Source organism: Vibrio sp. R10-SF1-ISO8, assembly GCF_059833805.1.
This window is the reverse complement of the sequence record NZ_JCBDHL010000004.1, coordinates 1-84,179: the sequence shown is the minus strand read 5'-3', so window position 1 is coordinate 84,179 and position 84,179 is coordinate 1. Positions and strand designations below refer to the sequence as shown.

Below are 84,179 nucleotides of genomic sequence, written 5' to 3'. Positions count from 1 at the left end.
ACTCATTCGGTAGTAAACCTTTAATAGTCAAACGGCGATACTTAACATGCAGTCGGCTAAGTAGAATCGCAAAAGAGAAAAACAGCAGTGGCAAGATAGCTTGCCAAATAGCATAAATAGCAGTGACGCGGCGGTCGAAGCCACTGGATAGAGCGACAGCTTCAGTCGTGATTGTGCTGATGCGCCCCGCTCCCAATACCAGAGTAGGGAGATATTGAGCGAGGCTTACACTAATGCCTACCGCCCAAGCAAAGGCGATGGCAGGCAGTAGTAATGGCAGTTTAACTTTCAACCAAGCCTGCAACGGAGATTTGCCTAAGCTCAAGGCAACGCGCGTAAGCCCGTCGTCAAAGCTGCGCCATGGCCCATCGAGTGATAAATAAACGAATGGGAAAGCGAAAAATACATGAGCCCAACAGACCCAGAATAAATACGCCTCGCTGTTTAAATACAAAGTGACGATCTGCATACCAAACAACACTGACAATTGCGGTATCAGCATAGGGATAGCGATGACATACCCCGGTACCTGCCAACGATAACGTAGACGATACTCATGAGCGAGCAGCGCTAAAACTAAACTCACTGTCGCACAGACAAGCGCGATGACTAGGCTCTGCTCAAGCGTGCCTAAAATACCTTGCCACTCATACTGCCAAAATCGCAGACTAAACCTAGACGGTAGCAGGTCAGGAAAACGCCAGCGCTGAGCGAAACTCCAAATAATCAACAGTGGGATCATCGCTAGGGTCAAAGCGGCGACTGCAGAGAACAGGCTTTTTCCCGGTAATTTGACGCCTTTTCTGCCTGAATATTGCCAAGCTTTAAAGCCTTTGGTTACTGCCCATTCGACCAAGCGAGCAAAACCAATCAATAGCGTTGCGATGGCGAACAAAACCACAGCACCCGCCGCTGCGCGAGGAAGCAGTGATAAGTCCGGGTCATTGAACCATTGCCAAACCAAGACGGCAAATGTTGGCGGATTGGTTGGTCCTACAATAAGGGCAACATCAACCACAGATAAACTGTAAGCAATCACAGCGAGCATCGGGAAGCGTAGCTTAGCAAACCACTGCGGGAAGAGACATTTCCACCAAGTTTGGGCTGAACTATAGCCCATAGCGTGACTGACCTTTTCAGTCTGTTCAACATTTAACTGCTGGAGAATAGGGATACTCATTAGAAGTAAGAAAGGAACTTCTTTGATCGCCAACATAACAATTAGGCCAAGCGCATAAGGGTCTTTGACCAATAGCGCCAAGTCATCGACCGTTTGCCCGTTAGGGTCATAACCAAACAATTCATGTAAGACACGCGCCCCCATTCCCGTTGGTGCAAATAAGAAAGCGAAACCAATTGCGAAGGCAACATGAGGCATGGCAAGTAGCGGAGATAAGCTCAATTCAATCTTGCGCCAAAATGGACTCTTCCATGCCGATTGCAATATGGCAAAGGTGATCAAACAAGCAAGGTAGCTACTCACAATCGCACTATAAACCGTTAACCCGATTGACTGCCAAACACCAGCCCACCCAAAAACAGCAGAGAAGCCGTCAATGGAAAACTGATCTAAGCCAATCGGGGGGATATACCCAAGCGCAGAGACCAACACACCAAGCAAACCTGGTAGGGTAGGCACTATACAAACGACGATAATGACTAAATAAAGCGCTCTTAACATGTGCAAACTCTAGGTCAACAGCCCCTAATTCCCGTAACGTTTTAGCCACTCTTTTTCTAAAGCGGCTTGCCAGCTAGGATGAGGCTCAGCAATCGATTTAAATTGCTGAGTATTCTTTGCTGAACCAGTCAAGAATTGGCTACTTAGTACAGAAGGATCACCCCATACGTTTAAATCACCTTTACGTGACTGCGCTTCAGGGCTGAGTAGGAAATTAATCGCGACTTGAGCTCCAGCGCTTGCATTGGCATTCCAAGGAATAGCTAAGAAGTGAATGTTAGAAAGAGCACCAGCCTCCATTGCATACGCCTTTGTTGAGTCTGCTAGGTTGCCACTTGCTTGTGCGGAAAATACAGCATTTGGATTGAATGTAATGGCAAGATCGATTTGGCCATCATCAAGCAACTGAACCGTCTCTGCCGTGCCCGCTGGGAACTGCTTGCCGCCACGCCATGCGACTTTATGAAACTCATCTAGGTACGACCAAAGAGGCTCAGTCACAATAGCAAAGTTCTGCTCAGAAACAGGTTGTTGCAGAGAAGCATCATTGTTTGTCAGTTCGATCAGTAGCGCTTTAACAAAGCTTGTACCGTGAAACTCTGGTGGGCGAGGGTAAGTAATACGGTTTGGGTAAGCTTTGGCATAGCTTTGTAGCTCGGCAAATGATTGCGGTGGATTATTCAAAGCTTTTTCATCATGAATAAAGACCAGCTGACCAACCCCCCACGGCGCTTCTAAGCCCTCTGTTGGTTCGGAGAAATCGACGTCGACCGGAAGCGACTTATCGACATACTGCCAGCTAGGCAAATTCTTGACAAACGGCCCAAACAGCAGCTGGTTGTCTTTCATCGATTTGAAGTTTTCGCCATTGATCCAAACCATGTCGACACTACCACCGCTGTTTTTTCCTGCCGCCTTCTCTGCAATTAAGCGCGATGTTGTCTCTGCAATATCGGTGACTTTGACATGTTTTAACGTGACACCGTATTGGGACTGAAGCTCATTGCCAGCCCATTGAATATAGCGGTTAATTTCTTGGCTACCGCCCCAAGCATGAAAGTAGACGGTTTGCCCTTTCGCTTTTTCGACAACCTCTTGCCAAGTATCTGCTGCAACAGCAGAAAGTGAAAAAACAAGTGAAGAAAGAAGAGTGATCAGCCTTGTCATAATGTTCCCTGTTAGTTGAATAATTGTATCGGCCAATGGTAAAGACCGGAGTAATGCAATTATTCATTCATTATGACTGAAAAAAGGCTGTTTTATTAACTATTTGACGTAAATGTTGACGAGATGTTTGAAAAGTATCTGATAGAAACTAAAAAGCAGCTCAATGAGCTGCTTTTTTAATCGATATTCGGACGAAAAGAATTAGTTTTTCCAATCGTTCAGCTTAAATGTCAGCGTGTGGACATCATTTTTCAGAACCATAGTATCTTGGGTTAGCGTCATGTCACTCCAATCAGACAGAGTTTGACCAAATGCCTGCTCTACATCCATTGCATCGCCACCACACATCTTCATCGTCATGCCCATTTTTTCGATGCGGAATTGATTGTCTTTTAGCTCAGCCTGACCAAAGAAGTTGTTACAGCCAGCATTGCCGTTAGCTGTCATTTTCTCACCAATTTCTAGGCGTGGTGGGTTTTGGCGGCTATCTGCAACAATCGCTTCACCATCAATGCTAACCAGTTCCCAGTTATGGTGTTGTAGATCTTGAGCTGTAATTTGTTTCACATCGTCTCCATTGCTTGCGCATGCTGTTACTACAAAAGGTAGTGTAATTGCTGCAAGTAGCGTTTTTGGACTAAGCTTCATAATAGATCAACTCCGATAAATAAGTAGTTAAGTCAGCGTAGTGACTTCGATGAGTGCAGTATAGTTAATTGCTAGGAGGATTTGTCAATATAAGGTCATAGTTTGGTGCGAATCACACATTGGAACTTATTGATAAACATACAATTACAATTCGCGTAGAGTAAAAATTGAGCATCAGATAATGTAGAGAGAGCATTTGGAGCAACTAGAGTTTTTTACCGTCCCGAGCCCTTGCGTTGGCATTTGTACAGTAGATGAAAAAGGCTACTGTAAGGGCTGTATGCGTAAACGAGAAGAACGTTTTAACTGGTTGAATATGACCCCCGCTCAGCAGTTACATGTGATTAAACTTTGTCGTCAACGCTACCTACGCAAGATACGAAAAGGTCAAGCATCTCCACCTGAAGAAATCCCGATTAATACACCGCAACAAAATCTTTTTTAAAATCAAATCTTTACATTAGCTGCCTATTGGGCTACATCTTAATTATCGTGTACTGTATTTTGAGGTGTAGTATGGATATACGAAACTATAGTGCGAACCCATGCGTGGGGTTGTGCGAATCAAACATCAATGGTGTTTGTATAGGCTGTGGCCGAACGCGAGAAGAACGCTATCTTTGGTATCAAATGTCTGAAATCGAACAAAGAGAGATTCTAGACCGATTGTCCAACGAACCTCTCTGTTTAAATCTGAAATCTAGCTAGATTACTTCAATCCCCAACGATCATTCACCCAACCACCGGCATGCTCATCAAAATGATTACCAGAGAATCGGTGGTTTACTTCGGTACTCTTTTCATTTTGAGGTTTCTCATCAAGTAAGTGCTGGATGTAGCTTGCCATAGGATCACCACCTTTTAGCCGCTCTTGCCGAGTCGCTACCTCTTTAATCAATTGAAGACGGTATGAGTTGCTAGCACGTTTCATAGGGTGATCCTCCATGGTTATGACACTAATATGAAAAGTTAGAAGCCGATGTGACAACCGTCAATATGTATTGGTTATTATTTAACCTGTATTTTCAGGCGTGAGCCAATTTTAGAAAAGGTATTATCAGCATTATTCCGCTATGGTGTTGATTAGCAAGGTGAGTGATGGTGTTAGAGTAATGACCGCACTGAAATAAAAAATTCATCAAATATTAAAATGAAAAAGCTCCAAAACTGGAGCTTTTGCTAATGAGCTATTGGCTCAAAATCAGTTGCCAAAATTGAAAATTGGGAAGCAAGGCAAAAAGCCATTCTCTGCACAATTAATGAGGCCGATTTGGACACCTTCAATCTTGGCTGTCTTGTTGAATATACCGACTTGGACGGTCGACTCGCTCGACATATTGACTGCGCCAACATCAACCATAGTGTCTCCTTCGGAGTAGTTCACAAAAGAAACGTTCGCTCCTCTTACATCATTGGTTACGTTAACGGCTCCTAGGTTGACACCTGTGGTTAAACCCTCATTCCAGTTAAATAGGCCAAGAGAAGCGCCGGTCATCTCTTGGTTAACTTTGGAAGCTCCCAAAAACAAGCCGAAGTTAACGCCTGTCGTGGTATTGGTTTCTGACATACCAACAATGGAAAAGTCGACCCCTTTCAACGAATCTACCTTGCCGTGAAGGGCGGCTAATCGAACACCGGATACTTGTGAGTTATCCGGTGCATTAAAGTCGTTAACCGATGAGAACATTACCGGAGAAGACGCGAATGTCACAGGTGACAAAAGCGCACTTGAGATAGCCACTGCTGTAAGTAATTTTTTCATATTAACTCCAAATAGAAGGTTATTTGTATGAGCATACATTGGGGCCACCAGACCCTAAAAACTCATGTTAACTATAGTTGTTATCTGTCAGAAGAGTGTTAGTTGTTGATTACAAAGCGCGATGCGCTCTTTTCGAATGGGTTTTAGTTAAATAGCTTAGAATTATATCGTATGCAACCTTGTGCAATGAAAAGGTCTCTGTCTATATTTAAGATCTAACGTCAGAGGCAATCTAATAATGAAAAACGCACAAATTGTCATAGTAGATGACTCACCAGCCATCTTGTTGGTGATGAAAGGTATGATGTCAGAGCTAGGGTATGAGAATGTGATCACTTGTTCTAACCCGGCTTCAGCACTCGCAAATATCAGACGTGCTCCCGATAAGTATAGTGCCGTGTTTACAGATTTAAACATGCCAGAAATAGATGGCATGACGCTTATCAAAGCGTTGGGAGAGATGGATTATCGGGGTGGGGTATGCATCATCTCTGAAATGGAAAACCGAGTAATAGAGCTGGCTGCCCATATTGCTCGTAAGCACAAGGTTAATTTGGTCGGTAACATAGCTAAGCCTGTTCATCTCAACAAGCTTCAACGAATGCTCAACAAGCTGCAGCAGCTTTCATTGCGTGAAACAAGGCATAATGAACCATTGCCTGCCGAGATGTTGAGTGACTACATCAAACGAGATCTAATAGAACCTTACTACCAGCCGAAGGTAAGTTTAGACAGTAAGAATGTCGAAGGTATTGAGGTTTTGGCTCGCATAGTAAAGCCAGGGCAAACCAATGCGATAGCACCAGGGCAGTTCATTCCTACTGCAATAGAGCATGGAATGTTAAATGAGCTAACGCAACAGCTATTGGCTAAAGTTCTCGCTGATTTTCCCAAGTTGGTGAAAGAGTTTGGTGAAGGGGTGAAAATTAGCCTTAATCTTTCACCTTCACAGTTAACCACTGACGGTTACACGAGTGACTTCATTGAAGCGATTGATGCTCAGCAAGTCGACAAGCAAAATATTACGTTAGAGATTACCGAAGAGTTTGCATTGGAAGATACTGAACAGTTAGAGACGATTAATCGCTTACGAATGAGGGGATTTGGTTTATCTCTTGATGACTTTGGTACTGGGTTTACAAATTTAAACCAATTGCGAACACTACCCTTCACCGAGGTTAAAATCGATCGAACCTTGATTAACGATATTCATCAAGATCAATTCAATCAAGTAGTGGTCGATACCTTGGTTAATATTGCCGGCAAGATAGATGCTTCTCTGATAGCTGAAGGGTTAGAGGTGTATGAAGATCTAGAGTATTTGAGCAAATCCTACAAAGACATGAATGTTCAGGGATATTTGATTTGTAAACCCAAGCCATTGGACAGTTTATTGTATTGGCATCATAGCTGGCTCTATAACGTGCAATAAAAAAGCCTCGACAGTCGAGGCTTTGGTAAATACCGAAGTTGTGATAGGTCTATTTGTTTAAACTCATACAACGTTGATCAGTAATTAGCTCGTCAGCCATTAACTGACCGCGGCTATTTCGCATTTTAATTCGGTAGCTAATACCCACTTCAAGATTATTTTTTGTATCAGGTGTGGTGCAATAGGTTTGAATGCTTTGTCTCAAGACCTGTGCTGTCGGTTTAGCCCCTTTCGCGTCATCATTGTAAACCATCATAATCTCAATCGTGCTTGCTTTCGCGTTAGCACGCATAATGGATAGTGGTCCTGATTCCAGCGGAAGTTCTGCAGAAAGTAGGTTTGCTCTATTTTGTGCTAGCAATTCGAGCTGCTTCTGTTTCTCCGACGAAGTAGATGAACAGCCAGCAACGATCATAACTAGCCCGATGATAGAAAAAGACTTGAGTGAATTAAGCATCGTTAAAATACTTTTTTAAATGGTTTAACGATCACCTTTTCGTAAACACCCGCTTCAATATACGGATCAGCGTCTGCCCAATCTTGAGCTTGCTGTAGCGAATCAAACTCTGCAATGACAGTTGAACCAGTAAAGCCAGCTTCACCAGGGTTATCAGAGTCAATGGCAGGCATAGGTCCTGCTGTGAGTAAACGGCCTTCATCTTGTAGCGCTTGTAAACGCTCTAGGTGAGCTGGTCGGACGCTAAGGCGCTTTTCCAAAGAGTTCTCTACATCTTGTGAGAAGATGACATACCACATGATCTGATATCCTTATATGAATAGAGTAAATTCAGACGTTTACTCTACCCTAAATGGCGCAATTTAAAAGAGTTACCGCGATATAATTTAACGCCAATTAAGACTGCTCAACTGGGCGTGGTTTCCCTTCAGCATCAATGGCGACGTAATTGAATGTCGCGTCGCAGACCATGAAGCGATCTTCTAAGCCGTGCTCTTTAACGGGTTTAACCCATACCTCTAGATCGATGCTCATTGAAGTGCGGCCGATTTTGGTACATTCACCGTAACAGCAAACAACATCACCGACACGTACGGGTTTTTTAAACGTAATACTTGAGACCGAGACGGTAACGATTCTACCCGATGAGATTTCTTTGGCGAGGATTCCGCCTGCAAGGTCAAGTTGTGACATGATCCAACCACCAAAAATATCGCCATTGGCGTTAGTATCTGCTGGCATAGCGAGGGTTCTAAGAAGTAGTTGCCCTTTGGGTGCAGTGTTTTCTGTGCTCATTGTGACATCCAATACAAACGAAACAGCGACCAATGTGGTCGCTGCAAAAATAGGATTGTAACAAATCTATCAACTTATCCGCCAGAGTTTGCGTTCTGTTCCTCTTTTGGCATGTGCTTATAGATGTAGATGCCAGTAAGTAGAGTGAAACCAAATGTGGCCGCCAATAAGCCGAATACCTTGAAATTTACCCATACGTCTAGCGGCAGCTCAAAAGCAACATAAACGTTGAGTCCCGCGCAGATTGAAAAGAAAGTAACCCATGCCCAAGTGACTTTTGCCCACACAGGATCTGGTAGCGTAATCTCTTTTCCGAGCATTGCTTTGATCGCTGACTTGCCAATCGCATGGCTTACTGCCAATCCAATAGCAAAAATCAGGTAAACAATGGTGACTTTCCATTTAATAAAGTTGTCATCGTGAAGAAAAATGGTCATACCGCCAAAAATAGCTACCATCAAAAAGGTGATGACTTGCATTTTTTCGACTTTCTTATAGATCAAGTAAGTCACGATAATTTGAATGGCCGTTGCGACAATCAGAGCGCCTGTCGCAACGTAGATATCCTGCAATTTATATAAAGCGAAGAAAATAATTAATGGAATAAAATCGAGCAGTTGTTTCATTGAAATATTCTGAATCAGTCTAGTTGGCTTCAGTCTAACTAAAACAACGCCAATCACAAAGTTCTTCATCACTAAGGCGTAAAACACTTAGTCATTAGAGTGACGCTCTAACGCTGGAGTTGTCGCTTATAGTCTTCTAAATAACCTTCACTGCGCAAACTATCAACAGCGAACTGCAACTCTTCATCACTCATAGAGAAGCAACTTGATTTGCCAGTCATACCATTCAAGTATTCGTGATATTCCATCTCAGTGAAGTGACCAATACGATCTACGAGCAGACTCTTAATGCCTTGATGAATAAGTCGATAATATGTGTGACGTTGAACTTCCATAACGTTCCCCTTACATCGAGCAAAGCGGGACGGTGCCGCTTTTTTGTTACCATGCGGAAATCAAGCATATTCGATGCCAGTGAAATTGGCGTTGTAGATGTGCCTTTCTAGGTTGTTAAAAATACTTAATAATTTTTGATTTGAGAGTAGATTTGAGCTGCTCTGGCTGTTATCAATTAGCAAACTGCGAGTCAATTTAGGAAAAGGGTTGCCAATCTATTGACTGGCAATGGCTCTGTTGGTGTGGCTAATCAAATCAGTTCAGAGCGACGTCCAAAGGGCTCATTAGTTGGTTTTCTTGCTTCGGGTTTCGCACAAGTAAAGTATCGAGTGAACGGTTGGTGGGTGGAAAAGCCAGCTTGAACTCCGTGTAGCTACCTACTTTTGACTGGCAACTGATTGAACCACCGAAAGAAGCCATAACGCGTTGACAATAGCCTAAGCCCAAGCCACTGCCTCCGCTCTTATTATGACTGAAAAAGTCATCAAATATTTGTCCAATTAGGTTCTCCGGTATTCCCGGACCTGTATCTCGAAAGAGAACACAATTCTCACCGTGGCCTTTTTTCAGTTGAATTGAAATCCTGCTTTTAGGGTAGGAATCGAAATAGTAAGTAGCATTGCGCACTAGATTAAACAGAACAAAGCTAAACAAAGTATCATTAATCTCTACAACGAAATCATGCTCGAAATCTAAATGGATCCTGTCGCGCATAGCTTCATCATCAAAACCGTACTGGTCAATTGAAGACCAAATTACAGCTGAGATGAGAGAGGGAACAACGGGTTCCTGATCAAGTGAAGCTTCGTCTAGTTCTCGCACTATGATATCAATTAATTGATGACTACGAGTGATGGCCTTGGTTCCTTTGTCTACATGAGACTTCAGCAGCTCCGTTGTGTAGGTTTGTTTGATCGCTTGATCAATAAGCTCAAATTCTAGTTGAAGTTGTGCGAAAGGGTTACGCATCTCGTGTGCAATTGAACTGGCTAAAGCTTGTGATTGGCGTACCTCACGTTCGTAATTTATATGTACTTGAACTTTATTTAATACCCGCTCAAGTGCAGAGAGTTCTTCATACGAAAAGTGGAGCCCTTCAGATTTGGAGCTTGAAACCAAAACGTGCGATAGCTTATTTGTACTTGCGTAGAGAGGGATGACTAAAGCAGATTGGGATTGACTCATATTGCTATGAATGAGGCTAAGCGCATTGTCATTGGAGTTGAGTAATTCTTCTTCCACCTCTTCAATTACCAATGAGGTACCATGGCTTTCAAAGTAGCTTCGATACAAGTTTACATCTCGATAGTCGTCTAACAAGCGAAGTTTATCTTGTGGTACCCCCAAATAGTTTGCCAAGCTCTCCATAGCGCGCGTTGGGGAGGATTGAAACTCATCTTCTAGCCTAGATATTTTTTCGACTGGGTGAATTGGATCTCCATACATCATCATACTGAAAACGCGTTGGACAAGCCTATAAAGTTTGTTCCAAGTCATTCCAATGATCAGGGTTAGGAGTAAAACATCGGCTAGTCCAATCAGTGTAGCAGGAACGAAAGCTGAGACAGCAGCTACATATATAAAGGCGGTAGAAGCCACGCTGACGAATATAAAACATAAGTATCTTGGACTGAAAAAGCGAGATGTAAGCAGGGCATATCCCATTAACAGCATTTCACTTAGAGACAATGTTGGGGGAAGCCAAGTTAGTGAGAAATTGTCAAAAAAGAAAGTCATACCAACCTGAATAACAGCGGTAGAACTCATGAATATGGCGATACCCATGATCATGTAGTTGGTCCGTGTTTTTCGTATTCGATTACTACTCTTTTTTAGTGAGAGAAGATTGAAGAAAGTTAATAACACTAAGGTGGTGAAACCGAGAAAGAAGTATTTGGTATAAGGGCCAAATTTCAATTGGAAATCACTTGGCCCCATGATCTCGATGCCCTGAATGGTTCCCCCGGGCATTAGGTTGCTGATAAAACCAAATAAGGTAATGTTAGCGACTAGGATATCTTGCCATAAAGCGACGCTTTTATTGGTATAGTGCTTATGCAGTTTAGAGATAAAACAATAGGCCGAGACAAAAGCGAGCAGTGTCGCTAGATTCGCTAAAATCGCCATGTTAATAGCAACACTATCCCCAAATCTTACCAGTAGATCTGTATGGAAATAGCTGTTACTTAGAGTCCAAAAGAAAACGCCTATTGTATAACAAATATAATAAGCGTATTGCTTTAAACTGAGCGTCCCATAACGTTTCGCCAGAGCTGTACAAAAATAGCCCGCCCAAACAAGGACAAGTAAAGAGGTCGAGAGTAATACGACCGCTTTGGGATACATCATTTGATGTAATAGATAACTGAACATGTTGTTCTGCTTTACCGGTATTTGACGTTGTTAAAACTGACCCGATATTTTTTGTTTGTATGATGGGGCCTAGTGAGAGTACTACTGGGAAGTCTAAGATTTATCGTTTTATGGAGGACTCACAGTAACTCACGGCCAAAGTTGGATCAGAGTTTGTGGAGATCTTGTTTACCTTAAGTAGAATTTTGTGCAATTTATTTCTTATGATCCCCTGAGGGATATCCCACTTTTTCGGAATGAATTGTCTGTTCTATGATGGAAGGCAAAATATTGGTCGTACTTATTGATATATTTGGTGAGGAGCAGAAAAAGTATTTTATTTCATATGGTTATAAGAATAGGGCGGTGAGTGATACCGCCCTAACTTAATGAGATGCGATTTAATGGATACTCATGGGTAAGGCCGATTTCAACATTTGATCAAGCGCTTCCTTAGTTGTTGGTTTTGACAGTCGCCCATCCATCAGTTCACTGATCATAGTGAGTTCACGTTCTCCGGATTCTCCTGACAGAGCAATAATTGGGATTGTCGGGAAGGAGCGCTTAATGATACTCGCCGCTTCAAAACCATTCATGACAGGCATCTGAATATCCATAAATACGAGGTCTATTGGGTTGCTTTGAATAATCTCAATCGCCACCTTTCCGTTGTTGGCCAATACGACTCCGTAACCTAGCTGCTCTAGGTAGAGTTTGACTAATGTGCGTTGAATCTCTTTATCATCGACAACCAAGATCATGTGCGAAGGATTGACCGCAAAGGTAAGTTCGCCATTTGACACAGCAATAGGGGAACTGGAAGTTTCAACCTCTTTTTTAGGCATCGGTTTAGGTTTGTTGATATGAGTAACTGTCGCATTGGTGGCGGGGAACGTGAGTTTAAACTCAGTAAACCTTCCAACCTCTGAATGACAGCTGATAGAGCCTCCAAATGAAGCCATAACACGTTGACAGTAACCTAGACCTAAGCCACTCCCACCGCTTTTGTTGTGGCTAAAGAAGTCATCAAAAATACGAGTCAAAAGCTCAGCAGGAATACCTGGACCAGTATCTCGGAACAATACGTAGTTTTCGTATTGGCCACGTTCGGTTCGAATTTCAATCTGACTACTTGGGTAAGAATCAAAGTAATAAATGGAATTGCGCAACAGGTTGAATATTACGAAATTGAACAATGTATCGTTAATCTTAGCTATAAAATCTTCATCTAAGTTTAAAACAATACGGTTGAGCTCGTTGTCATTGTCAAAACCATATTGGTTTATGGCGCTGTTAATTGCTCCGTGAATAAACGTAGCTTCAGAAGGTTCTTGATCAAGTGATGAACTATTTACTTCACGAAGAATGATATCGATGAGCTGTCTACCTCGTTTGATTGCCTGTTTTCCTTTATCTACATGCTGCAGAAGTGCAGTTGAATCTATCGGTGATAAAAGCTTTTGATTGAGAGACTCAAATTCAAATTGCACTTGCGCAAGCGGATTTCTCATCTCGTGAGCAATCGAATTGGCAAGCGCTTGAGATTGACGTACTTTTTGCTCGTAATTGATATGCACTTGAACTTTTTGCAACACGCGTTCCAAGGCTTTGAGCTCTTCAAAAGAAAAATCCACATCTCCCTGCTTATGGCTAGAAACCAACACATGAGAGAGCTTATTTTTACCCTCGTAAATTGGTAAAACCAACGCGGACTCCATTTGGTTCATGCTGCTATGAATCGTTGAGAGCTCTTTATCGCGGTTTTTCTCAATCGCATCTTCGATCTCATCAATCACCAAAGGCGTTGTGTGGTTCTCAAAGTAAGAACGATACATATTGGCACCTTGATAGTCGTCAAGGAGTTTCAGTTTGTCGCTTGGGACTCCAAGGTAGGTAGCTAAGGATTCAATGGCTTTGCTTGGAGACTTTTGAAACTCATCTTCCAACTGGGCAATTTTCTCGGTCGGCGAAACAGGCGTTCCATACAGGGCGTAAGTTAGACAAGTTCTAACCAAACGCGATGTATAAGGCCAAGTCAGACCGATTGCCATTATCGCGATAATACCGGTCGCAGTACTTGCGTAACTCAATGGTTTAAACAAGGCAACAATAAATGTGTATGTTGCGGCGGTTAGGAGTAATGAACACCCAACCAAGCATAGATAGCGGAAACTATAAAAGCGAGAAGCCAGAATTGCATATCCCATGAATAACATTTCGCTAATCGAAAGTGCTGGCGGCAGCCATGTCAGGGAGAAGTTGTTGAAGAAGTAGGTAAAACCTAACTGGATGACAGCAGTGGAGGCCATAAATATGGTCATTCCAAGTATCATATAGTTGATTCTTGTACGCCGTATACGACTACTGCTGCGCTTGATGGAAAGGAGGTTTATAAAAGTAAGAGCAAATATTAGCGTTAAGCCAATAAAGAAAGGCCTCGTATATTCTCCAAACTCAAGCATGAATTGACTTGGGCCTTCAATAACCACACTTTTGATAGTTAGATCGGGTACGACGTTAACAATAGCACAGAAAGCCATGGTTAAGCCTGCTAGTAAAAGTTGCCAATAGCTTGGGCGACTACTTGTATAGTGTTTTTTCAACTTGGCGGAGAAATAGTAAGCAGAGCTAAATGCCAGAAGCGCAGAGAGGTTAGCAATGACTGCCATCATGGTACCAGCGGAAGGCCCCCATTCGACTAGCCACCCGCTATGGAAATAGGCGTTGCTCAATATCCATATGAATAGTCCAAGCGTGTAGGTTACATAATAGATATATTGTTTTAAGCTACCAACACCGTGCTTTTTGGCAAGAGTAGAACAGAAGTATCCAGCCCACACAAAAACAAGCAAAGCAGTTAGAATCAGGGCGACTGCTTTTGGGTAAAGTAGCTGCTGTGTAATGTAACTAAGCATATTGTAGCTCTTGTCCTTGGTGTCTATGCTGCTTCAATTGTGTAATGGTGCTAACTTTATATTTTCGGTAACTGCACTCAGATAGCGCCTGGCTTAGTGGCTTAATAAACCAAAGGCCTTTATAGGTTGCGAAGCCTGAATCAGATACATGACAATAACTCATTTTGAGATAGGCACCGTTAGTTAGGCTTTGGTAGTATTGGATCATTAGTGGTTGTTCTATGACCACGAACGCGACTTCAAATCGGTGTCTTTCCAATTGAGCCATAAGCCTTTTTTGTGACAAGTAAAGGAAGAAAATCTTCTGATTCTGACTTCCACTGACTGTTAGCCTAACAACTTCGCAACACTTCTCTTGAGCACTTATATTTTGCCAAAGTGCGTTCTCAAAATTTGCAGATGAAGTATCACTGATCTCAATATCTGAACACAAGAGATCTAGATTCACTAACCGCTCTTGCATCTCAACTTGGTTTAGCAACTTCCAGCAAGATGTTTGGAAGAATGGTGAAAAGTAGAGCCAGTTTTCAATATTGCGATGATGGTTTATTTTCGCACTAGAAACAATGATAGGAAAGGACAAATTTGGAGCAAGTTGCGCAAGTATGAAGTGGGTTCCTTGGGATGAAACGTCAATCTCATAGAGCATCTCGAACCATTGCTGTTCCCAAACAAAAGTAGCTAGGTTGATGAGCATTATTGCGTCGGGTAATTCCATTGCGTAATGACTGTGAAGCGTATAATAGAGTTCAGTGTGTTTCTCTATGTCCTCTATAACGCTATCAGCAAAATCTTCTTCAGTTTGGGAGAACTTAGGACGTGATTGTAACTGTAGACTACTGGTTTGATTACGGTATTTCTTTGTAATCTTCCATACGTTGAAAGCGCACCAAGCTTGAGCCCAATCATTAAACAAGGTTAGAGCTTTCCGCTCTAAATCATGCCACTGCGGTGGTTCATTTTTTAAAGGGTAGTTGACATTAGTAAAGTAGTTGGGGGACTGCAGTTTAGTCGCAATGTTTTTATAGTCGAGTGAGCGATCTTGCTCGCAGATTTGCGCTAGTCGCTCATTAAGTATGTGTTTAAAAAAGTGGTTACTGTCAACTCCAAAAAGAGTTTCTATCTGTTCGAATAGCGCACATGCGTGCTGATCCCCCCCTAGTTCCAATAGGGAAGATTGATTATAAATAGCCATAGACGTTGATGTTGTAATATTGTTATTTTGAACAATTAGTATTCATACGGATGCTTAGCTGTGCAATCGAATTAGTATGTTTATGCTAATCGAACCAGTATTAATATTAATATTAGTGATGTAGAGCACGGAATGAGTATGCTCGCTCTCCCAACCTAGGAAACTTCAATACTGTTAACAGAGAGATGAAGTCTCTATTAAAAGGGCATTCTATTTTGTTACTAAGAATGTTTTAGTACCTTTATCAATGCCTTACCTCCATACTTACACCTATTTGAGATAATTATCTGATAATCTTATTAGTAGTAGTCTAATCTTCTGGCTTCGCTTCTCAATAAATGCCAATAATTAGTAGAAATCCTGCCTTTTTAGAGGGCTATCTTGTTGTTTTGACGGTTAAATTGTACTCATTGAAGAAAAAAGTTGGCGAAAATCATGAGCTTGGCATACACTTTCCAAGGTAAAGCCGATATGTTGTTGATTGGCTTGGTGAAATGTTTAGGTGCTGCCTTGAGGCGGCAATGTTTAACACAGCTTTGAGGAAAGTTTTATGGCGCTCACAAAGGCCGATTTGGCTGAGAACCTGTTTGAAAAGCTCGGATACAGTAAACGGGATGCCAAGGAAACGGTTGAGGCGTTTTTCGAAGAGATTCGTAAGGCACTGGAAAGTGGCGAACAGGTAAAACTGTCTGGATTTGGTAATTTTGATCTTCGTGATAAGAATGAACGTCCAGGTCGAAACCCGAAGACAGGTGAAGACATTCCAATCAGTGCACGTCGCGTAGTGACCTTCCGCCCAGGGCAAAAATTGAAAGCCCGCGTTGAAAACATTAAGGTTGACTAGTTCTTAGCTCGCTAAGAGGCACATCCTGTATAGGGACTAGAAGCAATTCTAGTATCCCCATAGAAAAATACCCCAGCTAAGGCTAGGGTATTTTTGTATTTGGGGTCTGGAAACAGTTACTAGTCTCGTTTCCACAAAGCGTGGCAGAACTTATGTTCAGGATCGCGGCTGATTAACAGGCGAGCGAACACATCGTCCAATACATCGTCTTCTTCATTGACTAAACCAACGCGAACTTCCGCATAAGCTTCTTTGTCTACGTCAAAGCCTACGTGCTCTACCCAGTCATCGCCAGTTTCAACTAACTCAGCCGCGCCGCGCTCGTCGAATTGTGCTGTGAACAAAATGACGTCAGCAGGCTCTAGGTTATCAGGTGCCATCTCTAAAAAGATGTCGTAGGCCGTATCAATGGCGTCATCGTATGAGATCAGATCAGCCATAATTACGCGCGGCTCATGTATTTGCGTTCCGCCGTGTTGATCACGATGCGGTCGCCAGTTGCAATGTATTCAGGTACTTGAACTGTAAGGCCCGTAGCAAAACGTGCAGGTTTTGTACGAGCAGAAGCAGAAGCGCCTTTGATTGAAGGGTCTGTTTCTTCAATAACGAGCTCAACAGCAGCAGGAAGCTCTAGGCCAACAGCATTGCCGTTGACTAGGATGACATGCAAACCTTGAATTTCTTCGGTCACGAACAGTAGTTCGTCTTCAATCTCGTCTTTCTTGAATGTGTATTGAGTGTAATCTTCATTGTCCATGAAGATGTACTCATCACCGTCAACGTATGAGAAAGCCGAGGCACGTTTGAACATGTCTACCGTTTCAACAACGTCATCAGATTTGTAGCGTTCATCAACGCGAGCACCTGTGTTTAGGTCTGTACAACGCAGTTTGTATATTTTAGCGCCGCCACGACCACCAGGAGTGGTTACTTCGATGTCTTTGATTAATAGCGTTTTACCGTTAGATTCGATAGCAAAACCTTTTTTAAGCTCACTTGCCTTTGGCATGAACAATTTCCTTCGTGTGTTAGGTATTAACGCGATTATATACCGACTCACTGGCTGAAGGAATATCTTGATTCATCCTGCTTAGTGAGCGAACATTAACGCATTCAGTTCGATTATTTCGTGTTATCAATCAAATGCATCTTTCAATGATCAATCCTAAACAACCCTTTCAGCCGAACTATCAACCTGCGATTGATGATCTGGTTAGCTTTCTTAGAAATGGGCTAGGACAGAACCTGCATAGTGTTTATCTATATGGCAGTGTGGCACGTAAGACTGCAATACCCGGTTCGTCAAATTTAGATGTGATTGTGGTCACTCAATCTTCGTTTAGTGATCTGCGAACAACGCTATTTAACTCGATCAAATGGCGTTTTCAAAAATCTTACCCGCATATCACGGAAATCTCGTTTAAAACCGCCTTGGCTTCTGAAGTCGCAAGCCTGGATAGTATTTTCTCGTGGGGCTTTCAGCTTCGCCACTGCTCGGTGTGTATTTTTGGCGAAGACTTGTCAGAGTGTTTTGGTGATTATGAACCAAGTTGGGAAATCGCAAAGCATTGGAACATGGATGTCGAAGATTGGGTAGCGGTTTATCGCAATCGAATTGCTCGCTGTGACAAGCCAGAAGATCAAGTAAAAGCACAAAAAATTATCGCGAAAAAGCTACTGCGAGCAAGCTACTCACTGATCATGCACAAAGATAAGCAATGGTTTGATGATCCTGTAGAGTGCGGCCAAGCATTTCTTCGTTACCACCCTGACAAGCAGGTAGAGATAGAGCGGCTAGGTATTCTGCTATCGGGAAGAGCTATCCCAAAGCGTTCTGTGGTCGGTATCCTTGATGGGTTTGGTGATTGGATTGCCAAACAGTACAAAAAAACCGAGTTCAAAATAGGTTAAAACAATCCTAGCTGCGGTTCACTTAGAGTCGTAAAGTCTAGTCCAATAAATGGCAAGATCGCTTCTGCAACAGGCTTTAGCTGTTTATCAATGTAGTGTTGATAGTCGATAGCGCTTTTTTGGTACTCTTCAGGCTCAGGACCAGAGATAGTGATGACGTATTCAATCCTACCTTTATTCTGATACTGCAATGGGCGGCCAAGTTGGCCGTTGATTTCATCTGCCATTCTGGCTGCGCGTACCTGAGGTGGAATGTTTTTCTGATATTCATGCAGCTTTCTTCTTAAGCGCTTTTGATAAACAAGTTTGTCATCGAAATCTCCGGCTTTTGTCTGCTCGACAAACCCGCGAATATAATCGCTTGGATTCTCGCCATGAAATACCATTGAATAAAGCGTTTGTTGGAATTCTTGGGCTAATGGTGTCCAGTCTGTTCGAGCGCTCTCTAACCCTTTAAAAATCAGTCGCTCATTATCTCCCTCACCAATAAGCCCGGCATAACGTTTTTTCGACCCTGTTTCCTGTCCACGAATCGTTGGCATTAAGAATTTTTTGTAGTGTGTTTCATACTCTAACTCCAACATTGAGTTGAGGTTGTATTCTTCACGCAGGTGTTTCGTCCACCATTCATTGATGTAGTCGACGAGCTGGTGGCCAATTTCATCGGCTTGTGATTGAGAGAACCGTCCGTTAAGTGAGACAAACGTTGAGTCAGTATCACCGTAGATAACTTGATAGCCTTTCTCTTCGATCAGTACCTTAGTTTGCTTCATGATCTCGTGACCTCGCATAGTGATACTGGAGGCTAATCGAGTATCGAAGAAGCGACACCCTGACGAACCAAGTACACCATAGAAAGAGTTCATGATGATTTTTATCGCTTGAGAAAAGGCTTTTTCATTGTTCTTTTTGGCGACGTCTCGCGCAGCCCATAGGTTTTCGATCATTTCTGGTAAGAAATGACGAGTGCGGTGAAACTGTCCGCCTCTGAAACCTGGAACCGCTTGCTCTTCTTCAAGACCAACTTCTTGCTGTAATCCCTCTATTAACCCCATCGGGTCGATAAGAAAACTACGGATAATGGAAGGGTAAAGGCTCTTAAAATCGAGGACTAAAACAGAATCATAAAGATTTGGAATCGAGTCCATCACATAACCGCCGGGACTTGCCAGCCAGTTCTCAGGATGTAGGTTAGGTGCAACATAGCCAGCACGATGAATCTGAGGTAAGTAGAGATTGGTAAATGCGGCGACAGAGCCTCCAACACGGTCCAGCTCTACCCCAGTCAGTTTTGAGCGCTCGATAGCGAACTCTAGGAGGTGGGTATGGGCAAAAATCTTGTTAACCAACACACAATCTTGCAGGTTGTATTTGGCAAGTGAGGGTTTGTCATGGCGATACATCTGATTAATTTCGTCCATGCGATCATGCACGTTGTGTATTTGCTTACCTTCACCCAGTAACTCTTGTGATACGGCTTCTAAAGACCAGCTGCGGAAGTGGTAGGTCGCAGTCTTAAGGGTATCAATTCCATCCATCACTACTCGGCCAGGAATCGATATAAAGGCTTGTTGAGTAGTGTTTGATGTGCGAAAAAAACTCGATTGCTTACCTCGACCTAGCATTAGCTTGACCTGATTCCTCTCGGCACGTTTGTGCAGTAGCCTGAAATCAAAGTCGATGACGTTCCAACCAACGATAACATCGGGATCGAACTGACTAAACCAATCAACCAGCGCTAGCAGCAACTCTTTCTCATTACTTACCCACTGTATGTCAGTATCAGCTGGCTGTGGAGCGCCAATAATAATCACTCGGCTGTCCATCGGACTATCTAGCCCAATGGAGTAGAGTACGCCTTTTTCGGAACACTCAATATCTAATGACACCACTTTGAGTTCTGGGGTGTAATCACCTTGGCGGCACTTCACCTGCTTGTACCGTAGGTGCGATACATTGCTCTGCACTGCTCCGGTAAACTCTAGGCTGCCTTTTATAAAGCGCTCCATTAGGTAGCGGTCAGCAAGGCGAATGTCGTCTTCTAACACAACAATATCATGTTGCTTGAGATGCTCGCTGAGTACTTGAGCTTGCTTGATAGAGTGACAGTAACATGCGGCTACGGGTCGTAAGGCAAAGTCTTTCAGTGGTAAGGTTTTCCATTCGACTTGCAAGTTTTGGCTCTGCGCTTTGGCACTTTCCAACTGGTCTTGAAACACAAAGAAGACTGGCTTCTCACCTTCAATCAACAGTTGGGTGGGGCCTTGTGGTGTGGATAACCAAAGATCTATCTGAGTAGTGCCTTTAATATCACGGGCTTGCCGAGTAAGTACGAATCCGTTTTGAATAGCCATGTAGAATTTATCAAAGAGATGACGCGGTAAACTTCCGCATACGTAGGGTATCACAAGCCCGTAAAGTTAAATAGCAAGGGTCTTAAATACCACTTTGGGAGAGGTTGAGGTGGTAGAAAAATAACCACAAAAAGAAGCTAAGCGATTGATTATTAGATTAATAACAATTTAACTAGCAGTTATGAAAATAAGTACTTGCTAAACTTTGCGTTTCAGCACATATTCAGAGTAAGCGAAATTAGTATTATGAGTTAAACTAGGCAGCTGTACTGTATTCCACATGCGTGGAAGCAGAGCCAAGTTAAATAGTGTGGAGATACAAGTTTGATAAATGTTTTCCTTGTAGATGATCACGAGCTGGTTCGCACAGGGATACGACGTATTATTGAAGACGTCCGTGGAATGAACGTAGCAGGGGAAGCTGAAAGCGGTGAAGAAGCAGTAAAATGGTGTCGTAGCAACCATGCTGACGTCATTTTAATGGATATGAATATGCCGGGTATTGGTGGTCTAGAAGCAACCAAGAAGATCCTGCGTTTTAATCCTGATGTCAAAATCATCGTTTTAACTGTTCATACGGAAAATCCGTTTCCAACTAAAGTGATGCAGGCAGGTGCCGCAGGTTACCTGACCAAAGGTGCGGGGCCAGATGAAATGGTCAACGCGATTCGTATGGTGAATAGTGGTCAACGCTACATCTCGCCAGAAATTGCTCAACAGATGGCGCTTAGCCAATTTTCTCCGGCTTCGGAAAACCCATTTGCCGATTTGTCTGAGCGCGAGCTGCAAATCATGATGATGATTACCAAAGGGGAGAAGGTGACTGACATTTCAGAGCAGTTAAACCTGAGCCCTAAAACGGTAAACAGCTACCGCTATCGTTTGTTTAATAAACTCGACATTAGCGGTGACGTTGAATTGACTCACCTAGCGATTCGACACGGAATGATCGACACCGAGACATTATAGGGCGCCATTACCATCAATGTTTTTCAGATCCAATACATGGTAATGGTATGACCCAATTTGATTCGGCCTCTTTCCTTAAAACAGTAACCAATCAGCCCGGCGTTTATCGTATGTATAATGCCGAGGCTGTGGTTATCTATGTTGGTAAAGCCAAAGACCTCAAAAAGCGCCTTTCAAGCTATTTCAGAATCAAAGTAGATAGTGAGAAAACGCGTGCTCTCGTCAGTAATATTGCCAAAATTGATGTCACGGTGACTCACACCGAGACGGAAGCTCTGATCCTTGAGCACAACTACATCAAACAGTACCTGCCTAAATACAATGTATTGTTGCGCGATGATAAGTCTTATCCGTACATCTTTGTCAGCGGACATAAGCACCCAAGACTTTCGATGCATCGCGGTGCTAAAAAGCGCAAAGGCGAATATTTTGGCCCTTACCCTGACTCAGGCGCAGTTCGCGAAACGCTTCATCTTATCCAAAAAATATTTCCGGTTCGCCAATGTGAAGACACGGTGTACAGCAACCGAACTCGCCCGTGTCTGATGTATCAAATTGGTCGTTGCGCTGCGCCTTGCGTCAGTAGCGTTATTTCCGATGATGACTATAGCGAACTAGTAGATTTAGTACGTTTGTTTCTTCAAGGCAAAGATCAACAAGTTCTGAGTTCTTTGGTCGAAAAAATGGAGCAGGCGAGCCAATCTTTACGTTTTGAAGAGGCAGCCAAGTTCCGAGATCAAATCCAAGCAATACGCCGCGTGCAAGAGCAGCAATTTGTTTCCGAAGACTCTATGGACGATATGGATGTGCTCGGCTTTGCTCAAGAAAATGGCATTGCCTGTATTCATATCTTGATGATTCGCCAAGGTAAGGTGTTGGGCAGCCGCAGCCATTTTCCTAAAATTCCCAATAGTACGACTCAGCAAGAAGTGTTTTACAGCTTCTTGAGCCAATACTACTTAAGCCATAATGAGGCGAGAACCATTCCAACCCGAATCATACTCAACACGGGCTTAATGGATGATTCTGACTCGCTGGCCGAAGCGCTCTCCGGGATTGCGGGTCGTAAGGTACATTTTCATGTCAACCCGACAGGCACACGTGGTAGATACCTAAAGCTCTCTAACACTAACGCGTTAACGGCCATTACGACCAAGATCAATCACAAAATGACGATTTCTCAGCGTTTTAAAGAGCTGCGAGAGTTACTTGGAATGGAAAGTATAACGCGCATGGAGTGTTTCGATATTTCTCATACCATGGGTGAGAGCACCATTGCTTCCTGTGTTGTGTTTAACCATGAAGGCCCCGTCAAGCAAGAATACCGCCGTTATAATATCTCTGGAATTACTGGCGGTGATGATTATGCGGCGATGGGGCAGGCACTCGAACGTCGCTACTCGAAACAACTCGAAGTAGAAAAGATTCCAGATATCGTATTTATCGATGGTGGTAAAGGGCAACTCAACCGTGCCCATGAGATTATTTCTCAATATTGGGGAGACTGGCCAAAGCGACCACATTTGATCGGCATCGCAAAAGGCGTGACTCGCAAACCAGGACTGGAAACATTGATTACGGTGGAAGGAGATGAGTTTAACCTACCTAGCGACGCCCCAGCGCTCCATCTTATGCAGCATATTCGGGATGAAAGCCACAATCATGCGATTGCTGGTCACCGAGCTAAGCGCGGAAAAACGCGTAGAACCAGTGCCTTAGAAGGTATTGAAGGGGTCGGGCCAAAGCGTCGCCAAGCCTTACTTAAATACATGGGCGGTCTACAAGAACTAAAACGAGCCAGTGTTGAAGAAATCGCCAAAGTGCCGGGTATTAGTGTTTCTTTGGCAGAAAACATTTATCAAGCATTGAAACAATAATAAAAATCCCGCACCATAAGGCGCTGTTTGAAGCACCAAATAGAGCCATACGCAAACAAAAAGAGCCTTAAATAAATATGCGTTTAAATATCCCGAACATATTGTCTTTGTTGCGACTTTTCTTGATACCAGTATTTGTCGTTGTGTTTTACCTCCCTTATAGCTGGTCTCCTTTTGCCGCCGCAATGGTGTTTTGGGTTGCTGGGTTTACAGATTGGCTAGATGGCATGCTGGCTCGAAAACTGGGCCAAACCTCTCGTTTTGGCGCATTTATCGATCCGGTAGCGGATAAAGTACTGGTTGCGACAGCGCTAATTTTAATTACAGAACATTACCACAGCATTTGGATCACGATTCCGGCAGTGACAATGATCGCTCGTGAAATCATCATTTCAGCATTACGCGAGTGGATGGCGGAAATTGGTAAACGAGCGAGTGTGGCGGTTTCTTGGGTGGGCAAGGTTAAAACGCTCAGTCAGATGTTTGCTTTATGGGTTCTTATTTGGCGGTACGATGATTGGATGATTTGGGTTGGTTATGCGGCATTGTACATTGCGACCTTCCTGACTTACTGGTCGATGGCACAGTATCTCATGGCAGCAAAAGATGATTTGCTGAGTGAAGAACACCACTGATTTTTAAAGCGGGCAAGAGCCCGCTTTTTTGTATCTTGCATTTTCGTAAACGCAATTAACTCAGTGGATTTACTCATTTATTTGCTAAAAAACTCGTTAATTTGAGTCGTTTTGCACGTTTAATAGACAAACGATTCGAAAATTCAAAATTAGTGTTGACTCGTTAGTTCGAATGCGTAGAATGCATCCCGTACCCAAGAGGAATCGAGCTAATAACTCTTCATCTTGGAATTACAGAGGCGCGTTGGCAGAGTGGCTATGCAGCGGATTGCAAATCCGTGGACCTCGGTTCGACTCCGGGACGCGCCTCCATTTGCGACACTAGCTCAGTTGGTAGAGCGCAACCTTGCCAAGGTTGAGGTCACGAGTTCGAACCTCGTGTGTCGCTCCAAATTATTTTGATAACGATTCCTAAAGGGTCGATATCACGGATGGTGTCTCCATCACAAATTTAGATTTGTGTGCCCTGGTGGTGGAATTGGTAGACACAAGGGATTTAAAATCCCTCGGCGTTCGCGCTGTGCCGGTTCAAGTCCGGCCCGGGGCACCATCTAATCTAACGCATTATGCGACACTAGCTCAGTTGGTAGAGCGCAACCTTGCCAAGGTTGAGGTCACGAGTTCGAACCTCGTGTGTCGCTCCAAGTTTAAAACCCTAGCAGAAATGCTAGGGTTTTTTGCTATATACACGTTACCCATCTTATCTCTGCTACAACTCTCAAGTCCTGATTGATTTTTGAACATTCATTGTGTGAATTTATTTATAAATCGAATAAAATAAACGTTCGATTATATGAAGTTGCTCCAAGAGTTGTAGGATGAGTTCGAATGGGTAGACCAAACTGGTTAGTTGACAGTACTTTCTGTTTAGGAGAGTCGTGTAGTTCTACTTCGCATTATTCATATGCTTCGTCTGCTAAAGATATCTGCTACCTGTTATTTTCTAATGGGTCGTTGATTAGTGCAAATAGCGAGCACTAACCTTGACTAAGATGATCCCAAAGCTTGTCGCGAGATTTTCTATTAATCAGATGTTGGTTATCTCGCATCTATTGTTGGTCGTTATTTTGGTTGCAGGCTTTAGCTATGCACGTTACCAAAGCGAGTGGCACCGTCACATCGATTATTCTGCGTCGATCGCCAAGCTCACCTTAGCGCCGCATATTCCTTTGATATCAAGCTCCGTAGCCGGAATCAACTACGCCAACCTCACTATGCCAAGCACTAAACAGATGCTGGCATCGATTGATGATCTGGAGTTTTTGGAGATTGCAGGACAGTCTGATTACTCCAATCAAGAGGTTCAAGTACGGTACTTTAAACGTTTTGATTATTTATGGCGCGCAGATGTAAAGCAGGAAGAAATAGCGGAGCATGAGAAAAAGCTCAATGCATTGACAGCTCAGATTGAAGCTAATGGCACTAAAAACTTAACCAAGTACAGAAAGTTAGTGTTCATTGAGAACAGAGTTAAACGCGAACATGCAGCGTTACTCGAAAGCCTCTACGTTTCTAATAATGTATTCATACCTTGGAGCAAGCCGGAAGTCACAACGGATGCCTACTACCTTGATGAGGAGCTATGCACCCTTAATGTGGTCTTACCTTTGACCAATAAAAACGGTGGTGAGATTTGGGCAGTATTTGACGCGAGTGAACTGACTCAGCTACAGCGTTCGTTACTTGAAGAGATTATCGCGGAAGCTATCGTTGCACTCGCCATTTCATTGATTCTGATCGGTTGGGTCTCTCATTGGATTGTCTCACCCCTTAAATCTCTCGCTGAACATATGCGATCAGGAGAGTCAAACAGTGACCTTACTGATTTCGCTGAACTGAATCGAAGTGACGAAATTGGCCAGCTCGCTAGAGCCTATCAAGGGTTACTGATAAAACTCGATAATCAACTTAACATCTTGCGCACCAAATCGGATACCGACCCACTTACAGGGCTCGGTTCACGTCATAAATATTCTCGTACCGCCGTGCCTTTCCTTAAGCGCCATTTAGCCAAAGGGCATTATGTGGGTTTGATAGTTTGCGATGTCGATAACTTTAAAGCATTTAACGATATATACGGCCATACAGAAGGTGACAACGCATTGTCTAGAGTCGGAAGTAAGATCAAGCAATTGGCCCGTGATAGCGATCTAGCATTCCGTTATGGTGGTGAGGAGTTTGTTATTTTTTGCGCTCGACCTGACTTGAGTCAACTTGCGAACTTCACAGAACGTTTGAGGCACGAGATCGCAGGATTGGATTTGATTCATGAAGGCAACCAACCTTTTGGTATTGTTACTGCGTCTGTAGGTGGTGCCGTTGCCCAGCAGCAAGATTTGTATGATAGATTCAACACCCATCAAGAGCTACAGGAAGCGATGTTTAATCTAGCAGACAAAGCCTTGTATGAGTGTAAGCAGAGTGGTCGCAATAAAGTCATTTGGTCGAGTAGCTTTGAGTGCAAAGCAGTGAGCACCTGAATGAGCTCACTATGCTAGTCTTCTTTTACTAAACGATAAATTTTCCCACTATCAGTACTAAATAGAATTTCTCCATTTGGCAATGCTTCGAGGTCGCGAATACGTTCGCCTAGGTCTTCTAGGATTCTTTGCTCATCAACCACTTGGCTATCTTTTAAAGTCAAAACGTTGATATGAGTGAGTTTGAGTGCACCCGCAAGGAGTTTTCCAGATAGATCTGGGTGCTTATCGCCACGATACAGTATTAAAGAACTCGGTGCGATAGAGGGAATGTACACTTTTTTTGGAGAGGTGATCCCCTCTTTTTCTGTTGATTCTCCGACCGCAATGGGTCCCCAGTATTCTTTGCCGTGAGACGTCACAGGCCAACCGTAATTGGCTTTCTTGGTGATTAGGTTAACTTCATCACCACCTCTAGGACCGTGCTCAATGGACCAAAGACTCTTACTTTCGCCATCAAAGAAAAGCCCTTGAGGGTTTCTATGACCGTAGCTCCATATCTCATCTAATTTTCCTTCGTCCGCGACAAACGGGTTGTCTTGAACGGCTTGACCATTCGTTTGCACCCGAAGAATACTTCCAGCGTGGGTAGTGAGATCTTGTCCGTTGTCGCGTTCACCTCGGTCTCCAACGCTAAAGTACAAATACTGCGAGTCAAAGGCGATTCGGCTGCCAAAATGACGCCCGCCATCGGAGCCTGAGCGAGTCACTAGCATATCTTGCCACTTTGATAGGCGACCATTTTGATAAGCAGCTTTGGCTAGTGTCGTTTCTATCGCTTTACCAACGGATTTTGAATAGGTGATATAGATTTGAGTAGGGTCAAAAGGGGAGACAGCTATGTCAAGGAGCCCTCCCTGACCAGATACATGTACGTCCGGAACTTTACCAATGTCTTGGTAGGTGTTGTTTTCAAGGTTTAGCACACCAACGGTGCCATTTTTTTCACTTACGAGCACTTTACTGTCGCCGAGATAGCTAAGTCCCCAAGGCACATTGAGGCCTGCCACGAGGGGTTCCGCGTACCAATTGTTGGCGAAAACACTAGATGTCGAGAATATTCCTAAGCCAAGTAACGTTAAAAATTTTTTCATACAAGATCCATTTGAAATTAGCTTACCAAGCAATAGTAGCACTTGGGTTAATTCATTACTGTCATAAATGTTTTACCTAACTTTTTCTTGATATGATCAATAAATGCGCTATTATGACGATGTGTCAAAAATGACGAATCGTCATTAATGGTATTTATAACGTAATTGGTATTCGTGTTACAATAGTAAGGTTAGGGAGTAAACGACTGAGACGGATTAGATAATCATGTTTGGTTTTGGCTGTAGTAAGAGTGATAAAAAAGAAGGTTCCAGCTGCTCATTTGGTTTGACTAAAAAGCAGCAAGCGATTGCAGATAGAGAGGTAGAACTCACTCTATTAGCGAAATCGCTTGTTCAAGAGCAAGGGTGGAGTAACTTGACGATGGACAAGTTAACTTCAGCGAGTGCGTATTCTAAAGGCACGATTTACAATCATTTTTGCAGTAAAGAAGACGTGATTATGGCGCTGTGCATACATTCACTGAAAAGTGAGGCTGTTTTGTTTGCGCGCGCTGGTGAATTTGAAGGCAACACCCGTGAAAAGGTGATTGCGCTCCACGTTGGTTATCGTATTTACGCTCGTATGGAGCCAGTACTGTCAACGTGTGCGATTATGGCAAAGAGCCCTTGGGTCCTTGAGAAAGCCTCCCCAGAAAGGGTAAAAGAGCTAAATACTCTCGAAGAACAAGTGATTGAACATGCTGATCAACTTGTACTTAATGGAGTAGAGCAGGGAGACTTGAAGTTCTCTCATGGTATTGGCTCTGATGCTATCGTATTTGCCAACTGGTCAATTGCTTTTGGTTCAAATGCATTGACACAGAATGCTTCAAATAGCCATTGTATCAATCGTTTGCAAGATCCATATACCGTACTCAATAACGCCAACATGTTATTGGATGGCTTGGCTTGGAAGCCTCTATCGACAGAGTGGGATTATCGAAAAACTTGGCGCAGAGTAGAGCAAGAGTTGTTCGCCCAAGAGATAGATTATCTAGAGTCTGTAGGTCGATAGGCTAAAAGTATTCCATCATCAAAGCCCGTAAGGGCTTTTAAAATCACCATTTTTGACGAATCGTCACATAAAGCACTAATACTCAGAATCTAATTAACAGGTTCAGGGGTTGTTACTTAAGTACCAGCATTTGCTGGTTTTTAATTAACCGCTTTTGACGAAACGTCACAAATGGAGAGTGTGATGACTGCTCAACTAAATAATTCAAAACAGCCTTCTACTTGGCTGACCATGCCGACTCGCTTTAGCTGGTGGGTTTTACTTATAACGCTGGCGATAGTCACTGTATCAACAATGGGAGGAAAAAATCTCTATTTTAGAGGTGATTACAATATCTTCTTCGATGGGCAAAACGCTCAATTAAGAGCGTTTGATGAGATTCAAACGACATTTGCAAAGTCAGATAATCTTGCCATCGTAATTGCACCTGCTGGCGGCAATGTGTTTGAACCTGACATTCTGACCTTGGTTCAACAGCTTACTCAAGATGCATGGCAAGTCCCTTATTCTAGCCGTGTCGACTCTATCGCAAACTATCAGCACACCGAAGCTTACGAAGATGATCTGATCGTCGAAGATTTGCTGCTGGAAGATTACCCTTTAACGCCAGAGCGGATTGAAAAGGTCAAGCGTATTGCACTCTCAGAGCCGGTGATTAAAGACTCCCTGATTTCACAAAAAGGCGATGTCACAGTAGTTAACGTAACTGTTCAAATGCCTGAAATTGACGAAACGGCGGAAGTGGTTGAAATCGTTACTCACATTGATCAGTTGCTAGCCAATTATCAATCTCAATACCCACAGGTTGAGTTTCATAAAGCCGGTATCATCGCTATGAACCACGCGTTTATGACCTCAGCCCAACAAGACAGTTCAACGCTAGTACCCACTATGCTACTGGTCATTCTCGTGTTTCTTACTCTGATGCTGCGTTCGTTCCTAAGTGTGGTGGCGACGTTAGTCATCATCATAGGTTCTGTTGCTGCGACTATGGGGATCTCTGGCTGGGCTGGAATGTTCCTAAGTACCGCGACTGTAAATATACCTACCTTAGTGATGACGCTAGCGGTTGCTGACTGTGTGCATGTAATCGCAACCATGAGGCAAAATCTTAAGAAAGGCTACAGTAAGTCTTACGCGATAGACCAAAGCGTTGCCATCAACTTTATGCCAATCGTGATTACCTCGGTCACTACGGCAATTGGCTTCTTGATGATGAACATGTCTGACTCACCGGTACTGCGAGATTTCGGCAACTTGGCTGCGCTTGGAGTCATGATTGCCTGTTTCCTATCTGTTTCTATGCTACCGGCAATGCTGAAACTGCTACCTATTAAAGTCAAAGCTGTCGATGAGAAGGCAGCAGCGTCGCAAGACTTTATGGATATGCTCGGTGACAAGGTCGTTCGTTACCGTAAGGCATTGCTGCCAATTTCGGCGTTAGTCATTGCTGTTTCTGCAAGTTTACTACCGCTGAACAAAGTGAACGATGAGTCCGTTAAATACTTCGATTCACGCAGTGATTTCCGCCAAGCGGCAGACTTTATGGAAGAGCGCATTAGCGGGATGACAAGCATCAGTATTGCGGTCAAAACAGGTGAATCACAAGGTATTGCTGATCCTACATTCCTAAAAACAATGGGTGACTTTACCCATTGGCTGCGTTTGCAACCAGAAACTGATCATGTTGCTACCTTGTCAGACGTTTATAAGCGCCTTAACAAGAACATGCATGCTGATGACGACAGCTACTATAAGCTGCCACTGGATAGAGAGTTAGCCGCGCAGTACCTGCTACTTTATGAGATGTCCTTGCCTTACGGCCTAGACCTCAACAACCAGATCAACGTTGACAAGTCGTCTATCAAGCTGGTTGTAACGGTTGATAACTTAGGCAGTGTTGAGCTAGTGGAGTTGGAAGAACGCATCTACAACTGGTTTGCCACCAATGGTCCTCAGTATCAAGTTGTTGCGTCTAGTCCGTCGCTTATGTTCGCCCATATTGGTGAAACGAATATGGCTAGTATGTTGTCGACACTACCCATCACCTTGATCCTGATCTCCGCGTTAATGGTGTTTGCTCTACGTTCAACTCGCTTGGGATTGATCAGTATTGTACCAAACATGGCACCAGCCATTATCGGTTTTGGGTTATGGGCGCTTCTTTCAGGTGAAATTAACCTTGGATTATCGGTTGTCGTGACGCTGACTCTAGGTATCGTCGTCGATGATTCGGTTCACTTCTTATCTAAATATCAACGTGCACGTAAACAAGGGCAATCTGCCGAACAAGCGGTGCGATATGCCTTTCACACGGTCGGCCGAGCCTTATGGATCACCACTGTTGTGTTAGTCGCAGGTTTCTCAGTTCTAGCAATGTCGAGCTTTAGACTTAACTCTGATATGGGGCAGCTTAGCGCCATGGTGATCTTTATTGCTCTTGTGGTCGACTTTGTTTTCTTACCTGCGTTGCTGATGCGTTTTGATACCGCTAGCTACGTTGAAGGAACAGAAAATAAGCCCAAACAAACCCGTTCCACCCCAATTACACAAACTCAAAGCTAAAAGGATTTCACTATGAATACTCAAACAAAATTAATGATCAAGGCGGTTGCCCTTTCAGCCATGGTTGTGTTTTCTAACCAAGCCGTGGCTTCACCAGAGCGAGGGTTAGAAATTGCTACTGAACGTAAAGCTCGTGATGAAGGTTGGGGTGATTCGGTTGCGACAATGAAGATGATTCTAAAGAACGCCCAGGGTGAAAGCAGTACTCGTGAAATGCGCTTAAAGTCGTTTGAAATCGACGGGGATGGCGATAAAGGTCTCACCATCTTCGACCAACCGCGAGATGTGAAGGGTGCAGCCTTTCTTAACCATTCACACAGTATCGAAGCTGATGACCAATGGCTGTATTTGCCTGCGTTAAAGCGTGTTAAACGTATCTCTTCACGCAATAAGTCAGGGCCTTTTATGGGCAGCGAGTTTGCCTACGAGGACTTAAGCTCGTTTGAGTTGGAGAAGTACACCTTCAACTATTTGGGCGATAAAGAGGTTAATGGCACACCAACTTATCTGCTTGAGCAGATCCCAACAGATAAGAACTCTGGTTATACCAAGCAACTTGTCTGGCTAGATAAGGAGCACTATCGCCCGCTGAAAGTTGAGTTCTATGATCGCAAAGGCGCACTGCTAAAAACTTTGCAGTTTGATGAATACAAACAGTACCTAAGCCAGTACTGGCGTGCCCATACCATGGCAATGGTGAACCACCAAACGGGTAAGAGCACCACGCTGACCACGAGTGATCTCGATTTCCAAACTGGATTGAGAGAAAAGGATTTCGAAAAGAATGTTCTTAAGCGCGTGAAGTAAGAGGCGATATGAAGGATCTATTAAGTAAAGCTGGCAGACTTTCTGCCAGCGCCATATTGACATTGATTTCGTTACAATGTCACGGATTTGAATTCGCAGGACAAGCTAACGTAGAACATAGGCAGTTTTTCTCAGACGGTGAGCAGGGGCAGGGAAAAGGTCAGAGTTCTCTGGTTCTACAGCCTGAATTCTACTGGCAATTGGGAGAGAACGCCGATTTTACCTTTACGCCTTTTTACCGTTTTGACAGTTTAGATGATGAAAGAACCCATGGCGATATCCGTGAAGCTCTCTATCTAAACTATTGGGATGACTATGAAATCAGAGTAGGTATTGGCAAGGTGTTTTGGGGAGTGACCGAATCTGCCCATTTAGTCGATGTTGTTAATCAAACTGACGCTATTGAAGCGGTTGATGGCGAAGATAAGCTCGGCCAACCTATGATTCACTTTACCTCGATCAAAGAGTGGGGAGCCATAGACGCCATGGTATTGCCTTACTTTAGAGAGCGCACTTTTTCGGGTAAGGATGGCCGCTTACGTCCTACGTTGCCGGTATCTAAAGACGCCATCTATGAATCCTCACGGGAAGAAAAACATGTCGACTTTGCGTTGAGATATTCGCAGATGTACGGTGATTGGGATGTCGGATTGAGCTATTTCCAAGGTACTAATCGTGATCCCTACTTTCGTTTGGCTGATGGTGAAGTGAAGCCATACTATGCGCAGGCGAAACAGGTTGGTCTCGATGTACAAGGCATTGTGGGCGATTGGCTGTGGAAACTTGAAACTATCTACCGAGACAGTTTCGATCACCATATGGGGCTCGTGTCTGGCTTTGAATACACGATTGTTGGCGTGTTTGATACGGTTTGGGATCTAGGTTTGATTGCCGAGTATCTCTACGATAGCCGCGGCAATAATGCTCAAACCATCGGACAAAACGACATCTTTGCAGGAACGCGTCTGGCACTCAATGACGAAGACAGTACGGAGATTTTGTTGGGAGTCACCCAAGATCTCGATAACAGTGATGTCTACAGCGCGAAGTTGGAAGCTTCAAGTCGACTCACCAATCACTTATCTTGGACTCTTGATGCTTGGCTGTTTGAAAACGAAACACCAAGCGACTTGCTCTATTTTGCGCGAAAAGATGACTTTATCCAGATGTCTTTAGAATATTATTTCTGACATGAATGTAATCAAAGATGTTTCTGGATAATTTAAACTAGGGAGCAAATATGCTCCCTTTTTAGCGATACTCATTGTTCATAAAACCGACATACCGTTAGTGGCTTATTCTGACTTAGTATAAGTCTTTGATAACCATGCAATAAAATAAAACATGCAGTTTTGGAGGCGTAAGTCTGCATGTTTTTATTGTGGTTATTAATGATACATTTGTTACCTGAATGTATTGAATTTTGGAAATAAATCTCATTATCGAGTGATGGGTCACATTTTTCGAAATTCTGGTAGTTGCTGAATGAGGTATCGCTCTTGGTTGGACAATTTAAATTAATCACAGAAACCTATGTCGTTATTGGCTTAGATGGTCGTATCAAAATTGTAGATTCAATGGATGAAATACTGTCGGGTGAAGTGATTATTGACACTCTGGAAAACGAAATCCAACCAGAACAAATCTATGTTTTAAATGAACTTGGGCATCCTCAGCCGGAACCGGATGCAGCAAAGCAAGTTGCTCAACTGCTCGAAGCACTTGAGAATGGTGTGGATCCTAGCGAGTTAGGAGATGAGTTTGCAACGGCTGCTGGTGGCTCAGGTGGCTCAGGTGGTTCAAGCCTTACTGAGTCAGGAACTATTGAAAGAATAGGGGCTGAAGTTCTTGCTAGCACTTACTTTGAAACAGCTGGCTTTAGTTCAGAGCAAAGTACCACGTTGTTCAATCTTCTCCGCAATTCGCAAACCGATATTGCGCAGATTCGAGCGATAATTGCTGGGGATGACTCTGGGTCAGTCCAAGAGGATTCTGTTCTTGAAACTAGTGGTCAGTTGTCCATCAGTGATTCCAACACAGGTGAAGCTTTTTTTCAGCCACAGACAAATGTACAAGATGGCAATTGGGGCAGCTTTTCGGTTGATGTGAATGGCAATTGGAGTTATCAACTCAACAATGATCATCCAGATGTTCAGGCCTTAAATACAGACAGCGAGCCAGTTACCCGTATTTTAACCGTCACATCAGTTGATGGAACAACTCACCAAGTTGAAATCACCATCACGGGCACCAATGACGTCGCGCAAATCAGCGGCGATGATAAAGGCGCAGTGACGGAAGGCGATGGCAACATGATCCTTGAAGATAAGGGCACACTGACGTCTGTCGATGTGGATGGCAACAACGCCAACGACACCTTTAAAACTGAGGTAACGCCCAACAACCACCCAAGTGAAGGGGCGCCACTGGGCAGCCTGACCATCACTGAAGGCGGTGAGTGGACGTACAACGTCGACAACAGCAAAGTGGAATACTTAGGTGAAGGTCAGACTCGCATTGAAACCTTCACTGTGTACTCGCAAGACGGCACACCGCATCAAGTTGAAATCACCATCACGGGCACTAATGATGCGGCGCAAATCAGCGGTGATGATAAAGGTGCAGTGACGGAAGGCGATGGCAATGTGATCCTTGAAGATAAGGGCACACTGACGTCTGTCGATGTGGACGGCAACAACGCGAACGACACCTTTAAAACCGAGGTGACGCCAAATAACCACTCAAGTGAAGGGGCACCACTGGGCAGCCTGAGCATCACCGAAGGCGGTGAGTGGACGTACAACGTTGACAACAGCAAAGTGGAATACTTAGGTGAAGGTCAGACTCGCGTCGAAACCTTTACCGTGTACTCGCAAGACGGCACACCGCATCAAGTTGAAATCACCATCACAGGCACCAATGACGCCGCGCAAATCAGCGGCGATGATAAAGGTGCAGTGACGGAAGGTGACGGCAATGTGATCCTTGAAGATAAAGGCACACTGACGTCTGTCGATGTGGACGGCAACAACGCGAACGACACCTTCAAAACTGAGGTAATACCAAACGACCACCTAAGTGAAGGGGCGCCACTGGGCAGCCTGACCATCACCGAAGGCGGTGAGTGGACGTACAACGTCGACAACAGCAAAGTGGAATACCTAGGTGAAGGTCAGACTCGCGTCGAAACCTTTACTGTGTACTCGCAAGACGGTACACCGCATCAAGTTGAAATCACCATCACAGGCACCAACGACGCCGCGCAAATCAGCGGCGATGATAAAGGTGCAGTGACAGAAGGTGACGGCAATGTGATCCTTGAAGATAAAGGCACACTGACATCTGTCGATGTGGACGGCAACAACGCGAACGACACCTTCAAAACTGAGGTAATACCAAACGACCACCTAAGTGAAGGGGCGCCACTGGGCAGCCTGAGCATCACCGAAGGCGGTGAGTGGACGTACAACGTCGACAACAGCAAAGTGGAATACCTAGGGGAAGGTCAGACTCGCATTGAAACCTTCACTGTGTACTCGCAAGACGGCACTCCTCATCAAGTTGAAATCACCATCACAGGCACCAATGATGCGGCGCAAATCAGCGGTGATGATAAAGGCGCAGTGACAGAAGGTGACGGCAATGTGATCCTTGAAGATAAGGGCACACTGACATCTGTCGATGTGGACGGCAACAACGCGAACGACACCTTTAAAACTGAGGTAATACCTAACAACCACCCAAGTGAAGGGGCGCCACTGGGCAGCCTGAGCATCACCGAAGGCGGTGAGTGGACGTACAACGTCGACAACAGCAAAGTAGAATACTTAGGGGAAGGTCAGACTCGCATTGAAACCTTCACCGTGTACTCGCAAGACGGCACTCCACATCAAGTTGAAATCACCATCACGGGCACTAATGACGCCGCGCAAATCAGCGGTGATGATAAAGGTGCAGTGACAGAAGGTGACGGCAATGTGATCCTTGAAGATAAGGGCACACTGACATCTGTCGATGTGGACGGCAACAACGCCAACGACACCTTTAAAACTGAGGTAATACCTAACAACCACCCAAGTGAAGGGGCGCCACTGGGCAGCCTGAGCATCACCGAAGGCGGTGAGTGGACGTACAACGTCGACAACAGCAAAGTAGAATACTTAGGGGAAGGTCAGACACGCTTTGAAACCTTTACTGTGTACTCGCAAGATGGCACTCCACACCAAGTTGAAATCACCATCACAGGCACCAATGACGCCGCGCAAATCAGCGGTGACGATAAAGGCGCAGTGACAGAAGGTGACGGCAATGTGATCCTTGAAGATAAAGGCACACTGGTATCTGTCGATGTGGATGGCAACAACGCCAACGACACCTTTAAAACTGAGGTGACGCCAAATAACCACTCAAGTGAAGGGGTACCACTGGGCAGCCTGACCATCACCGAAGGCGGTGAGTGGACGTACAACGTCGACAACAGCAAAGTGGAATACCTAGGTGAAGGTCAGACTCGCATTGAAACCTTCACCGTGTACTCGCAAGATGGCACTCCACACCAAGTTGAAATCACCATCACAGGCACCAATGACGCCGCGCAAATCAGCGGCGATGATAAAGGCGCAGTGACAGAAGGTGACGGCAATGTGATCCTTGAAGATAAAGGCACACTGACGTCTGTCGATGTAGACGGCAACAACGCGAACGACACCTTTAAAGTTGAGGTGACGCCCAACAACCACCCAAGTGAAGGGGCGCCACTGGGCAGCCTGACCATCACCGAAGGCGGTGAGTGGACGTACAACGTCGACAACAGCAAAGTAGAATACTTAGGTGAGGGTCAGACACGCATTGAAACCTTCACTGTGTACTCGCAAGATGGCACACCACACCAAGTTGAAATCACCATCACGGGCACCAACGATGCGCCAGAGTTCATCAGTGGTAGCAATGACAGTCATGGACGTGACTCGCAAGGTAATATCGACGCAGATAGCTATCAGTTTAGCGTTGATGAAAATACCCCAACAGGAGTCATTGGCAAGGTTGAAGCGTTCGATATCGACCAAAGCAGTCAGGTGACCTATCACCTAACGAATCACACAGACTTGTTTGAGATAAATACGGCAACGGGTGAAATCAGTGTTAAGAATGGTGTTACGTTCGATCACGAAACAATCGACAGTTACCAACTAGAGGTAGAAGCCCGCGACCAATTTAATGGAAAAGATACGGCTCAAGTTAAAGTGCTTATCAACGACCTTAACGAAGCGCCAATCGCTGAAGATGATAAGGGCATCGAAACGACGACCAAGACACTGGATCAGAACAATTGGGATGACAGTGCCGACATTAGTGTCGATTACTATGTGATTGATACTACTACAGGAAACAGAGTCGCTGACGCGTCTAAATCTGATTATACCGGTGATGGCGATCATAAGTACGGTGTGAGTTCTTCACTCGATAAAGGTTCAGACCGAGTCCAAGATGGACAGATAGGTTACGATGATGTCACTGGCCAAAGCGAAGCAATGCGTTTTTCATTTGCCAATGGACAAGTGTCTAATCACGCCGAAGTTGAGGTGAAGAACCTTTGGACTGACACCAAAAATGGTAGTTGGGAGCCTGGTATTGAACGTGGAGTCTGGAAGGCATACTACAAAGGTGAACTAGTCGCGACTGGTGTCTTTGAAGGTACTCGCGGAGGCAGTCAAGTCGTCAGCATTGACGCAGATGGTCGCTATTTTGACAGTATTGAGATGTCGACGATCAGCTACAAAGACGGTGTTGTTGATCCAAAAGGGTCCGAGTATTTCGTTACTCAAGTTAGCGCAGACCTGACTACTTTTGACGATAGTTACCAAACCAGTGGCTCAGGTACGTTAGAGCTAGATGTTTTGGCAAATGATCATGATCCTGATGGTGATGACTTGACGATTGTCGATTATCCAAAAGAAGACTTCTTAACTCTTAAAGACGGGAAGTTGGTCTTTGACGCTGCGAAATATCTTGAATCTTTACCGGCAAACGAACGTATCATCAAAACTGGTGAAGTGAAGGAACACACCTTTAAGTACACCATCGAAGATGAAGACGGCTTAAAAGATACCGCTGAGGTTACTGTCAGCATTATGGGTGAGCCAATGTCCTTAAATGACGCTCACGCTGAGTTAAATGAATCTGAATTAGGTACAGATACGGGAGCTCATGCAGAAGGAGATTTGGTAGCAGACCTTGGATCCGCGACTGATGCCGAATATCACTTTGAAGTAGACCAGAGTTTGAGTGGCTTCACCAGTGGCGGTAAACCAGTGTCGTTTGAGGTGAGCGCAGACCAAACTACTCTAACCGGATATACAGGCGCTGGCTCAGATCGCGTTAAAGTGCTAGAAGCAAGCATCGACGTTAACACGGGCCACTATTCTGTTGTTCAGCATTCTGCTCTAGATCATGCTGAACAAGGTGCAGATAAGATCGACATTTCGGCAAAGGTCGAGGTGAACGCAGGTGGTCAATCTGAGAGTGCCATTTTGCACCTAGATGTTACCGACTCGGTGCCTAGTTCAAATTCTGCCCACCACGTAATCAATGATGTCGCGCTGCAAAGCAACACTGTAGTAATAGCGCTTGATGCTTCACAGTCGATGAGTAGTCAGGTACTGGATGCTGACGGACACTGGGTGACACGCTGGGAACTGGCAAGAGACTCCATCACAGCAATGTTTGAAAAGTACCAGGATGTCGGCGATGTACAATTTAAAATTGCAGCACACAGTGGTTTTCCGGATGGGCAGATTTCTGGGTGGCTAAGTTCAGTAGGAGACATTCGTCAGTTCTTCTTTGATGTTCAGCCATCGGCTTGGACGCCTTATAGCCAAGCGATTGATCAAGTGCATGAAGTACTTACAGACCCAACGAGTCAGTCATTGCTCAATAGCACCAATACACAGCTTTACTTTATTTCTGATGGTGTCACGACAGACTTCGATGGCTGGACAAATCAGTCAGGCGGTTACGAAACCAAAGCTCGTGAAAGTTTAATGAAATGGAGTAGCGAAGATGATTTTTCTAGCCCAGAGCGATACCAGCAAGTTCGAGATGGTTTGGTAGAACCAACAACTGCTGAAGAAAAAATGATCCTCGCAAATGCTATGGAGAAGAGCATCGAAACGAGTGGGCAGACAATTGACAATATTTGGTCAGTAGGGATCGGTGCTGGGGCTGATTTGAAGTATTTGGAGCCGATAGCGACAGATAAAGGCTCAGCGATTGTAGTGGTCGATGACGCGCAGATAGAAGAACTACTGATCAAAACAGTATCTGGCCAGCTACAGAGTGACTTGATTACTCATCATGGGGGCGAGGCGCAGTGGGTAGACACGATAGTCGTCGAAGGAGATACCTACCATTTCGATAAGCTAACTGGAGAAGTGATCAAGAGTGTAGCGGGCCACATAGAAACAGTGTCTGAGAGTTCTTTAGTGAAAATTGACACGACTCATGGTCACCTTACGATTAACTTTGAAAATGGACGCTATGACTACAAAGCGAACAATGTAGATGGTCATCAACAAGATAAGTTTATCGCTAGAGTCGTAGATGCAGACGGTGATGTTGCTGAGAGCCAAATTACTATCGATGTTCAAGATACATCGCATCCGGATTCGTCGCGCAACATAGTCCAAGGTGATAGCCAAGCGAATACCTTGAATGGAACGGATGGTAACGATGCTCTGGTCGGGTATGATGGAGCTGACACATTAAATGGTGGTGCAGGTGATGATATCCTTATCGGTGGTCTAGATAACGATGTACTTATCGGCGGTTTAGGAAGTGATATCTTAACGGGTGGGGCAGGAAAAGATGTGTTTGCTTTTTCTTCAGAATCACTAAATATCACAGCCGATCAAGACATTATTAAAGACTTCCATTTGAACGAAGATAAGCTTGATTTTACCGATGTTTTGGCACCATTAGGTGATGAAGATAAGGACATGGAAAATCTGCTAAATCATCTAACGGCGAGCTTCGATGCAGACAAAGAGACATTAAATATTGACCTAACGGCAGACGATGGAAAATCAGTATCTATCGCTTTAGAACAGTTCGATATCTCAGGCCTCGATTTATCAGCGTCGGCGAGCTCTCATGAGATTGTTGAGCAGATGTTCCAGCACCAAGCCTTTAAGGTGGACTAAAATTAGAAATTGAGGGAGCTAGTAAAGCTCCCTTTTCTTTTACGTACCGACACTAGAGCGCTTCAAATTTTGAAGTGTTGCTTAATCAGCTTATAGCACTCGTGACGAAACCATCGATGCTCGGGGTCTTTATGATGCTTTTCGTGCCACAGCAGGTAGTAATGATGCTCTGGAAGCTGGAAAGGTAATGGTATTGTTTGCAGCGCATACTGCTGGCACAACGAAGCCGCAATATGGCTCGGAACAGTCATTGTATACTCACTGAACTCGAGTAACTTGGCGGCGCTCTGCAAATCAGGCATCACCGCAGAGATGACTCTTTGGTGTTCGCGTTTCTTAAACACGCCATCCACCTCGCGGGTCTTGTCACCTAATCCACTCACTTGAATATGTTTCGCTGCAAAATACTCATGTAAAGACAGCGTTTTACTTCGTCCCAAGCTCTGCTTTGACCCGATTACAACATAATGGTCACTCGCGATACGTTTGCCATGAATATGATTGGGAACATCAACCGCCATTGTGGCAACGACATCAAGAGAGCTAGTGGCAAGCGCCTCTAGCTGTCCGTTGTCTATTATCGAACCATGAATGAAAGCATTTGGGCAATCTGTCGTGACGAGCTTTGCGATCTCAGGGAGCGCAGCGCCTGAGACAAACGAGTCAAACCCAATGTGAAAGCGCCGCTCAATGCCTTCGAGCTTAAAATCAGAATGTTGATAAAGCGCATCCATCTGTTTCAGTAGGTTAGGCAAGGTCTGTTTTAGCTCTTGCGCTCTATTGGTTAGCACAAACTCCTTTCCGTCTCGAACTAAAATGGGATCGCCAAAAGCATCTCGTATTTGACCGAGTGTTCGACTCATTGCTGGTTGAGTCACATTCAGCTTTTTAGCCGCTTCCGTAAGGCTCTGCGTTTGGAGCAGTGCATTTAAAGCGGGCAGGAGTTTGTAGTTATTCATCAATTACAGCTCTTTTAGCATCCAGACATCGCAACTATTGTGCTCAGTGCCTTCCAGTGGCTGGGATAGGTGCTCAAACCCAAACGTTTCATACATTCGAACCGCAGCATTCATATTGGATAAGGTGTCGAGATAGCAAGATTCGAACCCTTGTTCACGAGCAAAATCGAGACAAGCAGACACTAGCTTTCTACCCAAACCGAGCCCTCTGCTATCCGGCAGAAGGAACAGCTTCTTTAGCTCGCAGACTTTGTCACTACTTGAAAATGGAGCGAGCCCGCATCCGCCGACTATTTTTCCGTCTAGTTTAGCGACAAGATAGAGTGACTTATTCTCAAGGGTATAGTGCTGGCTCATGTTGCTCACTTCTGCATCTGAAGGGCCATAACCCTCACCAACAGCGCCAAATTCTGCGCCAACCTCCTGAATAATTTCGCATATTGCTTGGTCATGCTCAGGAAGAATAGGAGTGATTGTTAGATTCATGTTTACCTCAATTTCTTTCTTAACTCTGTTGAAAGCCAATTTATCGCCATTGATGAATAAGTAAAAATTATTTTAGATTATGTTAATGATAACAAAAAGTGATGTCATTGCGGCAAGTATCAAAGTGGTTAGCCAATTTAGATGCTTGATAAGTGTCCAACAGGCGATTCTAAGGATATTTCAGTTTGGCTTTGAACGTTGCTTTCGTTACTATGTACAGCTACTTGAAAATACCGAAATTCCCTTCCGGGAAACCTTATGGAAACTACCAAAAGGTAGATGAGGAAACGATGCAACATCTAGAAGAGATCATTGCTAACGCGAATGCAGCAATTGAAGCTGCAGATTCGTTAGTCGCACTTGATGAAGTGCGTGTTCAGTATCTAGGCAAAAAAGGTGAGCTAACAGCTCAACTTCAAAGCCTAGGTAAACTACCACCAGAAGAGCGCCGTGAAGCTGGTCAAGAGATCAACAAAGCGAAAGGCGTTGTTCAACAAGCGATCGCAGCTCGTAAAGATGCACTACAACGTGCAGAGCTTGAAGCGAAGCTTGCAGCAGAAACAATCGACGTGACTCTACCGGGTCGTCGTATCGAGAACGGTGGTCTACACCCTGTGACTCGTACTGTTGAGCGTATTGAACAGTTCTTTGGTGAGCTAGGCTTTAACACTGAGTCTGGTCCTGAGATTGAAGATGCATTCCATAACTTTGATGCACTAAACATCGCAGAAGATCACCCAGCGCGTACTGACCACGACACGTTCTTCTTTAACCCTGATCTAATGCTACGTACTCACACGTCTGGCGTTCAGATCCGTACGATGGAAAATGGTAAACCACCATTCCGCTTCATCGCACCGGGCCGTGTTTACCGTAACGACTACGACCAAACGCACACGCCAATGTTCCACCAAGTGGAAGGCATGCTAGTAGACGAGAACGTAAACTTCGCACAGCTTAAAGGTATTCTGCACGACTTCCTATGCAACTTCTTTGAAGAAGAAGTTGAAGTTCGTTTCCGTCCTTCTTACTTCCCATTCACTGAGCCTTCAGCAGAAGTAGACGTAAAAGGTAAGAACGGCAAATGGCTTGAAGTTCTAGGTTGTGGCATCGTTCACCCTAACGTACTTCGCAGCGTTGGCATCGACCCTGAGAAATACTCTGGCTTCGCATTTGGTATGGGCGTTGAGCGTCTAACTATGCTTCGTTACGGCGTAAACGATCTTCGTGCGTTCTTCGAGAACGACCTTCGTTTCCTAAAACAGTTCAAGTAATCCAGGGGATACATCACTATGAAATTTAGCGAATCTTGGCTTCGTGAGTGGGTAAACCCTGCGGTATCGACTGACGAACTTACACACCAAATCACAATGGCGGGTCTAGAAGTAGACGACGTACTACCTGTTGCTGGTTCTTTCACTGGCGTTAAAGTAGGTAAAGTGGTTGAGTGTGGTCAACACCCAGACGCTGACAAACTACGTGTAACTAAAGTAGATGTTGGCGCTGAAGAACTTCTAGACATCGTTTGTGGCGCATCTAACTGTCGTCTAGGTATCAAAGTTGCTGTAGCGACTGTTGGTGCTGTTCTACCAGGCGATTTCAAAATCAAAAAAGCAAAACTACGTGGTCAACCATCACACGGCATGCTGTGTTCATTCTCTGAACTAGGTATCGACGTTGAATCTGATGGCATCATGGAACTAGCAGAAGACGCAGCAATCGGTACTGATTTCCGCGAATTCCTAGGTCTTGACGACGTAACAGTAGACGTAGACCTAACGGCTAACCGCGCTGACTGTTTCAGCATCCGTGGTATGGCGCGTGAAGTTGGCGTTCTAAACCGTGCTGACGTAACTGAGCCTGCAGTAAACGCAGTAGCACCAGCTATCGACGACACAGTTTCTATCGAAGTGAAAGCGACTGCAGCATGTCCACGTTACCTTGGCCGTGTGGTTAAGAACGTAAACGTTCAAGCTGAAACACCACTTTGGATGCAAGAGAAACTGCGCCGCTGTGGTATTCGCTCTATCGATCCAGTAGTTGATATCACTAACTTTGTTCTTCTAGAGCAAGGCCAGCCAATGCACGCATTCGATCTTGCTAAGATTGAAGGCGGCATCGTAGTGCGTATGGCAGAGCAGGGCGAGAAGCTAACTCTTCTAGACGGCAACGAAGCTGAGCTAAACGCTGATACTCTAGTTGTCGCAGACCACAACAAAGCCCTTGCTATCGCAGGTATCTTTGGTGGTGAAGAGTCTGGTGTAACCACTGAGACTAAAGACGTACTACTTGAGTGTGCATTCTTCGCACCAGATCACATCCGTGGCCGCGCGCGTAGCTACGGTCTACACACAGATTCTTCAATGCGTTTTGAGCGTGGTGTCGATTTCGCACTACAAACAAGCGCAATGGAACGTGCAACAGAACTTCTTGTTGAGATTTGTGGCGGTGAAGTAGCACCCGTTGTTGCAGTAGAGTCAGAAGCTGACCTACCAAAAGCAAACACAGTATCACTACGTCGTACTATGCTAGACAGCCTACTAGGCCACCACATTGCAGACAGCGATGTAGTTGAGATCCTAGAGCGTCTTGGCCTAACTGTAGAAACTACTGACGCAGGTTGGACTGCGACAGCACCAACATGGCGTTTTGATATCGCAATCGAGCAAGACCTAATTGAAGAAGTAGGTCGTATCTACGGTTACGATAACATCCCTAACCAAAACCCAGCGGCAGCACTTAAGATGCACGACCACGTTGAAGCGAACATTCCGCTAAAACGCGTTCGTAACCTACTTGTTGACCGTGGTTACCAAGAAGCCATCACTTACAGCTTCGTTGAACCTGAGCAGCAAAAGCTTGTTGTTCCAGGTGTTGAGCCGCTAATCCTGCCATTCCCAATCTCTGCGGATATGTCAGCAATGCGTCTAGGCCTAATCCAAGGTCTACTAAACACTGTGGTTCACAACCAGAAACGTCAACAGCCACGCGTTCGTCTATTCGAATACGGCCTACGTTTCATCCCATGTGAGTCTGCTGAAAACGGTATGCGCCAAGAGCCTATGCTTGCAGGTGTTATCGCAGGTACTCGCAGCGAAGAGCACTGGGACATCGAAACCAACACAGTTGATTTCTTTGACCTGAAAGGCGATCTAGAAGCGGTTCTTGAGCTAACAGCTAACGAAGCGGCATACTCTTTCGCAGCGCTTTCTGCTGAAGATAAAGCAGCGAACCCTGCACTTCACCCAGGTCAATCTGCAGCTATCATCGTTGATGGTAAGCAAGTTGGTGTAATCGGTACAGTTCACCCAGAACTAGAGCGTAAGTTTGGTCTAAACGGCCGTACTATCGTATTCGAAGTGGAATGGTCTGCAATCAGCACTAAAGTGATTCCTGAAGCAGTTCAGCTTTCTAAGTTCCCATCAAACCGTCGTGACATCGCGGTAGTTGTTGATGAAGCAGTCGCTTCTGGCGACATCGTTGCAGCATGTCTAGAGCAAGGTGGTGAGTTCCTAAAAGACGCTAAACTATTCGACGTTTACGTTGGTAAAGGCGTTGAAGAAGGTAAGAAGAGCCTAGCAATCGCGCTAACACTACAGTCAGTTGAACGTACGCTTGAAGATGCAGATATCGCTGGTGCGGTTGACGCTATCGTTGCTCACGTATCTGAGAAGTTTGGTGCGTCTCTACGCGACTAATCACTTCTGATTAGATAGAAAACCAAAGGCCTCGCATTGCGAGGCCTTTTTGTTTGGGGCGAATAAGGAGTTGGGTGTTAACTCATTAGTGGACATAAACAAGTTAAGGAAAACTGTCGGATGTTATGCTCAGCATCAGTCTAAAAGCATTAATCGAGTCGATTTCATAGTGAAGTAAGGGCCAAAAGTTAGATTATCCCAACATTGAATACGTAAACAGCCCCTCTTGATACACCATAGCAAGACGCTCCCTTGTAGCTGTCATTTTGAGTCTCAAATTCAAATTCGAACGAACCCTGAAGGAATAAAATCTTTAATCACTGAAATTTAAAGCAATATTTAATGGTATAGAGCTTGCTGGAGTTTCAGATTTCCAGACTGAGAAAACATTATGGCCGGAGTAGTACGCAAACTTACCCCTGAACAAACAGTATCGTTTGACATCGAGTATATAGATGATGCGATGTTCGCTACCTTGGTAAAGCATCTCAATATGCTTTACCCCACCCAATACCCGTTCCACTTGCTCGATGTTGGCGGAGGTAATGGCATGTACGCTGATAAGATTCTGTCATACTACCCCAACGCCAGCGTCACTTTAGTTGAGCCAGAACAGTCTCTAATCGAGAAAAACCACCCTCACCCTAGAAAGCAGTTAGTGTGTTCAACCTTCCAAGACACCATTTTCACTGAAAAATTCGATGTTATTCAGTTCAATTGGGTTCTTCACCATTTTGTTAGTGACAGCTACGAAAGATCGGTAACGCTGCAAAAGAAAGCTCTAGAGCGTTCATTTCAAAACCTCTCTGAAAACGGCATCGTGGTCGTGTTTGAGAACTTTTATGAAGGGCAATTTGTTCACAACTTACCGAGCGCGTTGATCTATCAATCGACTTCATCGAAATCTTTGGCTCAAATAATCAAAAAGATGGGTGCAAATACGGCCGGTGTCGGGGTCTGCTTTAATAGCAGAAGTCAATGGCATAATATGATGCTTGACGCAGGATTTGTCGCAGTTCTTCACGTACCATTCTATGAATTTGGCAATTTAAGCAAGCTTAAGAAGCAGTTGTTACACATTAAACAACAAAATGTCGGCTTGCTCATTGGCAAAAAAGACTGATCACCCTCAATTAGGCGAAAATTTTGCTTCTGCTAGGGATTCATCCGTGGCTGCTGGAAGGTCTAATTGCATGATTTACACATTAATTAATTCGATGACTAGCGCTATGCTTTCTGAAACATCTTGGGGCAAAAATGAGCTAGCTGGTCATTACCTCAGAATAACAAAGGCCTCGCTATTGCGAGGCCTTTGTTTTTACAGATATAACCGAGAGGTTAAATACCCATTGGCTGCAACTCGCGTCTAACGGTTAGCGAAAGCTAGGGATAATCGCTGGTAGCCCTGGTAGAAGGCCAACTAACGCCATCACACCTGTTAGCACCACAAACATAATGCCCGGTAACACCCAACGGCTCATTTTACTCAGTTCGCCGCTACGTTCTTTACAACCGATTAAGCCTAAGTTGTCTAACAGCATAGTGAGCGACCAACCAAATGCAGGGTTTACTAGCGCTGATGAAAACACAACGATTGCGGCAGATTGAGTGGTTTTCCCTTCGCGCGTCATTTCCATGCCAGCTTCTAGCAATGGGACGAATACCCCAACGATTAGTGCAACACAAAGTACAGGTTGCCAGATAGCTAAATCCATCGGGTAGCCCCAAATTGCGGCGATGATGCAAAACAGAGCCGTCAGCAAAGCACCCGCAGGAATAGGGCGTTTAGCAATTGCGGCTGGTACGATGTAAGTCCCCCATGAAGAGGTAAAGTTAGTACCACCGAGTAAAGAACCAAACGTCTGACGAATAGAAGCCGTGGTCATGGTGTCGTCAATGTTCATGTGTACTTTTTCGGTACGTTCCGGGTAGCTGATTTTTTGAAAGACTTGATGTCCTAAGAAGTCCGGTGACCACATAGCCACTGCTAAAATAGCAAACGGCAATACCACCATGAAATGTTCAATTGTCGGTAGGCCTAGCATCCAACCTGTATCTTCTCCCCACCAATACATAGGGTTCATATGAGGTAAACCAGGCTCGGTTTGGAAAGAAAACGGTGCGCCCATCGCAAAAGCTAACGTGCCACCCAGCAAGCAACTAAGAGGTACCGCTAGCCAACGCTTACGGAAATGTTCCAATAGCGCGTACAAAATAATGGTACAAAAGATCACGACGAAAGCAATGTGACTCATACCAATTCCTTCAGACCAAGCGAATAGCTTTTTGACTTGAGAAACGGTCCCGACAAAGCCTAGGTAGAGCAATAAGCCGCCACACACGCCTTTACTGGTGAGATTTGCCAACATGCTGCCACCTTTACTGATAGCGAGCAATAAGCCGAACGCGCCAATCAGCAAACCAAAGGCCATCGGGTGTCCACCAGCGGCAACAACAATCGGAATCAAAGGGATAAGTGGGCCGTGTGTACCTGCGAGGTTAGCGGTTGGCAATAAAAAACCAGAGAAAAGAATAATGAACACTGAAGCGATAAGTAATTCATAACGAACATTTTCTAGAATAAACCCTTCGTTTAGCCCTAGAGCTCCGGCAAAGGTTGCTGCAATAGCGCCCACCATTACCACTTTACCAATGGTCGCCGCCATTGCTGGGATGGTGTCCTCAATCTCAAATCGATAATCTTTAAACGGCAAGTTTGGACGCCAGCGTTTAGGCGACATGATTTGCAACTCGTGCTCTAGATACTGCTCTCGGGACTCAAATTCAGAGCTTGGTTTGTGTTGTTGTTGATAACTGAGTTCATCCTCATTGGCTTGAGGCTTATCTGTTCTTATATGTGCGGACTCTAAAGTACTGCTCATTTTGATTCCTTTCGTTCACACTCTGAGGTGTGTTGTTCCAACAAACGTAATTTACTCCCGGTATTAAGAGGTAGCGGAGTAGTGAGTGAGATTCGTTTTTCTACAAAAAATGCGATAAATCTATATTGGGTGTAACTTGAGTTATTATTAAAAAGTGAAGATGACTGACTAAGAATAGGGTCGGAAACAAGCAAGAATATCATTGGTCTTGTTGTAAAAAGCTTGAGGTTCACAGTTAAATATAACGAGCAAATTACCCTACAAATAAACGTAATCATTTAAGTTGTTAGTACCTTAAACCAAACGCAAAAAAACAAATAGTCTCAGTTAGTTAGACATTAGTCGTAGAGTTAGCCTGAAAGTATCAAGAGGTTAGATAATAAGGTAAGAAGAGCCTAGCAATCGCACTAACACTACAATCTGTAGAGCGTACGCTTGAAGATGCCGACATCGCTGGTACGGTTGACGCTATCGTAGCTCACGTCTCTGAGAAGTTTTCGTGCGTTGCTACGCGAGGAATCATTGCTGACCAGATAGTAAAAAACCTGCTTTGTCAGCAGGTTTTTTTATGCCTAGCGTAGCTTCTTGTGCGAAGTTCAAAGATAGATAGGCTGATAATCAATAGACTCAATGTAAAAAGTTATCTTACTCAAGCCAACTCTGTCGCTGCGGTTGTATTCATTAATAGAGTGATCGAATCCATACGCCGTGGCAGGCGCCATATATTGGGTTACACCTTGCCTTGTCTCAATAATGCCATCATGGCCATGGCCGCAAATCACGTCTTTTACCTTATGCTTGCGTAAAAGTGCCATGAGTTGCGTGTCATTTTCTAAGCGAATGGCTTGCATCCAGTCTGCGCCAACTGGGATCACGGGGTGGTGGACAACCACAATTGGGTTACTTGTCTTTCGAATTTGCTTTCTGAACTTAGCCAGGCCACGGTTATCTATCCGGCCCGAACCAAGCGGATGTTGAGCATCTATCGGCTTATAGCTTGAGTCGAGGAACAAGACATCTCGACCATGAATCTTAGCCTTATCGGCAACTTTAATTACTGAGCCTTTAAGTTCTTCCCTCATCAGGTGGGAGTCATCATGATTCCCTGCGATGGCAAAAATCGTTTTACTGGTGACATACTGAGTAACAAAGGCGACGAGCTTAGCGTAGTCTCCAGATTTTGGATTACAGCAAATATCGCCGGTGAGAAGTAGAGTGTCACAGCTGGTATCTTGCTCTGCATGAACCAGAGCTTGTTTTAGGTTCTCATAGCTTGATTCATCACTCAGGTGACAATCACTAATTTGATAGACAGTTTTCATTATTTTTTTAGCTAGCCAATTTATTTTAATACGTTGTGTAAATAATCGAGTAATGCCCGAACTTTAGGTGTTGCTCCTCTGTGACTAGGGTATAGCGCATAAAGGGTCACAGGCTTGAACTTCCAGTCGGGTAAGACGTTAATTAGCTTACCATTCTCTTCAAACTCTTTAGCCATATAATCGGGCAATTCTGTGATACCGAGTCCTTGAACCGCCATACGTTTCAACATCGAGAAATCATCACAACGAACACTTGGCTTAAATGATAAATGATGTTCAGCATCACTAGAAACAAGATGCCAATCAGCACTACGTTCTTTAGCGCTCATCAACATCAATGGTTGTGCAGTGAGTTCATCAGGATGAGACAGTCGCTCGAACTCAAGATTGGGGGCGGCATAAAGCCTTAACTCAATGGAGCAAAGACGCCTTGCAACGAGTGTGGAATCGGCCAACTCACCGACTCGAAAAGCGAGATCGAATCCTTCTTCAATCAGATCCACGCGGCGGTTTGTTAGTGTTAGATCCAACTCCACATCTGGGTTTTGCATGCAAAAGGCAGCCAAGTGTTCGGAGAGTAGCGATTGACCCACCCCTAAGGATGTACAAATTCGCAATCGTCCTTGAGGCCTTTGCAACATCGACTCAACGGCGCTATCTGCGGCATCAAGCTCCTCTTTAATTCTCCGGCAGTACTCATAGTAGCGTTGGCCCACTTCAGTTATGTTAAGAGAACGAGTTGAGCGCTCTAATAGTCTGACTCCTAAATGCTTTTCAAGCCGAGTAATCTTACGACTAATGTTCGATTTGGGCGTATTGTAGGCTTCGGCAGCTGCTGTAAAGCTACCTCTTTCCACGACCGTGGCAAAAACCATCAAGTCGTTTAAATCACAATTCAGCATTTTCTGGTCAATTGTTATCAAATATTGAACAGTATTGTATCAGAGAGCTTATATATCAATATCTCATACCAAACTATTCTACTTCCATCACTTAGAAAATATTAAGGATTAAGCGATGGAAATTCTAACTCTTGACCAACTTCCTCAAGGTGGCTTTGCTGGACTGAAAGAAAAGCAGCTAGTCACAGATTACCGGGTATTTGGCGCTCGCAAGCACCCTAAAACTTCTAACGGCATTGGCAATTTTGTTTACCTAGCAGATGCCAACTTCGTCCCGTATGGCGAAACAGGTATGCACCCACATCGAGAAATTGATGTGATAAGCGTTATGGCGAAAGGGCGTGTTAGCCATAAAGGCTCACTTGAGCATGGCAAAGGCCTTGTTGCTGGCGAAGCTCAGGTGCAGCGTGCTGGTGGGGAAGGTTTTGCACACAATGAAGCCAATCCAGACGGTGTTTCAAACCAGCTTATCCAACTTTGGGTCTTACCTGAGGTAGCAGGAGAACCAGCAGGTTACAAATCCTATACCCCGAAAGCGAATCAACGAACCAGAATATATGGCGGTCGCAACACTCAGTCGGAGACGTTTGACAGCCACACCATTATCGAAATGGTACAAGCTGAGGAAGGTTATCAAACACAGCATCATGGAGAGGTTTTGGCTTATTTGAGCACAGGCCACGCAGAGATAAATGGGGTTGAAGTTGAAGCAGGGACGCTAGTCCGCGCCGAGGAACTGACTTTTACTGCACGAGAAGAGAGTCAATTGATCCTTATTTTTATGGAACAGTTCTAACCACAAGCAATGAGTGAGGGATACACAATGAAAACAAAATATTCAGAGTTTCTAACGGCAGAAAATGCAGTACTAGCAATGATCGATCACCAGACAGGTTTGATGGTAGGGCTAGGGGATGAACATCCTACCGTGCTAAAGAACAACATTGTTGGTTTAACCAGAACCGCGCAAGCGATCGGGTTACCAAGTGTCGTGACAGCGAGCTTACCGGAAGGCCCTAATGGGCCAGTCATGCCTGAGATTACCAACATTTTGGGTGAGAATGTCATTGAACGTGAAGGCCAGATTAATGCGTGGGATAGCTTGGCATTTAAGCAAGCGATAGAAAAAACTGGGCGTAAGAAAATCATTATGGCAGGAATAGTCACCGATGTTTGCTTGTTGTTTCCTGCTTTATCGGCGGTAGAGGAAGGTTACGACGTATACGCTGTTATTGACGCGTCGGGGACGTGGAATAAAACAGTGCAAGAGGTGACAGTGCAACGGCTAACTCAAGCGGGGGTCAAAGTGACGACTTGGGCATCGGTCTTGGCAGAGCTAATGAACGACTGGAGAAGTGAGCATGGTGAAGCTCTGGGTCAGGTATTGGCAGAGCATACGACTAAGTATGGATATGTAATGAATAGCTACTTTGCACGAGGATAGTAATGAAAGGCGCTGAAAATTCAGCGCCACCCTCGCGGCATTGGGTGGCGTTGTATACCTTTATCATTTTATTGCCGCTGGTTTACGCCATACCACCGTTTGTGGTGGAAAACGTTTCAGACAATAAGGAAGTGGTGACCTTTGTCTCGGTCGCCATTATTGTCCCTTTGGTTTCCTATTTGTTTTTGCCTTTGGCAATAAAGATACACTCCGCCGTTAGATCCTAGAAAGACACCTGATTTAAAAACGCCAAACAGAAAAGCCCCACTCGAAAGTGGGGCAGGAGTCAAAACGTGTTTTGACTACGGGGGTTCTAGTCCATTAAGAACCGATTTTAAGCTGTGGCAGCGTTTGCGTTTTTAATGCGCTCGCGTGCGCCGAGTACCAAGGTTAGGCCAAATGCAACGGCGAATGAAATTGCCATACCAGCCACGTAATAACCTAGCTTATCTGGCACAATCGAAATAACACCAGGTAGTCCAGCTGCCCCTAAAGCTTGCGCTTTAACATTGAATAGAGTGATAAAGGCACTTGATGCGGCCGCACCGATAACGGCTGCGATGAATGGGTAACGAAGCTTAAGATTTACCCCAAACATTGCTGGTTCAGTAATACCAAGTAAGGCCGTTACACCAGAGGGCATAGCGATTCCTTTTAGTTTGGTATCTTTAGTTGTAAAACCAACCGCAAGCGCAGAAGCCCCTTGTGCGATGTTTGACATAGCGGCAATTGGGAAAATAAACGTACCGCCGGTCACTGCGATGTCAGCGAGTAACTGTGTTTCAATGGCAATAAAGCTGTGGTGCATGCCGGTAATCACAAATGGTGCGTAAATGAAGCCGAATAGCGCGCCACCGATGAAGCCTGCAGAATCGTATAACCAGTTTAGGCCGTCACCAAGTAGGAAACCGATGTCACGAGTGATAGGACCAACAAGGGTAAACGTTAAGAAACCGGTAATGAAAATGGCGAGCATAGGAGTCAGCAGGTTATCCAATACTGAAGGGATAACTTTACGCAGGCCGTTTTCTACTTTGGCTAGAATGTATGCAGAGACAAGAACGGGAAGAACTGAACCTTGGTAACCTACTTTTTGGATTTCAAAACCGAAGATGTTCCAAGTCGGGATAGTCCCCGCAACGCTGGCTCCACCGAATCCCCAGCCGTTAAGCAGATCTGGGTGAACCATCAACATACCTAACGCAGCTCCCAAGAATGGGTTGCCACCGAATTTTTTGCTGGCAGAGAAAGCAAGAAGTACTGGCAAGTAGACAAAAGGCGCGTTAGCAAAGGTGTTAATCATACTTGCAAGATCAGCGAGTCCAGGATTTGCATCAATCAAGGATTGTCCGTCGATAAACAGTCCTTTCGCTGTGAGCAAGTTAAAGATACCCATCAACAGACCACCCGCAACAATGGCTGGAATGATTGGAACGAAGATATCAGACAAGCCTTTTACCGCGCGTTGCACAATGTTTTGTTTTTCTGCTCCAGCGCTTGCGACGTCATTGGTTGACATCTCACTCATGCCAGTAAGTTTTGCCATTTCTGCATGGACTTGGTTAACAATTCCAGAACCAAAAATGATCTGATATTGACCAGCAACTTTAAATTGGCCTTTTACCCCGTCAAGGTTAGCGATAGCCTCTTCATCAATGATTGAGTCATCTTTTAACGCTAAACGTAGGCGTGTTGCACAGTGGGCGAGCGCTTGAAGGTTATCTTTGCCTCCAAGAAGCTCCAGCAGCTCTTTTGCAATAATTGGATAGTTCATTCCAAACCCCGGTTGTTATCTTCTACTTATCTAGTTAATAGTTCAAAAAGGTGTTGAATACTTTTTGGGAACGTTTGCAAAATCGATTCTTTGCGATCAATGGAAATGAGTCAAAACATATTGGGGTTTTATGTGAGATAGATCTGCTAAAATATTTTGCTAAACCGATTGGGCAAGGTGGAAATTGCCTTGAAATCTGGTACTTTTTGCAAACAATCCCAATAACTTATTATGAGAGCCCTCAATGGCAAGCTTACATGACGTCGCAGAACTGGCTGGAGTCTCTAAATCGACCGTATCTCGAGTGATCAATAACGAATATGGCGTAAAAGAGGCCACTAAGGTTAAAGTGATGAAAGCGGTAGAAGAGGTTGGCTATGTGGTCAATCAGGTGGCGAAAGACCTGAAATCACAGAAAACCAACTTAGTTGGTGTGATAGTACCTCGTGTTTCTTCACATGCGACTGCGCAAGGGATTGACGGTTTAAGCCGAGTGTTTGAACAAGCAGGCAAACATGTCCTATTGGCGAGTGCTCAATTGTCTGGTGAAAAAGAAATTGAATATATTCAGTTGTTTAACCAGAAACGTGTCGAAGGGATTGTGCTTTATGCTACGCATATCGACAACGAATTAGTTAAAGCAATAAGTCAGTCTAAAGCGCCCGTTGTGCTCGTTGGACAAGATGGTTCATTGTTTAATATCCCGAGCGTTGTCCATGACGATCTCCGCGTTGGTTTTGAAGCGGGGAATCGACTGCTTGCGGCGGGTTGCAAGCAAATTGGTTTTATTGGTGTTCCTGATTCTGATGTAGCTGTCGACAAACTACGCTCAGATGGCTTAACGCAAGCGTTAGCGATGAATGACCAACAATTGCTCTTCCATTGCCACGGAGAGTTTAGCATTGAATCAGGCTACGCGAACATGAAGCAAATTGTTGCCAGTCACCCAAGCATGGATGGCGTGTTTTGTGCCACTGACCGTATTGCTGTCGGAGCAATAAAAGCGCTCCAAGAGGCAGGAATTGAAGTGGGTAAACAAATCAAAGTTCTTGGAGTCGGCAATGACGAGCTGGGATACATCAACTCGCCAAGTTTATCTACCTTTAACTATGCTTTTGATAAGGCTGGGGAAAGTGGTGCAAAAATGTTGCTGGAGCTAATTGACGGAAAGCCACAAGTGATGAGTAAACTCGTGTTAACGTTCCAAAATATTGAGCGAGAAACCTGCTAGCCAGAACAGATTCTCTTTAAGAAAAAGCCTGAGCTATCAGGCTTTTTTTGTGCTCTTGATCACGACAATAGCGGCCAAACAGCACGACATCTCTTGTACTTTCTAATCTGATAATGTAGTTTTGCAAACGTTCCCAATTTTTAGGTAATTTTTGATGTCTGTTGAACACTATCTCACCCTTTGTGGTGGCAAAAACAATGTTACTCGGGTTTTAGTTCCTAATGATGAGCTGATTTTAGCGGTTGCTGATGTTTCGTTAGTGGCTGACAGCCATCTTATCGTAGATGTTAGGGACATACTGGGGGAATCTCAGGTGGTGTTTAAGCGTACTCAGTCATTTGATAGTGAAGCCCTGCTAAAAGTAGGCCGATACATCGCAGAAAACCAACGTGCAGCACTCGCACCAAGGTTAGCACCGACTGCATGCCCGCATCGACCGAATTGGCATGTCTCTCCGCCTCAAGGTCTGCTTAACGACCCAAATGGTTTTGTCTTCCACAATGGTGAGTATCACCTTTTTTACCAATGGTATCCGCACGCTTGCGTGCATAAAGACAAGTACTGGGCGCATCTCTCAAGCGCTGATTTGGTCAACTGGCAGTGGCAATCTACTGCGTTGACACCTTCAGATTGGTTTGACTCTCATGGAGTGTTCTCTGGTCATGCACTTAGCCATGACAACCAATTGATGCTGTTCTATACGGGTAATACTCGAATTGGTGAGCAACGCGATCGTCATACAACCCAGTGTTTAGCGATATCGGATGACGGTTATCACTTTATCAAGCATGGTCCAGTGATCGATTGCCTTCCTGAAGGTGTCACCCCGCATATTAGAGATCCTAAAATTGTGCGTTACGGTGAAGAGTGGGTGATGTTACTTGGAGCACAAACTAGCGATCTGCAGGGGCGCTTAGCGATTTACACTTCAGATAACCTAAAAGAATGGAAGTTCAAAGGGCTGTATGGAGAAGAGTTGGGTGACTTTGGCTACATGTGGGAGTGTCCAGATCTATTTACGATTGCAGAGCATACCTATGCCGTGATTGGGCCTCAGGGCATCGATTCGTTCTCTGCTCATAACACGATTCCCCATCACAACGGTATTGCACGCGCCACATTGAGTGCCGAAAACGGGCTGGAGCTGTCGGATTTTCAACACCTTGATTACGGCTTCGACTTCTACGCACCACAGACCATGTTGACACCTGATGGCCGACGCGTGATGTGCGGCTGGATGGGGCTACCGGATGAGATTGACCAGCCTTCCGCAGACAATGGCTGGATTCACCAGTTAACAGCAATGCGTGAGTTATCGGTAAACAATGGTCAATTGGTGCAATGGCCAGTTGCAGAAATTGAAACATTGGCTCAACCCGAGCAGACAGTGACGCTCAGCAATAGCGCTTATAACCTTGAAACTAAGAGTTTTGATTTGACCCTAGAGCTTGAGTGGGGCAGTCAATTAAATCTGTTTGAAGGCAGCCAGCATAAGCTGACCATAACCGCGGATGCTGAGCACCAAGTGTTAGTCATGGACCGCTCCCAAACCCTCAATCGAGCTAAGGATACGATACGCGAGCTGCCATTAACCAGTGACACCGTTAAACTACGTATTCTCGCTGATCGCTCTTCGGTTGAAGTGTTCGTTAATGGTGGGGAAGCGGTGATGACTTCTCGTGTGTTCACGGCTCCAGATTCGACGGGAATTTCATTAAACGGTAAACCGACGCAAGCGCGAATCAAGCGCTTGAATGCGAGCCACGCACCTTTTAAAAGTTAAATCGCATCAATCAAAAAAGCCCCAAGTATGATCACTTGGGGCTTTCTGTTGTTTAGAGCAAGGTGTTAGATGTATTCGAGTAATGCTTGCTCGCTGGGCAGCGCCGTCATTGCACCTTTCTGAGTTGTCGCCAAAGCGCCACAACCGTTCGCCCATTGAACTGCTGCCTCAATACTAGAGTGGTTCGCCCAATCCTTGTGTTGCGATAGCTTGGCTAACAAGCCACCTACGAATGCGTCACCCGCGCCCGTCGTATCAACGGGCTTCACTGCTTGACCTGATATCAAGCGCTGCTCGTTATTGAATACGACCAGTGCGCCTTTCGCTCCTTGAGTAATCAAAACTAACGTATTGTGATACTTTTCAACGGCGGTTAAACCTGCGGCTAATGTATTGGTTTCAGTAAGAAACATCAGCTCGTCGTCAGAGAACTTAACCACATCTGCCAGTTCGATGGCTTGGCTGACAACAGGTTTTAATTCAGCTGGCTCTGCCCATACTTCTTCACGCAGATTTGGATCGAAGCTAACAAATCCACCAGCGGCTTTAATTTGGCGCATCGCTTCAAGAGTGCTGCTGCGGCTCGGTTCGTTAGCCAATGCAATCGAGCAGACATGCAGCCAATCTCCCGATTGGAACTGAGGTAAATCCTCTAGTAGAAGGAACTGATCGGCACTGGGTTTGACCATAAAGGTAAAGCTACGCTCACCTGAATCATCAAGATCGACAATCACAGTAGAGGTGCGTTGTTTATCGTCGAGTCGCATAAACTCAGTGTCCACGCGTTCTGCGGTCAATGTTTGCTTCATAAAGCGACCGAGTGGATCTTGGCCTACGCGCCCAAAAAAAGCCGCTTGGCCTCCAAGGCGTGCAATAGCCACAGCTACGTTTGCGGGAGCACCACCTGGACATTTAAGGTAGGTAGATTCCGTATCTGGAATCAAGTCAACAACAGCGTCTCCTGTTACCCATACTCTGTTCATAATTGTCACCTCTAGTCTTTCAATTAGGATAGGCTAATTATAAGGCTAAAACGATTTAGCAATCTAGTTCGTTTAGGCTATAATGCCGATATGGGAAGCGTTTTGTGATCCGTGGCGATCTTTTTATCTCAATTTGGATCCCAAGGCATGTTCGCCTAGTAAAGCGTTAGAAATCTTTCTCTAGGTCAGTAGAATAGGGCGATGAACGCCAAACACCTCTAGGTAAATACAGGATAAGAATGACCACCAAAAAGTTTAAGCTGGCCGACATTGCTGAGTTAGCGGGAGTGTCAAAATCAACGGTGAGTTTTGTTCTCAACGGCCACGCGAAAAAACATCGTATTAACGAAGAGACGGTGAAAAAAGTTGAGGCGATCGCCTTTGCACATAACTACTCACCGAGTATTTATGCTCGTGCACTGAAATCGAAGCAGACATACACTGCTGGTCTTGTTATTCCTGATTTAACCAACATGGGTTTCGCGACCATTGCCAAGAAGCTCGAAGTGCTATGTCGAAGTCAGGGCTACCAACTACTGATAGCGTCCTCCGACGATGATCCTGAAATGGAGAAACAGGTCATCCAAAGCTTAGTGGATAGACAAGTTGACGTATTGTTCATTGCCACCTCGTTAACGAGCGAGAGCTACTTTCATCAAGTGAAACAAACGACCCCGGTCATTCTTTTTGACCGCGTGATTGAAGAGAGCGTATTTACCAGTATCAAAACCGACTCCGCCAACGCGACGCAACAAGTGGTTGCGCATTTGGTACAAGGTCTTGAGGAGTGTTTTTATATTGGTGGTCAAATGGACCTGTCTCCGAGTAAAGACCGTTTTGCTGGTTACCAAGCTGGTTTGCATCAAGCTGGGATCGCTTTCCAGCCACAGCATGTATTGAACAAGGATTACCGGCCGTCTTCTGGATACGAGATGATGGCGACGATCATGTCGCAGCATGGGAAAGCGCCTCAGGCGATATTTACGGCATCATACTCTTTGCTTGAAGGAGTACTGCGTTATCTGACTGAGCATGATTTGCTTTCAGCGGACATCCAAATCGCGACCTTTGATAACTACGACATCCTCGATTGCCTGCCGATCAAAATAGACTCGGTAGAACAAGATTGCGATTTAATTGCTCAGGCCTTGTTTGACGAGGGCAAGGCGTTATTGAATCAGCCAAACCGTCAACCAGAGCGACTCTCTTTTCCCGCAAAGATTCACTACCGACGATAAACTATGACTGACATTTATACGCACCAATCATTGCCGCTTTATTTGCAAGTGGCCGAAGACCTAAAACAGCGAATCGATCAGGGAGTGTTTCCTGCGGGCAGCCGTTTACCCTCTGAAAATCAGTTGGTTGAACAACTAAAAGTCAGCCGAGTGACAGTCCGTAAAGCACTCGCGTATCTTAATGAGCAGGGCTACACGTTTGCAGAAAAAGGCAAAGGCACCTTTGTTAAACCGACTAAGCTTCGCCATGATTTTCTGTCGATGTCTGGTTTTGCCCAAGAGGCCGCTGGATCAGGACTCAAAGCTAAAAATTTGGTCGACTCTTTTACGGTTATTGAGGCTAGCGCAGACATTGCCGCTAAGTTGAACATTGCTGTGGGGGCTAGGGTGAATTGTGCGGCGAGACGACGTTTAGTGAATGATCAAGTCGTCTCTTATGAGGAGTTTTATATTCCCAGAGAGATCTTGCCATCACTCAATCATGATGATTTGCTCGGCTCTAAATTTGATTACTTGAGTCAGCAAGGTATTCAAATGGTCAAGACTCAACAGAAACTGATTCCAGCGCTGCCAGATGAGCGGATTCAATCATTATTGTCGGTGCCAGCCTCAGAGCCTATTTTGATTAACCAGTCGCAAAACTACTTGAGTGAACAACGTGTGTATGAGTATTCCATTGTTTACTACAAATCCAGTGTGTATGACTTTGAAATTACCGCCAGAGCGTAAACGGAGCCTCACATTTGTGGGGCTTTTTTGTATTTATACAAATCAGAACTCCCATGAAAATTGTGATTGGACGCAATAATTGGTCATTGAACACGACAAAATGGTTTAACTTGTATTTAACCTGTATTATTCTAATACATGTTGAATACAGGTTGTTATTTTTTGTGCTCTTAGGAGAGGAAACAAATGGCAAGAGATCCAAAAGTCGTTGCTGATCAGGTGCTGGCTTTGCTCGGTGGTGAAAGCAACATCGAGCAGTTGAGTCATTGCGCGACTCGACTACGCATCGTTGCAGTCGATGATACGAAAGTTGACGCTCAAGCTCTTAGTGAGACGGAAGGTGTTCACGGCTACTTTGAAAAAAACGGTCAGCATCAAGTGATCTTAGGTACGGGGTTTGTTGGTAAAGTCTTTGCCGTATTAAAAGGTGAAGAGGTTATCGATGACGAAAAGCCGAAAACCAAAACTGAACAGGTCAGTACATTCCAATCGGTGACAAGAACCTTCTCTGATATCTTTGTCGCCATTATCCCTGCATTGGTGGCGACGGGGCTGTTAATGGGTTTGCGCGGGCTTATCGTTAACGGTTTTGGCGTCGAGTTGTCTCCTCAACTGACTGTATTGTCTCAAGTGTTGACCGATACCGCCTTTATCTTTATTCCTGTGCTGGTGACTTGGTCGGCGATGCGGGTATTCGGTGGTAACCCAGTGTTAGGAATCGTGTTGGGGCTGATGCTGGTAGCGCCACAGTTGGCCAGTAAGTGGGATGTCGCTTTCGGCAACGCTGAAGCGCTAATGATACCTTTCATGGGCTTTGATATCGCAGTGACTGGATTACAGAGCTCGATTCTTCCTGCTGTGTTTATGGGGTGGTTTGCGGCGATGGTCGAAAAGACCTCACGTAAATACGTGCCAGAAGTCCTCGATCTTATCCTTACACCATTTATTACTTTATTGATTTCGCTGATTGCAGGCTTGGTGTTTGTTGGTCCTCTATTACTGGGTATTGAGAAGCTGATTACTGAGTTAGTACTGTACTTCTTACAGATTCCCTATGGCATTGGTGGTCTTATTTATGGTGGGGCTATTCAGTTTATGGCCGTGACTGGCATGCATCACACCATAGTGCCGATCACGATTGCTATGGTGACTGATACTGGCTTTGACTACATCAACCCACTAGGTACAGCAGCCATTGCAGGTCAGTTTGGCGCAGCGATGGCAGTTGTGATGATGCAAACCAGCAAAGTGAAGAAGTCAGGTATGTTTGGTGCGGCGTTACCAGCGCTTTTTGGCATCACCGAGCCAGCCATGTTCGCCATCACGTTACCAAGGGTTAAACCTTTCTTATATGGCTGCGTTGGCGGTGCTATTGGTGGCTGCTTGGGCGCGATTGCTGGGATTGGTTCCGCGGGGACAGGTGCGACCATGTTACCTGGTATGTTGCTTTACTTAGGTGGAGGTTTGGGTATGTACATTGTCGTTATGTTAGCCGCGGCCAGTAGCGCTTTCATACTCACTAAGCTGTTCTACAAAGAAACCAATTAGTTCACTTTTGCGCCCTCACGTTTGAGGGCGCGTTTTATTTTCGGAGTCGTTATGGACTTTTCCAATCGCCAAAATCGTTTGGTTAGGTTAAGTGAAGTTTCTCAGTCTTATCTCGATAAAATTAAAAACCTCGCTCAATCTGACCCTTATTATCCGAGCTATCATATTGCTCCACCACATGGCTTACTCAATGACCCTAATGGTTTGAGTTTCTTCAATGGTGAGCATCATCTTTTCTACCAATGGTTTCCACTTGGGCCAGTGCATGGCTTAAAACACTGGTATCACGTCTCGACCCAAGACTTCGTTCATTTTTATGACCATGGTGTGGCGATGTGGCCAGATCAAGAGTACGACTTGCAAGGTTGTTATACTGGGGTCGCGCTAGCCAAGCAAGAGGAGCTGCATCTTTACTACACCGCCAATCGCATTGATCAAATGGGTGAAATTCACCAGACCCAAGCATTTGCTGTAATGAACAAACAGGGAGAGGTGAGTAAGAAAGGGGTTTTGGTAGAAGAGAATCGTGAACATTACACTCATGAATTTCGTGACCCGATTATCCTTGAACAAAACGACCAACACTACATGCTAGTGGGCGCGCAAGGGGTGGATGGAAAAGGTAAGCTTGCGGCGTACCACAATTTTCGCAATGACGGTTTTGTGCATTTAGGTAACATCGATATTGGTCTCGAAGATTTTGGCTATATGTGGGAGTGCCCTAACTATTTTGAACAAGATGATTTGGGCATTTTTATCTTCTCTCCCCAAGGTGTAGCAAGTGATAGCAAATACGATCTGAACAACGTCTTCTCTGTTGTTTATATGATCGGCAATCCAATCGATTTCAACTCATGTACCTACACCCATACGGGTTGGCATGAGCTTGATAAAGGTTTCGATTTCTATGCGCCGCAAACATACTTAGATGAGCAAGGGCGACGAATTCTCCTTGGCTGGTTGGGCAACTCAAAAAGTGAATATCCTACGGATAAAAACTATTGGGCGCACATGCTGACAATACCTCGACAACTAACAGTCGAAGGTGAGTATTTATTGCAACAACCTTTAACGGAACTCACTGCACTGCGTCAAACTTCATTGTCACTCACCCCTAAGCAGCGACTCATCTCTCCGGCTTTTGAGTTGGAGCTAGAGGTAAAAGGGGAGTTTTGTGTGTTGTTCGGCAATGACTTACAAGAGTGCTTACAGTTTAGCGGGTCGAGCTCTGAATTTTGCCTTGATAGGAGCAACGTGTCGCAACTGCATGCCGAGCAGTTTGGTACTGTTCGTTATGCAAAACGCGCTCAAGACGAGCAGGTCATACGGATCTTTGTCGATCATTCTAGCATCGAGATTTTCGCTGATAATGGTCGAGCCGTGTTTACTTCGCGTCTGTTTGTTCAGGACTTGTCACAGTTACGTATTGCGAATGCATCAGGGGTTATCCACTATCTAGCACCTATTCAGCTTTCATCCAGTTAAATCTGTCGACGTTGAGTCACAGCCTTTTATTTACTTGTATATCGGCCACCCTCAGGGGTGGCTTTTTCAGCTTGACCACATCGGGAAACCTAAGTGGTGCCTAAAAGGGCACATCGTTGACAGTCATGCCTCGTGATTATGATTTTCTAGTCGATGATGGTTTCGACCAATTAAAAACAGAGTTCACATTTTCCTAGTGTTTGATATCAAAATATCTAAATGTAGCAATTTTTATATGTAAGTTGATGATATTTAAAGGTTAATAATCTTATCAATAAATTGTGATTTATGGCTGCAAAATCGGTTTAGCATTCTGTTTTTTGTCAAATTAGTGAGTAAGAATAACCCCACATTTCGAGCAGAACCGCATCGACATGATTGTCCTTTCACTGTCCAGAAAAGACCAAGTGCCGACGAGCACAAACCAATAATAAAACATTGACCATAGGGGTTAACATGAACAACACATTTAAACTGACGCTTGCTGCCATGCTTGTATCAACTGCGATTTCTGCCCATGCCGGAATCAGTATTATTGATACTGAGGAGGGGAATTTTTCTGTGGGCGGTAACGTCGAGCTGAACTTTAATTATCAAGATCGAGAGTCGAATGATTCAGGCGAGCAAGAATTCAACCAAGATGGTCGTGTTCTGATCGAATTTGCGGGAGAAAAGTACACCAGCAATGGTCACTTTGTCGCTGTAAAGGCGCAGCCGCTGTTTGAAAGCACGGGTAATGTTGCCTTGGATGATGCCTACTTTGCATTTGGTAAGAAAGACGGTTGGGCAATCAAAGCTGGTCGCTATGAAGCTTACGATATGTTCCCAGTTGGACTAGATGTTTTCCTCGAATACTCGGGTGACACATCGAATGAACTGTATACTGATGGCTCCGCATATACTTACCAAATGAAAGAGGCACGTGGACGTGGTTCTGATGGCCAGATCATGTATAGCCAAAATTTCGGAAACCTCTACCTTGAACTGAGTTCTATGATTGGTGACCGTTCAAATCTGTTCAGTGATGGTACTGATGGCGGGACTTACCACGGTCAAACGATTGATAGCAGTAAAGATTCCTTCTTGATTCGCCCAGTGGTGGCTTACCAAATGGGCGATTTCAAAGTTGCAGCATCGATGGAGACGAACTTAGTATCAGATGCCGTAGTCGCGAATGGCGTAGACATCTCTGATCGAACAGGTTACGGCTTAACGGGTAATTGGACTAAAGATGATTTATCGATCAATCTTAACTTCGCTTACTTAGATGCGGTGGACGAGAACAACCTGTCTACTGGGATTAACGCGCTTTGGAATGGCTTAGGAGTAGGCTACGTTTACGCAAATAACCAATATGAAAACAAACAATTCTCTGGTTGGGCGGATGGCGATGTCAATGTGTCTACCTGGTATGCGTCGTATGAGTTCAGTGATGTGTTGGATGTTGAAAACTTCTCAGTATTACTTGGCTCTTACTACACCTCTGTGACAAACGATCTGGATAGCCAAGCACGTTCAGACATCTTTAATGAAGAAGATGATTTTGGTGCTCGTGTTCGATTGTTTTACGAGTTCTGATCAAAAGGCTGATTTAAGGTCGAGTTGATGGCGTTGAGTCTCGCCATCGGTAACTTCTCTTCACTTTGATACCAAGAAGCTGGCATTGCGTTTTGCAGGCCAGCTTTTTTTAGTTCTGTGAGTTCTTGTTTCGAGATGGTCGCATAGTTAAGTAAGCTATCAAGAATACGCCTTAGGGAGTTTGGTGTTAGCTCTCCATCTCGCCAGTAACGCTTGATTTCGCCAATGACCACCGCGAGTGGGACAACAGGCTCTAGTGCAGAGTCTTGAATATCTTGAACACTAGTTGATCGCGGAGCCTTCGCACGAGCGGTTTCCCAATCGGGCTTGTTTTTGCTCGTGACGAAGCCTTCTCGATAACAGTAATAGCTAAACAGAAAGCGCTCTATTTGCGGCCAACGTTCTGCTTTCACTTCCAAATAGATGTGTTCAAATTCGATGTCCAGATCGGTCATGACTTGATGTATCGCCTAACAGTGCATGATGGTAGCGAGAGTCTACGCTTAGCCCATTGCTACAGCAAGAGAATCTGTATTGCGCTGCTTCTTGATTGCCATGAGCAGTTGGACCAATAGCAATACACCGGTAACACCTAAACCTATCCCAATTCCACCCCAGATGCCCGCTAGCTCGAAGTGCGGCATTAACAGCCACGCCGCTGGCAGACCAAACACCCAGTAGCCAATCGCTGTCATGATGGTTGGGCCCATAACAATCTTCATTCCGCGTAGTAGGTTGATAGCCAACAGCTGCCATGCGTCAACGATGAATGACAACGCAACAACCCAAAGTACCATTGCTAGCAAGTGCGTGAGTTCACCATCAAGGTTAAACATACCTGCGATAAGCTCTGGCCAAAGCATAAAGCCTCCCGCAAGAATGATACTGAGCACTGTGGTAATACCAAAGCTACGAAGAGCGGTACGCTTAATGCCATCGTAGTTTTCTGCGCCGAAGTCTTGGCCAACAAGAATGGCGGCGGCTTGAGAGAAACCAAAGTTAATGTTCCACGTAAAGCTCAAACATTGTAGAAGGATCTGATGTAAGGCTAACGCTGCGATACTGATGGTGCCAGCCATGAGTGTGCCACCGTAAATCAGGCCGTGTTCTAGTAATGCAGCTAAAGCGATCGGTAATCCCATTGCCAGTAACGGAGTCAGCAAGGATAGCGAGTACTCATCTTTGTTAAGCCAAGGAGCAAAAGAGGCATACTCTGGGCGTTTAAATACCCATGCGGCGTAGCCAATCATGACAATAAATGCAGCAAGTGCTGTCCCTGCGCCTAAGCCAGCGAGCCCTAAGTCCATAGTGAATGCAAGTACGTAGCTGATCGGGACATTTAACGCAACGGTCAGTAATGACATCACCATAATCGAACGCACATTGCCGAAAGCACTGGTTAAGCCTCGCAGCACGAGAAGGAGCAAAGAAGGCAGCATTGCCCATTTCAATGTATCGACATATTGCATTGCAGGTGCTGCGAGTTCACTCGGTTGATTCGCGATCGCAAGTAACTGAGGAACAAACATGAAGCTGATGCTAAGTACTAAGCTTAGAATCACCGATAGTAGTACTGCTCCTTTAACGGCCAGTCTGATCTGTTGGTTGCCAAACTCTGGACGAGCAATTCTCTGGCCGTAGGCGATGGCAATTAAGTTCGCGACGCAGCCCACTGTACTGCTCGCCACGATAAACACGAATGAGTAGATTGAAGCGCCTAAACCTCCCGCGGCAATAGCAGACACACTTAATCGCGACATCATCCAAACATCAGTAAGTACCAATGCCATAGAGATCATTTGCGAGATAATAAGTGGTATAGCGAGAGAGAGAATTTTTTTCATTGGGAGCCTCGTGATCATTATCACATAAAGGTAAGGGTTATCAGACTGGCGTTCAAATGACATTTATGCCACTCTGGCATGAGTTCAGGTTATGCGAGAGTTATATGAGCCCTTATTCCAGTCTTCCTTATTCGCACAATGGATTAAAAGTGTTTGAGGCAGTGGCGCGCCTGATGAGTTTTACCAAAGCAGCGGATGAGCTAAACGTTACGCAAAGTGCTGTTAGTAGACAGATAAAACAACTTGAAGACGAGTTGAATGCATCGCTGCTAATTCGTAAACATCGTAGTATCGAATTGACCACTCAAGGGAAAGACTTGTATGAAGTTCTGAGGCAAAATTTCCATAACCTAGAGTCATTAATCGCTCAATGGAAGGCTCCGGCTAAAAAGCGCATCGTGATCAAAAGTGCATTGAGTTATGCCACGCGTGTTTTGATGCCCAATGTCGCGATGCTCAATGAGAGATACCCCGAGCATGAGATAGTAATCATCCCATCTATCGAAGAAGATCCCGTGCTCGAATCAGAAGATTGCGATCTCTTGATCATCAACACTCGGCAAAAAGAAAGATACCTAGGTAAGCAAGGTGTGACTTTCTTGCGTGCCGAGTACATGGCGCCAGTTTATGCCGAACTGTTGTCAGATAAGAGTATTCAGATTGAAGATGTGCTCAAGCTTCCTCATTTGCATGCCACGCTTGATCATCAGGACTGGAAACTATGGATTGCTAACGCGGATCTTAAAGGGAAAAAGCTCGGTCGTGACACGGTATTCTTTAGTTTAGATCTGGCACTGAGTGCCTGTCTGTCTGGGCAGGGTGTTACCGTAACCGATTTGCTATTGGTATTACCTGAACTCAAACGAAAGTTCCTTAAATGTCCTGAAGCCATTGCTTTACAGCATAGTGATTGGCAATACTATTGCTATCAGAAAAACCATACTCCTATTGCCAATGAGATTTTGGATTGGTTAGTGTCGCAAACCGAATCTGAAGTGGCTGAACTTAAACAATTATGCTCGAAGTTTAGTTGGAGTACTGTCAAAGTCGACCTCTAGAAACGCTTAATGAAATTATGCAAAAACTGCATATTTTTCAAATAATTATTCTTAATTTAAATTGTCATTAATGTGACGAGAAGACGAAAATTCTCATCGAATGGTCAGTACACTCAGTCGAAAGCATTCTCATTGAATGACAATAAAAACCCTGCAAATACAACTGACGTGAACTTAGGTTCTATTTCGTTTCATATGCGGAGAATTAACATGAAAACATGGTCTGTATCCTTTTTAGCAACTGCTGTAGCTGTCGCTGTCGCGTTGAGTGGTAATGCGATAGCTTGTACTGGTCTTATCGTCGGCAAAGGGGCGTCTAGCGATGGCAGTATAATGATTGCGCGTAACGAAGACTTTGGTATCAATAACTGGAACAAATACCTAGAGTATCGACCAGCACAAGACAACCAAGAAGGCGACTGGACACTTGGCAATGGTTTGGTTGTTCCTATGCCGAAGCACTTTTATGCCTACTCAGCGATACCAGACTGGGATGCGAAAACCGTCGACAGTGATGGCAAGTTCTATGAAGAGCGCGGCATCAATGAGAATAACGTCGCCATCTCTGCGACAACCAGTGCAGAAATCAACGACAAAGTCGCTAAGGTTGATCCTCTAGTCGACAATGGTGTGATCGAAGCGATTATTCCTACCTTAATTCTTCCGCAAGTTGAAAATGCTAAACAAGCCGTAGAGCTTCTGGGTCAATACATCGAAACGTATGGGGCAGGAGAGGGTAACAGCCTCTACATTGCGGACATCAACGAAGCTTGGCTGTTTGAAATTGGTTCTGGTCACCATTGGATTGCGGTAAAAGTGCCGGATGATAGCTATGCGATGATTGCCAATGGCTTGCGCGTACATGGCGTGAATCTCGCGAGCAAAGATGTTCTGCATTCGAAAGGCATGTTTGAGTTCGTGGAGCAACATAAGCTTCTCGAAAAAGCAGACAAAAAATCGTTCAACTTCGCCAAAGCCTTCGGTGTGATAGGGGATGAGTACAATATTGACCGCGAATGGTTGGGGCAGAAAATGTTGACTCCATCTAAGTACCAACAAAGTCGACTTGCACAGTATCCGCTGTTTATGAAGCCTGACGAGAAAATATCGGTGAAAGATGTCGCGGAAGTCTTGAGTGCAACTTATGACGGAACTGCTTTAGAAGGCAAAGCGAAGCGACCAATTCGTGTAGAGCGTCAGCTAGAATCGCACGTTATTCAATTACGTCCTAACATGCCAGATGAACTTCAAGGCGTGATTTGGCAAAGCTTTGGCGTGTTGCCAGAGTCAGTGTTAGTGCCGCTATACTCCACATTGCAACAATACCCTAAGGCTTTCCAAGTTGGTGATGACACCTATAGTGATGATTCTGCTTACTGGCAGTTCCGCAGCTTAACGGCATTAGCGTCGGCTAACCCAGATAAATATTTGCCGATCTTAAAAGCGACGTGGGATGAAGAAGAAACCCAACTCTACAAACAAGTGAAGCATTTAGATAAAACGCTAACAGGTATGTACAAGACCGACAAACAGGCAGCCTTAAATATGGCCGCAGATTACTCTTATGGACAGCTTAAGCGCACGTTAAGTATGGCAACGGAGCTTAGATATAAGATGATGACAGACTTAACCAAGAGTACAGAGAAGAAGTACTCCGAAGAAGAGTTTAAGAAGATCATGAGCCTTTAAGCTCTTATCAAGCAAAAAACGGAGCGTAATGCTCCGTTTTCTTATGCTGGGCTTTTAGCTCGCTTTGTCGTACTCAGACTCAAGGCCAAAGCTTTGTCTTAAATCGGCAAGGAAGATCGGGTCTTCACACATGGCTTTTTCTGGTTCATCACTGATTTTTGCAACAGCGGCACCATTACACTCGGTCATTTTAACGACCATCGACAGCGGTTGGTAACGGCTGTTTTCATCCGACCAATCGCCCATGTCATTCGCCAGAAATGTACCAATACCGAAACTGATATTAGCGCGATCTGCAAAGTACTCGCTAATTTCCAGTGCGCGTTCAAAGTTCAGTCCGTCGGTAAAGATCAGCACTTTTGACTTTGGATCGATACCCAGTGACTCGTAATGCGCAATCATTTTGTCACCCCAATCAAATGGGCTTCCAGAATCGTGTCGTACGCCAGCATAGACGCTTGCACGTTCATAGGTAAAGTCTTGCAAAAATGCATCAATACCTATGGTGTCTGTCAGTGCAATGCCGAGCTTGCCATTAAATGCTTGATGCCAATTGTCTAAGGCGACCTTTTGCGACTGAGCAGGCTCCACTAGTTGCTGGTGGGCCATAAACCATTCGTGTGCCACCGTTCCGATTGGCGTTAAATCAAATTGTTTGGCTAAGTGGTAGTTACTTGTACCGCTCATCAGGTCAGGTGCATGTTGGTGAATGCAGCTGACCAAGTCATGCTGTACTTGGGCGCTAAATCGGCGTCGGCTTCCCATCTCCGAGAATTGGAAATTGGTGATGTTTCTGCGTTTCAATTCAGACTTAAGATAAGTAATTTTTTCTTCCAACACACTGGCAAACTGCGAATAAGGAATGCCACTCCATCGAGTTCTATTGCGCACTTCAGAGATAATACTCATAACGAGCGTCTCGTAGAGAATGGTTTCGTGCCAAAGCCCTGAAATCGAAACACGAAGTTGACCATCACGTGTGGTTACGCTGACTTGTTGCAGAGGTCTGAACTCGAACTTACTCAAGTAAGCGAGAAAGGCTGGATCAAGGTAAGGGGCTTTCACCTCAAGGTAAGAGATTTCTTCTTGGCTGAATGTAACTTTTGCGAGTTTTCTAATCTCGTTTTTAACGTCGCTTCTTAAATCAGATAAATCTTCGTTTGAGCGAACAATAAGTTCATAGCGAACCTGGGTATCTGGATAATACTTTCGAGCAGCATGCATCATGTTGATCTTATAGACATCGAGATCAAGTGCGCTTTGGATGATGTTGTCGTTAAAAAGCTTGGCGGTCATTCAGCCATCCTATGTTTCTTAGGGCTTTATTGTTGCACTGAACTTTAAATAAGTGCCCAAGGTTTGTCAAATTACGTTATTAACTATAGTCGACTTGATTAAAACCTGTCTATTCTACTTTTGTTGAATAGTTATATGGTTGAAGATGTAAGGGGTGAAATGACTATGGTAAGGTAAGTCACGTATTGTTACTTTCCTGTTGACCTTATAGGTTGTGGTGGTAATGTATCTAACAATTAAGGAGTTAGGGGTCGTACGATGATTGTCACCATTGACATGATATGCCTTAGGTTAGGTGTTGAAGGGTTAGAGACCTTACTGATCAAAAGAAACAACCCAGCCAGGCCGGAACATGGCTTATGGTCAATACCTGGCGGGTTTGTCTTTGAGCAGGATTTATCTAATCAGGGAGGGCAGCAAGCTGACCAAGATTTTGATGCTGCTCGTAAGCGTATTTGTCGCCAAAAAATACATACTTATCCCAATTACATCAGCCAACCGATGGTTGACGGGAACCCTAAGCGTGACCCAGAAGGTTGGAGTGTCACCATTGCTCATTATGCGTTGCTCAACCAAGCGAATGTAGAGCAAATCGAGAATTGTGGCTTGTGCCAAGAGCAACTGAGATGGTTTCCATTGAATAGTATTCTGGATGATGAGATTGAACTGGCTTTTGACCATGCCGATTTGATTAAGCTCGCGTGGAAAAAGCTACGAGCGGCGGTTGAATACACCTCAGTCGCGCTGTTTGCTTTAGACAAAGAATTTCTTGTTTCAGACATCATTGCCGCATACGAAAAATTTGGTGTAGAGGTGAATCGCATGACGGTTAAACGCCGTCTGATTGATACCGGAGTCATTATCAGTGCGAATAAAATGGCTTCAACAAACCGTGGTAAAGGTGGTAAGCCAGCCCAAGTGTATAGTGTTGGTGAAAAGTGTGTAACCTATTTCCAAACCTGCCTGCGATGATTACGCAAGGAGAGAGTAATGCTATTTCAGACGATTAAGATTGATAAAACCACAACGGCCTCGATCGATGTTGACCCGCAGAAAGGCTTTAGCGAGTTATGTCCTAAAGAGCTGCCTGTACAGGGCGCGTTAGAGATCGTTGAAGAACTCAAGCGCAATCACAGTAAAGCTTCAGTGCGTTTGGTCTCTCGCGACATGCATCCACCCGGCGCAGCTTGGGAGGCTGAAACGCCCGAAAACATGCTTGAACCTGTTGGCCTTCCTGAGGTGGACATTAAGTGGAATCCACACTGCGTCGTTGGAACGGTGGGTGTGGAATTGCTACCGGGTTTACCTGAAATTCGAGATTATGATTTCCAAATCAACAAGGGGATTGACCCTGACGCCCACCCGTATGGGGCGTTTTATCATGATCAGGCTGATACGCTTTCGACTGGCGGAATCGAATTCTTACGTGCCAAGCAGATTGAAACCGTTATTGTTGGCGGACTCGCTTTAGATTTTTGTGTGAAAAAGTCTGTTGAACAGCTTCTAGAGGCGGGTTTTAAGGTAATACTCAATCTCGCCTCAACCAGAGCCGTGTTTCCCGACAATGCGGACAATGTTGCCAATGAGTTGGCCGAGAAAGGCGTAATCTTAATTGAAGACGCTAAAGGATTGGAATAAACAACGGAGCGAGTATCGCTCCGTTTTTGATCGCAAAGATGCGATAAGTATCAACTGAGTATTTGTATGGCAGGTTTTGTGAGTTTTCGCCATTTGTTAGCAGAAAAACTGAGTTAACCTCTTTCATGAAATTTACTTCACTATAAACATAAAGGTCGGTTGGGCTTATGCAGAACACAGTAATTAAGAATGTTGTTTTCGATGTCGGTAATGTGATTGTACGTTGGGCGCCACTGGAGATTGTTAGGCTGACATTTGGCAATGTAGAACAACCCGAAGCGCTGGCCAAGAAAGTCTTTATGAGTGATATTTGGCTTGATCTCAATCGAGGTTTTCTCACCGAAATTGAAGCCAAACATCGTTACCAGCTTGAGTTAGATTTTTCGCCTCAAGATTGTGACCGCTTGTTCTATTACGTTAAGCAATCTTTAATTGAGCTATACGGGTCTGTTGATTTAATTAAGAAGGTTAAAGCCGCTGGCTACTGTGTCTATGCCTTGACGGACAACGTCGTTGAAATTGTCGACTTCCTAAAAACAGAATACGACTTTTGGCCGTTATTTGATGCTGCAACCGTATCTGCTGACTTAGGTTTGCTAAAACCCCAACCTGAGATCTACCACTCTTTGCTCAATAGCAATCAACTCATCGCCGAGCAATGTGTGTTTCTAGACGATATGCCGCATAACGTCGAAGGTGCTAAAAGCGTTGGGATGCACGCGATTCAGTTCTTGTCGGCTGAGCAGGCAGAAGGCGAATTGAAAGCACTAGGTTTAAGGCTCTGATAGACAAGTAAGAGGGGCGAGGCATGGAAAAGCTAGCTAACGACATATGGATTTTTGATGGCAGTACGGTTTCGTTCTTCGGACTTCCTTTTTCAACTCGAATGACAGTCGTTAAGCTCGCTGGTGGCGAGCTTTGGGTTCACAGTCCTATCGAGCTGACCGAGCAAGTCCAGAGCCAATTGGAAAGTTTAGGCACGGTAAAATTTCTAATCGCCCCAAATCATCTGCATCATCTTTTTCTCCCTGATTGGATTAGTGCGTTTCCTGAAGCTCAGGTATTTGGCACTGATGAAGTGATTAAAAAACGCCGAGATATCTACTTTAACGCCTCATTAAACAGAGATTGTATTTGGGAGTGGCAATCAGATATCGAACAGGTACTTTTCACTGGTTCTCCGTTGATGGAAGAATGTGTTTTCTTTCATAAACAATCACACACATTGATCGTTACAGATTTGGTCGAGAACTTTTCCGGTCGAGAGTTTAACTATTGGCAAAGAGTGGTCGCGAAGCGAGTAGGTATACTGGCTCCCAATGGCAAAATGCCTGTCGATTGGCGACTCAGCTTTATGTTTGGCAAAGCGGAAGCTCGTAAGCACCTTGAATGTTTGTTGAGGTGGAATCCAAGTGTTCTCGTGATGTCTCACGGTGAAATAGTCAGAGAAAATGCACGAGAATTCTTAACTAAATCATTTAAATGGTTAATATAACGACCCAGAATAAGATAATTCATTAGGTAGAAAATGAAGCAAAACATCGTTCACATCGCCTTAGTCGTCAAAGACTACGATGAGGCCATAGACTTCTATGTTAACAAACTTCAGTTCGAACTGATTGAAGACACCTATCAGCCAGAACAAGACAAACGTTGGGTCGTTGTTGCTCCACCGAATTCACATGGTGCAACCATACTGCTCGCTAAAGCATCGAAACCTGAGCAGCATGATTTTATTGGTAATCAATCTGGTGGGCGCGTGTTCTTGTTTCTAAGTACCGATGACTTCTGGCGTGATTATGAGCGAATGAAATCGATTGGAATTCACTTTGTTCGAGAACCCAAGGAGCAAGACTATGGCACCGTTGCGGTGTTTGAAGATTTGTACGGCAATCTTTGGGATTTGCTGCAGTTACACCCAGACCACCCAATGGCAAATAGATAAAGTAATTAGTTTTAACGCGTTGATAAGTAGTCTAAGGAAACGTTTATGAATCATGCACCTATTAAAGAAACTATCGCATTTGAAGACTTTGCTAAAGTTGATATCCGAGTGGGGACGATTGTTGAAGTCAGTGAAGTTGCAAAATCTGACAAACTGATGAAACTCACTGTCGATTTTGGTGACCATACAGAGATCGATTCTGGCTGGCATTAAGCAAGAACGTGAAAACCCAAAAGAAATTGAAGGGAAGCAGGCTTTGTTTGTGGTCAACTTACCTGAGAGGAAAATGGCGGGTGAAGTCTCCCAAGGTATGCTGTTTGATATTGGCTATGAAGATAAGCTTCAACCATGTTTGGCTTGCCCTGAAACCCCGATGCCAAACGGAGCGAGAGCCGGGTAATCGGCATAACATTCTCAACTAAGAGGTAGTGCGGCTGCCTCTTCACTCTATTTGATTTACCCTACGCAAGTTGCCCATCTATGAATTGCCAATCCAAGGTGATTGGTTGTCCTTGTTTTATAAATTCTGATAATGTATTTTGTTTCATATGGTTAGGGAAAGTCTAACTCAAATTTTTGTTTGAGTATTATACGACTCCTTGCCTCCCACGACTTACTTTTACGGCTCCTTTTCTAGAGATATTAATTACGGAGAGAATGAGTTAGATGCTTAAAGAATCTGATTTCAAAATTGACAACAAGAACTTTCATTTCAAAAAAGACAGCTACCCACTTGCAAAGATTAACAACGCTAAATTTAAGCGCATGTCGTTATTGGATAATTTAGGTCAAATGATCTTTTGGCTTGCATTATTTTCAGGTGCAACCTGGCTGGTAGTTAATCAGTTCAGTCCTGCTCCTTCATGGTTAATCGGTATAGCAGTGAGTTTGAGCGTCGTTGGTTTTCTATTTTCCCTAAGCCGCTGTTCGCGTTATGCACTGCAAGTGGAATTTAAGCATATCGACGAGACGGGTACCCAATGGATCAATGTGGCTAAATCTTATTCTACAGGTGACGGTCAGTTATTGGAAAAACAAGTTGAGTGTCTTAAGAAGGTCATTGGATAAAGCATTGAACAAGAGTTTTATGGATTTAAAGTAGATCTATGAAAAAAGCCCTAGTTATCTCATCTCTTATTGTCACTGCGGTTCTTTTCTATCTAAATAGGCCCGATCAAACCCCTCTCGACTTTGATGATTTGGATTTAGCAAGGTGTAGTCATGACGAGACGATTTTATCGACCAAAGTGCACTATTTTGTTGATAGTTCACTAAAAGGTTTTTTCGGAAAGCGTAGTGCCGTCAAGCAGATAGAGTTTTCTAATCAAACACTAGAGAACTCTTGTTTGCCACTTATGCGTCAACTGGCATCATATCAATTTGTCGATTTTGCTCTTTCAGATACAGAGTATTTGGAAGAAGTCTATTTGCAAGGTCGTAATGCCATTGGTAAAGAGCGGTTAGATTCAATTGAGCATGATCCGCTAAGCTACTTCGTTTTTGTTCTTGATTACCGTCACCCAATATTTGAAGAAAACATCAATGGCATGACGCGCTGGGAGTTTAACCGTGGTTTCATTTTGTTAGCGGATGATGCGCCTCCTTATGTCCTTGAACATGAGTTCGGGCATTTGATGTACGCAAATCATAGTGAAACCCTGTTCTTTTCATTGTTACAAGGACAACTTGAACGTAGCCTCAAGCCTGCAAATAAACACCTCGTCAAACCTTATGCAAGGGCTTATAAGTGTGCAAACGCTGGAACAATCATGAGTTACGAAAAATTACGCTTACCCATCTATTCAGATCCGGAGATCTTTTATCGAGGTGAGTCTTGCGGTAATGAACTTCATGCGGACAACAACCGAAAGGTTCGTGAATTTATTGCCTCTTTGCGTGAAGCTATAGAGAATGGTGAAAACACCTAAGTTAACTGGTTCAACAAGGAATAAAGCATATGGATGAACACAGCGATATTTGGTGTCAATACTACGAAAAAGCATTAGCTAAACCTCATCTAAAGCGAACGGAGTTTGTTGTTAAGCTAAACAAGTCGTCTACTAAAGTAGCGATTGACTGTGGGTGTGGTACGGGGAGCGATATTGACTATTTACTCGGGCAAGGCTACCAAGTGCATGGCTTTGATGTTAATCCCGACGCGATAGTTATTTGTCGAGACAGGTTTGTGCAAAGTGCTTTTGCTGATATTTCACAGTCTTCATTTGAAGACTATGATTACCCTCAATGCGGTCTTGTGATTGCCAATAATAGTTTGTTCTTCGCAGATCCAAGTTGCTTTTTAAGGACATGGGAAAAGATCGAGTCTTCGCTAGTAGAAGGTGGGGTGTTTGCTGGTGACTTTATGGGGACAAAAGACTCTTGGGCAAATAACTACCGTAGCCCGACAGCTCCTCTCTCTGAGTCAGATGTTAAAGCCCTGTTTTCAAACTTTGAAATTATCCGATTTGTTGAATGCGATGAAAAAGCTGAAACAGCATTGGGAAGACAAAAACATTGGCATACGTTTTCGGTAGTGGCGGTGAAACGCAACTAATTGTGTTCATAATGCGTGTTGGCAAAAACAAGAATGTTAGAGAAAACTATGATTCGTAAAGCGGTAGTATCTGACCATTCAGACTTGGTTAGGTTGTTTATTCTCGAAAACCAGCACAATGCGCAGTTAGCGCCTAATGTTGTGCGCGAAACTGAAGATGTTTTAACGCTTGAGGAGCTTAAGCAGATACTCGCAGACATAAATCAATATCTCGTTGTAAAAGAGATTGATGGTGTTGCAGTAGGTGCGCTGTTAGGTTCCATCACTAAAACCCCCGAGCGTCGTTGGAGTCAGGCTAGGCTATATGCTTATCTAGAAGAGCTGATAGTGAGCCCTGCCTCAAGAGGAAAGGGCATAGCTAGGGAGTTAGTCGATAGCTTTGTTCATTGGGCGCAATCTCGTGATGCGTCTTCGGTTGATTTGCATGTTTGGTCGAACAATGACAGCGCGGTAGGTTTCTATCGTAAATACGGCTTTTCTGAAAAGCAGTACTTAATGACGTACACTAAAGAAAATAGTGAGTTAAAGCTACAGACCTAAAATTTATTGCCATTGACACTGGTTGACTTATATACAAATATATTGATATGAAAATGACTCTAACGCGCCAAGATTCTCGAATTATCATCATTCCATAGGAATGGTGGTGTTTTTGCGCGTTTATTTTCGTTTAACCCACCCGAAAGAGGTGGGTTTTGTTTTTCTGCCTCTCGGGTTACATACCAGCCAAAATAAATATCTGGTCATTCTTGCTGGTTAAAATCGCTGATAGCTGCGTTATAGATCTTGTAGGTAGATCAACTAGCTAGCTGCAATCTATGCCTTGCTCTAAGCGATTTTTCCTGCGCAATTAGATGAGCACCTATTTATTCTGATTGGTATTTCCAATTTGGTCGACGGAGGAAATATGAAAAAAATCGCTGTTTTTGGAAAGCCAGGAAGTGGTAAGTCATCACTGAGTAAGCAACTAGCTCTGATTAAAAACTTACCATTGCACCAGCTCGACTCTATTGCCTTCAGAAAAGATGGAACGGCCGAGATAAGGGAAGTGTTTGATAAAAAGCATCGAGATATTCTCAGTGCAGACAGCTGGATCATTGATGGCTTGGGCCCTTTGTACTCTTTCAGCCAACGTCTTGAGTCTGCCGATACGTTAATCTATATCGACTTGCCTTATTACGTCAGTTACTGGTTGGTAACTAAACGTATGCTAAAAGGACTAGCGGTAAAACCAGAAGGTTGGCCGGAAGGGAGCTCCATCGTTAAGGGCAGCATGCAGAGCTATAAATTCTTGCGGCTAAGCCCTAAATTTTGGAATGCGGACTTTGAACAGCGCTTAAAGAGTTTTGAAGAGAATAAGTCAGTGCACATCATTCGTTCTCTGTCAGAGTTGAACTCTTTTATTTCCCAACTCAAGTCGGAGCCCATAGAGGTGAGTTAGGTAGGTGATTGTTTCACTAAAGTTCGCCGTATCACTCGCAACAGAGAGGGAGAGACACTATCATATGTTCTAATTTCACTAACTAAGAACAATGACTATGTCTTTTCCTCCTTGCCCGAACTGCCAATCTGAGTATGTTTACCAAGATCAAATCAACCTAGTATGCCCAGAGTGTGCTCATGAGTGGAACCCAAACGAGCCTGATGAAAGCGTGTTTACCGCAAAAGATGCCAACGGTACCGCCCTTGAAGAGGGTGACAAAGTGACTTTAGCGAAAGATCTAAAAGTCAAAGGCAGCTCTTTGGTGCTTAAAATTGGCACAAAAGCTGTAGTTAGACGTATCGTTGAAGGCAAAGACCACGAGCTCGATTGTAAAGTTGATGGAGCGGGAGAAATGATGGTGACCGCCAAGTTTGTTAAGAAAGCATAAAGTCACTGATAAATCAGAGGGAGTGTATGAACATTAAGGAATTTTCGCAGTTAGTCGGCCTTTCGGCGCATACACTCCGATATTACGAGAAAATTGGGTTACTAAGAAATGTCCAGCGTAGTCCAAGTGGCCATAGAGCTTACACGTCACGCGATATTGAGTGGATAAGTTTTGTAATACGTTTGAAAGAAACAGGAATGCCCCTGGAAGAAATCTTGGATTACGCAAAGCTACGAGAACTCGGTTCAAGCACATTGTCAGAACGCCAGCAACTACTTGAACAACATAGAGAAAATTTGCTTTCCCACATTCAACAGCTTAATCAGCATCTGGTGGCTCTGGATGAAAAGATCGAACGTTATCAATCAGGAAAAGTAGCTTGACTTAGAGTTAACTCTAATTTGTAAGGTGTTTCCTCACTTCAATACAGGAAACACAATTATGAAGCGTAATCGATTCGAATTAGGTTTAGAACAGTTAGACAAAATAGACGGTAAAGCAGGAAGAAACGTTATTGAAAGCCTTGAGGATGTCTGCCCAGATTTGGCTAAATTCATTATTGAATATCCTTTCGGTGATATATACACCCGCGAGGGGCTTGATATTAAATCCAGAGAGATTGCTACAGTCGCAGCGCTTACTGCGCTCGGGAATTGTGCACCTCAACTAAAGGTTCATTTACATGCCGCCTTAAACGTCGGTTGTAGTGAAGAAGAAATCAAAGAGGTGATACTACAAATGTCTGTGTACGCAGGCTTTCCCGCTGCGTTGAATGGGATGTTTGCTTTTAAAGAGGTTCTGTCCGAAAAGATACAAAACCTTGAGTAAATACCTATGGCACCTTAATGTTTGAAAAACTCTCTTCTCTAAGCGAGTATTTTTAAGGATCATAGACAAACATGGACTCAACAAACCAAAAGTATCTCGATCAATTCCTTGCGACGTTATCCCCTAGCGTCGCCAAGCAATACACTTCATTTAGTGCTGATTATTTCTGCGCTGATGAACACAATGCCAACCTATGTGCGGATTTGATCTTGCGTGGCGAGAAAACCGCTTCGTGTAGCATGGAGTATTGGTACAGCCATGAAGATGAGCTAATGCCACAAGTTGGCCACCTACAAGTGGTGACCAATTGGCAGGGTGAGCCCGTTTGCATTATTGAAGTCACTTCCGTTTCAACCTGTCCATACAATCAAGTGACGGCTGAGTTTGCTGCATCTGAAGGGGAAGGCGATAAATCACTCCGCTGGTGGCGTGAGGCTCATTGGAAGTTTTTCTCTTTAGAGTGCGAAGAGTTAAACATAGCACCGAGTGAAGAGATGCTATTGGTTCTTGAGCGTTTTAAAGTAGTCTATCGCGAAAGCTTTGAGCAATAAATCCCTTTAATTTTATGAAAATTTCAATAAGGGTAAGGTAAATTACTAATAATTGATTTCCTTTGGGTTCATATTCAATGAGACGGTGAACGGGTGAAGTTCAACCAACAGGAAATCAACTTATGACCACTAAACGGGATGGCGGGCTAACGGAACTGCAGATTGAACGCTTTCATCGAGACGGATTTATAGGCCCACTCCCCAAATTTTGCGAAGAAGCGCTAATAGATGAAGTGCATTTATCGTGCTTAGAAGCAGTTAATAATCCCCACCCTCACCCGATATACGGTCGATACTCCGTTCGAGACTGGCATCTAGTCTTCTCAAGGATGGAAGAGTTCCTTACACACCCTGTGTTAGTCGATGTGTTACGATCATTGATTGGTAACGATCTCGTATTATGGCGTTCTAAGATCTTCTATAAGAAGACCAATGAAAGAGGTACTGGATGGCACCAGGAATGGGGTGATTTTGATGGAGAAGAAATTGGCAATTGTAAACCGAGTCTAAGACCACAAAACAGGGAAAATAACTGGTGGAATATTACAGTTTGGGTCGCTTTGACGGACGTAGAATTGGAGTGTGCGCCTCTAAGGTTTATTAGAGGTTCACATAAGAAGAAATATCCCAAGAAAATGGTCCCAATGCCTCAATCCGAGTTTTGGCATGATCCATTTATTGGCTGTAAGTCTGTAGCCGATATAGTGGATAGAGCACGAAATTTGACGTTAGTGCTCGATGTCGATACTTCAAAAATGTTTGAAGGCGTAGATGTTTCTCGATATACCTTGGAAGAAGCGAAAGAGCATGTTCGATGTCATTTAGAAAAATTCCCCGCTAAGAAGACACTTGGTATTGATGAAAGTAAAGAAGACATTGTGACTTTGCCAATGAAGCGAGGTGAGTTTGTTGTTTTCACTGAGCGCACAATGCATGGATCACTGTCCAACCTGTCGAATAAAGATCGTTTAGCGGTAAATTTCAGAGTGACAACGACTGATACAGATATCTACCCAAGCCGACATCAAGGTGACTTTATAGATGGCTCAAACTTAGATATCACAAAGCATGAGAACCTCCTTTTAAGCGGAGAAGATCTTTCTCTTGGCCGCAATAAGTATCGCTTAGGTAATAGGAGGTAACGAAGTGTGTATTCAGACTCAATGTCACGAACAGCGTATACTTGTCGAAGCTGAACGATTTATAGAAAACTCAACTACCTCCGAGTTGCGTAATTACTTGATAGATCTAGTGAACAAACATGAAAAGGTAAGAGTTGAACTAGGTATTAATCTTGTGGCCGCAGAGGCCCCAATGAGTAGTTTTGCTCGAAACTTGCTCAGCTGTGATTTGGGGTCACGTGCTTCTGGAGGTGCGATAGGGCGTAGAAGTAGAGTGTTCACTGGGCTTGATGCTGCTGATGAAATCGAAGCATTAAGTATGTCGCTTCTAAAGGGGTTGTTCGATTGTAAATACGCTGATCATCGACCGCTTGGAGGTTTGCACGCCAATATGATCGTATATGCATCGTTCAAGCGTTATCTCTATACCTCCGATTTGATGACCTTAGACTTGATGCATGGCGGAAATAGCTCGAACCACATTTTGGGACCACCAGGGGTACTAGGCTATTCAATTGGTTTTATTCCGGTTGATGAGCGTAGTTTGAAGATTGATCTAGACAGATTCGAGGATGTAGCGAAAAGAAAAAAACCATCCTTAGTGAGTTTAGGGGCGGGTGTTAACCTTTTCCCATTTCCAGTGACAGAGATTAAAGAGATCGTATCTCGTTGGTCTGGAAAGATTTTATTTGATGGTGCTCATCAGGCGGGGTTAATTGCCGCTGGGATGTATCCAAACCCATTAACACAGGGAGCCGATGTATTCACCGCCTCAACTGGGAAAACCTTCAGCGGTCCTCAAGGTGGTCTCATATGTTGGAACTCTGGCGAACTTTCCGATGCTTTAAGTACGACAATTTTTCCGACCCTAACTGGTTCTCATCAGCTTAATCGAGTGGCAGCGCTAGTCGCTTCCTCTATCGAAATGAAAACGCATGGAAAAGAGTATATGGCACAAGGAATCAATAATGCTAAGCGCTTTGCTTCCGCATTGTATGATGAAGGCCTTGATGTTCTCTATGCAGACTATGACTTTACGGAAACACATCAAGTGCTGGTTCATTGGAAGCATCCGGAGGGCGCAAAAGCTGCGTGCTTTCGACTCGCAAGTGTTGGCATCTTTGCCAATGCAGTCCCTTTACCGGGAGATAACAGTCTGCTGTCTGGAATACGGTTTGGCATGACCGAAGTAACACGATTAGGAATTAGGCCCGAAGAAATAATCGAAGTTGCAAAGATAACATCAGGTGTTTTACATGGACACTATTCTTCAAAGCGCGCCCGATCACGAATAGCAGGCTTAGCTACGGTATTGTCAAATATCAACTATTGCTTGGAGGAAATCTGATGGCTTCAGGCATAGAGCTTACAACTTTTATGTTAGCGACTCTTCTTTACGCATTTATGCCGGGTCCAGCAATGCTTTACAGCATCGCACAGACAATTTCAGGTGGGCGTCGAGTTGGTTTAATGGCTGCATTTGGCCTCCACATAGGTGGGTACTTTCATGTGGTTATGGCAGTGTTAGGTTTGTCAGCCATCCTGACTGCGCGCCCAGAGCTCTATTCTATAGTACAAAAACTAGGGGCGTTGTACTTAGTTTGGCTAGGATTTCGGCGTATTTTTCTAACGAAGCATGTGTGTGGTGCAATGCTTTTGGATGGTTCAGCTAATCAAGCGAGGAGGACGTTTATAGATAGTGTCATCGTTGATGTTCTCAATCCCAAAGCAGCGATTTTCTATCTTGCGTTTCTACCGCAATTCGTCAATGAACAGGGCAGTGTTGCGGTATGGTTACAAATGCTCATTCTAGGTGTTATTACCAATATCACCTTTAGCAGTGCAGATTTCATCAGTGTCTTGTTATCAGACAACCTCAAGATTAAGTTTAACTCGAATAAGCTATGGGTTGAGTCTCTCGCTCGTTGGGCTGGCTCTATTTTCATTATCTTAGGTGTAATGGCATTTTTGAACACTAGTAGTTGAACTACTGACAGTAGGTGTCAGTAGAAGGTGGATAGTATGGATCAAAATGTATATCACACGGAGTCTATAGATAAATGAAGCCTGATAACAACTTTGCTGTTTGCCTATGTGGGAAAGTAGAGATGAAGATAAAGTGGAAGAATTCGAAATACACGGTATGTCATTGTAACTCCTGCCAGAAGTGGAGTGGAGGCCCTCTCTTAATGGCTTCCTGTGGTACTGAGATCGCTTTTGAAGGGCGAGAATTTATTAAAGAGTATCGTTCTTCTCCTTGGGCAACTCGGGCTTTCTGTACTGAATGTGGCACGCATCTATTTAGCCGCTTTATTGAGAATAACAGCTACAACATTCCGGTAGGGCTATTACCTAGTAACGAGAATATGGCAATGGACGTTCAATACTTTATTGACCAAAAACCAAAACACTATAGCTTTGCAAATCAAACGAAAACGATGACCAATGCCCAAGTGTTGGAGTATTTTAGTTAACGAGATTAAACATGGAATTACAAACTATCAAAGAAATTGAGTTAGCAGGCTTTTCAGTCAGAACCACCAATGCAAAAGAACAACTCGCAGTAACTTCAAAAATCGGTCAGCTATGGGAAGTTTTTTATAATCAAGCGCTACCCAAGTTGAGCCCAGATTCGCGTATTTACGGTGTGTACACCAACTACGAATCTGATTGTAATGGAGCGTACGATGTTGTTGCGTGCTCTGATGCGTTAAAAAGTGAAACTGAAGGTGGTTTCGTAAAAACTCAGATTAAGGAAGGCTCTTATTTAGTGTTTGCTGCTGAGGGAGATTTTCCTAAAGTTGTTATCAACTTATGGGAAGTAATTTGGAATTACTTTGAAGCCGATGATTGCTCCTATAAGCGTGCTTATACGACGGACTTTGAGTTTTACAAAGGTGCTCAAGAGGTAGAGATTTACATTGCCGTCGAGTCATAGACTTAGATCCTCTCTTCGTGTGCTTTCTACTGGTCGAAGCCAGCCAAACGATGTTAAGTTATCTTTACTAAAGACAAAAGTAGAGACGCGCATGATTCGGCACATATTACTGATCAAGTTTAAGCAAGATGCTCAGTTAACTGAAATTGAAAAGCTCAGAGCCCTTTTTGAGCAAATGCCTAGCAAAGTGGAAGGAGTGGCAGAGGTGGAGTGGGGACTGAACGATAGCCCTGAAGGCAAAAATCAAGGATTCACGCATTCAGTCTTGATGACGTTTGTGGATGAGGCTGGGCGACAAAACTATTTACCTCACCCAGAACATGATGCGCTAAAAGATGTGTTCCGCCCTCTGTTGGAAGACATCATCGTATTCGACTATCAAGTGTAGAGTTTAGTAATTGATCAGAGGAGTTTTCTTGGATGCAGTTAGTATTCAGTCCGGCTTCGGATTCTCATTACGCCGAGTCTTTGACTCAAGAAAACATGTCAGCCTATTATCAGAGCAGGGGAATAGTGTGGGATCATCAGCGCTTTATCGAAAGTTGGCAAGAGCTAGATAACTTTGAAATTTGTGTAGATAAAAAGCGAGTTGGTTTGGTTCGATTTAGTTATGACGAAGGTGAAACAACGTATCTTCGAGATTTCCAGTTAGAGCCGCAGTTTCAAGGCCGAGGCTATGGCTCTAAATC

77 protein-coding genes, 4 tRNA genes and 2 pseudogenes are annotated in these 84,179 nt (G+C 44.4%); 56 read left to right on the top strand and 27 right to left on the bottom strand.

Going from position 1 to position 84,179, the window contains the following annotated elements; translation table 11 throughout:
• The 3 genes from AC6R00_RS01215 to AC6R00_RS01205 form a co-directional block, all read right to left on the bottom strand.
• Positions 1-1,681, bottom strand: a 1,681-nt coding sequence (locus AC6R00_RS01215) for an ABC transporter permease (protein WP_500639069.1), incomplete at its 3' end; no start/stop codon positions are given.
• A gap of 24 nt (positions 1,682-1,705) precedes the next feature.
• Entirely contained in the window at positions 1,706-2,848 is a 1,143-nt protein-coding gene (locus AC6R00_RS01210) for an ABC transporter substrate-binding protein (protein WP_239854388.1), read from the bottom strand.
• Positions 2,849-3,049: 201 nt separating this feature from the next.
• Complete coding sequence (locus tag AC6R00_RS01205; protein ID WP_500639068.1) at positions 3,050-3,496, bottom strand: META domain-containing protein; 447 nt, start codon at positions 3,494-3,496, stop codon at positions 3,050-3,052.
• 196 nt (positions 3,497-3,692) lie between these two features.
• Between AC6R00_RS01205 and AC6R00_RS01200 the strand changes: the two genes are divergently transcribed.
• Both AC6R00_RS01200 and AC6R00_RS01195 read left to right on the top strand, forming a co-directional pair.
• Positions 3,693-3,941, top strand: coding sequence for a DUF1289 domain-containing protein (locus tag AC6R00_RS01200; protein WP_500639067.1), 249 nt, complete (start codon positions 3,693-3,695; stop codon positions 3,939-3,941).
• Between the two features lie 71 nt (positions 3,942-4,012).
• The gene (locus AC6R00_RS01195) at positions 4,013-4,204 is read left to right on the top strand and encodes a DUF1289 domain-containing protein (RefSeq protein WP_500639066.1); all 192 of its coding nucleotides are present in this window, start codon (positions 4,013-4,015) and stop codon (positions 4,202-4,204) included.
• Position 4,205: 1 nt separating this feature from the next.
• Here AC6R00_RS01195 and AC6R00_RS01190 read toward each other — a convergent pair whose 3' ends face one another.
• Both AC6R00_RS01190 and AC6R00_RS01185 read right to left on the bottom strand, forming a co-directional pair.
• Positions 4,206-4,427 (bottom strand): hypothetical protein, encoded by a 222-nt coding sequence (locus tag AC6R00_RS01190; RefSeq protein WP_500639065.1) that lies wholly within the window; start codon positions 4,425-4,427, stop codon positions 4,206-4,208.
• Between the two features lie 270 nt (positions 4,428-4,697).
• Positions 4,698-5,258: a VC2662 family protein gene (locus tag AC6R00_RS01185; RefSeq protein WP_500639064.1), complete on the bottom strand. Its 561-nt coding sequence runs from the start codon at positions 5,256-5,258 to the stop codon at positions 4,698-4,700.
• A gap of 238 nt (positions 5,259-5,496) precedes the next feature.
• On the opposite strand from AC6R00_RS01185, the gene AC6R00_RS01180 reads away from it, so the two are divergent.
• Positions 5,497-6,690 carry an EAL domain-containing response regulator gene (locus AC6R00_RS01180; protein ID WP_500639063.1) on the top strand — a complete coding sequence of 398 codons (1,194 nt, stop codon included), beginning with the start codon at positions 5,497-5,499 and terminating at the stop codon, positions 6,688-6,690.
• A 49-nt stretch (positions 6,691-6,739) separates the two neighbouring features.
• On the opposite strand, the gene AC6R00_RS01175 is transcribed toward AC6R00_RS01180, so the two are convergent.
• From AC6R00_RS01175 to AC6R00_RS01140, 8 genes are all read right to left on the bottom strand, one after another.
• Positions 6,740-7,147, bottom strand: coding sequence for a GspS/AspS pilotin family protein (locus AC6R00_RS01175; protein ID WP_500639062.1), 408 nt, complete (start codon positions 7,145-7,147; stop codon positions 6,740-6,742).
• Between the two features lie 2 nt (positions 7,148-7,149).
• The gene (locus tag AC6R00_RS01170; protein ID WP_500639061.1) at positions 7,150-7,446 is read right to left on the bottom strand and encodes a YciI family protein; all 297 of its coding nucleotides are present in this window, start codon (positions 7,444-7,446) and stop codon (positions 7,150-7,152) included.
• A 97-nt stretch (positions 7,447-7,543) separates the two neighbouring features.
• A complete protein-coding gene (yciA, locus tag AC6R00_RS01165; RefSeq protein ID WP_500639060.1) occupies positions 7,544-7,942 on the bottom strand; it encodes an acyl-CoA thioester hydrolase YciA in 399 nt (132 codons plus the stop codon).
• A 74-nt stretch (positions 7,943-8,016) separates the two neighbouring features.
• Positions 8,017-8,568 (bottom strand): septation protein A, encoded by a 552-nt coding sequence (locus AC6R00_RS01160; protein ID WP_500639059.1) that lies wholly within the window; start codon positions 8,566-8,568, stop codon positions 8,017-8,019.
• 107 nt (positions 8,569-8,675) lie between these two features.
• Positions 8,676-8,903 (bottom strand): hypothetical protein, encoded by a 228-nt coding sequence (locus tag AC6R00_RS01155; protein ID WP_004746695.1) that lies wholly within the window; start codon positions 8,901-8,903, stop codon positions 8,676-8,678.
• A 256-nt stretch (positions 8,904-9,159) separates the two neighbouring features.
• On the bottom strand, positions 9,160-11,277 hold the full coding sequence (locus tag AC6R00_RS01150) for a sensor histidine kinase (RefSeq protein WP_500639058.1): 2,118 nt from the start codon (positions 11,275-11,277) through the stop codon (positions 9,160-9,162).
• A gap of 380 nt (positions 11,278-11,657) precedes the next feature.
• Positions 11,658-14,171 (bottom strand): hybrid sensor histidine kinase/response regulator, encoded by a 2,514-nt coding sequence (locus AC6R00_RS01145; RefSeq protein WP_500639057.1) that lies wholly within the window; start codon positions 14,169-14,171, stop codon positions 11,658-11,660.
• On the bottom strand, positions 14,164-15,366 hold the full coding sequence (locus AC6R00_RS01140) for an acyl-homoserine-lactone synthase (protein WP_500639056.1): 1,203 nt from the start codon (positions 15,364-15,366) through the stop codon (positions 14,164-14,166). Before AC6R00_RS01140 ends, AC6R00_RS01145 begins: the two co-directional genes overlap by 8 nt.
• Positions 15,367-15,916: 550 nt before the next feature.
• Between AC6R00_RS01140 and ihfA the strand changes: the two genes are divergently transcribed.
• Positions 15,917-16,210, top strand: coding sequence for an integration host factor subunit alpha (gene ihfA / locus AC6R00_RS01135; RefSeq protein WP_004746689.1), 294 nt, complete (start codon positions 15,917-15,919; stop codon positions 16,208-16,210).
• A 119-nt stretch (positions 16,211-16,329) separates the two neighbouring features.
• On the opposite strand, the gene AC6R00_RS01130 is transcribed toward ihfA, so the two are convergent.
• Both AC6R00_RS01130 and yeiP read right to left on the bottom strand, forming a co-directional pair.
• The gene (locus AC6R00_RS01130; RefSeq protein ID WP_500639055.1) at positions 16,330-16,650 is read right to left on the bottom strand and encodes an HI1450 family dsDNA-mimic protein; all 321 of its coding nucleotides are present in this window, start codon (positions 16,648-16,650) and stop codon (positions 16,330-16,332) included.
• A 2-nt stretch (positions 16,651-16,652) separates the two neighbouring features.
• Complete coding sequence (yeiP, locus tag AC6R00_RS01125; protein ID WP_272786867.1) at positions 16,653-17,219, bottom strand: elongation factor P-like protein YeiP; 567 nt, start codon at positions 17,217-17,219, stop codon at positions 16,653-16,655.
• Between the two features lie 134 nt (positions 17,220-17,353).
• Between yeiP and AC6R00_RS01120 the strand changes: the two genes are divergently transcribed.
• On the top strand, positions 17,354-18,121 hold the full coding sequence (locus tag AC6R00_RS01120; protein WP_500639054.1) for a nucleotidyltransferase domain-containing protein: 768 nt from the start codon (positions 17,354-17,356) through the stop codon (positions 18,119-18,121).
• Here the strand turns inward: AC6R00_RS01120 and AC6R00_RS01115 are convergent.
• Entirely contained in the window at positions 18,118-20,475 is a 2,358-nt protein-coding gene (locus AC6R00_RS01115) for a DNA polymerase II (RefSeq protein ID WP_500639053.1), read from the bottom strand. The two genes, AC6R00_RS01120 and AC6R00_RS01115, sit on opposite strands and share 4 nt — an antisense overlap.
• Positions 20,476-20,799: 324 nt before the next feature.
• Between AC6R00_RS01115 and uvrY the strand changes: the two genes are divergently transcribed.
• The 8 genes from uvrY (at position 20,800) to AC6R00_RS01075 (ending at position 26,436) form a co-directional block, all read left to right on the top strand.
• Complete coding sequence (gene uvrY, locus AC6R00_RS01110) at positions 20,800-21,444, top strand: UvrY/SirA/GacA family response regulator transcription factor (protein WP_004746682.1); 645 nt, start codon at positions 20,800-20,802, stop codon at positions 21,442-21,444.
• A 47-nt stretch (positions 21,445-21,491) separates the two neighbouring features.
• On the top strand, positions 21,492-23,321 hold the full coding sequence (gene uvrC / locus AC6R00_RS01105; RefSeq protein ID WP_486786302.1) for an excinuclease ABC subunit UvrC: 1,830 nt from the start codon (positions 21,492-21,494) through the stop codon (positions 23,319-23,321).
• Positions 23,322-23,398: 77 nt separating this feature from the next.
• The gene (pgsA, locus tag AC6R00_RS01100; protein ID WP_500639052.1) at positions 23,399-23,956 is read left to right on the top strand and encodes a CDP-diacylglycerol--glycerol-3-phosphate 3-phosphatidyltransferase; all 558 of its coding nucleotides are present in this window, start codon (positions 23,399-23,401) and stop codon (positions 23,954-23,956) included.
• A gap of 238 nt (positions 23,957-24,194) precedes the next feature.
• A tRNA-Cys gene (locus AC6R00_RS01095) sits at positions 24,195-24,268 on the top strand.
• A 3-nt stretch (positions 24,269-24,271) separates the two neighbouring features.
• A tRNA-Gly gene (locus tag AC6R00_RS01090) sits at positions 24,272-24,347 on the top strand.
• A gap of 72 nt (positions 24,348-24,419) precedes the next feature.
• Positions 24,420-24,506: transfer RNA gene (locus tag AC6R00_RS01085), tRNA-Leu, on the top strand.
• Positions 24,507-24,524: 18 nt separating this feature from the next.
• Positions 24,525-24,600: transfer RNA gene (locus AC6R00_RS01080), tRNA-Gly, on the top strand.
• A 348-nt stretch (positions 24,601-24,948) separates the two neighbouring features.
• A complete protein-coding gene (locus AC6R00_RS01075; protein WP_500639071.1) occupies positions 24,949-26,436 on the top strand; it encodes a diguanylate cyclase in 1,488 nt (495 codons plus the stop codon).
• Positions 26,437-26,450: 14 nt separating this feature from the next.
• On the opposite strand, the gene AC6R00_RS01070 is transcribed toward AC6R00_RS01075, so the two are convergent.
• Positions 26,451-27,530: a PQQ-dependent sugar dehydrogenase gene (locus AC6R00_RS01070; protein ID WP_500639051.1), complete on the bottom strand. Its 1,080-nt coding sequence runs from the start codon at positions 27,528-27,530 to the stop codon at positions 26,451-26,453.
• A gap of 226 nt (positions 27,531-27,756) precedes the next feature.
• Here AC6R00_RS01070 and AC6R00_RS01065 point away from each other — a divergent pair, with 226 nt between their 5' ends.
• The 5 genes from AC6R00_RS01065 (at position 27,757) to AC6R00_RS01045 (ending at position 40,115) form a co-directional block, all read left to right on the top strand.
• Positions 27,757-28,545 carry a TetR/AcrR family transcriptional regulator gene (locus AC6R00_RS01065; protein ID WP_171326017.1) on the top strand — a complete coding sequence of 263 codons (789 nt, stop codon included), beginning with the start codon at positions 27,757-27,759 and terminating at the stop codon, positions 28,543-28,545.
• Between the two features lie 183 nt (positions 28,546-28,728).
• Positions 28,729-31,110: an efflux RND transporter permease subunit gene (locus tag AC6R00_RS01060; protein WP_500639050.1), complete on the top strand. Its 2,382-nt coding sequence runs from the start codon at positions 28,729-28,731 to the stop codon at positions 31,108-31,110.
• 12 nt (positions 31,111-31,122) lie between these two features.
• Positions 31,123-31,917, top strand: coding sequence for an outer membrane lipoprotein-sorting protein (locus AC6R00_RS01055; RefSeq protein ID WP_500639049.1), 795 nt, complete (start codon positions 31,123-31,125; stop codon positions 31,915-31,917).
• Positions 31,918-31,925: 8 nt separating this feature from the next.
• On the top strand, positions 31,926-33,107 hold the full coding sequence (locus AC6R00_RS01050; RefSeq protein ID WP_500639048.1) for a hypothetical protein: 1,182 nt from the start codon (positions 31,926-31,928) through the stop codon (positions 33,105-33,107).
• Positions 33,108-33,416: 309 nt separating this feature from the next.
• Positions 33,417-40,115, top strand: a complete 6,699-nt coding sequence (locus AC6R00_RS01045; protein ID WP_500639047.1) for a VCBS domain-containing protein — start codon at positions 33,417-33,419, stop codon at positions 40,113-40,115.
• 62 nt (positions 40,116-40,177) lie between these two features.
• On the opposite strand, the gene AC6R00_RS01040 is transcribed toward AC6R00_RS01045, so the two are convergent.
• Entirely contained in the window at positions 40,178-41,074 is an 897-nt protein-coding gene (locus tag AC6R00_RS01040) for a LysR family transcriptional regulator (protein WP_500639046.1), read from the bottom strand.
• A gap of 3 nt (positions 41,075-41,077) precedes the next feature.
• Positions 41,078-41,560, bottom strand: coding sequence for a GNAT family N-acetyltransferase (locus AC6R00_RS01035; protein ID WP_500639045.1), 483 nt, complete (start codon positions 41,558-41,560; stop codon positions 41,078-41,080).
• Positions 41,561-41,850: 290 nt separating this feature from the next.
• Here AC6R00_RS01035 and pheS point away from each other — a divergent pair, with 290 nt between their 5' ends.
• The 3 genes from pheS to AC6R00_RS01020 all read left to right on the top strand — a co-directional run bounded on the left by pheS (position 41,851) and on the right by AC6R00_RS01020 (position 46,381).
• A complete protein-coding gene (gene pheS / locus AC6R00_RS01030) occupies positions 41,851-42,834 on the top strand; it encodes a phenylalanine--tRNA ligase subunit alpha (protein ID WP_500639070.1) in 984 nt (327 codons plus the stop codon).
• 18 nt (positions 42,835-42,852) lie between these two features.
• On the top strand, positions 42,853-45,258 hold the full coding sequence (gene pheT / locus AC6R00_RS01025) for a phenylalanine--tRNA ligase subunit beta (protein ID WP_500639044.1): 2,406 nt from the start codon (positions 42,853-42,855) through the stop codon (positions 45,256-45,258).
• A gap of 391 nt (positions 45,259-45,649) precedes the next feature.
• Positions 45,650-46,381, top strand: coding sequence for a class I SAM-dependent methyltransferase (locus AC6R00_RS01020; protein WP_500639043.1), 732 nt, complete (start codon positions 45,650-45,652; stop codon positions 46,379-46,381).
• A gap of 250 nt (positions 46,382-46,631) precedes the next feature.
• Here AC6R00_RS01020 and AC6R00_RS01015 read toward each other — a convergent pair whose 3' ends face one another.
• Entirely contained in the window at positions 46,632-48,140 is a 1,509-nt protein-coding gene (locus tag AC6R00_RS01015; RefSeq protein WP_500639042.1) for a DUF3360 domain-containing protein, read from the bottom strand.
• A 383-nt stretch (positions 48,141-48,523) separates the two neighbouring features.
• On the opposite strand from AC6R00_RS01015, the pseudogene AC6R00_RS01010 reads away from it, so the two are divergent.
• Positions 48,524-48,637 (top strand): annotated as a pseudogene (locus AC6R00_RS01010) (phenylalanine--tRNA ligase subunit beta-related protein); the annotation flags it as partial.
• Positions 48,638-48,736: 99 nt separating this feature from the next.
• Here the strand turns inward: AC6R00_RS01010 and AC6R00_RS01005 are convergent.
• Together AC6R00_RS01005 and AC6R00_RS01000 are read right to left on the bottom strand one after the other, a co-directional pair.
• On the bottom strand, positions 48,737-49,462 hold the full coding sequence (locus tag AC6R00_RS01005; protein ID WP_500639041.1) for a metallophosphoesterase family protein: 726 nt from the start codon (positions 49,460-49,462) through the stop codon (positions 48,737-48,739).
• Positions 49,463-49,482: 20 nt separating this feature from the next.
• A complete protein-coding gene (locus AC6R00_RS01000; protein ID WP_500639040.1) occupies positions 49,483-50,364 on the bottom strand; it encodes a LysR family transcriptional regulator in 882 nt (293 codons plus the stop codon).
• 115 nt (positions 50,365-50,479) lie between these two features.
• Between AC6R00_RS01000 and AC6R00_RS00995 the strand changes: the two genes are divergently transcribed.
• The 3 genes from AC6R00_RS00995 to AC6R00_RS00985 are packed head-to-tail and all read left to right on the top strand — an operon-like array spanning position 50,480 to position 52,035.
• On the top strand, positions 50,480-51,160 hold the full coding sequence (locus tag AC6R00_RS00995; protein WP_500639039.1) for a pirin family protein: 681 nt from the start codon (positions 50,480-50,482) through the stop codon (positions 51,158-51,160).
• Positions 51,161-51,187: 27 nt separating this feature from the next.
• On the top strand, positions 51,188-51,808 hold the full coding sequence (locus AC6R00_RS00990; RefSeq protein ID WP_486794197.1) for an isochorismatase family protein: 621 nt from the start codon (positions 51,188-51,190) through the stop codon (positions 51,806-51,808).
• 2 nt (positions 51,809-51,810) lie between these two features.
• On the top strand, positions 51,811-52,035 hold the full coding sequence (locus AC6R00_RS00985; protein ID WP_500639038.1) for a putative antibiotic biosynthesis monooxygenase: 225 nt from the start codon (positions 51,811-51,813) through the stop codon (positions 52,033-52,035).
• 107 nt (positions 52,036-52,142) lie between these two features.
• On the opposite strand, the gene AC6R00_RS00980 is transcribed toward AC6R00_RS00985, so the two are convergent.
• The gene (locus tag AC6R00_RS00980) at positions 52,143-53,582 is read right to left on the bottom strand and encodes a sucrose-specific PTS transporter subunit IIBC (RefSeq protein WP_171382010.1); all 1,440 of its coding nucleotides are present in this window, start codon (positions 53,580-53,582) and stop codon (positions 52,143-52,145) included.
• A gap of 244 nt (positions 53,583-53,826) precedes the next feature.
• Here AC6R00_RS00980 and AC6R00_RS00975 point away from each other — a divergent pair, with 244 nt between their 5' ends.
• Together AC6R00_RS00975 and AC6R00_RS00970 are read left to right on the top strand one after the other, a co-directional pair.
• Complete coding sequence (locus tag AC6R00_RS00975) at positions 53,827-54,813, top strand: LacI family DNA-binding transcriptional regulator (RefSeq protein WP_500639037.1); 987 nt, start codon at positions 53,827-53,829, stop codon at positions 54,811-54,813.
• Between the two features lie 154 nt (positions 54,814-54,967).
• Positions 54,968-56,596 carry a glycoside hydrolase family 32 protein gene (locus AC6R00_RS00970; RefSeq protein WP_500639036.1) on the top strand — a complete coding sequence of 543 codons (1,629 nt, stop codon included), beginning with the start codon at positions 54,968-54,970 and terminating at the stop codon, positions 56,594-56,596.
• 65 nt (positions 56,597-56,661) lie between these two features.
• Here AC6R00_RS00970 and cscK read toward each other — a convergent pair whose 3' ends face one another.
• Positions 56,662-57,579: a fructokinase gene (gene cscK / locus AC6R00_RS00965; RefSeq protein ID WP_500639035.1), complete on the bottom strand. Its 918-nt coding sequence runs from the start codon at positions 57,577-57,579 to the stop codon at positions 56,662-56,664.
• Positions 57,580-57,818: 239 nt separating this feature from the next.
• Between cscK and AC6R00_RS00960 the strand changes: the two genes are divergently transcribed.
• From AC6R00_RS00960 to AC6R00_RS00940, 5 genes are all read left to right on the top strand, one after another.
• A complete protein-coding gene (locus tag AC6R00_RS00960) occupies positions 57,819-58,817 on the top strand; it encodes a LacI family DNA-binding transcriptional regulator (protein WP_500639034.1) in 999 nt (332 codons plus the stop codon).
• Positions 58,818-58,820: 3 nt separating this feature from the next.
• Positions 58,821-59,546, top strand: a complete 726-nt coding sequence (locus tag AC6R00_RS00955; RefSeq protein WP_008076590.1) for a GntR family transcriptional regulator — start codon at positions 58,821-58,823, stop codon at positions 59,544-59,546.
• Positions 59,547-59,732: 186 nt separating this feature from the next.
• Positions 59,733-61,094, top strand: coding sequence for a PTS transporter subunit EIIC (locus AC6R00_RS00950; RefSeq protein WP_008076589.1), 1,362 nt, complete (start codon positions 59,733-59,735; stop codon positions 61,092-61,094).
• 51 nt (positions 61,095-61,145) lie between these two features.
• The gene (locus AC6R00_RS00945) at positions 61,146-62,579 is read left to right on the top strand and encodes a glycoside hydrolase family 32 protein (RefSeq protein ID WP_500639033.1); all 1,434 of its coding nucleotides are present in this window, start codon (positions 61,146-61,148) and stop codon (positions 62,577-62,579) included.
• Between the two features lie 456 nt (positions 62,580-63,035).
• Positions 63,036-64,157 carry a carbohydrate porin gene (locus AC6R00_RS00940; RefSeq protein ID WP_500639032.1) on the top strand — a complete coding sequence of 374 codons (1,122 nt, stop codon included), beginning with the start codon at positions 63,036-63,038 and terminating at the stop codon, positions 64,155-64,157.
• Here AC6R00_RS00940 and AC6R00_RS00935 read toward each other — a convergent pair.
• Both AC6R00_RS00935 and AC6R00_RS00930 read right to left on the bottom strand, forming a co-directional pair.
• Positions 64,145-64,612 carry a hypothetical protein gene (locus AC6R00_RS00935; RefSeq protein WP_500639031.1) on the bottom strand — a complete coding sequence of 156 codons (468 nt, stop codon included), beginning with the start codon at positions 64,610-64,612 and terminating at the stop codon, positions 64,145-64,147. The two genes, AC6R00_RS00940 and AC6R00_RS00935, sit on opposite strands and share 13 nt — an antisense overlap.
• 48 nt (positions 64,613-64,660) lie before the next feature.
• Complete coding sequence (locus AC6R00_RS00930; protein ID WP_500639030.1) at positions 64,661-66,001, bottom strand: MATE family efflux transporter; 1,341 nt, start codon at positions 65,999-66,001, stop codon at positions 64,661-64,663.
• A 104-nt stretch (positions 66,002-66,105) separates the two neighbouring features.
• On the opposite strand from AC6R00_RS00930, the gene AC6R00_RS00925 reads away from it, so the two are divergent.
• Positions 66,106-67,059, top strand: coding sequence for a LysR family transcriptional regulator (locus tag AC6R00_RS00925; protein ID WP_500639029.1), 954 nt, complete (start codon positions 66,106-66,108; stop codon positions 67,057-67,059).
• Between the two features lie 210 nt (positions 67,060-67,269).
• Positions 67,270-68,748, top strand: a complete 1,479-nt coding sequence (locus AC6R00_RS00920; protein WP_500639028.1) for a C69 family dipeptidase — start codon at positions 67,270-67,272, stop codon at positions 68,746-68,748.
• A 54-nt stretch (positions 68,749-68,802) separates the two neighbouring features.
• Here the strand turns inward: AC6R00_RS00920 and pncB are convergent, their stop codons facing one another.
• On the bottom strand, positions 68,803-70,044 hold the full coding sequence (gene pncB, locus AC6R00_RS00915; RefSeq protein ID WP_500639027.1) for a nicotinate phosphoribosyltransferase: 1,242 nt from the start codon (positions 70,042-70,044) through the stop codon (positions 68,803-68,805).
• 258 nt (positions 70,045-70,302) lie between these two features.
• Between pncB and AC6R00_RS00910 the strand changes: the two genes are divergently transcribed.
• The 22 genes and pseudogenes from AC6R00_RS00910 to AC6R00_RS00805 all read left to right on the top strand — a co-directional run.
• A complete protein-coding gene (locus AC6R00_RS00910; protein WP_500639026.1) occupies positions 70,303-71,016 on the top strand; it encodes an NUDIX hydrolase in 714 nt (237 codons plus the stop codon).
• 18 nt (positions 71,017-71,034) lie between these two features.
• A complete protein-coding gene (locus tag AC6R00_RS00905; RefSeq protein ID WP_500639025.1) occupies positions 71,035-71,682 on the top strand; it encodes an isochorismatase family protein in 648 nt (215 codons plus the stop codon).
• A 167-nt stretch (positions 71,683-71,849) separates the two neighbouring features.
• A complete protein-coding gene (locus AC6R00_RS00900) occupies positions 71,850-72,467 on the top strand; it encodes an HAD family hydrolase (protein WP_500639024.1) in 618 nt (205 codons plus the stop codon).
• A gap of 23 nt (positions 72,468-72,490) precedes the next feature.
• The gene (locus AC6R00_RS00895; protein WP_500639023.1) at positions 72,491-73,177 is read left to right on the top strand and encodes a DUF4336 domain-containing protein; all 687 of its coding nucleotides are present in this window, start codon (positions 72,491-72,493) and stop codon (positions 73,175-73,177) included.
• A 33-nt stretch (positions 73,178-73,210) separates the two neighbouring features.
• Entirely contained in the window at positions 73,211-73,627 is a 417-nt protein-coding gene (locus AC6R00_RS00890) for a VOC family protein (protein WP_004743437.1), read from the top strand.
• A 45-nt stretch (positions 73,628-73,672) separates the two neighbouring features.
• A pseudogene (locus tag AC6R00_RS00885) lies at positions 73,673-74,027 on the top strand (tRNA-binding protein).
• Positions 74,028-74,293: 266 nt separating this feature from the next.
• Positions 74,294-74,695, top strand: a complete 402-nt coding sequence (locus AC6R00_RS00880; protein ID WP_500639022.1) for a hypothetical protein — start codon at positions 74,294-74,296, stop codon at positions 74,693-74,695.
• A gap of 38 nt (positions 74,696-74,733) precedes the next feature.
• On the top strand, positions 74,734-75,555 hold the full coding sequence (locus AC6R00_RS00875) for a hypothetical protein (protein WP_500639021.1): 822 nt from the start codon (positions 74,734-74,736) through the stop codon (positions 75,553-75,555).
• Positions 75,556-75,584: 29 nt separating this feature from the next.
• Positions 75,585-76,181: a methyltransferase gene (locus AC6R00_RS00870; protein ID WP_500639020.1), complete on the top strand. Its 597-nt coding sequence runs from the start codon at positions 75,585-75,587 to the stop codon at positions 76,179-76,181.
• A gap of 33 nt (positions 76,182-76,214) precedes the next feature.
• Complete coding sequence (locus AC6R00_RS00865) at positions 76,215-76,721, top strand: GNAT family N-acetyltransferase (RefSeq protein WP_500639019.1); 507 nt, start codon at positions 76,215-76,217, stop codon at positions 76,719-76,721.
• A gap of 367 nt (positions 76,722-77,088) precedes the next feature.
• A complete protein-coding gene (locus AC6R00_RS00860; protein ID WP_500639018.1) occupies positions 77,089-77,622 on the top strand; it encodes a P-loop NTPase family protein in 534 nt (177 codons plus the stop codon).
• A gap of 97 nt (positions 77,623-77,719) precedes the next feature.
• Complete coding sequence (locus tag AC6R00_RS00855; protein ID WP_239826001.1) at positions 77,720-78,052, top strand: zinc ribbon domain-containing protein YjdM; 333 nt, start codon at positions 77,720-77,722, stop codon at positions 78,050-78,052.
• 26 nt (positions 78,053-78,078) lie between these two features.
• Complete coding sequence (locus AC6R00_RS00850) at positions 78,079-78,435, top strand: MerR family transcriptional regulator (protein ID WP_486794175.1); 357 nt, start codon at positions 78,079-78,081, stop codon at positions 78,433-78,435.
• Between the two features lie 58 nt (positions 78,436-78,493).
• Complete coding sequence (locus AC6R00_RS00845) at positions 78,494-78,880, top strand: carboxymuconolactone decarboxylase family protein (protein ID WP_500639017.1); 387 nt, start codon at positions 78,494-78,496, stop codon at positions 78,878-78,880.
• Between the two features lie 71 nt (positions 78,881-78,951).
• Entirely contained in the window at positions 78,952-79,431 is a 480-nt protein-coding gene (locus AC6R00_RS00840) for an ASCH domain-containing protein (RefSeq protein WP_500639016.1), read from the top strand.
• Positions 79,432-79,553: 122 nt separating this feature from the next.
• The gene (locus AC6R00_RS00835; protein WP_500639015.1) at positions 79,554-80,573 is read left to right on the top strand and encodes a phytanoyl-CoA dioxygenase family protein; all 1,020 of its coding nucleotides are present in this window, start codon (positions 79,554-79,556) and stop codon (positions 80,571-80,573) included.
• A 4-nt stretch (positions 80,574-80,577) separates the two neighbouring features.
• Positions 80,578-81,900, top strand: a complete 1,323-nt coding sequence (locus AC6R00_RS00830; protein WP_500639014.1) for a serine hydroxymethyltransferase — start codon at positions 80,578-80,580, stop codon at positions 81,898-81,900.
• Entirely contained in the window at positions 81,900-82,538 is a 639-nt protein-coding gene (locus tag AC6R00_RS00825; RefSeq protein WP_004743451.1) for a LysE family translocator, read from the top strand. The genes AC6R00_RS00830 and AC6R00_RS00825 overlap by 1 nt, the downstream gene beginning before the upstream one ends.
• Before the next feature lie 74 nt (positions 82,539-82,612).
• On the top strand, positions 82,613-83,026 hold the full coding sequence (locus AC6R00_RS00820) for a GFA family protein (RefSeq protein WP_171324174.1): 414 nt from the start codon (positions 82,613-82,615) through the stop codon (positions 83,024-83,026).
• A gap of 11 nt (positions 83,027-83,037) precedes the next feature.
• Positions 83,038-83,490 carry a GyrI-like domain-containing protein gene (locus AC6R00_RS00815; RefSeq protein WP_004743453.1) on the top strand — a complete coding sequence of 151 codons (453 nt, stop codon included), beginning with the start codon at positions 83,038-83,040 and terminating at the stop codon, positions 83,488-83,490.
• Positions 83,491-83,581: 91 nt separating this feature from the next.
• Positions 83,582-83,878, top strand: coding sequence for a Dabb family protein (locus tag AC6R00_RS00810; RefSeq protein ID WP_500639013.1), 297 nt, complete (start codon positions 83,582-83,584; stop codon positions 83,876-83,878).
• A 32-nt stretch (positions 83,879-83,910) separates the two neighbouring features.
• A partial coding sequence (locus AC6R00_RS00805; protein ID WP_500639012.1) for a GNAT family N-acetyltransferase occupies positions 83,911-84,179 on the top strand: 269 nt, incomplete at its 3' end.

Coding starts and splice junctions, on each gene's coding strand:
- pheT (WP_500639044.1), top strand. CDS start 42,853: ATGAAATTTAGCGAATCTTGGCTTCGTGAGTGGGTAAACCCTGCGGTA.
- AC6R00_RS01075 (WP_500639071.1), top strand. CDS start 24,949: ATGATCCCAAAGCTTGTCGCGAGATTTTCTATTAATCAGATGTTGGTT.
- yciA (WP_500639060.1), bottom strand. CDS start 7,942: ATGAGCACAGAAAACACTGCACCCAAAGGGCAACTACTTCTTAGAACC.
- AC6R00_RS01195 (WP_500639066.1), top strand. CDS start 4,013: ATGGATATACGAAACTATAGTGCGAACCCATGCGTGGGGTTGTGCGAA.
- AC6R00_RS00955 (WP_008076590.1), top strand. CDS start 58,821: ATGACTGACATTTATACGCACCAATCATTGCCGCTTTATTTGCAAGTG.
- AC6R00_RS01035 (WP_500639045.1), bottom strand. CDS start 41,560: ATGAATCTAACAATCACTCCTATTCTTCCTGAGCATGACCAAGCAATA.
- AC6R00_RS01020 (WP_500639043.1), top strand. CDS start 45,650: ATGGCCGGAGTAGTACGCAAACTTACCCCTGAACAAACAGTATCGTTT.
- AC6R00_RS00945 (WP_500639033.1), top strand. CDS start 61,146: ATGGACTTTTCCAATCGCCAAAATCGTTTGGTTAGGTTAAGTGAAGTT.
- AC6R00_RS00815 (WP_004743453.1), top strand. CDS start 83,038: ATGGAATTACAAACTATCAAAGAAATTGAGTTAGCAGGCTTTTCAGTC.
- AC6R00_RS01150 (WP_500639058.1), bottom strand. CDS start 11,277: ATGTTCAGTTATCTATTACATCAAATGATGTATCCCAAAGCGGTCGTA.
- AC6R00_RS00840 (WP_500639016.1), top strand. CDS start 78,952: ATGGACTCAACAAACCAAAAGTATCTCGATCAATTCCTTGCGACGTTA.
- AC6R00_RS00935 (WP_500639031.1), bottom strand. CDS start 64,612: ATGACCGATCTGGACATCGAATTTGAACACATCTATTTGGAAGTGAAA.
- AC6R00_RS01175 (WP_500639062.1), bottom strand. CDS start 7,147: ATGCTTAATTCACTCAAGTCTTTTTCTATCATCGGGCTAGTTATGATC.
- AC6R00_RS01160 (WP_500639059.1), bottom strand. CDS start 8,568: ATGAAACAACTGCTCGATTTTATTCCATTAATTATTTTCTTCGCTTTA.
- AC6R00_RS00870 (WP_500639020.1), top strand. CDS start 75,585: ATGGATGAACACAGCGATATTTGGTGTCAATACTACGAAAAAGCATTA.
- AC6R00_RS00940 (WP_500639032.1), top strand. CDS start 63,036: ATGAACAACACATTTAAACTGACGCTTGCTGCCATGCTTGTATCAACT.
- AC6R00_RS01120 (WP_500639054.1), top strand. CDS start 17,354: ATGCATCTTTCAATGATCAATCCTAAACAACCCTTTCAGCCGAACTAT.
- AC6R00_RS01210 (WP_239854388.1), bottom strand. CDS start 2,848: ATGACAAGGCTGATCACTCTTCTTTCTTCACTTGTTTTTTCACTTTCT.
- AC6R00_RS01115 (WP_500639053.1), bottom strand. CDS start 20,475: ATGGCTATTCAAAACGGATTCGTACTTACTCGGCAAGCCCGTGATATT.
- AC6R00_RS01140 (WP_500639056.1), bottom strand. CDS start 15,366: ATGGCTATTTATAATCAATCTTCCCTATTGGAACTAGGGGGGGATCAG.
- AC6R00_RS00875 (WP_500639021.1), top strand. CDS start 74,734: ATGAAAAAAGCCCTAGTTATCTCATCTCTTATTGTCACTGCGGTTCTT.
- AC6R00_RS01060 (WP_500639050.1), top strand. CDS start 28,729: ATGACTGCTCAACTAAATAATTCAAAACAGCCTTCTACTTGGCTGACC.
- AC6R00_RS01005 (WP_500639041.1), bottom strand. CDS start 49,462: ATGAAAACTGTCTATCAAATTAGTGATTGTCACCTGAGTGATGAATCA.
- AC6R00_RS00880 (WP_500639022.1), top strand. CDS start 74,294: ATGCTTAAAGAATCTGATTTCAAAATTGACAACAAGAACTTTCATTTC.
- AC6R00_RS01130 (WP_500639055.1), bottom strand. CDS start 16,650: ATGGCTGATCTGATCTCATACGATGACGCCATTGATACGGCCTACGAC.
- AC6R00_RS01055 (WP_500639049.1), top strand. CDS start 31,123: ATGAATACTCAAACAAAATTAATGATCAAGGCGGTTGCCCTTTCAGCC.
- AC6R00_RS00865 (WP_500639019.1), top strand. CDS start 76,215: ATGTTAGAGAAAACTATGATTCGTAAAGCGGTAGTATCTGACCATTCA.
- AC6R00_RS00970 (WP_500639036.1), top strand. CDS start 54,968: ATGTCTGTTGAACACTATCTCACCCTTTGTGGTGGCAAAAACAATGTT.
- AC6R00_RS01070 (WP_500639051.1), bottom strand. CDS start 27,530: ATGAAAAAATTTTTAACGTTACTTGGCTTAGGAATATTCTCGACATCT.
- pncB (WP_500639027.1), bottom strand. CDS start 70,044: ATGACCGCCAAGCTTTTTAACGACAACATCATCCAAAGCGCACTTGAT.
- AC6R00_RS01145 (WP_500639057.1), bottom strand. CDS start 14,171: ATGCTTAGTTACATTACACAGCAGCTACTTTACCCAAAAGCAGTCGCC.
- AC6R00_RS01190 (WP_500639065.1), bottom strand. CDS start 4,427: ATGAAACGTGCTAGCAACTCATACCGTCTTCAATTGATTAAAGAGGTA.
- AC6R00_RS01000 (WP_500639040.1), bottom strand. CDS start 50,364: ATGCTGAATTGTGATTTAAACGACTTGATGGTTTTTGCCACGGTCGTG.
- AC6R00_RS00895 (WP_500639023.1), top strand. CDS start 72,491: ATGGAAAAGCTAGCTAACGACATATGGATTTTTGATGGCAGTACGGTT.
- AC6R00_RS00950 (WP_008076589.1), top strand. CDS start 59,733: ATGGCAAGAGATCCAAAAGTCGTTGCTGATCAGGTGCTGGCTTTGCTC.
- AC6R00_RS00900 (WP_500639024.1), top strand. CDS start 71,850: ATGCAGAACACAGTAATTAAGAATGTTGTTTTCGATGTCGGTAATGTG.
- AC6R00_RS00835 (WP_500639015.1), top strand. CDS start 79,554: ATGACCACTAAACGGGATGGCGGGCTAACGGAACTGCAGATTGAACGC.
- AC6R00_RS00995 (WP_500639039.1), top strand. CDS start 50,480: ATGGAAATTCTAACTCTTGACCAACTTCCTCAAGGTGGCTTTGCTGGA.
- AC6R00_RS01015 (WP_500639042.1), bottom strand. CDS start 48,140: ATGAGCAGTACTTTAGAGTCCGCACATATAAGAACAGATAAGCCTCAA.
- AC6R00_RS00920 (WP_500639028.1), top strand. CDS start 67,270: ATGAAAACATGGTCTGTATCCTTTTTAGCAACTGCTGTAGCTGTCGCT.
- AC6R00_RS01205 (WP_500639068.1), bottom strand. CDS start 3,496: ATGAAGCTTAGTCCAAAAACGCTACTTGCAGCAATTACACTACCTTTT.
- AC6R00_RS00820 (WP_171324174.1), top strand. CDS start 82,613: ATGAAGCCTGATAACAACTTTGCTGTTTGCCTATGTGGGAAAGTAGAG.
- pheS (WP_500639070.1), top strand. CDS start 41,851: ATGCAACATCTAGAAGAGATCATTGCTAACGCGAATGCAGCAATTGAA.
- AC6R00_RS01170 (WP_500639061.1), bottom strand. CDS start 7,446: ATGTGGTATGTCATCTTCTCACAAGATGTAGAGAACTCTTTGGAAAAG.
- cscK (WP_500639035.1), bottom strand. CDS start 57,579: ATGAACAGAGTATGGGTAACAGGAGACGCTGTTGTTGACTTGATTCCA.
- yeiP (WP_272786867.1), bottom strand. CDS start 17,219: ATGCCAAAGGCAAGTGAGCTTAAAAAAGGTTTTGCTATCGAATCTAAC.
- pgsA (WP_500639052.1), top strand. CDS start 23,399: ATGCGTTTAAATATCCCGAACATATTGTCTTTGTTGCGACTTTTCTTG.
- AC6R00_RS01155 (WP_004746695.1), bottom strand. CDS start 8,903: ATGGAAGTTCAACGTCACACATATTATCGACTTATTCATCAAGGCATT.
- AC6R00_RS01180 (WP_500639063.1), top strand. CDS start 5,497: ATGAAAAACGCACAAATTGTCATAGTAGATGACTCACCAGCCATCTTG.
- AC6R00_RS00810 (WP_500639013.1), top strand. CDS start 83,582: ATGATTCGGCACATATTACTGATCAAGTTTAAGCAAGATGCTCAGTTA.
- AC6R00_RS00960 (WP_500639034.1), top strand. CDS start 57,819: ATGACCACCAAAAAGTTTAAGCTGGCCGACATTGCTGAGTTAGCGGGA.
- AC6R00_RS00890 (WP_004743437.1), top strand. CDS start 73,211: ATGAAGCAAAACATCGTTCACATCGCCTTAGTCGTCAAAGACTACGAT.
- AC6R00_RS01185 (WP_500639064.1), bottom strand. CDS start 5,258: ATGAAAAAATTACTTACAGCAGTGGCTATCTCAAGTGCGCTTTTGTCA.
- AC6R00_RS00845 (WP_500639017.1), top strand. CDS start 78,494: ATGAAGCGTAATCGATTCGAATTAGGTTTAGAACAGTTAGACAAAATA.
- AC6R00_RS00860 (WP_500639018.1), top strand. CDS start 77,089: ATGAAAAAAATCGCTGTTTTTGGAAAGCCAGGAAGTGGTAAGTCATCA.
- AC6R00_RS00930 (WP_500639030.1), bottom strand. CDS start 66,001: ATGAAAAAAATTCTCTCTCTCGCTATACCACTTATTATCTCGCAAATG.
- AC6R00_RS01040 (WP_500639046.1), bottom strand. CDS start 41,074: ATGAATAACTACAAACTCCTGCCCGCTTTAAATGCACTGCTCCAAACG.
- AC6R00_RS00985 (WP_500639038.1), top strand. CDS start 51,811: ATGAAAGGCGCTGAAAATTCAGCGCCACCCTCGCGGCATTGGGTGGCG.
- ihfA (WP_004746689.1), top strand. CDS start 15,917: ATGGCGCTCACAAAGGCCGATTTGGCTGAGAACCTGTTTGAAAAGCTC.
- AC6R00_RS00855 (WP_239826001.1), top strand. CDS start 77,720: ATGTCTTTTCCTCCTTGCCCGAACTGCCAATCTGAGTATGTTTACCAA.
- AC6R00_RS01050 (WP_500639048.1), top strand. CDS start 31,926: ATGAAGGATCTATTAAGTAAAGCTGGCAGACTTTCTGCCAGCGCCATA.
- AC6R00_RS00850 (WP_486794175.1), top strand. CDS start 78,079: ATGAACATTAAGGAATTTTCGCAGTTAGTCGGCCTTTCGGCGCATACA.
- AC6R00_RS00905 (WP_500639025.1), top strand. CDS start 71,035: ATGCTATTTCAGACGATTAAGATTGATAAAACCACAACGGCCTCGATC.
- AC6R00_RS00980 (WP_171382010.1), bottom strand. CDS start 53,582: ATGAACTATCCAATTATTGCAAAAGAGCTGCTGGAGCTTCTTGGAGGC.
- uvrC (WP_486786302.1), top strand. CDS start 21,492: ATGACCCAATTTGATTCGGCCTCTTTCCTTAAAACAGTAACCAATCAG.
- AC6R00_RS00825 (WP_004743451.1), top strand. CDS start 81,900: ATGGCTTCAGGCATAGAGCTTACAACTTTTATGTTAGCGACTCTTCTT.
- AC6R00_RS00910 (WP_500639026.1), top strand. CDS start 70,303: ATGATTGTCACCATTGACATGATATGCCTTAGGTTAGGTGTTGAAGGG.
- AC6R00_RS00975 (WP_500639037.1), top strand. CDS start 53,827: ATGGCAAGCTTACATGACGTCGCAGAACTGGCTGGAGTCTCTAAATCG.
- AC6R00_RS00925 (WP_500639029.1), top strand. CDS start 66,106: ATGAGCCCTTATTCCAGTCTTCCTTATTCGCACAATGGATTAAAAGTG.
- AC6R00_RS01065 (WP_171326017.1), top strand. CDS start 27,757: ATGTTTGGTTTTGGCTGTAGTAAGAGTGATAAAAAAGAAGGTTCCAGC.
- AC6R00_RS00990 (WP_486794197.1), top strand. CDS start 51,188: ATGAAAACAAAATATTCAGAGTTTCTAACGGCAGAAAATGCAGTACTA.